The 115,343-nt window shown below is 58.2% G+C and carries 104 protein-coding genes and 1 riboswitch (2 of these 105 running past the window's edge); of the genes, 28 read left to right on the top strand and 76 right to left on the bottom strand.

What is annotated here, in order from left to right; genetic code table 11:
- Positions 1-25, bottom strand: the start of a protein-coding gene (locus Enr13x_RS31825; protein WP_231744464.1) for a formylglycine-generating enzyme family protein. It extends 1,160 nt beyond the left edge of the window; 25 of the gene's 1,185 nt are visible here — the first part of the coding sequence; the start codon lies at positions 23-25; its stop codon lies off the left edge, out of view.
- A gap of 370 nt (positions 26-395) precedes the next feature.
- Complete coding sequence (locus Enr13x_RS31820) at positions 396-2,144, bottom strand: S1C family serine protease (RefSeq protein WP_231743899.1); 1,749 nt, start codon at positions 2,142-2,144, stop codon at positions 396-398.
- Between the two features lie 291 nt (positions 2,145-2,435).
- Here Enr13x_RS31820 and Enr13x_RS31815 point away from each other — a divergent pair, with 291 nt between their 5' ends.
- A complete protein-coding gene (locus tag Enr13x_RS31815; protein ID WP_145390932.1) occupies positions 2,436-4,352 on the top strand; it encodes a glucuronate isomerase in 1,917 nt (638 codons plus the stop codon).
- A gap of 34 nt (positions 4,353-4,386) precedes the next feature.
- Here Enr13x_RS31815 and Enr13x_RS31810 read toward each other — a convergent pair whose 3' ends face one another.
- The 7 genes from Enr13x_RS31810 to Enr13x_RS31775 all read right to left on the bottom strand — a co-directional run bounded on the left by Enr13x_RS31810 (position 4,387) and on the right by Enr13x_RS31775 (position 13,171).
- Positions 4,387-5,541: a DUF1559 domain-containing protein gene (locus Enr13x_RS31810; RefSeq protein ID WP_145390931.1), complete on the bottom strand. Its 1,155-nt coding sequence runs from the start codon at positions 5,539-5,541 to the stop codon at positions 4,387-4,389.
- Between the two features lie 441 nt (positions 5,542-5,982).
- Positions 5,983-7,560, bottom strand: coding sequence for a 2-isopropylmalate synthase (locus Enr13x_RS31800; protein ID WP_145390930.1), 1,578 nt, complete (start codon positions 7,558-7,560; stop codon positions 5,983-5,985).
- Positions 7,561-7,953: 393 nt separating this feature from the next.
- A complete protein-coding gene (locus tag Enr13x_RS31795) occupies positions 7,954-8,697 on the bottom strand; it encodes an EscU/YscU/HrcU family type III secretion system export apparatus switch protein (protein WP_145390929.1) in 744 nt (247 codons plus the stop codon).
- Complete coding sequence (locus Enr13x_RS31790) at positions 8,697-9,488, bottom strand: flagellar biosynthetic protein FliR (protein ID WP_197455500.1); 792 nt, start codon at positions 9,486-9,488, stop codon at positions 8,697-8,699. Before Enr13x_RS31790 ends, Enr13x_RS31795 begins: the two co-directional genes overlap by 1 nt.
- A gap of 142 nt (positions 9,489-9,630) precedes the next feature.
- Entirely contained in the window at positions 9,631-9,894 is a 264-nt protein-coding gene (locus Enr13x_RS31785) for a flagellar biosynthetic protein FliQ (protein ID WP_095742551.1), read from the bottom strand.
- A complete protein-coding gene (gene fliP / locus Enr13x_RS31780) occupies positions 9,895-10,740 on the bottom strand; it encodes a flagellar type III secretion system pore protein FliP (RefSeq protein WP_231743898.1) in 846 nt (281 codons plus the stop codon). It lies immediately after the preceding gene.
- 199 nt (positions 10,741-10,939) lie between these two features.
- Entirely contained in the window at positions 10,940-13,171 is a 2,232-nt protein-coding gene (locus Enr13x_RS31775) for a hypothetical protein (RefSeq protein ID WP_145390926.1), read from the bottom strand.
- A 344-nt stretch (positions 13,172-13,515) separates the two neighbouring features.
- Between Enr13x_RS31775 and Enr13x_RS31770 the strand changes: the two genes are divergently transcribed.
- From Enr13x_RS31770 to Enr13x_RS31760, 3 genes are all read left to right on the top strand, one after another.
- A complete protein-coding gene (locus Enr13x_RS31770) occupies positions 13,516-15,084 on the top strand; it encodes a circularly permuted type 2 ATP-grasp protein (RefSeq protein WP_145390925.1) in 1,569 nt (522 codons plus the stop codon).
- Positions 15,085-15,242: 158 nt separating this feature from the next.
- Positions 15,243-16,193, top strand: coding sequence for an alpha-E domain-containing protein (locus Enr13x_RS31765; protein ID WP_145390924.1), 951 nt, complete (start codon positions 15,243-15,245; stop codon positions 16,191-16,193).
- Positions 16,190-19,504 (top strand): transglutaminase family protein, encoded by a 3,315-nt coding sequence (locus tag Enr13x_RS31760; protein ID WP_145390923.1) that lies wholly within the window; start codon positions 16,190-16,192, stop codon positions 19,502-19,504. The genes Enr13x_RS31765 and Enr13x_RS31760 overlap by 4 nt, the downstream gene beginning before the upstream one ends.
- Before the next feature lie 164 nt (positions 19,505-19,668).
- On the opposite strand, the gene Enr13x_RS31755 is transcribed toward Enr13x_RS31760, so the two are convergent.
- The 3 genes from Enr13x_RS31755 to Enr13x_RS31745 all read right to left on the bottom strand — a co-directional run bounded on the left by Enr13x_RS31755 (position 19,669) and on the right by Enr13x_RS31745 (position 23,720).
- Positions 19,669-20,037, bottom strand: a complete 369-nt coding sequence (locus tag Enr13x_RS31755; protein ID WP_145390922.1) for a SpoIIAA family protein — start codon at positions 20,035-20,037, stop codon at positions 19,669-19,671.
- A gap of 925 nt (positions 20,038-20,962) precedes the next feature.
- Entirely contained in the window at positions 20,963-21,394 is a 432-nt protein-coding gene (locus Enr13x_RS31750; protein ID WP_145390921.1) for a DMP19 family protein, read from the bottom strand.
- 760 nt (positions 21,395-22,154) lie between these two features.
- Entirely contained in the window at positions 22,155-23,720 is a 1,566-nt protein-coding gene (locus Enr13x_RS31745) for an arylsulfatase (RefSeq protein WP_197455499.1), read from the bottom strand.
- 1,963 nt (positions 23,721-25,683) lie between these two features.
- On the opposite strand from Enr13x_RS31745, the gene ltrA (Enr13x_RS31740) reads away from it, so the two are divergent.
- Positions 25,684-26,967, top strand: a complete 1,284-nt coding sequence (gene ltrA, locus Enr13x_RS31740) for a group II intron reverse transcriptase/maturase (RefSeq protein ID WP_145390919.1) — start codon at positions 25,684-25,686, stop codon at positions 26,965-26,967.
- A gap of 729 nt (positions 26,968-27,696) precedes the next feature.
- Positions 27,697-28,980, top strand: a complete 1,284-nt coding sequence (gene ltrA / locus Enr13x_RS31735; RefSeq protein ID WP_145390919.1) for a group II intron reverse transcriptase/maturase — start codon at positions 27,697-27,699, stop codon at positions 28,978-28,980.
- 95 nt (positions 28,981-29,075) lie between these two features.
- Here the strand turns inward: ltrA (Enr13x_RS31735) and Enr13x_RS31730 are convergent, their stop codons facing one another.
- From Enr13x_RS31730 to Enr13x_RS38455, 33 genes are all read right to left on the bottom strand, one after another.
- Positions 29,076-29,540, bottom strand: coding sequence for a hypothetical protein (locus tag Enr13x_RS31730; protein WP_145390918.1), 465 nt, complete (start codon positions 29,538-29,540; stop codon positions 29,076-29,078).
- Positions 29,541-29,713: 173 nt separating this feature from the next.
- Positions 29,714-29,860, bottom strand: a complete 147-nt coding sequence (locus Enr13x_RS38505; RefSeq protein WP_197455498.1) for a hypothetical protein — start codon at positions 29,858-29,860, stop codon at positions 29,714-29,716.
- A gap of 356 nt (positions 29,861-30,216) precedes the next feature.
- On the bottom strand, positions 30,217-30,492 hold the full coding sequence (locus tag Enr13x_RS31725) for a hypothetical protein (protein WP_197455497.1): 276 nt from the start codon (positions 30,490-30,492) through the stop codon (positions 30,217-30,219).
- 184 nt (positions 30,493-30,676) lie between these two features.
- On the bottom strand, positions 30,677-31,072 hold the full coding sequence (locus tag Enr13x_RS31720; protein ID WP_145390916.1) for a hypothetical protein: 396 nt from the start codon (positions 31,070-31,072) through the stop codon (positions 30,677-30,679).
- Positions 31,073-31,108: 36 nt separating this feature from the next.
- Entirely contained in the window at positions 31,109-31,720 is a 612-nt protein-coding gene (locus Enr13x_RS31715; protein WP_231743897.1) for a four helix bundle protein, read from the bottom strand.
- Between the two features lie 67 nt (positions 31,721-31,787).
- On the bottom strand, positions 31,788-31,934 hold the full coding sequence (locus Enr13x_RS38500; RefSeq protein WP_197455349.1) for a hypothetical protein: 147 nt from the start codon (positions 31,932-31,934) through the stop codon (positions 31,788-31,790).
- 792 nt (positions 31,935-32,726) lie between these two features.
- Positions 32,727-34,235 (bottom strand): IS91 family transposase, encoded by a 1,509-nt coding sequence (locus Enr13x_RS31705; protein ID WP_261344195.1) that lies wholly within the window; start codon positions 34,233-34,235, stop codon positions 32,727-32,729.
- Entirely contained in the window at positions 34,154-35,074 is a 921-nt protein-coding gene (locus tag Enr13x_RS31700; protein ID WP_231743776.1) for a tyrosine-type recombinase/integrase, read from the bottom strand. Before Enr13x_RS31700 ends, Enr13x_RS31705 begins: the two co-directional genes overlap by 82 nt.
- Before the next feature lie 922 nt (positions 35,075-35,996).
- Positions 35,997-36,143: a hypothetical protein gene (locus tag Enr13x_RS38495; protein ID WP_197455496.1), complete on the bottom strand. Its 147-nt coding sequence runs from the start codon at positions 36,141-36,143 to the stop codon at positions 35,997-35,999.
- Positions 36,144-36,585: 442 nt separating this feature from the next.
- On the bottom strand, positions 36,586-37,080 hold the full coding sequence (locus tag Enr13x_RS31695; RefSeq protein WP_145390914.1) for a type II toxin-antitoxin system VapC family toxin: 495 nt from the start codon (positions 37,078-37,080) through the stop codon (positions 36,586-36,588).
- Positions 37,081-38,439: 1,359 nt separating this feature from the next.
- Positions 38,440-38,586, bottom strand: coding sequence for a hypothetical protein (locus tag Enr13x_RS38490; RefSeq protein WP_197455495.1), 147 nt, complete (start codon positions 38,584-38,586; stop codon positions 38,440-38,442).
- Positions 38,587-39,870: 1,284 nt separating this feature from the next.
- Positions 39,871-40,017 carry a hypothetical protein gene (locus tag Enr13x_RS38485; RefSeq protein ID WP_197455349.1) on the bottom strand — a complete coding sequence of 49 codons (147 nt, stop codon included), beginning with the start codon at positions 40,015-40,017 and terminating at the stop codon, positions 39,871-39,873.
- A gap of 503 nt (positions 40,018-40,520) precedes the next feature.
- The gene (locus Enr13x_RS31690; protein ID WP_145384429.1) at positions 40,521-41,978 is read right to left on the bottom strand and encodes an IS1380 family transposase; all 1,458 of its coding nucleotides are present in this window, start codon (positions 41,976-41,978) and stop codon (positions 40,521-40,523) included.
- Between the two features lie 117 nt (positions 41,979-42,095).
- On the bottom strand, positions 42,096-42,572 hold the full coding sequence (locus tag Enr13x_RS31685) for a hypothetical protein (RefSeq protein ID WP_145390913.1): 477 nt from the start codon (positions 42,570-42,572) through the stop codon (positions 42,096-42,098).
- Positions 42,573-42,664: 92 nt separating this feature from the next.
- The gene (locus tag Enr13x_RS38480; protein WP_197455349.1) at positions 42,665-42,811 is read right to left on the bottom strand and encodes a hypothetical protein; all 147 of its coding nucleotides are present in this window, start codon (positions 42,809-42,811) and stop codon (positions 42,665-42,667) included.
- Between the two features lie 321 nt (positions 42,812-43,132).
- A complete protein-coding gene (locus Enr13x_RS38475) occupies positions 43,133-43,279 on the bottom strand; it encodes a hypothetical protein (RefSeq protein ID WP_197455488.1) in 147 nt (48 codons plus the stop codon).
- A 250-nt stretch (positions 43,280-43,529) separates the two neighbouring features.
- On the bottom strand, positions 43,530-44,054 hold the full coding sequence (locus Enr13x_RS31680) for a four helix bundle protein (RefSeq protein ID WP_145390264.1): 525 nt from the start codon (positions 44,052-44,054) through the stop codon (positions 43,530-43,532).
- A gap of 260 nt (positions 44,055-44,314) precedes the next feature.
- Positions 44,315-44,437: a hypothetical protein gene (locus tag Enr13x_RS39500; protein ID WP_261344160.1), complete on the bottom strand. Its 123-nt coding sequence runs from the start codon at positions 44,435-44,437 to the stop codon at positions 44,315-44,317.
- Positions 44,438-44,594: 157 nt separating this feature from the next.
- Positions 44,595-45,074, bottom strand: coding sequence for a hypothetical protein (locus tag Enr13x_RS31675; RefSeq protein WP_145390912.1), 480 nt, complete (start codon positions 45,072-45,074; stop codon positions 44,595-44,597).
- A 266-nt stretch (positions 45,075-45,340) separates the two neighbouring features.
- Entirely contained in the window at positions 45,341-45,673 is a 333-nt protein-coding gene (locus Enr13x_RS31670; RefSeq protein ID WP_145384879.1) for a hypothetical protein, read from the bottom strand.
- An 815-nt stretch (positions 45,674-46,488) separates the two neighbouring features.
- Entirely contained in the window at positions 46,489-47,049 is a 561-nt protein-coding gene (locus Enr13x_RS31665) for a DUF6891 domain-containing protein (RefSeq protein WP_145390911.1), read from the bottom strand.
- A gap of 110 nt (positions 47,050-47,159) precedes the next feature.
- Entirely contained in the window at positions 47,160-47,306 is a 147-nt protein-coding gene (locus tag Enr13x_RS38470) for a hypothetical protein (protein ID WP_197455494.1), read from the bottom strand.
- A 355-nt stretch (positions 47,307-47,661) separates the two neighbouring features.
- A complete protein-coding gene (locus Enr13x_RS31660; RefSeq protein WP_145390910.1) occupies positions 47,662-48,855 on the bottom strand; it encodes a putative sensor domain DACNV-containing protein in 1,194 nt (397 codons plus the stop codon).
- A 108-nt stretch (positions 48,856-48,963) separates the two neighbouring features.
- The gene (locus Enr13x_RS39950; RefSeq protein WP_390621047.1) at positions 48,964-49,353 is read right to left on the bottom strand and encodes a DUF6896 domain-containing protein; all 390 of its coding nucleotides are present in this window, start codon (positions 49,351-49,353) and stop codon (positions 48,964-48,966) included.
- 616 nt (positions 49,354-49,969) lie between these two features.
- On the bottom strand, positions 49,970-50,410 hold the full coding sequence (locus Enr13x_RS31645) for a hypothetical protein (protein ID WP_145384899.1): 441 nt from the start codon (positions 50,408-50,410) through the stop codon (positions 49,970-49,972).
- 93 nt (positions 50,411-50,503) lie between these two features.
- Positions 50,504-50,650, bottom strand: a complete 147-nt coding sequence (locus tag Enr13x_RS38465) for a hypothetical protein (RefSeq protein ID WP_197455492.1) — start codon at positions 50,648-50,650, stop codon at positions 50,504-50,506.
- A gap of 289 nt (positions 50,651-50,939) precedes the next feature.
- A complete protein-coding gene (locus Enr13x_RS31640) occupies positions 50,940-51,455 on the bottom strand; it encodes a hypothetical protein (protein WP_145390907.1) in 516 nt (171 codons plus the stop codon).
- A gap of 84 nt (positions 51,456-51,539) precedes the next feature.
- Positions 51,540-52,001, bottom strand: coding sequence for a DUF6869 domain-containing protein (locus Enr13x_RS31635; RefSeq protein ID WP_145390255.1), 462 nt, complete (start codon positions 51,999-52,001; stop codon positions 51,540-51,542).
- Entirely contained in the window at positions 51,998-52,330 is a 333-nt protein-coding gene (locus Enr13x_RS31630) for a hypothetical protein (protein ID WP_145390906.1), read from the bottom strand. Before Enr13x_RS31630 ends, Enr13x_RS31635 begins: the two co-directional genes overlap by 4 nt.
- A gap of 1,144 nt (positions 52,331-53,474) precedes the next feature.
- A complete protein-coding gene (locus Enr13x_RS31620; protein ID WP_231743895.1) occupies positions 53,475-53,804 on the bottom strand; it encodes a hypothetical protein in 330 nt (109 codons plus the stop codon).
- A gap of 252 nt (positions 53,805-54,056) precedes the next feature.
- Positions 54,057-54,221 carry a hypothetical protein gene (locus Enr13x_RS38460; protein WP_197455491.1) on the bottom strand — a complete coding sequence of 55 codons (165 nt, stop codon included), beginning with the start codon at positions 54,219-54,221 and terminating at the stop codon, positions 54,057-54,059.
- Between the two features lie 440 nt (positions 54,222-54,661).
- On the bottom strand, positions 54,662-55,858 hold the full coding sequence (locus tag Enr13x_RS31615; protein WP_145390903.1) for an IS91 family transposase: 1,197 nt from the start codon (positions 55,856-55,858) through the stop codon (positions 54,662-54,664).
- Positions 55,859-56,070: 212 nt separating this feature from the next.
- Positions 56,071-56,223 carry a hypothetical protein gene (locus tag Enr13x_RS38455; protein WP_197455490.1) on the bottom strand — a complete coding sequence of 51 codons (153 nt, stop codon included), beginning with the start codon at positions 56,221-56,223 and terminating at the stop codon, positions 56,071-56,073.
- Positions 56,224-57,345: 1,122 nt separating this feature from the next.
- Between Enr13x_RS38455 and Enr13x_RS31610 the strand changes: the two genes are divergently transcribed.
- Positions 57,346-57,678 (top strand): hypothetical protein, encoded by a 333-nt coding sequence (locus Enr13x_RS31610; protein ID WP_145390902.1) that lies wholly within the window; start codon positions 57,346-57,348, stop codon positions 57,676-57,678.
- Positions 57,679-58,061: 383 nt separating this feature from the next.
- On the opposite strand, the gene Enr13x_RS31605 is transcribed toward Enr13x_RS31610, so the two are convergent.
- The 8 genes from Enr13x_RS31605 to Enr13x_RS31575 form a co-directional block, all read right to left on the bottom strand.
- The gene (locus Enr13x_RS31605; protein ID WP_145390901.1) at positions 58,062-58,394 is read right to left on the bottom strand and encodes a hypothetical protein; all 333 of its coding nucleotides are present in this window, start codon (positions 58,392-58,394) and stop codon (positions 58,062-58,064) included.
- 263 nt (positions 58,395-58,657) lie between these two features.
- On the bottom strand, positions 58,658-59,359 hold the full coding sequence (locus Enr13x_RS31600; protein WP_145390900.1) for a hypothetical protein: 702 nt from the start codon (positions 59,357-59,359) through the stop codon (positions 58,658-58,660).
- 105 nt (positions 59,360-59,464) lie between these two features.
- Complete coding sequence (locus Enr13x_RS31595; RefSeq protein WP_261344216.1) at positions 59,465-60,877, bottom strand: IS91 family transposase; 1,413 nt, start codon at positions 60,875-60,877, stop codon at positions 59,465-59,467.
- A gap of 14 nt (positions 60,878-60,891) precedes the next feature.
- Positions 60,892-61,812 (bottom strand): tyrosine-type recombinase/integrase, encoded by a 921-nt coding sequence (locus tag Enr13x_RS39205; RefSeq protein ID WP_231743777.1) that lies wholly within the window; start codon positions 61,810-61,812, stop codon positions 60,892-60,894.
- A gap of 329 nt (positions 61,813-62,141) precedes the next feature.
- The gene (locus Enr13x_RS31585; protein WP_145390899.1) at positions 62,142-62,579 is read right to left on the bottom strand and encodes a hypothetical protein; all 438 of its coding nucleotides are present in this window, start codon (positions 62,577-62,579) and stop codon (positions 62,142-62,144) included.
- A 108-nt stretch (positions 62,580-62,687) separates the two neighbouring features.
- Positions 62,688-62,834, bottom strand: a complete 147-nt coding sequence (locus Enr13x_RS38450) for a hypothetical protein (protein ID WP_197455488.1) — start codon at positions 62,832-62,834, stop codon at positions 62,688-62,690.
- 316 nt (positions 62,835-63,150) lie between these two features.
- Entirely contained in the window at positions 63,151-63,657 is a 507-nt protein-coding gene (locus tag Enr13x_RS31580; protein ID WP_145390898.1) for a hypothetical protein, read from the bottom strand.
- A gap of 88 nt (positions 63,658-63,745) precedes the next feature.
- Positions 63,746-63,940: a hypothetical protein gene (locus Enr13x_RS31575; RefSeq protein ID WP_145390897.1), complete on the bottom strand. Its 195-nt coding sequence runs from the start codon at positions 63,938-63,940 to the stop codon at positions 63,746-63,748.
- A gap of 788 nt (positions 63,941-64,728) precedes the next feature.
- Here Enr13x_RS31575 and Enr13x_RS39200 point away from each other — a divergent pair.
- Entirely contained in the window at positions 64,729-64,992 is a 264-nt protein-coding gene (locus tag Enr13x_RS39200; RefSeq protein WP_145390896.1) for a hypothetical protein, read from the top strand.
- Positions 64,993-65,276: 284 nt separating this feature from the next.
- Here the strand turns inward: Enr13x_RS39200 and Enr13x_RS38445 are convergent, their stop codons facing one another.
- Complete coding sequence (locus tag Enr13x_RS38445) at positions 65,277-65,423, bottom strand: hypothetical protein (protein WP_197455488.1); 147 nt, start codon at positions 65,421-65,423, stop codon at positions 65,277-65,279.
- Positions 65,424-65,921: 498 nt separating this feature from the next.
- Here Enr13x_RS38445 and Enr13x_RS31565 point away from each other — a divergent pair, with 498 nt between their 5' ends.
- Positions 65,922-66,947 (top strand): IS630 family transposase, encoded by a 1,026-nt coding sequence (locus Enr13x_RS31565; protein WP_145385672.1) that lies wholly within the window; start codon positions 65,922-65,924, stop codon positions 66,945-66,947.
- Between the two features lie 807 nt (positions 66,948-67,754).
- On the opposite strand, the gene Enr13x_RS31560 is transcribed toward Enr13x_RS31565, so the two are convergent.
- The 6 genes from Enr13x_RS31560 to Enr13x_RS31550 all read right to left on the bottom strand — a co-directional run bounded on the left by Enr13x_RS31560 (position 67,755) and on the right by Enr13x_RS31550 (position 72,427).
- A complete protein-coding gene (locus Enr13x_RS31560; protein ID WP_197455487.1) occupies positions 67,755-69,035 on the bottom strand; it encodes a TlpA family protein disulfide reductase in 1,281 nt (426 codons plus the stop codon).
- A gap of 26 nt (positions 69,036-69,061) precedes the next feature.
- Positions 69,062-69,382, bottom strand: coding sequence for a hypothetical protein (locus tag Enr13x_RS38440; protein ID WP_197455486.1), 321 nt, complete (start codon positions 69,380-69,382; stop codon positions 69,062-69,064).
- 246 nt (positions 69,383-69,628) lie between these two features.
- Positions 69,629-69,775: a hypothetical protein gene (locus Enr13x_RS38435; protein WP_197455344.1), complete on the bottom strand. Its 147-nt coding sequence runs from the start codon at positions 69,773-69,775 to the stop codon at positions 69,629-69,631.
- 321 nt (positions 69,776-70,096) lie between these two features.
- Positions 70,097-70,330, bottom strand: coding sequence for a hypothetical protein (locus tag Enr13x_RS31555; protein ID WP_145390894.1), 234 nt, complete (start codon positions 70,328-70,330; stop codon positions 70,097-70,099).
- Positions 70,331-70,565: 235 nt separating this feature from the next.
- Positions 70,566-70,712 carry a hypothetical protein gene (locus tag Enr13x_RS38430; protein ID WP_197455485.1) on the bottom strand — a complete coding sequence of 49 codons (147 nt, stop codon included), beginning with the start codon at positions 70,710-70,712 and terminating at the stop codon, positions 70,566-70,568.
- Between the two features lie 518 nt (positions 70,713-71,230).
- A complete protein-coding gene (locus tag Enr13x_RS31550; protein ID WP_145385673.1) occupies positions 71,231-72,427 on the bottom strand; it encodes an IS91 family transposase in 1,197 nt (398 codons plus the stop codon).
- Positions 72,428-72,901: 474 nt separating this feature from the next.
- Here Enr13x_RS31550 and Enr13x_RS31545 point away from each other — a divergent pair, with 474 nt between their 5' ends.
- A complete protein-coding gene (locus Enr13x_RS31545; RefSeq protein ID WP_197455484.1) occupies positions 72,902-74,107 on the top strand; it encodes an integron integrase in 1,206 nt (401 codons plus the stop codon).
- A 648-nt stretch (positions 74,108-74,755) separates the two neighbouring features.
- On the opposite strand, the gene Enr13x_RS31540 is transcribed toward Enr13x_RS31545, so the two are convergent.
- The 7 genes from Enr13x_RS31540 to Enr13x_RS31510 all read right to left on the bottom strand — a co-directional run bounded on the left by Enr13x_RS31540 (position 74,756) and on the right by Enr13x_RS31510 (position 83,216).
- A complete protein-coding gene (locus Enr13x_RS31540) occupies positions 74,756-75,658 on the bottom strand; it encodes a transglutaminase family protein (RefSeq protein WP_145390893.1) in 903 nt (300 codons plus the stop codon).
- Positions 75,655-78,210, bottom strand: a complete 2,556-nt coding sequence (locus tag Enr13x_RS31535) for a circularly permuted type 2 ATP-grasp protein (RefSeq protein ID WP_231743894.1) — start codon at positions 78,208-78,210, stop codon at positions 75,655-75,657. Before Enr13x_RS31535 ends, Enr13x_RS31540 begins: the two co-directional genes overlap by 4 nt.
- A gap of 449 nt (positions 78,211-78,659) precedes the next feature.
- Positions 78,660-79,559, bottom strand: coding sequence for a peptide chain release factor N(5)-glutamine methyltransferase (prmC, locus tag Enr13x_RS31530; RefSeq protein ID WP_145390892.1), 900 nt, complete (start codon positions 79,557-79,559; stop codon positions 78,660-78,662).
- Positions 79,559-80,638 (bottom strand): peptide chain release factor 1, encoded by a 1,080-nt coding sequence (gene prfA / locus Enr13x_RS31525; protein ID WP_145390891.1) that lies wholly within the window; start codon positions 80,636-80,638, stop codon positions 79,559-79,561. Before prfA ends, prmC begins: the two co-directional genes overlap by 1 nt.
- A gap of 173 nt (positions 80,639-80,811) precedes the next feature.
- Positions 80,812-81,051, bottom strand: coding sequence for a 50S ribosomal protein L31 (rpmE, locus tag Enr13x_RS31520; RefSeq protein WP_095740899.1), 240 nt, complete (start codon positions 81,049-81,051; stop codon positions 80,812-80,814).
- Between the two features lie 435 nt (positions 81,052-81,486).
- Positions 81,487-81,987 carry a fasciclin domain-containing protein gene (locus Enr13x_RS31515; RefSeq protein ID WP_145390890.1) on the bottom strand — a complete coding sequence of 167 codons (501 nt, stop codon included), beginning with the start codon at positions 81,985-81,987 and terminating at the stop codon, positions 81,487-81,489.
- A 233-nt stretch (positions 81,988-82,220) separates the two neighbouring features.
- Positions 82,221-83,216, bottom strand: a complete 996-nt coding sequence (locus Enr13x_RS31510) for an NAD-dependent epimerase/dehydratase family protein (protein WP_145390889.1) — start codon at positions 83,214-83,216, stop codon at positions 82,221-82,223.
- 278 nt (positions 83,217-83,494) lie between these two features.
- On the opposite strand from Enr13x_RS31510, the gene Enr13x_RS31505 reads away from it, so the two are divergent.
- The 5 genes from Enr13x_RS31505 (at position 83,495) to Enr13x_RS31485 (ending at position 92,450) form a co-directional block, all read left to right on the top strand.
- Positions 83,495-86,794 carry a tetratricopeptide repeat protein gene (locus tag Enr13x_RS31505; protein ID WP_231743893.1) on the top strand — a complete coding sequence of 1,100 codons (3,300 nt, stop codon included), beginning with the start codon at positions 83,495-83,497 and terminating at the stop codon, positions 86,792-86,794.
- 2 nt (positions 86,795-86,796) lie between these two features.
- Complete coding sequence (locus Enr13x_RS31500; protein WP_231743892.1) at positions 86,797-87,813, top strand: MotA/TolQ/ExbB proton channel family protein; 1,017 nt, start codon at positions 86,797-86,799, stop codon at positions 87,811-87,813.
- A 3-nt stretch (positions 87,814-87,816) separates the two neighbouring features.
- Entirely contained in the window at positions 87,817-88,242 is a 426-nt protein-coding gene (locus tag Enr13x_RS31495) for an ExbD/TolR family protein (protein WP_145390888.1), read from the top strand.
- A 263-nt stretch (positions 88,243-88,505) separates the two neighbouring features.
- Positions 88,506-91,196 (top strand): prenyltransferase/squalene oxidase repeat-containing protein, encoded by a 2,691-nt coding sequence (locus Enr13x_RS31490; protein ID WP_145392797.1) that lies wholly within the window; start codon positions 88,506-88,508, stop codon positions 91,194-91,196.
- An 813-nt stretch (positions 91,197-92,009) separates the two neighbouring features.
- Complete coding sequence (locus Enr13x_RS31485) at positions 92,010-92,450, top strand: hypothetical protein (protein WP_145390887.1); 441 nt, start codon at positions 92,010-92,012, stop codon at positions 92,448-92,450.
- A 478-nt stretch (positions 92,451-92,928) separates the two neighbouring features.
- Here Enr13x_RS31485 and Enr13x_RS31480 read toward each other — a convergent pair whose 3' ends face one another.
- The 4 genes from Enr13x_RS31480 to tnpA all read right to left on the bottom strand — a co-directional run bounded on the left by Enr13x_RS31480 (position 92,929) and on the right by tnpA (position 95,640).
- On the bottom strand, positions 92,929-93,219 hold the full coding sequence (locus tag Enr13x_RS31480; protein WP_145384479.1) for a hypothetical protein: 291 nt from the start codon (positions 93,217-93,219) through the stop codon (positions 92,929-92,931).
- Positions 93,219-94,847 carry an IS66 family transposase gene (gene tnpC / locus Enr13x_RS31475; RefSeq protein ID WP_145384478.1) on the bottom strand — a complete coding sequence of 543 codons (1,629 nt, stop codon included), beginning with the start codon at positions 94,845-94,847 and terminating at the stop codon, positions 93,219-93,221. Before tnpC ends, Enr13x_RS31480 begins: the two co-directional genes overlap by 1 nt.
- A gap of 86 nt (positions 94,848-94,933) precedes the next feature.
- Positions 94,934-95,296 (bottom strand): IS66 family insertion sequence element accessory protein TnpB, encoded by a 363-nt coding sequence (gene tnpB / locus Enr13x_RS38425; protein WP_261344157.1) that lies wholly within the window; start codon positions 95,294-95,296, stop codon positions 94,934-94,936.
- On the bottom strand, positions 95,293-95,640 hold the full coding sequence (tnpA, locus tag Enr13x_RS38420) for an IS66 family insertion sequence element accessory protein TnpA (RefSeq protein WP_197455455.1): 348 nt from the start codon (positions 95,638-95,640) through the stop codon (positions 95,293-95,295). The genes tnpB and tnpA overlap by 4 nt, the downstream gene beginning before the upstream one ends.
- Positions 95,641-95,715: 75 nt before the next feature.
- Here tnpA and Enr13x_RS31465 point away from each other — a divergent pair, with 75 nt between their 5' ends.
- The 4 genes from Enr13x_RS31465 (at position 95,716) to Enr13x_RS31450 (ending at position 100,940) form a co-directional block, all read left to right on the top strand.
- On the top strand, positions 95,716-96,069 hold the full coding sequence (locus Enr13x_RS31465; RefSeq protein WP_145390886.1) for a DUF7450 family protein: 354 nt from the start codon (positions 95,716-95,718) through the stop codon (positions 96,067-96,069).
- Positions 96,070-96,325: 256 nt separating this feature from the next.
- The gene (locus tag Enr13x_RS31460; RefSeq protein ID WP_231743890.1) at positions 96,326-97,756 is read left to right on the top strand and encodes a MotA/TolQ/ExbB proton channel family protein; all 1,431 of its coding nucleotides are present in this window, start codon (positions 96,326-96,328) and stop codon (positions 97,754-97,756) included.
- Positions 97,753-99,900, top strand: coding sequence for a hypothetical protein (locus Enr13x_RS31455; protein WP_145390885.1), 2,148 nt, complete (start codon positions 97,753-97,755; stop codon positions 99,898-99,900). Before Enr13x_RS31460 ends, Enr13x_RS31455 begins: the two co-directional genes overlap by 4 nt.
- Positions 99,897-100,940: a hypothetical protein gene (locus tag Enr13x_RS31450; RefSeq protein WP_145390884.1), complete on the top strand. Its 1,044-nt coding sequence runs from the start codon at positions 99,897-99,899 to the stop codon at positions 100,938-100,940. Before Enr13x_RS31455 ends, Enr13x_RS31450 begins: the two co-directional genes overlap by 4 nt.
- A 99-nt stretch (positions 100,941-101,039) precedes the next feature.
- Here Enr13x_RS31450 and purD read toward each other — a convergent pair whose 3' ends face one another.
- Entirely contained in the window at positions 101,040-102,329 is a 1,290-nt protein-coding gene (gene purD, locus Enr13x_RS31445) for a phosphoribosylamine--glycine ligase (RefSeq protein ID WP_390621045.1), read from the bottom strand.
- 806 nt (positions 102,330-103,135) lie between these two features.
- On the opposite strand from purD, the gene Enr13x_RS31440 reads away from it, so the two are divergent.
- The 7 genes from Enr13x_RS31440 to Enr13x_RS31415 all read left to right on the top strand — a co-directional run bounded on the left by Enr13x_RS31440 (position 103,136) and on the right by Enr13x_RS31415 (position 108,929).
- Positions 103,136-103,930 carry a methylamine utilization protein gene (locus Enr13x_RS31440; protein WP_231743889.1) on the top strand — a complete coding sequence of 265 codons (795 nt, stop codon included), beginning with the start codon at positions 103,136-103,138 and terminating at the stop codon, positions 103,928-103,930.
- A 134-nt stretch (positions 103,931-104,064) separates the two neighbouring features.
- Positions 104,065-105,321, top strand: coding sequence for a cytochrome c (locus Enr13x_RS31435; protein ID WP_231743888.1), 1,257 nt, complete (start codon positions 104,065-104,067; stop codon positions 105,319-105,321).
- On the top strand, positions 105,318-105,494 hold the full coding sequence (locus Enr13x_RS38415; protein WP_197455483.1) for a hypothetical protein: 177 nt from the start codon (positions 105,318-105,320) through the stop codon (positions 105,492-105,494). Before Enr13x_RS31435 ends, Enr13x_RS38415 begins: the two co-directional genes overlap by 4 nt.
- 132 nt (positions 105,495-105,626) lie before the next feature.
- Complete coding sequence (locus Enr13x_RS31430) at positions 105,627-106,649, top strand: COX15/CtaA family protein (RefSeq protein ID WP_145390882.1); 1,023 nt, start codon at positions 105,627-105,629, stop codon at positions 106,647-106,649.
- A gap of 6 nt (positions 106,650-106,655) precedes the next feature.
- Positions 106,656-107,711 (top strand): heme o synthase, encoded by a 1,056-nt coding sequence (gene cyoE, locus Enr13x_RS31425; protein WP_145390881.1) that lies wholly within the window; start codon positions 106,656-106,658, stop codon positions 107,709-107,711.
- Positions 107,712-107,714: 3 nt separating this feature from the next.
- Positions 107,715-108,383, top strand: coding sequence for an SCO family protein (locus tag Enr13x_RS31420; protein ID WP_145390880.1), 669 nt, complete (start codon positions 107,715-107,717; stop codon positions 108,381-108,383).
- A 78-nt stretch (positions 108,384-108,461) separates the two neighbouring features.
- Positions 108,462-108,929, top strand: coding sequence for a DUF420 domain-containing protein (locus Enr13x_RS31415; RefSeq protein ID WP_145390879.1), 468 nt, complete (start codon positions 108,462-108,464; stop codon positions 108,927-108,929).
- Positions 108,930-109,292: 363 nt separating this feature from the next.
- On the opposite strand, the gene Enr13x_RS31410 is transcribed toward Enr13x_RS31415, so the two are convergent.
- The 3 genes from Enr13x_RS31410 to Enr13x_RS31400 are packed head-to-tail and all read right to left on the bottom strand — an operon-like array spanning position 109,293 to position 112,224.
- Positions 109,293-109,676, bottom strand: a complete 384-nt coding sequence (locus Enr13x_RS31410; protein WP_145390878.1) for a DUF1844 domain-containing protein — start codon at positions 109,674-109,676, stop codon at positions 109,293-109,295.
- Between the two features lie 20 nt (positions 109,677-109,696).
- On the bottom strand, positions 109,697-111,337 hold the full coding sequence (locus tag Enr13x_RS31405; RefSeq protein WP_145390877.1) for a CTP synthase: 1,641 nt from the start codon (positions 111,335-111,337) through the stop codon (positions 109,697-109,699).
- Positions 111,334-112,224 (bottom strand): 3-deoxy-manno-octulosonate cytidylyltransferase, encoded by an 891-nt coding sequence (locus Enr13x_RS31400; RefSeq protein WP_145390876.1) that lies wholly within the window; start codon positions 112,222-112,224, stop codon positions 111,334-111,336. Before Enr13x_RS31400 ends, Enr13x_RS31405 begins: the two co-directional genes overlap by 4 nt.
- Before the next feature lie 66 nt (positions 112,225-112,290).
- Positions 112,291-112,557, top strand: a riboswitch (cobalamin riboswitch).
- A 140-nt stretch (positions 112,558-112,697) separates the two neighbouring features.
- Here Enr13x_RS31400 and Enr13x_RS31395 point away from each other — a divergent pair.
- Both Enr13x_RS31395 and Enr13x_RS31390 read left to right on the top strand, forming a co-directional pair.
- Entirely contained in the window at positions 112,698-113,522 is an 825-nt protein-coding gene (locus Enr13x_RS31395) for a DUF1559 domain-containing protein (RefSeq protein ID WP_145390875.1), read from the top strand.
- A gap of 94 nt (positions 113,523-113,616) precedes the next feature.
- Entirely contained in the window at positions 113,617-114,435 is an 819-nt protein-coding gene (locus Enr13x_RS31390) for a DUF4465 domain-containing protein (protein WP_145390874.1), read from the top strand.
- A 634-nt stretch (positions 114,436-115,069) separates the two neighbouring features.
- Here Enr13x_RS31390 and Enr13x_RS31385 read toward each other — a convergent pair.
- Positions 115,070-115,343, bottom strand: the end of a protein-coding gene (locus Enr13x_RS31385) for an NAD-dependent epimerase/dehydratase family protein (RefSeq protein WP_145390873.1). 641 nt of this gene lie beyond the right edge of the window; 274 of the gene's 915 nt are visible here — the last part of the coding sequence; its start codon lies beyond the right edge, outside the window; its stop codon occupies positions 115,070-115,072.

The raw sequence follows: 115,343 nt of genomic DNA, 5'->3' as shown, positions 1-115,343 counted from the left end.
CGATCACAGCGAGGGCTCGGGGCATATTCACGGTGCTGGGGTCTCGCGGGTGAAAAAGAGTCGGGGGAACAAACATCGATAGTATAGCGCAGGGACCGAGGATTTTCGATCGCCTGTAGGTGGGATAACGGGCCGGAAATGGGGGTTCTGGGGCGGGATGGGCGCCCTGGATGCACGGGTAAACGTGAAAGAGGGTTCAGCAACCGTTGGTGTTTAGCCTTCAGGCGACCGCTTTCCCAGGTACGATGGCCCTTCCGGGCCGTCGTCCGTTGGACTCTCCACGACGACCTGGAAAGGACGTCGTACAGAGATCCACTGCTCCTCTCGCTCGTTCGGTACGATCGCTTGGAATCGCCGTGTCTCGCGGCACCCTCAGTCCAAAAGTTGACGCACTTCTAGCGAAGATCCAACGGCGGGGGGCGGCGGCCGAGCAGGACGTCAAATTCCAGCCCTTGGCCGTCGCGGATGACGCTCAAATGAATCGCCGTGCCGGCCATCGCGTTTCCGATCAATTGCATCAGGTGGTCAACATCACGCACTTTCTGGTCATCAAGTGAAATCACCAGGTCGCCCGATTTCAACCCCGCCCGTGCGGCACCGGAGTTTTGGTCGGCCAGTGCAGCGATCATCGCGCCGCGAATGCGATGGTTCTCGCCTTGCAGCCGGTCATTGGGGACTTCGACCAGCGAAACACCCAGCCAGCCCCGCTCGATCGATCCTTTTTCACGCAGTTGCAGATAGATTTTTTTTGCGATGCCGCTGGGGATCGCAAAACTGACGCCCTGGTAGGTGTCGCCCACGATGGCGGTGTTGATGCCGATCAATGTGCCCCGTGAATCGACCAGGGGGCCACCGCTGTTGCCGGGATTGACCGCCACGTCGCTTTGCATGAAATCTTGATAGCGGTCTTTGGCGCGGACCACGCGGTGTTTGCCGCTGAGGATGCCGAAGGTGACGGTGCGATCCAGGCCGAAGGGGCTGCCGATCGCCCAGACGGGAGAGCCGACCCGAATCCGCTCGCTGTCGCCCCATGGGATCGGCATCAAGCGATCGGCGTTGACTTTGAGCACGGCCAGATCGGTCAGTTCGTCGGTGCCGACAATCATCGCGTCGACGGTCCGGCCATCGCTGAGCGTGACGGAGATCTGGTCGCTGCCGGCGACCACATGCCGATTGGTCAGGATGTAGCCGTCGGCATCGACCACCACGCCGCTGCCCTGGTCGGAGATCAGAATCGCCGGCGCCCCCGGAACATCAGGGTGGGCGATCGCTTCGTGGGCGGTGCGATGAATGTCGATGTGGACGACGCTGGGGCCGGCCGCCGCGTTGACCATTTGGTAGGCCTGGCTGAGCGTGTCGAGCGAGACGTTTTTCAAGCCTTCGCCGGCGACTTCGAATTCTGCACGCAGTTGTCCGCGATGTTGCGCGTAGCGGATCTCTTCGACAATACTCGGCAGGACGTATCGGGCGGCAGCCAACATCACCAGTACGGTCACCAGCATCACCACGCCGTGACGCACCGGGTCGCTGCGACGCGCGTGCTGGCGGTGTTTCGTCGCGATCGAATGCCGTTCCGGTTCGGGGCTGACCACGATGTCCGACACGTCGATGTCGGTGATGTCGGAGCACGATTCCTGTGGGTCGCTGTCCTGTGGAACGCTGTCCTGTGGGAAGCCGCCGTCTGAAGCGGGCTGGGGCGAGACGGGCTGGGGCGTGGTGTCGAAAGCGAGCCGGTCGGAAATCGCGCCGCCGGAAGCCATCTCGATTGCGTCGTCTGTGATTGCGTCGTCTACCGGCTCGTCTGCGGGCTCGAAGTGTGGTCGGGCGGGGCCGGACGCTTGGGGGTGAAATCGATGAAAGATCACGGTCCGGGGCGTTTCAGACTCGTCCCGCTCGATCCGAAGCGTCCTCGGGGCGGCGGTCGATCCGTCGCCGTCGGGGCTGTCTGGGCCCGACCGACCTGCGGCGGGGTTGCACGTCGGGGCCGGAGGCGTGTCACCGGTCGACGGCAGGCGGTGGAGCGCGAAGGGCTGTTCGTCCGCCAGGTCGTCGCTGGGGGTTTCCGTCGTTGAAATCGGGACTTCGGAGATCGGGATTTCGTCGGATGGCTTTTCAGCCTGCGGGCCTTCTGGCGTTCGATCCATAATGGAGCTCGGTCCCACACGCAAACGGACGGAAATTGGAATGGCCCTATTCTAGCGCGACAGGATTACCAATCGGCAAGTTTTTTTCACGAAATCGCAACCAAATCCCTGTTTGCGGGCCGAAAAACCGGCCCGGGTGGCTCGCCTTCGGCCCGGGTTTGCGAGACAATTAGCGATCGTTTCCCAGCGGCGCCGACCGTTCCGGGGCCCTTCAAGTGCGGCCCGGGGGCGCGGGTGTGCGACGCAATCAAAACTGACCGCCTCTCTGTATCTTTCGGATTCGAATCCCCTATGGCTTCTTCAGCGGCACGTGATCGATCGTCGGCTCGCGAGACGATTTACCAGGCAATCTCCGCCATTCGTCTGATCGATCCCCATACCCACATCAACCCCTATTCGCCCGCCTCAAGCACGCTGGCGGACATCCTGGGTTACCACTACTACACCGAGTTGGTCCACTCGGCGGGGATGCCGCGACAGGAGATCGAGGAGCCGGGGATTTCGCCCCGCGAGCTGGTCGGCCGGATGGTTCACGGTCTGGGCAATATCACCAACACCGCCAACTACCACTGGTTGCTCCAAATCTGCCGCGAGTTTTTTGATTTCACCGACGACGCGATCACGCCGGACAATTGGGAGTCGTTGTTCGACACCGCCGAAGAAAAGATGAATGGCGCCGGTTGGGCGCAAACCGTCTTGGACAAAAGCAACGTCGAAGCGGTGTTCCTGACCAACGACTTTGACGATGAGCTGGAGGGGTTTGATTCGAGCACCTACATCCCCTGCCTGCGGACCGACGACTTGGTGTTTCATCTGGCCAAGCCCGAAGTCCGTCAACGTCTGGAGCGTTGCAGTGGCGTGCCGCTCGATGGGACCTTGTCCTCGTTGCGGGCGGCGCTGGAGCAACGTTTCGAACACTTCGTCTCCCACGGTGCACGCGCCTGTGCGATTTCCATCCCACCGAGTTTCCAACCCTCGATGGTCGGCGACGGTGAAGCGCAAAATGCACTGGATCACGTCCTCCGCCACGACAGTCAATCCGAAGCGTCTAAGCGCGATGCACTCTCTCGGCGTGTCTTTTGGACGCTCGCCGAATTGTGTGATCAATACGGGCTGCCGTTCGATTTGATGATCGGTGTCAACCGAGGCGTTTATCCGTCGGGGGTCTACCAGGGCCAAGATCTGTATGACAGCCGGGTGTCGTTGATCCAGTATCGCGAGTTGTTCAACGCGTTCCCCAAGGTCAAATTTCCGATCTCGGTGTTGGCCAGCGTGACCAACCAGGAATTGGTCAGTTACAGTTGGATCTTTCCCAACGTGTTGACCAACGGGCATTGGTGGTACAGCAACACACCGTCGTTCATCCATCGTGATGCGGCGGCTCGGCTGGAAGCGGTGCCGCGCAACAAGCAAATCGCTTACTACAGCGACGCGTACAAGTTGGAATTCGTGTTGCCCAAGTTCGACATGTATCGCCGCATCTTGGCCCGCGTGCTGGCCGATGAGTTTGTCGGCGAGAATGGTTGGAGCGAAGAGAAGGCGATCCAATTGGGACGTCAGGTGTTGCGTGGCAATGTGGATGAAGTCTTTCGGTCCCCGCTGATCGACGCAGAATCCCTGGACATTGCCAGCGGCGCGACCGATTCGCCGATCGTTGTCGGACCATCCAGCGATGACGGTGACAGCGGGCTGGCAGACGACGATTCGGAATTGTCCGCGTTCCTGGCCGGCGACTCCGACGAAAGCGACGATCAGGATGGATTCGCGACGGTCACCGATGATTCCGACCGCACCGTCGGTTCGGAATCCTTCGGCTCGGTCGGGCAGTTGGCCGAAACGATCGATTCCTCCGACGAACTGGGGTTCTTGGACCCGATTCCGACTGCCGAAGAGGTGGATGCGTCGGAGGTGCCCGACGTGGTGATCGAGGATGCGTCCCGCGGCTTTGATGCAACCACGCTGGACGCGGACGCCGATCCCGAGCCGCTGGATGTCGGTGACCTGTTGGGCGAGAGCGACGACAATCCGGCCGGACCCGACAGTCCCGGTTCCAGCATTCACATGCTGGCCGGTGACGGTGAATTCAAGCCCGACAGCGATTCGATGAAGCTCAAGCCCGATCCGATGACCGGGGAACTGCATTTTCCCGTCGGTGACGACGACGATGACGATGACATCGGTTTCGGAGCCGGCGTGTTTGACAAGTAGGTGCCCGCAAGACCGCAGGGCTCGCGCCCTTCCGCTACCATCCAAGACGTGATTCCGGCGGCTCAAACCCATCCAACGGCGCATCGCTTTGGGCATCGTCCGGTGCCAGCAACGACTGGTAAACGCGATAGTCCACCGTCTCGCTGAGGAACCGCACGGAGCCATCGGCCAGCGTGATGTTGACGCCGCCCGGGTGCAGCGAACTCGGTCGAGCGAGATCGTGGGCGTTGGCCTTCGTCATCTGCAGTTCGTCGAGCGCCCGCCCGCCGAGCGTGGAATTGATCCGGTGGATCGGTCGGACAGGCGGCAATCCGCTGGCGGGGTCATCCGATTCCCGGTGCCAGACGATCCCTTGGGCGTACCGGCTGGTCGGTTCGTACGACACGTGCTCGTGGCCTTCCTGCAGGATCAAGTCTTCGGCATCAATGAAGCCCGCCCGGTGCCACGGTAACGCTTGCAAGTTTTCGGTGAACAACAACGTGTGGGAGACTCCGTCGGCAAAGTCGTCCAAGCTGATCTCCGGTCCACGGGGAGCAGCGTCGCCGTTGGGCAGCAGTCCCGGGAACTGATTGTTGAAGACGCCGTTGGCCGCGGACATCGAACGTTCAAATTGTGGACTCAAAAGCGAAGCGTACATGCCAGCGTTGCAGGCGTAATGGTTCGCGCCAGCGACGGTTGTGGGATCGGTTGCTGCCGGACACTGCATGAGGCTGAGTGTGGCGGCTGTGATTGAGTTGAATCCAACGCCGGCCCGGCCTTCGGTTAATGGTCCCTCCGTCCCGAACGCAATCGGAAACTTGTTCAACGACCAGCGCTCATAGAGCGGTTGTTCGTCCAGATACGGCAACAGAGCAACGACCCAGGTGCCAACTTTTTCGTGCGCGTGGGTGCTGGCAAATTCAGCGGCGTGAGAATCCGTGGCAGCTGAATCCTGACCGGGCCGCCACGCACCATAGTGTTGGACGTAACCTGGAAGTCGGCCTCTCGCCGAGTGGAAAACTTGCGCTGCCAGCCCGAATTGCTTGAGATTGTTTTTGCAGGTGGCACTCCAGTGGGGACGCCGAGGTGTGCTGATGGCTGGGAGCAAAACGCCAACCACCATCACGGTCGCAACGACCAAGAAGATGATGTCAATTGGTTTTAGGTGTCGTTTTGAACTCGCCATCGCCTGGGCCTCGTCGACTGTCACGTTGATCGTTCTTCATCGTATCAGGTCGGCGGTGGGATGGCTTTATTGGATTCCCGTCCTGCGGATGCATCGCGTGATGCCATGGGAGAGTTTGGAAGTGAACACGCGGTGGAGTCGGATGGGAATTCACCCACGGATGGCAGCGCGAACCCACAGATCCCAGGCTGCTTTCCATCCGTGGGTTCGCGCTGCTATCCGTGGGTTTTAACTCGTTCCCAGGCTCCTGCCCTACGCCGTGAACGATTTATCTCCTGTGGTTGACGAGGTTTTAGCGGCAGGGCGCGAGCCCTCCGGCTTGCGCATCTTTGCCAACACACCGGAGGGCTCGCGCCCTGCCGCTAACAAATCGTTCACGGGGTAAGGCTCCGCCTCCGGCCGACGCGAGGCAGAGCCTCCCAAAACAGTGTGTTCCCAGGCAGGAGCCTGGGAACAAGTACTCGTTCACTCCGCGGCGATGCGGTTGATCGCGTTCAGCATGGCCAAGATGGTGCTTTCGACACTGTCGGTGCTGACGCCGGTGCCGCGATACAGCCGCCCCTTGTGTTCGACTTCCAAGTTGACTTCGCCGATCGCGTCGCGGCCGAGGGTGGCGCTGCGGACGCGATAGTCCTTGCAGACCAGTTGCACGCCGGTGATCTGTTCAACCGCCCAGAACGCGGCGTCGATCGGACCATCGCCCTCGGTGACTTCGGCGGACTTTTCATCGCTCCCGTCGCTCAGTGTCAACTTCACTTTGGGCGCCTGCTGTTTCGAGCAGGTGACTTCGTAGTCGACCAGGGACCAGGTTTGGCCACCGCTGGTGCTGATCTTTTGTTGCACGAGCGCGATGATGTCGCCGTCGTAGATTTCCTTTTTCTTGTCGGCCAGCAATTTAAATTGTTCGAAGACCGAATTGAGTTCCTCGCCGTCGATGTGAAAGCCGAGTGTTTTGGCGCGATCGGCCAATGCGGCCCGTCCGCTGTGTTTACCGAGCACCAGATCGGTCTTGGCAAACCCGACTTCTTCGGGCGACATGATCTCGTACGTGCTGCGTTCCTTCAGCATGCCGTCTTGGTGGATTCCCGATTCGTGGGCGAACGCGTTGCGTCCTACGATGGCTTTGTTGCGTTGCACGCTGATTCCGGTCACCTTGCTGACCAGGCGGCTGACGGGGACCAACCGCTCGGAATTGATTCGCGTGGTGCAGTCGTAGAAATCGCCACGCGTCTTCATCGCCATCACGACTTCTTCCAAGGCCGCGTTGCCGGCGCGTTCGCCGATCCCGTTGATGGTGCATTCGATTTGTCCGGCGCCCGCCGCGACGGCTGCCAAGCTGTTGGCGACGGCCATCCCCAAGTCATCGTGGCAGTGGGTGCTGAGCACCGCTTTGTCCATGTTGGGCACACGGTTGCGGAGCATGTCAAAGATCTTGTAGATCTCTGCGGGCGTGACGTAGCCGACGGTGTCGGGCACGTTGATGGTCGTCGCGCCGGCATCGATCGCCGCTTCGACCACGCGGCACAGAAAATCGTGTTCGGTGCGACAGGCGTCTTCGGGCGAGAACTCGACGTCGTCGCATCTGCTGGCGGCCAGTTTGACGCCGTCGACGGCGCGGCGGACGATTTCGTCCGGTGTCATCCGCAGCTTGAATTCGCGATGGATCGCGCTGGTCGCCAAGAACACATGGATGCGAGATTGTTCGGCATGCTGGACCGCGTCGGCGGCGCGCAAGATGTCCTTTTCATTGCAGCGAGCCAAGCCACAGATCGTCGAGCCCTTGATCGTTTCGGCGATTTGCTTGACCGCATCGAAGTCGCCCGGTGACGCGATCGGAAAACCGGCTTCGATCACATCGACACCGAGATCCGCCAACGCGTGCGCGACCTCCAGTTTTTCCGCCAGGTTCATGCTCGCCCCGGGGGACTGTTCGCCGTCGCGAAGCGTGGTGTCAAAGATTCGGATCTGACGCTGGGTTTGGGGGGTAGTGTCTGGCACGGCTTCGCGGGTGGCGATCGGAGAGTCGGGGGTGGCGGATTCCATGACGGTGTCCATAAAAGAAGTCGGGATAGTATGGGAAGCGGGTGGCATTTAAAAAACACGGGGATCCCAAAAACCCGGGACAATTGTTTCAGGAACAAAAAAACCCGAGTCCTCGGGGACTCGGGTTTTCGCTGTTTTGTCGTTTGATTCCGCGTGTCAGCGGCATGTCAAGCGAAGCGTGCAAACCTTCATCTCCCGCCCGAATGGCAGTAGTAGGAGGAGTAGAATGGTTAGCAGGCTGATGTTCATGCCATTAGGGTAAATCAGAGGGCCAAGGGGCGTCAAGTCATTTTGATCAGCAAAGTGGGGGAAGCTTCCAGCTTGCCGTCGCGTTTCACTTGGGAAACGCAAGCTGGAAGCTTACGCCACATTTGGGAAACGCAAGCTGGAAGCTTACGCTACGCCTTGCACCGCCTGGGTTCTGGCGGTCGCCGGAGGGGCGGCCCGCTGGGCATCACGCATTTCCTCGCGAAGCTCTTGCTCGGTCATCATCAGATCGCGTTCATGTTGCCAACGGGCCAGGGAATAGTCGACACAGGCCAACGCCAACAGGGTCGCGCCCATCCAAAAACAACACTCGATCAACGTGTCGAAGATCGTTGTCGCGATCGCGGCGATCGGCATCTGCGTCACGCCGATCAAGGTCGGCAGACTGGATCGCACCACCCCGATCGCGACCGCGCTGACGGCGATCAGTTTCAGCAGCGTGATGGCGAATCGCCCCAGCGAACGCGCCGACGTCATCGATTTCAATCGCGCCGCCGGCGAGATCCGATCCAACGCGGGGGCCAGCTTGGAAGGCGTCATCAGCAGACCGGTTTGCAACAGATTCAACCCGATCCCGCAGATCATCATCGCGACCAACAGCGGCAGCAGCAGGGTGCCGACGGCGGCAAACGCCTTGACAATCATCCGTTGCGATTCCCACCGGCTGAGTGAAAGTTCGCGCGGTCCGCCGAGCGTTTCGGCCAGCGAGACGGTCAATGATTGGGCGAGTTCCGGACCGAACCAGGCCAGCAAGCCGGTGGTCGCCAACAACAAGCCGGCGGACACCACATCGCCGCTCCGCGGTGCCCTGCCCTGCTCTTTCGCTTGCTTGCGTCGACGCGGTGTGGGGGGATGAATTTTGTCGGACATTATTCGAATCCCAGTCGCGCGATCGCGTGGGAGAGTTCGGTTTCAAACACCAGGCCCGCCGATCCGATCGTCAACGCCATCACCAACAGTGCGGCCATCACGTTGATGTTCAATCCGATCGCAAGCACGTTCAATTGCGGGACGGTTCGGCTGACCAACGCCACGACCAGGTTGGTCAGCAAGACACAGGCGACAACCGGTGCCGCAACACGCAACCCCGATTCGATCCCGATCGCCAGATGGTCGATCACCAGGGCGGACAGGGTTTGGTCGATCGAGACCGTCATCGGTGGGAATTGATAAAAACTGGTCAGCAAGGCATCGATCAACAACCGATGGCCACCGACGGCGAACAGGATCGCGGTGACCAGCAGCCCCAGTAGACGTGAGAGTTGCGGGACCGATTCGCCGCTGGATGGATCGGCCGTTTGAGCCAGTTGCATTCCCGTGGCGTTGGAGATCAGTTCGCCGGCCAGGGCGATGCCCGAGACCAGCAATTGAACGACGCCCCCGATGACCATCCCGAAAATGATCTCTCGGCCGGCAGCGATGACGATCTCGATCCCCACTGGCCGCTGGCCGTCGATCGGCACCGCGGCACCGACACCGGGGACCAGCACCAGCGTGATCGCCAGCACCAGCAGGATTCGAATCCGCATCGGCAACCCGCTGGCCAACATCGGCAGCGCCATCACCAGCCCGCCCAGTCGTGCCGCGACCATCGCAAAGACGATCAGCTGGTGCAGCAGCCATTGACCGGTCACATCGCCGAGCGTGTCGTTGAAATTCATCGAGCAATATTCAGTGGGATAGGCTTCTAGCCTGTCGATCTTGATTGTGGGATAGGCTTCTAGCCTGTCGATCTTAATTGTGGGATAGGCTTCCAGCCTGTCAGTCCGCATTGACAGGCTGGAAGCCTATCCCACTCTCTCGTTAGAACGGGCCGACGAACATGGTTTGTGTGAATTCAATCATCCGCGAGAACATCCAGGGCATGCAGGCCAACAGCACCAAGCTAGAGACGATCAATTTGGGCACAAAAGAGATCGATTGGTCTTGGATCTGAAACAGGGTTTGCAGCAACCCCGTCACGATGCCGACGACGGCCCCGATCACCAACACCGGCGCGGCCAACAACGCGGCCAACATCAACGCTTGGCGGCACAGATCAATCGCTTGGCTTGAATCGAGCGTCATTTAACCCACCGGTCCAAAACTGGCCAACAACATGCCCACGACCAAGTGCCAGCCGTTGACCAGCACGAACAACAACAGTTTCAGCGGCAGCGAAATCATCGCCGGCGGAAGCATGAACATCCCCATCGACATCGTCACACTGGCCACGACGATGTCGACCACCAGGAACGGCAGGTAGATGCTGAATCCCATCAAAAACGCGATCTTCAGTTCGCTGATCACAAACGCCGGCAGCAGCACGCGGATCGGGATGTCGGCGAACGAACTGGGGGTCGGCCCGTCGGGGACCGCGTGGCGATAAAACAGCACCACGTCGGCATGATTCTTTGCCGCCGCGATCTGCTTGGACATGAACTGGCGAACCGGCAACGCGCCGGCTTCATAAGCCTCGGCCAACGTCATCTCGGTTTCCGGATCGCTGTAGGGTTTGATCGCTTCGTCATAGACCCGCGTCCAAACGGGGGTCATCACCAGCAGCGTCATGAACAGGGAAATGCTGGTCAGCACCTGAGTCGGTGGCAGGGCTTGCAACCCGATCGCCTGCCGCAGCAAACTCAGCACGACGATGATGCGGATGTAGCACGTCGTCATCAGCAAGATCGCCGGGGCGAGCGAGATGACCGACAATAGCAGCATGGTTTGGATGCTGCCGCCGACCTTGTCGGGGCTGGCCCACGATTCGGGGCCGCCGGCGATGGTTTCAATCGTTTCGGCCGAAAGCGAGATCGTCGGGCGTGAAACGAGTTGTGGAACGGACTCTTCCGACGCCACCGCCCTGCCCTGCCCTGCAACGGTCCCGCCCTGCTCTGCGACAGCAAGACCCTGGCCGACAAGGGCCAGCAGCATCAGGGGCATCGAGAGTCGAAGAAAACGGTACAAAATTGCAGCCGAGTCGCGGGTGATCAGCGAACGCGGCGACCCCGTCGGCCGCCAGCGACCGGGACTTTAGGAAAAACAGGCCTGAAATCGAAAGATTAGTTTTCGCGTGTTCGCCCGAATGTGATGCCAGCACGTGGCGTCAGCCAGTGGCGCGTGGGGGGATCGATCACGCGCCGTTCAACAGACCGGCAAAATACGCGTCGTAGCCCGCCAGCGTGCTTCCCGGCACCAGCACAGCGGTCGCATCGGGGAAGATCACGCGGCAATCGCTGCGGACATATCCGGAAACTTTTTCGATCGTCGCTTCCGTCAGGGCACATTGGGACAGCACGGTCAGGCTGGCGGTCGCCCGATCGGCATCGCCCCGGAGCCGAAAGCAAATCAGCGAGGAACCGATTCGGGCCAGCGCGACCGGTTGGTCACCGGTTGCCAGTTTCGCATCGCTGAACACACAACGCACCGCTTGCTCCGAGCCGGTTTGGCCGACCAGATAGTGCAGCGCCGTCGCGATCTCCGGCGCCAGACTTGCCGGGTTGGTTTGATCGAGCAACTGCGCGGCGTCGCTTTGGTGATATCGCTTGATCAGCTCATCGGCGTCGGCACGCATGAAGTAGGCGGTCACTCGAATGGCTTCCTCGCCGGACCAAGACACCAGTTGGACGTCAGCGTCGTCCGTCCTTGGCCCCGTTTCGAGAAGCTCGGCTGGTTTTCGACCCCCGGCGGCCATGTGGATCAGATCGGTCAGGAAACGCTTGCAGATTTCACCGTCCGGACCCAGGCTGGGCGGGTGGTAAAGGAATGGCGGTTCCGCTTGGATTTCTCGAACCAGACGGGCGCGGCACGACGAATCGATTGCGTTGAACGTCTGGGTCGGTTTCAGCCGGTCGATCGCGGGTGCGGGTTCGTCGCCGAAGTGCTGCAGGGCGAACGAAGCGAGCGCCCAGATCGCCCGTTCGGTTTGTTCTTCGGGCGACACGTCGACTTGGCCGACACGGAATTGAATCTCCAGACGATCCGCCGCCGAAGTCTGCCAGGCATCGATCAGAGCTTTTTTGGGGCGTTGGTTCTTGTCGCCCAGAACGTGGGTCAGCAGGAACGCTTCCAAACGCTCGGCCACGAGCTTGCGATCCGATGCCGACAGGGATTGGGCGGGTTGGTAGTTGGCCGGTCGCGAGGTCGAACCGTCGGCCAGGTGTCGCAGCAACGAAACCCGGCCGTATTCATCGCGCAGGTTGAGCGCCGACAACTGGTTCATCGCCGTCACGCGGGCGGAGTCGGAGATCGCCAGTTCACTGGCCAGATGAACCAATTCGACGCCGTAAATCCAATGGACGTCTCGGTAGCGGACCATCGGGCTGTAGATCGACGCGACTTCGATGGCAATGATTTCGACGAGTTGGCGGATCAGTCCGACGGCTTGTTGGTCCAACACGTGGGCACCCAGCTTGGACGCTCCATAGGTTGTCGCTTTGCTGGCCGCCCACCAGGCGACCAGGGTCAGCGGGTTGGTGCTGCTGACGATCCGGCCGGCAAAAAGCACATTGGAGGCGACATCGATGTAGGGTTTGGCCGACTTGTAGATGCCGAATGTTTTGACCGCCCGCATGACCACGTTGTAGATCGATTGGAAATCGTAGTTGGCCAATCCGCCCGGCAGACTCTCCACCGCGACCAGCAATCGCAACGACGCCCGTCCGACGGCCCGCGAGACGGCATCGACATTGGTTTTCAGCAGCGGCGCTGTTTCCCCGGGCCGGTAGATCGCCACGACGTCGGAAACCAGGGCGACCAGATCGGTGCGGATTTTCTCGTTGTCAAAAAGTTTGCGGTCGCCGCTGTCTTTGCGGTAGGCATCTTGTTTGATGCTGTCAAATAGCTCCCGCGTTTTGGATTCGACCAATTCCAACAGCTCGCGATCGTGCCGCGCCATCGGGTCATCGGCGGAGATTTCCGGTGTGTCGCTCGGGCGCGCGCGGCGGCGAGCGTCATGGTCTAAAACGTCCGTGTTTCGGAAGTCGGTGTTTTTAAAATCGATCGCGTCGGGAAATTGCATCCACTGCTGCAGCGACAGCGCGCGGGCGTTGAGTTCCTGTTCTTGGGCGGCCAGCGATTCGGCTTTTTCGGCCAGCCACTCGCCCAGCTCTGACCGGTCCGCTCCGGCAAGGCCCGCCCCGCCCTGCCCTGCCCCGTCGTCCCGATCCGGCCCGCCGGATGCGAATTTGGTTCTCAAGCGAACGGCATCGACCAGCGCCGCGGCGAGCGGCAGCAAACCGAGCGCCCCGAGGCCGACGTTGGGAATCGGAGCCCCGGAGACCGCCACGACCATCAACACGATCGCGACGATCGCTCCCGAGGCGAGCGAATACAGCGGTAGACGTTTCAGGGTATCGCCACGCACGGGTGGGGCAGGTCGCTAGGAGTAGAAAAGAGGTGCAATGGAGGCCCATGATACAGCGTTGTCGCCCGGGCGTGCGGCGCAAGGAATTGCCCAATGTGGTCGAATCCTTGGGATGGGACGTATGCGAACAGCACGCCATTCCCTTAAAGTAAGTTTTCGGGAGGGCTGTGCCCCGCAAGGTGCTGCCGGGCGACTGCCTGGAGGCGTCTGGACGCGATTCTGATTAGAATCGGTCCTCAGGTCTGGAACTTGGCGGATCCGGCCCACCACCGAACGTCCTTATTTCCTCGTGTCGTTTCGTTTGCCGGTTGCGCACCGTTGAAGCACGCGCAGAAGAGTCCGCCATGCAAAAACAAACTTCCGGATCCGTGTCTCAGGTGCAGTCACTCGGTCCGATTCCGTCCCTGCCGAATTATCAGACGGATGGTTTCTTTGACGAGTTGGTCGACAAAAACAACGTCGCTCGTCCGGACGCGGAAGAGTTGGTTTCGTTGTTCAACCGATTTCCGCCGCAGGAATTGTCGCGCCGTCAGCACGCGATCGAACAGGCCTTGTTCCGGATGGGGATCACGTTCACGGTCTACAGCGACAATTCGGGCACAGAAAAGATCATGCCGTTTGACGTGGTGCCGCGGATCGTCTCGGCGATCTTGTGGAAACACATCGACGCCGGTTTAAGACAGCGGATCCGTGCACTCAATCGTTTCCTGTGTGACGTCTACAACGAGCGGGCCATCATCCAGGAAGGGATCATTCCGGCGGAGTTGGTCGACACGGCACCGGCGTATCTGAAAGAATGTCAGGGATTGAAGCCCTTCAATGACGTCTGGTGTCACATCACGGGGACGGATTTGGTCCGTGACAATACCGGGACCGTCTACGTTCTGGAAGACAATTTGCGTTGCCCGTCCGGCGTGTCGTATGTGCTGCAGAACCGTCACGTGATGAAGCGGAACTTTCCGCAGGTGTTCGGTGCCTCGCGGGTGCGCCCGGTCACCGATTACTCGTCGCGGCTGTTTCAACTGTTACGCGATGTCGCTCCGCCCCACGTTTCGGATCCGACCATCGTGGTGTTGACGCCCGGCGTTTTCAACAGCGCCTATTACGAGCACTCGTTCTTGGCCCAACGGATGGGGGTCCAATTGGTCGAGGGCCGCGACCTGGTCGTCGAAGGTGACTATGTCTACATGAAAACGACGCGTGGATTGCAGCGGGTCGACGTGATTTACCGGCGAGTCGACGACACCTTTCTGGACCCCAAGACGTTTCGCAAAGACAGCGTGCTGGGGGTCAAGGGATTGATGGACGTGTACCGCGCCGGCAACGTCTGCTTGGCCAACGCCCCCGGGACGGGAATTGCCGACGACAAGGTGATCTATGCGTTTGTCCCGGACATGATCAAATATTATTTGGACGAAGAGCCGATCTTGCCGAACGTCCCGACCTACGTTTGTCAAAAGGAAGAGGATCGGGAATACGTGCTCTCGCACATGGATGAATTGGTGATCAAGGCGGCCGGCGAATCAGGCGGCTACGGCATTCTGATCGGTCCGCACGCGAAACCGAAAGAACGCGAGGAGTTTGCCCAAAAGATCAAAGAGGATCCGCGGAACTGGATCGCCCAGCCGACGCTGGAATTGTCTCGCGCCCCGACCGTGATCGACGATCACTTAGAAGGCCGCCACGTCGATTTGCGTCCGTACATCTTGTGCAGTCGGCCCGACGACGTCTGGGTCTTGCCGGGCGGCCTGACACGCGTGGCCCTGCGGAAGGGATCGTTGGTCGTCAATTCGTCACAGGGCGGCGGCAGCAAGGATACGTGGGTGGTCGCCGAGCAGGGGCAAGCGATCGCCTCGGTGCACGGTGATGACACCGACCCGGTGGACCGCAAACCAGAGCCCGACGATCGCTGATCCGGGCCCAGCGATCCTTGATCAGAGCCCGGCGTTCACAGACCAGGGCCGACGATCGCAGATCAGGTGCAGCTCGTTTGACTCAGGCGAGTTGCAAGATTGTAAAGTGGACGACGACCGATTGAAAACCAACAGGCGAACATCAAACCGAGCCATCTATGCTTTCACGTGTTGCTGAATCGATTTATTGGATGAGCCGTCAGGCCGAACGAGCTGAGAATTTGGCTCGATTCATCGAAGTGACGTTGCACATGACGTTGGACCAACCGGAATACCTGGTCGATCCCTGGAAACCGCTGGTCCAGGTGACCGGAGACAACGAGTGGTTCAAGGCCAAGTACGGCACGGCGACCTGTCAGAACGTGGTGCAATTTCTGGCGTTTGATCGCGAGTACCACAGTTCGATGCTGACCTGTCTGCGGGCCTCGCGTGAGAACGCACGGAGCGTCCGCGAGGCTTTGTCGACTGAGGCGTTCGAGGAACTGAATGATTTTTATCATTTCGTTCGCGACAGCAGCCCGGCGCAGTTGACCGATCCGACGGCGGAATTCTTTGAACAGGTTCGCGACCACGCGTTGATGTGGACCGGCGTGCTGGACAACACCATGCCCCACAATACGGCCTGGCATTTTCTTAACGTCGGGCGTCTACTCGAACGGGCCGACAAGACGTCTCGAATTCTGGACGTCAAGTACTTCAATCTGCTGCCTCGCGTGGAAGACGTCGGCACCGCGGTCGATGATCTGCAGTGGTCGACGCTGTTGCTGGCGATCAGCGGGTTTGAAGCCTATCGTCGCGAACATCAATTGATGGATATCGAAAAGATCGTGGCCTTTTTTCTGTTCCACCGGACATTTCCACGCAGTATCTATTCCTGTGTCGCCGGTGTCGATCGATCGCTGCGGGAGATCGAAAGCGAATCCGACTCGGAGTTGCCCGGACAAGCCAGGCAGCGAATCGCCGCACTTCGTCATCGCTTGGAAAACACCAACGTCAAAGAAGTGATCGCCGGCGGCATGCATCAATTTGTCGATCGCTTGCAGATTGAACTCAACGCGGTCGGTGATTCACTCGGACAAGACTACTTTTACGCAACCCAATCTGCATGACCATTCGCGTCGCTCTCCACCACAAGACTCAGTATCAATACGACCGCGCCGTCGGGCTTGGCCCGCAAAAGGTACGGCTTCGCCCGGCCTATCACGGCCGCACGAAAATCGTTTCGTACGATCTGAGTGTTCGTCCCGAAGATCACTTCATCAATTGGCAACAGGATCCGTTCGCCAATCCGGTGGCGCGGTTGGTGTTCCCCAAGCGGGCGCGAGAACTGTCGATCGTGGTCGATCTGGTCGCCGACATGACGGTGATCAACCCGTTCGATTTTTTCGTCGAAGAGAGCGCCGAGTCCTGGCCGTTTCAGTATGCGACCGAAATCGAACGCCAACTGGCGCCGTATCTGGTCACCGAGCCGGTGACGCCGCTGTTTGCCGATTGGATCAGCGAACTGCCCAAGAAGTCCGAGCGGGTGATCGATTTTCTGGTCGACGTCAACCGCATGGCCCAGCAGCGGGTCGATTACAAAATTCGGCTCGAACCCGGTGTGCAAACGCCGGAGGAGACGCTGAAACTGGCCAGCGGATCGTGCCGCGATTCGGCCTGGATGCTCGTCCAGGCGTTCCGCCACATCGGCATGGCCGCGCGGTTCGTCTCGGGGTATCTGATCCAACTGGCGCCGGACGAAAAACCGATCGAAGGCCCGGCCGGCCCGGCCGCGGACTTCTGTGATCTGCACGCCTGGACCGAAGTCTTCTTGCCCGGTGCGGGATGGGTCGGGTTGGATCCGACCAGCGGTTTGATGGCCGGCGAAGGACACATTCCTTTGGCGTGCACGCCACACTACAGCGACGCGGCGCCGATCACCGGTGGGCATGAACCGTGCGAAGTGGAATTTGTCCACGAGATGACGGTCACCCGAATCTTGGAAGCGCCGCGGACGACCAAACCCTACACGAACCAACAGTGGTCCGACATTTTGGCGGCCGGTGATCGCGTCGACGAGGTGTTGGCGATCGGTGACGTGCGGTTGACGATGGGCGGTGAACCGACCTTCGTCGCCATCGACAATGTCGACGATCCCCAGTGGAACACCGATGCGGTCGGAGAAGAAAAACGCGTGCTTTCCAACGTCTTGTTGTTGAAGCTGCGCGACACCGTCGCACCCGGCGCGTTGCTTCACTATGGACAAGGCAAGTGGTACCCGGGCGAATCACTGCCGCGCTGGGCGCTGACCTGTTTGTGGCGCACCGACGGACAGCCCGTCTGGCAGAACCCCAAGTACATCGCCGACGAGGGCAAGGATTATGGGTTCACCCACGACGACGCCGAACGCTTCGTCAAACACCTGGCCGTCACACTGGGGATCGAAGCCAAGGTCACACTTCCCGTCTACGAAGACACCTTCCATTACTTGTGGAAGGAACAGAAGCTGCCGATCGATGTCGAACCCACCGATCCGAAGTTGGAAGACCCCAACGAACGGGCGATGATGGTGCGAACCTTCACCCAGGGGCTGAACAAGCCGGTCGGGTTTGTGATGCCGCTCAAGCGCGCCTGGTGGCAGGCCCACCCGGGTTGGGTCGGGGGCCGTTGGCCGGTCCGCGGCGAGAAGGTGTTTGTCATCCCCGGAGACTCCCCGATCGGTCTGCGATTGCCGCTGGATAGTCTGCCCAAATCCGCCGCACCCACGCCCGCGGACAATCTGCCCCGCGATCCCTTCGCGCCACGCAACCCGTTGCCAGAGGTTTCGACGATTCGGCAAGACCAGCAGCGGATCGAGAAGGTCGAAGAACAGTTGCGTCAACAAGACGACACGCCGATCGAAGCGGAAGTGATCCCGACGGCGCTGTGTGTCGAATGTCGCTTCGGACGGCTGCACGTGTTCATGCCCCCGACACAAAATCTAGAAGACTACTTGGATTTGGTGTCGGCGGTCGAAGAAACCTGCGTCGATTTGGACATGCCCGTGGTCTTGGAAGGCTACCTGCCGCCACACGACCATCGCATCGAAATGTTCAAGGTCACGCCCGATCCGGGGGTGATCGAAGTCAACGTCCAGCCGACGTCCTCGTGGCGTGAACTGGTCGGATTGACCGAGACGATTTATCAGGAGGCGCGCGAGAGCCGATTGACCGCTCAGAAGTTCGACATCGACGGAATGCACACCGGGACCGGCGGCGGCGCCCACGTCGTGCTGGGCGGCAAGACGCCAACCGACAGCCCCTTCATTCGACGTCCCGATCTGCTGGCCAGCATGATCCGATTCTGGCACAACCACCCTGCCCTGTCGTATTTATTCAGCGGCAAATTCATCGGGCCGACCAGCCAAGCGCCGCGGATGGACGAAGCCCGTCGCGACAGTGTGCACGAGATGGAAATCGCTTTGGTGGAAATGGAGCGGTTCTATGGCGAGGGGCAAAAGATCATGCCCTGGACCGTCGATCGGTTGTACCGCGATCTGCTGGTCGATTTGACCGGCAACACGCACCGCGCCGAAATCTGTATCGACAAACTCTATTCGCCCGATTCCAGCACCGGTCGATTGGGGCTGGTCGAGTTTCGCGGATTCGAGATGCCGCCGAACGCGCACATGAATTTGGCTCAACAGTTGTTGATTCGGGGGATCGTCGCCGCGTTCTGGAATCAACCCTACAAACAGCCTTTGGCTCGCTGGGGCACCTCGCTGTACGATCGATTCATGTTGCCGCATTTCGTCTGGAGCGATCTAGACGAACTGCTCAGCGTGCTGCGTCAGATGGGTGTCGATTTGAATCTGGAATGGTTCTTGCCCCACTACGAGTTTCGTTTTCCCAAGATCGGTGAAGTCGTGCTCGGCGATGCACGCTTGGAGCTTCGCGGTGCGATCGAGCCGTGGTACCTGATGGGCGAAGAGCCATCGGGTGGCGGCACGGCCCGTTTTGTCGATTCGTCGATGGAGCGTTTGCAGCTCAGTCTGGACGGGTTCGATCCCTCACGCTACGCCGTCTTGTGCAACGGCCACCGCGTACCGATGCATCCCAGCGAAGTGGCCGGGCAGTATTTGGCCGGAATCAAGTTCCGCGCCTGGCAACCGCCACGTTGTTTGCATCCGACGATCGGCGTTCATGTGCCGTTGCAATTCGACATCGTGGATCGATTCACCGAGCACTCGATCGGCGGATGCCGATACTTCGTCTCCGACCCCAGCGGGCGGGCCCACGAGATCTATCCGGTCAACGCCAACGAAGCGGAAACGCGGCGATCGGCACGGTTCCACACCCAGACGCTGACCGGAGGCCGGTTGGTGCTGCCGGATCTGCCGCCGGTCGATTCGCCCAACGATTTCCCTGTCACGTTTGATTTAAGAAAGACGGTCCGAAGCTAACACGCGCGAGGCGACCGCGTTTCGCATGTACGATGGCCCTTCCGGGCCGTCGTCCGTAGGGTTCGCCCCGACGACCCACGTGCATCGTCTGGTGATGCGCCGATGTTCAGCTTGTCGAGCACAACCAATCTGAACGAAGTATCCAGCACGAGAAGCTCCATCGATCACTGGCTGCCGGTCATCCACTGTCTCGCAGCCTCGACCTCGCCAACGGGAAAATGCTTGATCTCCGCAGCGACAAAATGGGAGGCCAACCGCTCGGCCATGTCGCCGAGGACGGAGTCCGTGACAATGGCAACCTTTTCGATACGCTTGTGGTGGTTTCGGACAAAGCAAAAATGAGCAACCATGGCGCCAAAACTCTCCCAGCCCGGGAACGTCGGCGCGTCAATGATCAGGCCACGGAGTCCGCCACTGGTCTTGATAAAGGGATCCACCTTCTCTGCGAGCTTCTCAAAGTCGGTCTTCTCAAGCGCGGCTTCGGGCCGCACATGCAAGATGGATTTCGTCGTGTCGAGGCTGGACTCAATCATTTGATTTCTTTCTCACCATGATTGTCAAAACTCTGAGGTTTGCCTACGAGAGTGGAGCACTCGTCCCCGCATGACGAATTGCGATCTATCCGCACCTGCGGAGCAGCGGGGATCGATCGTGCGCCCGAACTTTGCCGCCCCTCAGCTGGGTCGGCGACAGGACTGGATTAGAACGGATCCTGCCAGGGCGTGCCAGCATTTTGGTGCCCGATGAGCCCGAGCTGGATGGCGGACGGGCCGGTCCGCTTCGGCCGCGACCACCGTTGCACTTTCTTGTTCCGTTTTCGCACGACCAGCCCTACCAAGTGCGAAAAACCTTCCCCCAACACAGCGCCCGAGCTATCCCGGAAGGGATCACAGCGAGTAGCCGGAGGTCAGCGCAGCGCCACCTCCGGACCACGCCCCCAATCCACCCCTCGACCCCGGACGGGGTCGCAGCGTAACCCGGCACCGCGCCTCCAGCTCAATGGAAACCCGGATCCCGGCCGAAACATCGGGAGCGATCGCTGGGGTTAAGTCGGTTTCCAAACCAGCCGACTGCAGTAACAAGGTAGGAAGATTTCGGGTAGGAAAATGGGTGATTGGAAAACGAAGCACCCGCGCAACGATCGTGTTCTCTCTTCCTACCCAAAATTTTCCTGCCTCCATCTCCAACCCATGCATCACTCCCGGAGGCATCATCCATTTCCGTGAGCAATGGGAGCTAAGCGTCTAGGATGATAAGCGGCTCGTTGCCAGGGAAGAGCCTACCACGTAGGCGTGCCCATTTGTGGGTTCCATCGGGGAACACGACGCGAGCCCAACACTCCCTCTTGCGATTCGTGAGCCAGTATTTGAGCGGCGGCGTACCTGTTTTTTCGATCTCGAGGTTCGTTCCGTTCTGCTCGTTGGACCGCTTAATCGATTTGTCATTTGCCGGTTTGGGCTAAGGAAGAACGGCAAGTGTGCTGTCCAGCATCCATAATTCTTCACCTGCTCGAAGCTCCTCTTCTATCGCTTCAAGCAGACCAGTGCCATCTGCTCGATCAAAGTCGGAAATCATGTTGTCGGCGCCACCGTTGTCGTCGAAAAACCGAACAGCCCTCAATGCCTCATGAGCGCGCGAAAAAGCATTCGCTAGTGAAGTCGCATGTAGCCGATTCAAGCAGGTGATCAGATACTCAAGCTCGCTTTCGGAAAGCAATTGGTCAAAGACGGAGTTGAAGCCGCCCATGTCCATTTCGCAGCGAGTGGAGACAATGTAGTAGATCGTTCGATCATTTTCGGCCAAATCGTCAGGACGGGCACATCCATTCGACGCCATATCCGCAACGATGCGGTCGAAGCGTTCAGCAACAATGGTTGAGGGGTCGTTCATCTACAATCGAATAACGTCAGAAATCACGCGGGACGGGCGAAAGACGCGCAATCAGAGTAGAAACCACCAATCCCGTCCTACCGCGCAATTCATGCTTCACCGTCTGCCAAACATCATTTATACCAAAGACGCCACAAAACAGCGTCCACGGCATCCCGCCGGACGTCGATTGTCTAAGTGGCGGAGTTGATCGTAGCGGAAGCCGTCAAGACTTTCGCAAGCCGCCGGCCCTCTCTGGCGTTTGCTTGCTGCGCAAACGCCGTCTCTCCCAGAGGGAGAGAGACGAAATCGGTTGCCAAATCCTGCAGAAAAAGAATCGACGTCCCGAAGGGATTACAGCGAATAGCCGGAGGTCAGCGCAGCGCCACCTCCGGACCACACTTCGAATTCTCTCCGCCACAAGAATCACTTGCACGCCCTTCATCAGCGTCGCGGTGCAAGCCACGTCTTGATCTCATTGGTGCACTCGAAACATCCGTAGGTGGATGACTCCCAGGGATCGGCGCGTTGTGCGCAACCGTCAGGGTATTGTCGTATCGGGAGCGTCATCGTTCCATTCGAGGCATCGCTTTGCAACGTCGGGTAGATTAAGCGTTGTGATCCATTTCTCGTAGATGTCCTCGGGCACGTGACCGACGACCATTAACGTGACCTGTGCACGTGCGTCCCCAGTGCCAAAGAATCCTTCATCATTCAACGCGAGGATCGTTCGGACGCCCGAACTGTGTCGGCCCTCAGCTGGGTCGGTGACAGGACTGGATTAGAACGGATCCTGCACACGCTGATGCCAGAGCTCAAACTGCCGGGCCAGTTGCTGAACTCGACCGGGCTCACGCCGAGCGAGATCGGTTGTCTCGGTGCCATCTGCTTCCAAATCAAAGAGTTCCCAGTCGCCACCTCGCCGAGGACGAATGGCTTTCCACTTGCCCATGCGGACAACATGGTGTCGGGGGACGCTCCAGCAGAGCACGTCATGTCCCTGGCGGGGCTTGCCCTCAAATACCGGTCGCAAACTTTTCCCTTCAATTGGAACCGGATTTCGACCGCGAAACTCGGTGGGGTATTTCACACCAGCGATGTCGAGGCACGTTGCCATCAGATCCATGACATGGCCCACCTCATCGCTTTGTTGATCCCCGGATAGGACGGCAGGCCATTTCGCCAGCAATGGAGTGCGAATACCACCTTCGTAGCCTGAGAGTTTCGTACTGCGAAAGGGCGTGTTGCTGAGAGTCGCCCAGGCCAAGCCGTAGGCAGCAAAAGTATCAGGAGACCCCGGAAGGTTATCCGGGCCGCTTCCCGGGCGGATCGCAACCTGATCCAGTCGCCACCGGTTGTTGGGCTGGTTAGGGGCAAATCCAAAACCGCTTTTCGATGGACCGATGCCACCATCAGGTGCTGCGCCGTTATCCGAGAGAAACAGGACGAGAGTATTCTGTTCTTGTCCACTCTCTTTCAGAACGGTCAAGAGTTCCCCCAGACCTTTGTCAATCGCGGCGACTTGAGCGGCGTAAACGGCCATCCGTTCGGCCTGCCAGTCTTGATGGACGCCGTCCTTCCAATCCTTGATCTCTGGGGGACGCGGGGTGAGTTTCCAGTTCGGAGGGATGAGCTGCGATTTCTGTTGAGATTCAAATCGTGCGCCGCGCCATTCGTCCCATCCGCGTTCTCGATATTGCTCCCGGTAGGCGGCAATGTCAGCTTCACGGGCATGTAACGGCCAATGCGGAGCAATCTGTGCCACGTAGAGAAAGAAGGGTTTGTCCGTGGTCATCGCTTCTTTCAAGAACTGCACGGCATAATGATTGAGCGATTCTGTGAGATAGAAATCCTCGGGGAGCTGAAACCTTTCCCGATTGAGATAATACGGGTTCTGCTGCACTTCGTGGAAGTAGCTGATTTTTGCTTGGCACATCGGACCGAAAAACCGATCGAAGCCACGGTCGAGTGCCAGGTCGCGTCCCTGCCACTTGCCGACCATCATGGTGTGGTAGCCAGCACTTTGCAGCAGTTCGGAAATCAACACGCACTTGGAATAGTCCTTGGGCTGATTCCAGTGATCGCCACGGTGGCCAGTTTGCTGACAATAAAGCCCGGTCAACAGTGACGCCCGCGTGGGACCACAAACGGCGTTGTTGTAAAATTGCGTGAACCGCAGTCCCTCCCGAGCCAACGAGTCAATCTGCGGCGTGCGGATCTCACCGCCAAAGCAACCGATGTCTGACCAGCCCAAGTCATCCGCCATCACCAGAATGATGTTCGGTCGAGCTGCCTCGATGACCGTTTGGCACACCAGAAAGTACAGGACCAGCCCGCTGCAAATCAATCGTATCATCGATGGGGTCAGCATGAATTGGAATCGATCGGGATCGGTGCGATTCAGGAGTGAAAGCAAAATGGGGCTCCGCTTTGTTCGGCACACCGGGGTTTCTGTTCGGTGGAACGTTCTCTCACTGGAATACTCAAACGGGGCGTCAATCGCGACAAAAGTCGCGACTGTCAAACCGCCGGTGTCGAGTTTCTCGGCTACCCATTCCACGGTTTCGGCGACCAGATCCGAGTGAGTTCGTAAGCAAACCTGTCGAGGAACATTCTCGTGTTTGAGCCGATTCTCCGCCATTGTGTATTGTACGATTTTAAAAGCCTTCCGGTTGTGCCTCTTGCGTCGTCCACAAAAGATGGCCATTTCCCGATCGTTGTTTGAATCGGATAGGCAGTCTTAATGAGTTGAACGCTCAGAGGACTCAAGAAGCTGGCGTCGGCGAATGTTAACGCAACGAGCGTCCACGCTATCCCGGAGGGATCACAGCGAGTAGCCGGCGGTCAGCGCAGCGCCACCTCCGGACCACGCCCCCAATCCACCCCTCGACCCCGGACGGGGTTGCAGCGAATCTCATCACTGTGTCGAGCGCAACGTCCGGCTCAATGCCCTCCGAGACCGACCGGAAACTCGGGAACGATCGCTGGAGGCAAGTCTTTTTCCCAACCAGCCGGAAGCGTCAAGACGCGGAGCGTTTGGCCGCGAAAGAGCTCAAAGGGCACAAAAGGTAAGAACGCTACTTGCGTCGGCGGCCGCGCGGACGCCCTTTGGGCGCTGCCGCAACTTTTCGTTCGCGGTGCATCAAACGCACCATCGAATGGCGGTTCTATTCGTAATCCGCACGCACCTTTTGCGTCCTTTGCGCTCTATTGTGGCGATCTCTCCTAGCCAGACGTCTGGTGGATTGTGCTGACCGCGTTTTGATCTCAGTGGTGCACTTCAAACATCCCGAGACGCACGACTCCCAAGGATCGGCGCGTCGTGCGTTCGATCGGATTCGTCTCTTCGCAAAAGAGAAACACCCTCGGACCACACGACGCGAGTGACGGGGGCGTCCTGCGCCGGTGGATCACACGATGGGCCACAAGAGATCAAGACGCTTGTCGCACCAAAACGCGGACGACCTCGGGCCAGAGGGTTCAAGAATCTGGCGTCAGCCTATGGCCCGAAGTCCCACACCACCTCAGCCCACCGCGACCGCACGTTAACCGTCGAAGCGAAACGCAATTCGATTCAGTTCAACGGCGGCGATCAGCGGGCCGGGACGTTGGACTCTCCATTGGTGGAATCATGCAAGCCCGGCTCCGTTGCAGTACGCCCAACATGGGCGTGATCTTGTGGGGTGCAAGTCCCCTGTACTTAGTTCCGGTTCTTTCGAGAGGTCAGTCTACCAAATGAAATTCTAACGAAAGAGAGTACGAGGCGAGGGCAACTGCGGCGAGGTGACAGACCGTGGAGAGGAAGCCTGCGAATGTGTGCGTAAGTGTCGACCTGAACACCGCCGTCGACCACATTCTCGCCGAGACCTGCCAGGTTACGAACAGAAACCTCATACGAGGCCGACGACTCCAGGCGAGCGGGCTGCTGACCGCGAAGCCAAACCGGAAGAAAGGGCGTAGGTAAATGGGGAGCTTGGGCAGGGACAGATCACGATGCTCCCGGTTACGGGAGCCCCTTATTTGGGGAGATCTCAGACGCGTACCCGCGAGTAGGGCTTGCCCGAAAGGTGGGGCGGATGTGGTAACGCATTCCGTGCTCTGAGAAGTCAGCAAAAGCCATAGTAGCCATTGGCCGTATTCCAACGGCTTGGCGAAGGGCTGAACGTCATTTCACAAGGAACGAACCACCCGTGACCTCGAAGAATCCCAACGCATCGTGTCTTCCAGACACCGCGCACAAACCTCAGTCGAGCCTTGCGGCTTCGGCGGCCACGGAGAAGTCAGCCTTGAACCGTTCTCTATTTTCTCTGATGGAAGCAGTTGTCGACGACGCTAACATTGAGCGCGCTTGGAAGAACGTCAAAGCCAACAAAGGGGCCCCCGGGCCCGATGGCATCACCCTTGACGCATTCTTCGAGACCTTCCGGCACCATTGGCCAGAAGTTCGCCGACAACTCTTGGAAGGAACTTACCGCCCGGGGCCCTCCCGGCGTAAGTCGATTCCCAAACCGGATGGCGGCACGCGAGATCTCGGTATTCCAAACGTGATTGATCGCTTGATCCAACAGTCCATCCTGCAAGTCTTGACCCCGATTTTCGATCCCGGTTTCTCCGAATCGAGTTTCGGGTTTCGACCCAAGCGTTCCGCACATGGAGCTGCAAAGCAGATCCAACAAACGATTCGCAGCGGTTTCCGCTGGTGCGTGGACATGGACCTTTCGAAGTTCTTCGATCGCGTCCATCACGATGTCTTAATGGCACGCGTGTCTCGTAAGGTCCACGACCGTGTACTCCTGAAGCTGATCGGTCGCTATCTGCGTGCGGGCGTGATGGTCGATGGCATCCTCCAACCTTCCACCGAAGGCACGATGCAAGGCGGCCCGTTATCTCCCTTGTTGGCCAACATCTTGTTGGATGATTTTGACAAGGTTCTTGAGCAACGGGGTCTCCGCTTTGTTCGCTACGCCGACGACTTTCTGATCTTCGTACGATCGGAGCGCTCGGCCCGCCGTGTTTTCCACTCGGTGGAACGTTATCTCACTGGGACACTGAAACTGGTCGTCAATCGCGACAAAAGTCGCGGCTGCCGAACCGCCGGTGTCGATTTTCTCGGCTACCAATTCCATGGTTTCGGCGGCCAGATCCGAGTGAGGCCGAAGAGTCTCAAGAAGTTCAAACAACGGGCAAAAGCAATTTTGACCCGCAACCGCGGCATTTCGATGCGTCGGCGGTTTCGGGAACTTCGGCTGTACCTTCGAGGTTGGATCGATTACTTCGTATTAGAGCAACGCAAGAGTCTAACGCTCACTTTGGACAAGTGCCCCAACCCAACTCACTCGGGGCGACGGGTCCGAGCGTGCTACTGGAGCAATTGGCGCTTACCACGCACCCGATTGAAGAAGCTGCAAGCTCTTGGAGGCTCCTACGATGAAGCCTACCCTCCGGCCCATTCGGGCAAGGGGCCTTGGCGTCTCTCAACGACGTCTGGCGTTCACCGAGCCTTATCGAACGCCTGGCTGCAGTCTCAAGGCTTATTCACGCTTGAAGAACGATGGAGCGCGCTTGCTCCGAAACGGCGAACCGCACTGTGCTAGCCTGCCCCGGGCGGACCCGCATGCTAGGTGGTGTGGGAGGGAACCCGGAGCAATCCGGGTCCCTATCCCGATGTACGCCCAACATGGGCGTGATCTTGTGGGGTGCAAGTCCCCTGTACTTAGTTCCGGTTCTTTCGAGAGGTCAGTCTACCAAATGAAATTCTAACGAAAGAGAGTACGAGGCGAGGGCAACTGCGGCGAGGTGACAGACCGTGGAGAGGAAGCCTGCGAATGTGTGCGTAAGTGTCGACCTGAACACCGCCGTCGACCACATTCTCGCCGAGACCTGCCAGGTTACGAACAGAAACCTCATACGAGGCCGACGACTCCAGGCGAGCGGGCTGCTGACCGCGAAGCCAAACCGGAAGAAAGGGCGTAGGTAAATGGGGAGCTTGGGCAGGGACAGATCACGATGCTCCCGGTTACGGGAGCCCCTTATTTGGGGAGATCTCAGACGCGTACCCGCGAGTAGGGCTTGCCCGAAAGGTGGGGCGGATGTGGTAACGCATTCCGTGCTCTGAGAAGTCAGCAAAAGCCATAGTAGCCATTGGCCGTATTCCAACGGCTTGGCGAAGGGCTGAACGTCATTTCACAAGGAACGAACCACCCGTGACCTCGAAGAATCCCAACGCATCGTGTCTTCCAGACACCGCGCACAAACCTCAGTCGAGCCTTGCGGCTTCGGCGGCCACGGAGAAGTCAGCCTTGAACCGTTCTCTATTTTCTCTGATGGAAGCAGTTGTCGACGACGCTAACATTGAGCGCGCTTGGAAGAACGTCAAAGCCAACAAAGGGGCCCCCGGGCCCGATGGCATCACCCTTGACGCATTCTTCGAGACCTTCCGGCACCATTGGCCAGAAGTTCGCCGACAACTCTTGGAAGGAACTTACCGCCCGGGGCCCTCCCGGCGTAAGTCGATTCCCAAACCGGATGGCGGCACGCGAGATCTCGGTATTCCAAACGTGATTGATCGCTTGATCCAACAGTCCATCCTGCAAGTCTTGACCCCGATTTTCGATCCCGGTTTCTCCGAATCGAGTTTCGGGTTTCGACCCAAGCGTTCCGCACATGGAGCTGCAAAGCAGATCCAACAAACGATTCGCAGCGGTTTCCGCTGGTGCGTGGACATGGACCTTTCGAAGTTCTTCGATCGCGTCCATCACGATGTCTTAATGGCACGCGTGTCTCGTAAGGTCCACGACCGTGTACTCCTGAAGCTGATCGGTCGCTATCTGCGTGCGGGCGTGATGGTCGATGGCATCCTCCAACCTTCCACCGAAGGCACGATGCAAGGCGGCCCGTTATCTCCCTTGTTGGCCAACATCTTGTTGGATGATTTTGACAAGGTTCTTGAGCAACGGGGTCTCCGCTTTGTTCGCTACGCCGACGACTTTCTGATCTTCGTACGATCGGAGCGCTCGGCCCGCCGTGTTTTCCACTCGGTGGAACGTTATCTCACTGGGACACTGAAACTGGTCGTCAATCGCGACAAAAGTCGCGGCTGCCGAACCGCCGGTGTCGATTTTCTCGGCTACCAATTCCATGGTTTCGGCGGCCAGATCCGAGTGAGGCCGAAGAGTCTCAAGAAGTTCAAACAACGGGCAAAAGCAATTTTGACCCGCAACCGCGGCATTTCGATGCGTCGGCGGTTTCGGGAACTTCGGCTGTACCTTCGAGGTTGGATCGATTACTTCGTATTAGAGCAACGCAAGAGTCTAACGCTCACTTTGGACAAGTGCCCCAACCCAACTCACTCGGGGCGACGGGTCCGAGCGTGCTACTGGAGCAATTGGCGCTTACCACGCACCCGATTGAAGAAGCTGCAAGCTCTTGGAGGCTCCTACGATGAAGCCTACCCTCCGGCCCATTCGGGCAAGGGGCCTTGGCGTCTCTCAACGACGTCTGGCGTTCACCGAGCCTTGTCGAACGCCTGGCTGCAGTCTCAAGGCTTATTCACGCTTGAAGAACGATGGAGCGCGCTTGCTCCGAAACGGCGAACCGCACTGTGCTAGCCTGCCCCGGGCGGACCCGCATGCTAGGTGGTGTGGGAGGGAACCCGGAGCAATCCGGGTCCCTATCCCGATCGGCTTGGTTCTGCCTTCACTTGCTACGGAACCATGAAGTGAGAAGCATGTAGTAAAGTTAACGCCCCAGACGTCTCAACGCAAACTCGGCGTGAAAATCGGTCACCACTGTATGCGCCAAGCAAAAAGGAAATCACAAGCAACAATGTAAATCCCGCGATAGACAATCGCTCAATTTGGGCCAAAGTCAGCGAAACGACTGATGGTGAGTGCCAAATCGTTGGAAAAGCAATCGGGTAGAAGGTCAGTTCCATGAACAAATGCATCAAACAGAGGACGCCCAAGAATACTACGACGCAAAATCGAAGCGTCGGCAATTCGCGAACCGGGGTTCGGTATCGAACGAACGGCGAGGCATTGGTCAGTCGACCGGTTTGACGCGCAAGCAACGCAGCGTAGGCCAGTGCAAGGTACTGAAGTGCAATCACTGCAATGATCGCCAAATAGAAGGCGGCGCCCACCCAAATCAAAAACGCCGAAATCGTCATCCAACCCAAGCACGAGCGCAAACTGAATGTGACTGCTGAACTATCTCGCCGTTTGATTCTCATTTTGTGGTGGACAAAAACTCCATGGCAGAACGGCGGTGGTCACCGCGTCGGCGCGATGGACCTGAACTCAAAAACAAACTCAACTCGCCGACTGCGGTGCACCACATAGTTCACGCGTCCGGCCACGACGACAGCCCGAGCCATCGTCGCTGACGGCCAATGTACTCGATCGGAATCGCCGTGGGAAATCGAGTGTCCCAATCTGCGGTCGGCACTTCAGGCGTCGGTCTGTCTTGAATCGTACTCGTACTCAGCATCGCGGTACTCGTGCTCGTACTCGATCAACAGGCGTCGGTTTGTCTTCGTCGGTCGAGTCGACCGCGCACCTGTCGAACGATGACATCAAATGCGAATCTCAGGAAACAGAAGCTCGATGAAATCAGATGGGCGTCCTATGGGTCACGATCCAACGACGGCGAATCAATTGCCACAAAAGAACGCGAGAAGACGCAAAAGAAGAAGTGGACGCTGTCGTCAGGCGTGGGTTAGCAGCGTGAACGTCCGCGATGACCGAGTCGCGGCGAATGACATTGCGATGGCCAAAGGACCTGATTCGCGACTTCGTGTCCATCGCCTGGTTCTGGCAAACTCATTGTCGCAGATCCGAGAATGCCTAGCGAGCAGCTGTTGCTCCATATTTCTCGTTTAGGTCCAAAAGGTGGTGACCGTAAACACGCAGGTGCGTGTAGTCGGTGATGATGACGAGGTAGCAGTTCGGTTTTCCATAGTAGAGCAATACATGACCAAACGTCCGATCTCCGTTGATGTAAACATCTTGAAGTTGCAGATCTTCAATTGTGTCAGCGAGATCAAGATCAGCTTTGCAGTTTTCCAAGTAGTCAGCCAGAGGAACGATTTCAACGTATTCGTCTTCGTCGATACGCCGCATTGGTTCAACAAACGTTGCGATGTATTGTTCTTCTGTGAGCTGTGTAGTATTGGGCACTGCGTGATGTCGACTCCTGCTTTAGACCTATCACAATTCGTGCCAGAACGGCAGCGGTAACCGAGCCGCCACCAAGAAACTATGATTTCAGAAAACGCGTCATCGGCGGCTTCGGTTCACCGCTTTGTTATTTGTCGTCATCCCAGCTTGCTTCGATTTGCAGCGGAAACGTAGTCAAGATGTCGAGCAGTTTCTGAATTTCGTTTCGGCATTTTACCGTGTCCTGTCCGCCGACGGCCAGTATCCCCATTTTGTCGATTCGTGTGTCAAGCGTCGTTTCATCAGATATTGCAATCGAGAGGTGACGCTGCGTCCCATGTTTGAGGGCGGCCTGTTGGGTACTGCGAATCGGAGCACAGTCCACAGGCATTCCCTGTTGTCGTGCGATCGCTTTTTCGCGGCTTACTCGGTCCGCGTAGTAATCATCGGAAATAGTGGTTGTCTGAGGGAACGCTTCACGGAGACGCTGCACGAGTGCGTCGAAGTCAAACGCCGAATCAGCTCTACCAAGGACAAATGGCATTCGGGGAGGCCTAATCAAATCAAATAACGGTTGCCGTCACCTGGGACGGACGAGTGATTTTCCACTTGTGAAACCGCGCAAGCCGTCCTCAGGTGCACGGCTTGGTTCTGGCTTCCTGCCTTGCTCGTACTCGTACTCGTACTCAGCATCGCGGTACTCGTACTCGGTCCCTGTATTGTACTCCACCGGCGATTCGGCCACGGCATCGGATCTCGCGATCAACCGAGTCAGCATCGAAACGATCCGATGAAGCGAACGTTTCAGTTCGTGGTGGCGTTCAACATCCAGTCCATCGGTTGCGGCAAGCACGTCTTGAATTGCGACACATTCCAGCGCCGAGCCACGAGCGATGTCAAGAAATCGACTACGATCTTTGAGGCTTCGCTTCCCGTTGCCCTCGGCGATGTTCAGCGGTATGGATTGAGCGGCGCGAAGCCATTGATCACGAGCGTGGCGATGACAGCCGCTCAAATCTCTCGCGGCGGCGAATGACGAAGCAACGTATTCGATAGAGAAACGGTAAACGTCTAGTCGATCGTGGTCGAAGATGGGTTCGGTCGTTGGTGCCCCGAGTCGAGTAGGAGTACGAGTACCGGGCGGCGCCCTGAGTACGAGTACGATTTTCAATGCCAGAACGGCGGTGGTCACCGCGTCGGCGCGATGGACCTGAACTCAAAAACAAACTCAACTCGCCGACTGCGGTGCACCACATAGTTCACGCGTCCGGCCACGACGACAGCCCGAGCCATTGCCGCTCTTTGTCAATGTACTCGATCGGAATCGCCGTGGGAAATCCAGTGTCCCAATCTGCGGTCGGCACTTCAGACGTCGGTTTGTCTTGAATCGTACTCGTACTCAGCATCGCGGTACTCGTGCTCGTACTCGATCAACAGGCGCCGGTTTGCCTTCGCCGGCCGAGTCGACCGCGCACCTATCAAACCGTGACATCAAAGGCGAATCCCAGGAAACGGAGGTTCGATGACATCCGGTGGGCGACCTTCGAGTCACGATCAAACGACAGCAAATCAATTGCCACAAGAGAACGCGAGAAGACGCAAAAGAAGAAGTGGGCGCTGTCGTCAGGCGTGGGTTACCAGCGTGAACGTTGGAATTCACGGGGTGGCGGGAGTTGATCATCCACTTCGAATCGCACGGCCACCGCCACTCCCGTGCAATTCTCTGGTTATCCGCCCGTATTTGACCAGCATGCTTCCAGCAGAGTGGATTTTAGAATCGCCAGTGTAGCTGACCACAGCAAGTGCGATCAAGCGAAGGATCGACTCACCACGCATGACACCTCCGTTGACAAGGGGGGGCAATTGCCCACGGTTGTCGTTTAGATGAAATTGAGTTTGACCTCGAAATAGCGATTCGTGTATCAGACAGCAAAGGAGAAAGCCAATGCGTAAGTTGATTGTTGTATTCATTTTGGCGACCGTTTGCATGGCAGGATGCGCCGCCGTACGAGATATGCTTTTGCCGGGGAACTCCGCCTCGGATGTGAACCGCCGGTTTTGGGATCAAACGTCAGACAATCCATACCGATAGTCCATTTCAGTCGGATAACGAAATGCGATCTATCCGGGTACGGAGTACACGGATAGATCGTGCGTTGAAGTTTGTCGGCACGACTTGGCCGATCTGGGGGACGCTATTAGAACAGCATGAGTTGCTGCATGCCAGTTTCTGCGGTCGTCTCGGTCATGGCGTCCAAGCCCGGGGACTCTCTTGCACTTTCAATGCCACTTTTCAGATACCACTCGTACCACTCCGAAAAACCTTCCCCCATCGCATCGTCCCAGAACCGAATATCATCAAGTTTTTGGCTCTCTCGGTACCAACCTGGGCTACACTCCGAATCGCGTCCCAAGATCACGCTCCAGGATCGCTTCGGATACTCGTGCGTCAGACGAACCGACTCGCTGCCACAGTGCTCACAGCATAGCTCCGGCTCGGTCTCCAACTCGGCCTCCGCTTCTTCCACCGCAGCCATCACGGCCATGCGAGCCTCCGCACCGTCGACTGCACTCAGGGAGGCAAGGCAGCGTTGCTGATACGCCACCGCTTTCGTGCTCGACCAACCTCCGAATTGACGCGTTTTGGTTAGCTGATTGGGCTGGATGTGCAAGCACCAGCGGCAAATGAACTCCGCTGTCGAAAGAGTCAACGGAACTTGAATCGACTCACCACCCGTCGTGTATCCTTCACGTGCCCAGAACGTTACCTCCTGGTCATCGGCCGCGATGATTCGATGGTCGCTGATCGGCCCACCGGTCAGATAACGCGTCAAGTAACGAACCACATGCTCTCCACTACTGCTTTCGGTCGGCGGGGGCTCGATGTAGCTGACCCATTCCTTCGATTCAATCTGATCGATCATCGTGTCCCAGGCTTCATCACAGCGCAGGTACTCAACTGAGCCGTCAAGTTGAAGTTTGCCGTTCTTGCGCAGACGCTGCAGGTGAGCCACCGCGATTTTGCGAAACGACCGCCGGAGATTGATCGCATCGACAAGGTACTTGCGATCGTCGTCGTATCCTGCGGCCGCCGGAGCCTTTGATTCCGTCCAGCTCCCATCGACCAAGCTCGGTCCTGCACCGGGGACCAACGCGTGGACGTGCCAGTGAGCATCCAGCTTCTGGTTCCAGGTGTGAAGGACCATCAAGGCGGCCAGTTCGTATTGCTGTTCGGTTTCGACTGTCTTCTTGAGAGCTTTCCAAGCCGAGTGAAACAGCAACTCGGCGATCTCTTCGCGGTTCGCCAACGCCATCGTCGAGATCACGTCCGGCAACGTGAAGACGACTTGGTAGTAGTCCACACCGTCAAGGATCAGCTTCGAAGCACGATCCGAAAACGTCTGTCGTTTTCCTCCGCTGCATTGCGGGCAGTGACGATCACCACACGAGTTGTGTCGTTTCGTAAGCCGATCACAATCATCACACTGGTACCAACGACCACCAAGTGCAGACGTACGACACAGAGTCGTTTTGGCCAAGACACTTTGGACCGTCATCGTCGCTGCACCGTCGCGGTGCTCGTTGACGTAACGTTCGGCACCGCGACGAAGGAGTTGGTGGACGGTTAGCTTTTCTTGTCTGAATCGTCCTGTTCGCCGTTCTCCTGCGGCGGCGTGTACGTCGGAAGTTGCTTGACCGGCAACCAGTCCAGTGGGCTCGGGACACTGTGCAGGTGCTCCCGGCGGCAATGCAGATAAACCATCGTCGTGATGAAGCTGGCGTGGCCGAGCAGCTTGCTGATCGTCAACAAGTCCACCCCGGCTTCGAGAAGTCCTGTCGCGTAGGAGTGCCTCAGGACATGCGGATAAATCCTGCGTTTGATCCCCGCTTTCACTCCGGCGTCCTTCATCGCTTTGCGAATCGTGGTGTCGGCGTAGGGCTTCCCCGGTTTCTTGCCTGGAAACAGGAAGTCGGTCGGCTTGTACTTGAGCCAGTAGAGCCTGAGCTCTTTCAAGAGTCTCGGTGAGAGTGGCACCAACCGTTCCTTGTTGCCCTTGCCGTTGGCGACTCGGATCATCATCCGCTTGGAGTCGATGTCGTGGATCCTCAAGTTGGCCGCTTCGGAGAATCGAAGCCCTGCGGAGTAGAGCGTCATCAGAAAGGTTCGGTGTTTCAGATTGGCCGTGCATTGAATCAGCTGGTCGACTTCTTGTCGGCCGAGCACGGTAGGCAGCTTCTTGGGCCGTTTGCCGAAGGGCACCATCGTGACCGGCCAGGGCATGGGCTGGGTGTGGCGATAGTAAAACCGTAAAGCACAAACGGCTTGGTTGAACGAACCGTAGGCAAGCTTTCGTTCTTGGATCAAATGGAGCTGGAAGGTTCTAACGTCTTCGCAGGTTGCCTGGCCGAGCGGTTTTTCGATAAAGTCGGCGAATTTGCGAACGTGGTAGGTATAGGCGTCGATGGTTGCTTCGGCCATGTTGCGGATCAACATGTCTTCGGCAAGTCGTTTGGTGAGCTTGCAAGTTCGTTTTTTGTGTGACATCACGGTTGCTTGTCCTTGTTGTGAAACAGAGTTCAAAAGAAGTTCGTGCCGCAGCGTGCGGGGAACACAACAAGGGTGCGTCAACGAGCAAAAAGCGCAAGTTAAAACGTCAGGCAAAGCACCAAGAAAGAGACAGTAAGAACGCCTAGCGCGCACAACTGGCTAACCGAAAAAGCGCCTACAGGCGCGCCGAAAGACAGACACGTTGTGACCCTCACACACTCACCGCACCGACAAAAGAAAACAGTCGCGCCAATGAAGTCGCTGCCGATTAAGTTCAACGGCGGTGGTCACCGCGTCGGCGCGATCGACCTGATCTCAAAAATAAACTCAACTCGCCGACTGCGGTGCACCACATGGTTCACGCGTCCGGCCACAACGACGGCACGCGCCATCGTCGTTGACAGCCAATGTACTCGATCGGAATCGCCGTGGGAAATCGAGTCACCCAATCAACGGTCGGCACTTCAGGCGTTGGTTGTCAGCGTTGGCATCGACAGGCGTCGGTTTGCCTTCCTCGGCCGAGTCGACCGCGCATCTGTCAAACCGTGACATCAAATGCGAATCCCAGGAAATTGAGGCCTGATGAATTTGGGTGGGCCCAGTTCGCGCGTACCCATTGCGGCATCAGTGTGGATCAAGTGAAACAAGGACACGCAAAGACGCCAAGCCGCAAAGAAGTGGGTTCTAATCTTTGCGGCTTGGCGACTTTGCGTGAGCCCCTTCCAGCAAGTACGTCAGCGCACCAGTCAAACCGCCGCAGATCAATTGCCACAAAAAGCTCGAGAAGACATAAAAGAACAAGTGGGCCGTGCCAGTCAGGCGTTGGTTAGCAGCGTGAACGGCGGTGGTCACCGCGTCGGCGCGAATGACCTGATCTCAAAAACAAACTCAACTCGCCGACTGCGGTGCACCACATAGTTCACGCGTCCGGCCACGACGACAGCCCGAGCCATTGCCGCTCTTTGTCAATGTACTCGATCGGAATCGCCGTGGGAAATCCAGCGTCCCAATCTGCGGTCGGCACTTCAGACGTCGGTTTGTCTTGGATCGTACTCGTACTCAGCATTGCGGTACTCGTGCTCGTACTCGATCGACAGGCGTCGGTTTGCCTTCGCCGGCCGAGTCGACCGCGCACCTATCGAACCGTGACATCAAATGCGAAACCCAGGAAACGGAGGTTCGATGACATCCGGTGGGCGACCTTCGGGTCACGATCAAACGACAGCAAATCAATTGCCACAAGAGAACGCGAGAAGACGCAAAAGAAGAAGTGGGCGCTGTCGTCAGGCGTCGGTTAGCAGCGTGAACGCTACCGATCACTGAGCGGCGACGGTTGACTCTCATTTCGCAAATCGCTCGACTTCGCCGCTTCAGTGCATCGGATGGTTCGTCGTGATTTGCGGATCGTTCGACCGGAAGCCTTCTGATCTGCTTGAACCTTTGCAACCAGTCCCTCAAGAGTGCCGCCAGCATCTGCCAGCATTTTCTCTCGAACGGAGTGCAGTTCATCAAGTATTGGATTCTTCGTCATTATCTCCACCTAAAAACTCTGCGGGAGTACAGATCAGCAACTGCCCCAGCCCCTCGCTATCGAGCAATTCATAGACCCGGGGAAGCTCATGAGCGTTCGCGATGTGTTTACAGTTGAGTGTCAGCAGGTAGTTTACACCACCGAGTGCGGCAGCGGCCACATGCAATGCATCGGCAGCGGCTTTCTGTGGCATCAGATGGGCGGAAACGATCCTGGCGGCAAGGGCCTGTGCACCCTGCCCCACGTCGACAAGTTCTAGGCCATCCAGCAATTCGAGTCGATCCTGTGCGGCGGTTGGATCGCCAGCAGACGCTTCGTTGATCACGAGCTGCGATGTCACAAGATCAAAATTGGGTCCTTCCAAATTCCACCAATCTCGAGCCTGCTGTTGCATCGCCGCAGTTTGGATATCGCGACTCGGCCACGCGGTCGCGTAGCTCACGATCGACGTTTCGATGTAAACAGTATCCATCAGATCATCCTACCATCGACGAACGGCGGCGATTGATTTTCCATTGTCAAAAACCACGACTCCGCGATTTCGGTTGATCGCTTGGTTCGTCGTGTTCACTGTGTCGATGTACCGAATAAGGCTGGAACAACTTGGTCCGCCTTGCCAAACTAACAAACGCAAAACTACAGGCAAAAGTCAGAGCGAAGGCGATCGAAGCGAGTCCCCATGCAGTAACGACATCGCGAGGTATGTCCCAGTAAAGAAGCGGCGCTTTATTGCACCAAAACGCGTTTAGATTGCCAACGATGGCACCGCCCAAAAGTGATACCGGTCGGTTTCGGACCACAGGAAAATTAATTGCGAGCACACTGAGCAAGCCAAGCAAAGCGCCGCCCAAGGGTGGAACCTCCGTGCTGAAAGAATCGGTCCAGAACAGCACCCACTGCAGAGCGGTCCCTCCGAAAAAGCCTGTTACAAATGACGGTACTGCCCGCCAGCGCGATCCGCCCGCTGGCGCGACATCCACGGTGGACACGGGAGAGTATGGATTCGGATCTTCTTTCACGGCTTGCTTAGGCGTTTCGAATCGACGAACGGCGGTGGTCACCGCGTCGGCGCGATGGACCTGAACTCAAAAACAAACTCCACTCGCCGACTGCGGTGCACCACTTAGTTCACGCGTCCGGCCTCGACGACGGCTTGAGCCATCGTCGCTCGGTGTCAATGTACTCCATCGGGATCGCCGTGAAAATTTTCACTCCCCTTGCTGAACCGATTTCTTTGTGGAGTCGGGATGAAGCCCGGAGGGCTGGCACAATGCTTGCCGGTGGTGTCAGCCACCGGTATCGAAAGAACGCATTTGCTGAGGCCTGGAAGGCTGGCACAATGGAGCTCCCGGTCCACTCGAAGCCCGGGCATTGTGTCGGCCCGCTGGGCCTTGGTATTCTTTTGAATCCCCCCCCCGGTGGCTGACGCCACCGGCAGGCACTCTACCGGCCCTCCGGGCCTGAGACACTTCGCTCTGCCGGCATACCCGAATCCAATCGTCGGAATCAGCGATGTCACGATCAACCGTTGCAATCGACAGGCGTCGGTTTGTCTTCTTCGGCCGAGTCGACCGCGCACCTATCGAACCGTGAAATCAAATGCGAAACCCAGGAAACGGAGGTTCGACGAATTCCGGTGGGCGTCCTCCGGGGCACGATCCAACGACGGCGAATCAATTGCCACAAAAGAACGCGAGAAGACGCGAAAGCAGAAGTGGGCGCTGTCGTCAGGCGTCGGTTAGCAGCGTGAACGGCGGTGGTCACCGCGTCGGCGCGATCGACCTGAACTCAAAAACAAACTCAACTCGCCGACTGCGGTGCACCACATGGTTCACGCGTCCGGCCACGCCGACAGCCCGAGCCATCGCCGCTGTTTGCCAATGTACTCGATCGGAATCGCCGTGGGAAATCGAGTCTCCCAATCAGCGGTCGGCACTTCAGGCGTCGGTCTGTCTTGGATCGTACTCGTACTCAGCATCGCGGTACTCGTACTCCTACTCGATCGACAGGCGTCGGTTTGTCTTTCTCGGCCGAGTCGACCGCGCACCTATCGAACGATGACATCAAATGCGAATCCCAGGAAACGGAGGTTCGACGAATTCCGGTGGGCGAACTTCGGGTCGCGATCAAACGACAGTAAATCAATTGCCACAAAAGAACGCGAGAAGACGCAAAAGAAGAAGTGGGCGCTGTCGTCAGGCGTGGGTTGTCAGCGTGAACGTCAGCGATCACCTCGCACACGGACCTCTACGATTGAGTCGGCGTGAGCGTGATGACCGAATCGGAGTGAAAGTTTGTATCTCGCAACAATGAGCGTGCTGGGGTGCATCGCCGGGTTCGTGGCGTCGGTCGGCACGCCGGGTTAGAGCATCGTCGCGGTTTGCCAATGTACCCGATTCGAATCGCCACGGGAAATTCCAGCGTCCCAATCTCCCGCCGGCACGTCAGGCGTCGGTCGTCAGCATTGAAGTCGACAGGCGTCGGTTTGTCTTCGTCGGGTGAGTCGACCGCGCACCCGTCAAACCGTGACACCAAAAGCGAATCCCAGGAAACGGAGGTTCGATGACATCAAGTGGGCCAAATTCGAGCGCACCCGTCAGCAGCATGGACGACAGGCGCCGGACCATCGCAGCCACGTCTACCGCCACGAACGTTACCGATCAGCCGGCGGCGACGGTTGATCATCCATTCTAAAACGCCCGACTTCGCCGCTCGGTTGCATCGGATGGTTCCCCGCTTCCGCATCGAACGATGTTGAGGAGGCGGAAAGACATTAGAAGATAGTATAGAAGAACCAAGCTACGCCAACCAGCGAGACTGCCTGTGCAGTCATGAACATACGTCGGTAAGTGTCAGGCATTTCGAGAGCGAGCAACTTGCGTTGGTTAAGGATCGTACGAACGACGACGTAGACAATCAGGAGTCCAAAGTACGCTGTAGTGATCAGGGATTTGTCTAGTTCGGTTTTAGTCGTCAGATACCAAAACGCTGCGACGAGAATCAGGAGCGGAACCATTGAGTACATCCGCGTTGACGAAAACCCGTCCATCAACCGCAGTTTTTGGTCCGAATCAAGGTCACGGTATGCGCGTTCGCTGATAAACCGACTAACGACGATAGCGAAAATCAGTGCGATGAAGCCGGACACGTGCATTTGCCATGACTCTCATTCAGTCGGGGAACGGCGGTGGTCACCGCGTCGGCGCGATGGACCTAAACTCAAAAACAAACTCTACTCGCCGACTGCGGTGCACCACATAGTTCACGCGTCCGGCCACGACGACAGCCCGAGCCATTGCCGCTCTTTGTCAATGTACTCGATCGGAATCGCCGTGGGAAATCCAGTGTCCCAATCTGCGGTCGGCACTTCAGACGTCGGTTTGTCTTGGATCGTACTCGTACTCAGCATTGCGGTACTCGTACTCGTACTCGATCGACAGGCGTCGGTTTGCCTTCGCCGGCCGAGTCGACCGCGCACCTAACGAACCGTGACATCAAATGCGAAACCCAGTAAACGGAGGTTCGATGACATCCGGTGGGCGACCTTCGGGTCACGATCAAACGACAGCAAATCAATTGCCACAAGAGAACGCGAGAAGGCGCAAAAGAAGAAGTGGACGCTGTCGTCAGGCGTGGGTTACCAGCGTGAACGGGACGGATCACGCGGTCGGCGCGAAAGATCAACCACTTCAACAACCCTGACTCGCCGACTCGTCGTGCATCCGATGGTTACACGTCCCTAACCCGGATATTGCATCCGCTGAGTGGTTGACTGTGATTTTGGACTGAGTTACGGCGGCGTTGCCTATTATGGCCGATTTTCGCTGCAATTGATTGGCTTTGGGCAGAGGCCCCCCACCCCCAGAGGACAAAATTGTCGCTGGGTGATGAATCGCGATGCGATGGGGGTAGCTAGTCGCTACGACAAAGACGCGTCAGCACCTGATTGAACAGCGGTTCCCAGGGGCAGTGGCTGCAGAGATGAAAGATCACACGACGGCAAGTCACACGCACGCGTGCTGCAATTTTCAATAGACGCAATCGAATTGTGTCCACGCGTAGACGACTATGTTTCGTTCCACTCAGGCCCAGGCGACGCACCCCATCGAGTAGAACGTAAGCAAATGATGAAAGCATCACGCGGAACTGATTGGCAATAAAACGGGTGCAACTGGTGCGATCAGCGAACAGGCAAAGCTGTTGTTCTTTGATCCGATTCTCCATCTCGCCACGCATGCAGTAGTGCTCTCGATAAAACTTCTCCGGGTCAAAGGCGACAGAACACCATGTTCCTGGAGTCTTAACTTGCAACGGTTGCCTTTTGCCGTTGACCATCGGTCGATGGTAGGTCGTGTCGACAATGCCATCACTTGAGAAACGGTTTGTTACGACGAAGCGAGGATTGGGGCCTTTGCCAGTGTACTCTGCTTTGCCGACCACCCAGCGATGGCGGTCCCAAGTCCTGCCGGTGCGATAGCGAAACCATTTGAAGCAGGCTTGTTTCCCACCCCGGTGTGATCGAAGGATTCTTGCCCGTGTCATTTCGCAAGCAATTTCCTTGACTAAAACCTTATTTTTGGGCAAACCAAAGATGTAGTGGACATCGTTTTTGTCGCACCAACGCATCAGGCGTTCGATCGCAAAGCCTCCGTCACCACGAAGGGTAATTTTGACCTGAGGCCATCGTTTGCGGATCCTTGCGACGAGTAATTTTGTGATCCCGCGTGCGTGGTGTGCATCACCGAGATTGGCCGCACGAAGATAAGAGACGAGAAGTTGGTCGCCGCAAAATACGTACAGCGGTTGGAAGCAGTAACTGTCGTAGTAGGCATTGAAAGCCCTTCTTTCTTGCTCGCCGTGTACCTTGTCGTCCGTTGCGTCTAGATCGAGCGTGATTTCACCAGGCGGGGTGTCGAAGCTGTCAAGGAAAATGTCAACGAGGATCTTGCTGAGCTCGAAGAGTTCTTTTTTGCCGATTCGATTTTCAAATCGCGAATGCGTCGAGGGACTTGCCAGAGTGGGATCTTCATCGTCGTCCGCCCCGGCATTGATTCGAGGGGTCCGTCCGGCGGCGACTTGAAAGGCGGCATCGTTGCGAAGATGCTGTTGATCGTTTGCATCTTCGTATCCTGCAGCGATCGCAAAGATTCGACTGATGAGGATTTCCGCTTGCGAATGCTTGGTGTGAAACGGATCACGTGGGTCGTCGATGGCTTGGTCAATCCGCTCGATCAAATTGAGCTTTTTGTCGACTTCACGAAGCAGGACGAGGCCTCCGTCGGAGGTGAGCGATCCGCCGTTGAAATCCACTTCAACGGCCTGCCTGCGGAGGCGTTTCAATGCGGGACGTTTTCGATTACGCTTTGTCATTGCCGAAAGCCTTGGTTTCGTGTTCTGTGAAGTGTCGTAACTCCAATAGATACACGAACTAAGGCTTTCGCGCTATAGGGGGAATCGTATCAGCGGATGCAATATCCGGGCTAAGCGTCACGATACGGCGAGAGAGGCATGGAAGGATTGCATGGCTTGTCGATCGTAGGGCTCAGCGTTCAGTATATCCATAAATTCAGCCGTGGCGTCAAATCCAAGTATTGAGGACAGAGGCAGGCACTTGTCCATAAGGGCGGACTCTACGTATTCCAGCAAAATTGACGCTGCAAATTGTTGATAGCCGTTTCCCAATACGGAAATCGCGTCGCCGCCATCTAGGCCGTCCTCGTAGTAGAAGCGGACAAATTCGTTTGAGCGGGGGAGGTAACCAATCACCGCCTCTCCGTTCTGCTCGAAGATAGCGGCGATGCCCGTCAACTCAGGAATCTCTGTCGCGAGTAAGTCAGCAACATGCTGATTTGACGATGCATATGCGATGCAAAGAAGTCTTTGTGTAGTAGCGTCCCAATCGGCAGCAATGGATTCCGGGACTCCGGCGGCTCTAAGGATTGCGCGACGCTCAGACTCAAACATCGGTTCGTGTAACGGCGGTGGTCACCGCGTCGGCGCGATGGACCTAAACTCAAAAACAAACTCAACTCGCCGACTGCGGTGCACCACATAGTTCACGCGTCCGGCCACGACGACAGCCCGAGCCATTGCCGCTCTTTGTCAATGTACTCGATCGGAATCGCCGTGGGAAATCCAGTGTCCCAATCTGCGGTCGGCACTTCAGACGTCGGTTTGTCTTGGATCGTACTCGTACTCAGCATTGCGGTACTCGTGCTCGTACTCGATCGACAGGCGTCGGTTTGCCTTCGCCGGCCGAGTCGACCGCGCACCTATCGAACCGTGACATCAAATGCGAAACCCAGGAAACGGAGGTTCGATGACATCCGGTGGGCGACCTTCGAGTCACGATCAAACGACGGCGAATCAATTGCCACAAAAGAACGCGAGAAGACGCGAAAGCAGAAGTGGGCGCTGTCGTCAGGCGTCGGCTAGCAGCGTGAACGGCGGTGGTCACCGCGTCGGCGCGATGGACCTAAACTCAAAAACAAACTCAACTCGCCGACTGCGGTGCACCACATAGTTCACGCGTCCGGCCACGACGACAGCCCGAGCCATCGCCGCTCTTTGTCAATGTACTCGATCGGAATCGCCGTGGGAAATCCAGTGTCCCAATCTGCGGTCGGCACTTCAGGCGTCGGTTTGTCTTGGATCGTACTCGTACTCAGCATTGCGGTACTCGTGCTCGTACTCGATCGACAGGCGTCGGTTTGTCTTCGTCGGTCGAGTCGACCGCGCACCTATCGAACCGTGACATCAAATGCGAATCCCAGGAAACAGAGGTCCGATGAAATCCGGTGGACGTCCTCCGGGTCACGATCAAACGACAGCAAATCAATTGCCACAAAAGAACGCGAGAAGACGCAAAAGAAGAAGTGGACGCTGTCACCAGTCGCCGGTTAGCAGCGTGAACGGTTGCCGTCACCTGGGACGGACGAGTGATTTTCCACTTGTGAAACCGCGCAAGCCGTCCTCAGGTGCACGGCTTGGTTCTGGCTTCCTGCCTTGATCGTACTCGTACTCGTACTCAGCATCGCGGTACTCGTACTCGGTCCCTGCATTGTACTCCACCGGCGATTCGGCCACGGCATCGGATCTCGCGATCAACCGAGTCAGCATCGAAACGATCCGATGAAGCGAACGTTTCAGTTCGTGGTGGCGTTCAACATCCAGTCCATCGGTTGCGGCAAGCACGTCTTGAATTGCGACACATTCCAGCGCCGAGCCACGAGCGATGTCAAGAAATCGACTACGATCTTTGAGGCTTCGCTTCCCGTTGCCCTCGGCGATGTTCAGCGGTATGGATTGAGCGGCGCGAAGCCATTGATCACGAGCGTGGCGATGACAGCCGCTCAAATCTCTCGCGGCGGCGAATGACGAAGCAACGTATTCGATAGAGAAACGGTAAACGTCTAGTCGATCGTGGTCGAAGATGGGTTCGGTCATTGGTGCCCCGAGTCGAGTAGGAGTACGAGTACCGGGCGGCGCCCTGAGTACGAGTACGATTTTCAATGCCAGAACGGCTGTGGTCACCGCGTCGGCGCGAGCGACCTGATCTCAAAAACAAACTCAACTCGCCGACTGCGGTGCACCACCTGGTTCACGCGTCCGGCCACGACGACGGCATGAGCCATCGCCGCTGACGGCCAATGTACTCGATCGGAATCGCCAAGGGAAATTCAGCGTCACAATCAGCGGTCGGCATTTCAGGCGTCGGTTTTCCTCCAATCGTACTCGTACTCAGCGGACGCGGTACTCGTACTCGAATCAACAGGCGTCGGTTTGTCTTCGTCGGCCGAGTCGACCGCGTACCTATCAAACCGTGACATCAAATGCGAATCTCAGGAAACAGAGGTTCGATGACATCCGGTGGGCGCCCTTCGGGTCACGATCAAACGACAGTAAATCAATTGCCACAAAAGAACGCGAGAAGACGCAAAAGAAGAAATAGGCGCTGTCGTCAGGCGTCGGTTAGCAGCGTGAACGTTACCGATCAGCCGGCGGCGACGGTTGATCTTCCACTTCAAGACGCCCGATTTCGCCGCTCGGTTGCATCGGATGGTTCGCCGCTTCCCCTGCGTGGCGTTCCGGAAGCCGTACCGTTTGTAGATAAGAGTTTACCATTGCAGGCAGTTCGTCAATTGCAGCATGCGACCGATATGCGATCCAGTAGTTCGTGATTCCTACTCTCACGACAGCGGAAAATTCGAAAAGCCGATCCTCCGCAAACCATTCGCCCTCGCCAAGTTTCGTTTGTCGCGCTGGGAAGGTATCCTCCCCATATTTCCACTGTAGCGGATAGCCCGTGAGGTCTGGGGGTTCTAGCAATCGCTCGACGATGATTGAAGACGGATAACGACCGCCTCCGCCAGAAATCTGAAGTCTTATTCCTGCACGCTCTCCGTACCAAGTTGGTTCCCACCAGTCGGGTGGCGAGATCACCGACACACCCGATTCGTGGATCAACCTACGATCCTCTTTTGGCGGAAGAGTTGGAATTGGGTTTCCATGCGACGACGTTTCCCGCGCGGCTCGAATCGCCGGCAACAGCAATCCCAAAAATGCAGCGCCAATGAACAAGCATACGCACCATTCTACGATTGTAGGGCGTGGCAATTTCATTTCGCGTTGCTAACCAAGACAACAACTCTGTCGGCGAACGGTAGACATCACGGGGGACGGACGAAAAATTCTCCACTTCAAAAACCGCGCAAGCCGTCCTCCCGTGCATGTCATTGTTCTGCCTTCTTAGTGTACCGAAAAGTGGCGATGTACGATTCGATCATGTCCGGCAAATCGTCGTACGAATCAAAGATCGAGTACCGAATCTCGAACCAGATCCCCTCGCGTTGAAAGCACAGTGTATAGGACATTGCCGGTGGATCATCCATGAAGCTGCCGTCTCGCGTTGTGATGTGCTCGTGCGCAGGTTGCCCCTGAAACTCGGAGTGCCGAAACCCTTCAATGTCGACGCGATCTTCGGGTAGTTGCGTGACAGACAGCGAAACTCCGTATCGTCGTGTGACGCGGGTCGACCGTGGCGAAATTGCGATAGTAGGCGGCATGTACGGATCAGACGCCAAAATAAGCTTGGATTTCCAGTTGTTGGGATTGATGATTGAAAACCCGTTCGGGTGAACAATTCGATTCGACTCGCGTGGAGGCTCCGACGGAATGTCACGACCGTCATCTTGTGCGAGCAACCACGCAGCGGCGATAAATGCGAGAATAAAAAGGCTGGCGATGGCAATGCGGCGCACATCAATTCCGTGGCAGAACGTCCTAGTGGTCACCGGGTCGGCGCGATCGACCTGAACTCAAATACAAACTTGACTCGCCGACTGCGGTGCACCACTTGGTTCGCGCGGTCGGCCACGACGACACGTTGAGCCATCGTCGCTGATAGTCAATGTACTCGATCGGAATGGCCAAGGGAAATTCTGCATCCCAATCTACGGTCGGCATTTCGAGCGTTGGTTGTCGGCGTGGCAGTCGTCAGGCGTCGGTTGGTCTTCGTCAGCAGAGTCGACCGCGCACCTATCGAACCGTGACATCAGGAGCGAATCCCAGGAAACAGAGGTCTGATGAAATCCGGTGGGCGCAGTTCGAACGCACCAGTCAGACCGTCGATGAATGATCAACCACCGAGGTCACGGAGGGACACAGAGAAGAAGTGGGCGTTGCAGTCAGTGCTGACATCAGCAGTAAAGAGAACAACCACGAAAGACGCGAAAAACACGAAAGATGACGTGCGCGGCTGTCAGGCGTCGGTTAGCAGCGCGAACGATAAGGATCACGCGGCGGCGACGCGAAATCAACCACTTCAAGAACCCTGACTTCGCCGCTCGTCGTGCATCCGTTGGTTATGCCACGAGATGGGTCAACGCTTCTGCCAATTCAGCTTGGGAACCCTGAGGCGGTTTTCAAACGTCCCATCCCATTCGACCGCCAAGCCATTGCTTTCAAGTGAGTCGCGAACGATATTTCCCACCTCAATGCCGACAGTTTGTTCAACTGCGGGGTCGACGGGGCCAAACGCGAAGTATAACCCCTCTCCGTTTACCGCACGTTCCAGGTCCTGACCGTGGTAGAAACAATAGCCTAAAACGGACTCCTTGTTTGGATGCTGGTTGTAAGACTCACCGACGTCTTCGAACCCGTCGCTTTGCGTATAACCAGCATTCTGGATGGCGACGACCCCACGTTCGTTCATCATTTTAAACGCAGCGTCGAGTCGATCGCAGTCAGTGGTTGGCGGGTACGACTGTTTTTCCTCTTCGTATTGAGTAAATTGTGCATCCAACTCAGATGACACCTCTGCAGGGTCGAGTTCATTGGGCGCGTACATTTCCTCAGTAAATATTTCGAGCAATCGGTCTCGGGAATAGAACCCAGACCGGACCATGGCTGCAATCTCCGATTTCGTTTCAGGTTCGAGCATCTTCGCGTGTCATTCTGCTTGGTGGCATAACGGCGGTGGTCACCGCGTCGGCGCGATGGACCTGAACTCAAAAACAAACTCAACTCGCCGACTGCGGTGCACCACTTCGTTCACGCGGTCGGCCATGACGACAGCCCGAGCCATCGTCGCTGACGGCCAATGTACTCGATCGGAATCGCCGTGGGAAATCGAGTGTCCCAATCTGCGGTCGGCACTTCAGGCGTCGGTCTGTCTTGAATCGTACTCGTACTCAGCATCGCGGTACTCGTGCTCGTACTCGATCAACAGGCGCCGGTTTGTCTTCGTCGGTGGAGTCGACCGCGCACCTATCGAACCGTGACATCAAATGCGAATCCCAGGAAACAGAGGTCCGATGAAATCCGGTGGACGTCCTCCGGGTCACGATCAAACGACAGCAAATCAATTGCCACAAAAGAACGCGAGAAGACGCAAAAGAAGAAGTGGACGCTGTCACCAGGCGCCGGTTAGCAGCGTGAACGGCAGGGTTCAGCGGGGCCGCGCGAACGACTCCCCACTTTGAAAACGTCAGATCGCGGCCTCCGTTGCAACCCATGGTTCTGCCTCCATACATTGCAGAAGGTTTAGATTGAATCACCAAACCACCAAGTCTTTTGTTATCTGCGTGTTTCTCTCCAATGAGTGGATTAATGTGATGCCACGATCAGCGGACACGACTAATGCAATCGAGTTTGGAACTGATTCGCAAAGCCATTGAGCAGACGTGTGCCGCGCACCGCGTGCCTGCCGTGGTTGAGTCCTACAAAGTGCTGGCGCTGGCGACTGGATGATACCACCGAAGCCCAGCAGTCTTGCATCACGTGTCATGACAATTGCACCATCACAGTTTGCAAGTTTGGCGAAAGCAACACCAAACGCCTCGAGCGTTGACATCATGTCGTGCTCACTAACCATGCTCGGGGAAAGCGGTGATGTGGTGCTAAATCCTTCCTTGGCCGCAAGCAGACTCGCTTCACCAAATCGACGAACAAGAGTCGTCAGGTCGTTTGACAATGCTGGAAAACGTACGTCAATGCATTTCGCATCGTGAGCAGTCGGCAGCACCAATATTGTGCCTCCGTGGCCTCCGTTTTCAATCGTTCTAATCGCGCTGCAGAGGAATGTGAGCATCACGCCGTTCGGGAATTCCGGTCGCTCTTCGTGTGGTCCCCAAACTGCATCGCTCTTGAGCGATGATATGGCCTGTTCGTGGAGAGCACACTCTGTGTCGGCTATCCATGCGCGAATAGCTTCATTCTGCTGAAGTGGACGCAGCCTTATCTGGCGACCCTTGTTGTACGCTACTGCCAAGGTGCCTTCCTGGTATTCGATGTGCCCTGGTCCTTTGATGGAAATCTTTACACCTGGCACAAAACCGTCATTCCTGAGTGCTCCGCCGACAGGCCAACAGAACTCAATCCCAGATATGGCCAACCGATCATTATCGAGGACTAAGCTCAGATTGCTCGACATACCGTCTGCGACTTGCGCAAGTTGACGCATGTTCTTTGCACTGAAATCCACCGATGGACTGTCAAATCTGTGAACGTAAGCTCGGCCAAATGCGGGGTGCGTCCAATTGAGGACCGTACGTATGGTCCGGCCTTCATATTGTTCCAGACTCGCGTAATACGATGCGTGCAAAATCGTACTTAACGATTCCGAAGGCGGGAATCCATTCGGCCAATCGCCTGAAAACTGTGGTTGTGGTAGCCGAGCTAAACGCCGTCTGATCGTCAGCAGCCTTCGGATAAAAGTGTCAATCGATTCCAAGCGTGGATTCACCATGCAAACGGGAGACTAAATGGCAGAACGTTAACGATCACGTGGTCGCCGCGAACGACTCACCACTTCAACAAACTCAACTCGGCGACTCATGTGCATCGTCTGGTTCTGTCATTCTTGCTGCGTTGGAAACAGCTGACCGAGAACCCTTTCGATCACATCGCGACATGAGTCAGCGTCGTCAATTATCGGTGTAAATTTGGTAGTGTCAATTGTCCGGTCATGCACCGAACGTTTGGCAAACAGGACAAGACGCCAGAAATCGGGAGGTGCGAACAGTTGCCCAGGCAGTGTAGAGAAATCAAAATCAATCCCGCCATGTCCGTTGCTTCGTGTTACGTCGACGCCAATACCATGCGTTCGGTATGACCATCCCGTTCCGTCGAGATCATGTCGCCCGCGATTCTCAGGACGAAGCACATCACGTGGTGATTCCAGATTGAGTTCGGCCACAAGTAACGCTGCTGCCGCGTCACGATGTGTGATCCAATTCGCGATCAAATGCTGCGCAGTGTTTTCGTCGATACAACGGACTCCTCAGCGACAGAACGGTACCCGTCACCGAGGACGGACGATTGATTTTCCATTTGTGAAACCGCGCAAGCCGTCCTTCGGTGCACGGGATGGTTCCCCGCTCTTCACGGTAATCCAGCTCGGAACCGGTCGCGTTCACGAGCCAGTGTCTCTTGCGAGGCGCTGCCAATCCAGCCAGCTAGGGCGGGCTGTCCGAAGACGTGAAACCAAAGTGTGCCAAGGGAAACAAACACCAGTGCGTGAATACCAAAGATCCATCCGTTTGAATCGGGCGTTGCCTCAAATTGCAACAAAGAGATGAAGCAGCCAATCGCTGTAAGGGTCGACAGCGAGCTCGCAAGCGTGGAGTTGCGAAGTCGGACGCGTCGATGACAAGTCGGGCATCGTGAAAATGGAAGGACAAGGCGAAAACGTTTCAGCGCACCGTTGCATACAGGACATCGTGTTCGTGCCACGGGCGCAGTTGATGCTGGTGGCGATGAAGGAGTCGAATATGGGTTGAGGTTCGTCATCGCGTGCCGAGAGATGAACTTCGGTCGGGGAACGTTTACGATCAGCTGGCGGCGACGGTAGATCAACGATTTCAAAACGCCCGACTTCGCCGCTCGGTTGCATCGTTTGGTTCTGCCTCTTCGATCTCAATGACGTAGTAGTCCCTTTCGTCGTCTGTATCGGCCGTCCGAAAGCCACGAAATCGAATCCTTGCTATGCCAGGGTTAATCGTATACGAATCCTGAAGTTCCCAGGGCCAACCGAAAACACCGATCTGCCCAGATGGAACGTCAATCGCGGTCACAATGTCAAAATCAGCATTGTCATCGGGTTCACTCACCGCTTCGCGTGGGCCGTAGCTTATGACACGAGCGACAATGTCCCCGGCGGGACACAAAGCCGTAATGTGGTCATGCGTGTTGTGCCTCTGTTGGACATGGGTGTCAGTCCAGTCCTCGGGCGTCTCCGGTTCGAGAACCTGATCGGCGACATAGATTTGACGATAGGTGGAATCAACTTCGTAGGTCTTCATCTTCTTGGCAGAACGACGGTGGTCACCGCGTCGGCGCGAATGACCTGATCTCAAAAATAAACTCAACTCGCCGACTGCGGTGCACCACATGGTTCACGCGGTCGGCCACGACGACAGCCCGAGCCATCGCCGCTCTTTGTCAATGTACTCGATCGGAATCGCCGTGGGAAATCCAGTGTCCCAATCTGCGGTCGGCACTTCAGGCGTCGGTTTGCCTTGGATCGTACTCGTACTCAGCATTGCGGTACTCGTGCTCGTACTCGATCGACAGGCGACGGTTTGTCTTCGTCGGCCGAGTCGACCGCGCAACTATCGAACCGTGACATCAAATGCGAAACCCAGGAAACAGAGGTTCGATGACACCCGGTGGGCGCCCTTCGGGTCACGATCAAACGACAGCAAATCAATTGCCACAAAAGAACGCGAGAAGACGCAAAAGACGAAGTGGACCCTGTCGTCAGGCGTCGGATAGCAGCGTGAACGGTAACGATCACGTGGTCGCCGCGAACGACTCACCACTTCAATAAACTCAACTCGGCGGCTCACGTGCATCGTCTGGTTCGTCGTAAACGGAGTTTGTGCCAACTTTGTCGACAGCAAATCGCACGATCATGTTCTGCAATACGATGGATAGCAAGACCAAAGCAGTTGAAGCTCCAGCGATCACGAGCACAGTCATGAGCCGAGGAAATATGGGAGTCCGGTGCGAGATAAAAAATGGTGAGTAGGTGCTCTGGCCGGGTCGGCTCGTTTTAGTTTGGTTGAACTCGACAGTTTCTCCTGGCTTGGGCAGCACTTCGAAATCCGTGAGCCAGCTACTGCCAAGGTGTACTCGAATATTGCGATCTCCATCTTTCAGGTTACCAATATAGTCGTAGAGAGGCGGACCCATTCCGTCGAAGCTGGTGAAGTCTCTCTCTTCTTGTTCGATTGAAATGATCTCCCAGACACCATCGCGGTCCGCATGGCCAGTAGCCTTCGCGAATGCGAGTAAGACGGCGAAAACCGTCACTACCGCCAATAAATGGTGAAGTTGGAAACGCATAGATTCGTGTCAATCGAAATCGCCTGCTACGACGAACGGTAACGATCACGTGGTCGCCGCGAACGACTCACCACTTCAACAAACTCAACTCGGCGACTCACGTGCATCGTCTGGTTCGCCGCTTTCTCCGCGAGCAACGCACAGGCGGCGCCAAACGTCCGCAGTCATTCGATATTGGTAGCAACCCCTTAACATATTAGCAAACCCGGGATCTTCAGCGGCTGATTTTTCGACAACCGAGATGTAGTCATTTCCGTGATTCCCAAGCAAGTGCTCAACTGGTCCCGCTGCGAGGTGTCCGTGAGTATCCACGTTTCCGTGCGAGTACGCAGCAAGAATGAATTTCCATTGAGCGTTCGGCGATGCCGTAAAGTTCATTGGAACGACGAAGTCGCTTGCGCCGCTCGGCGGATCATCGAGCAACCAAGGAAGGCGCGGAAGCGGATGTGATTCTTCACTTCCGTTGAGTTCAGCATTCCAAGCAATAGCGAATTGATCCCATTCGGCATCGGTGAGTTCATCCCAGCGAGGATCAAGGAATGTCATATGATGCCTTCAGTCAGCGAACGTCCACCGTTCACCGCGGCACGGCGAACGACATTGGGTTTTCGGTTGACGTCGACTCCGTGCCTGCGTGTGCAACGGATGGTTCGCGCGTCCGGCCACGACGACAGCCCGTGCCATCGCCGCTGACGGCCAATGTACTCGATCGGAATCGCCGCGGGAAATTCGGTGTCCCAATCAGCGGTCGGCATTTCAGGCGCCGGTTTGTCTTGGATCGTACTCGTACTCAGCATCGCGGTACTCGTACTCCTACTCGAATCGACAGGCGTCGGTTTGTCTTGGTCGACCGCGCATCTATCGAACCGTGACATCAAATGCGAATCTTAGGAAATGGAGGTCCGATGACATCAGGTGGGCCGAGTTCAGTCACAACGTTCAGCAGCGTGGGCGACCGGCATCGGTTTGTTTGCCTTCCAGTCGAGTACGAGTAGGAGTACCGGCTGACGCCTGAGTACGAGTACGATTTGGGAGCGCGAACGGCGGTGGTCACCGCGTCGGCGCGATGGACCAGAACTCAAAAACAAACTCTACTCGCCGACTGCGGTGCACCACTTGGTTCACGCGGTCGGCCATGGCGACAGCCCGAGCCATCGCCGCTGTTTGCCAATGTACTCAATCCGAATCGCCGTGGGAAATCGAGCGTCCTAATCTGCGGTCGGCACGTCAGGCGTCGGTTTGTCTTGAATGGTACTCGTACTCAGCATCGCGGTACTCGTACTCCTACTCGATCGACAGGCGTCGGTTTGTCTTCGTCGGCCGAGTCGACCGCGCACCTATCGAACGATGACATCAGGAGCGAATCCCAGGATACAGAGGTCGGATGAATTCAGGTGGGCGCCCTTCGAGCGCACCAATCGCAGTCGGGATGCCGGGCGTTGGACCAGGATGCGAACAGCGGAGAAGAGGTTGGTCCACGAATCACTCGAATGACACGAATCGATGTGCCGCGGCGTGTCAGGCGTCGGTTAGCAGCGTGAACGGCGGTGGTCACCGCGTCGGCGCGATCGACCCAAACTCAAAAACAAACTCAACTCGCCGACTGCGGTGCACCACTTGGTTCACGCGGTCGGCCATGACGACAGCCCGAGCCATCGCCGCTGTTTGCCAATGTACTCGATCGGAATTGCCGTGGGAAATCGAGTATCCCAATCAGCGGTCGGCACTTCAGGCGTCGGTTGTCAGCGTTGGCATCGACAGGCGTCGGTTTGTCTTCGTCGGCCGAGTCGACCGCGCACCTATCGAACGATGACATCAAATGCGAATCCCAGGAAACGGAGGTTCGATGACATCCGGTGGGCGATCTTGGGGTCACGATCAAACGACAGCGAATCAATTGCCACAAAAGAACGCAAGAAGACGCAAAAGAAGAAGGGTGCGCTGTCGTCAGGCGTCGGTTAGCAGCGTGAACGGTAACGATCACATGGCCGCCGCGAACGACTCACCACTTCAATAAACTCAACTCGGCGGCTCACGTGCATCGTCTGGTTCCGCGATTTCAGACGGCGGTCGAAAACGTCGTGTCCCGCTGGCAAACACTCCCGCCACTATCGATAGACCTAGGATTTCGGCCAGGATGATCAGATGTGGGTATTGCGTGCCCAAAAAACCGAAAAAACCTAGCGTCACGGAAGGTGGGATCGTAACTGCCGCAACAGAAACCGCGAACTGCCGACGACGAGCAATCGGATCGTGCGGCCACTTCGCAGATATCCGGCGATAGACAAGTCCACCAATCACCCAGCCTGCGACAGCAATCAAAAGCCCCAACGGGTTCTGTCGTTGCATCAGAGGGAGAGCAACCAAGAAACCGCAAAGACCTCCGAGAGCGATGACAACCGATGGGCCATTCCCAATTCGTGAAGGCCCCGACGGACCAACCGGAACGAGATCCGCGAGGTCATTGGTCGTTGATGGGGAATACGGATTGACTGCCATCAGGATTTCATTTGCAGCGGAACGGCGGTGGTCACCGCGTCGGCGCGATCGACCCAAACTCAAAAACAAACTCAACTCGCCGACTGCGGTGCACCACTTGGTTCACGCGGTCGGCCATGACGACAGCCCGAGCCATCGCCGCTCGCTGCCAATGTACTCGATCGGAATTGCCGTGGGAAATCGAGTATCCCAATCAGCGGTCGGCACTTCAGGCGTCGGTTTGTCTTCGTCGGCCGAGTCGACCGCGCACCTATCGAACGATGACATCAAATGGGAATCCCAGGAAACGGAGGTTCGATGACATCCGGTGGGCGATCTTGGGGTCACGATCAAACGACAGCGAATCAATTGCCACAAAAGAACGCAAGAAGACGCAAAAGAAGAAGGGTGCGCTGTCGTCAGGCGTCGGTTAGCAGCGTGAACGTCTACGTTCACCGAGTTAGCGGCGGTAAACGCTGGCGGGTGAGTGGGCTGATTGGCACTTCGTTGCCCCTGATGCTAAGTTCGGTGCAACGTTTGGTTGAACGAGGCCTTCGTTCGGCCCCGATGTCGTGGGACCGGCTCGACCGATGTTTAGGAGTTTACCCGATCGAACGACCCGTCGTGAGGGATTCTAGCAGCTGTCCCCAACGAATGGATCTCATCGGGCGCGCACCTTCGGTACCGTCGGTGGCAATGGCTGTCCCTTGTGAAATTCTCCAGCGGCATCATGCGGCTTGCCCTTGTTTCTCACGCCAAGAATACGCATCAGAGGGAGGATCCCGCCCGGCGGAAAATTCGTGATGCGAGACCAACCGTTTACCACACACCGGACACGTGCAAGCATCAAGAAGCCCGGCCGACTCGCACCATTGTTGCCAAGTCAACTGTTCAAGCGAGTCGGACTCTGGCGGCTCCACGCCGAGCGCGGCACGGGCCTCATCGAGCTGGGAGTATTGGTTGCCGCTGTACAGACCGTAGCCGCGAACCGTCTGAAATCGCCGCGGCGGCACGTGCTCCAGCCAGCGGCCGAGAAACTGATCGATCGGCAACGCGGTCACCCCCTGACGTTTCCCGTCCCCACCGTCCTGCGTTCCAATCCGATAGCGAAACACGACCTTGTCATCTTGAACGTCCAGTAACCGTGACTTGCCGATCGGGCCGCCCTTGATGTACCGAGCCAAATAGGTCGCCACACCGGAGCCATCACGATAGGCGTCAAATATCTTGACGTTCCACGGTTTGCCGCTGAGCTTGGCCAACAGCTTCTGAAAGTCGGATGCGCTCATCGAGTCGGGCAATTGGATCTTGCCTGATTGAACCTTCTGCTGAAGCATCGCCTTGAATTTGCCGCGGAACTTGAGCATCAACACTTTGCGGGGCAGCAAACAATCTTTTTGGGGACGGCGCCACGTCCCATCACCAGCCAGCCCGCCGGCGGTGACGATGCAATGCAAGTGCACGTGCGGCAACAGGGTCTGGTTCCAGGTGTGCAGCGCCGCCAGGATCCCAGGCTTCGCACCGAGGTACTTGGGGTCCTTGAGCAGTTGCTGGAGTGTTTCCTTCGCGGCGTTGAAGAGGGTCTCTGCATAGGCAGCCTTGTTGAACCGCCAGATTCGATTCAGTTCGCTCGGGAGTGTGAAGACGATGTGATGATGCGGGCAGGGCAGCAAGCGTTGCTTACATTTGGCCAGCCACTGCTCTCGGGCCACCCAGGCGCACTGGGGGCAGCACCGATGCCGACAGGAGTTGTAGGCGATGCTGTGGTAGTGACCTTCGGGGCAACTGTTGACGTGCCCACCGAGCGTCCGAGTGCGACAGTGTTGGATGCACCATGCGGCGCGAAGCATCTCCCGCGAGACGTGAAAACGCGAGGCGAAGGAGTCGAAATAGCGTCCGAAAATCTGTTGAAGCGTGATGGCCATCGGCACCTCGCAATCAATGTTTGCAGCTCAACCCGAAGGCCAGTTCAACGGCGGTGGTCACCGCGTCGGCGCGATCGACCTAAACTCAAAAACAAACTCAACTCGCCGACTGCGGTGCACCACATAGTTCAACGGCGGTGGTCACCGCGTCGGCGCGATCGACCTAAACTCAAAAACAAACTCAACTCGCCGACTGCGGTGCACCACATAGTTCACGCGTCCGGCCACGACGACGGCACGAGCCAGCGTCGCTGTTTGCCAATGTACTTGATCGGAATCGCCGTGGGTAATTCAGTATCCCAATCAGCGGTCGGCACTTCAGGCGTCGGATCGTCTGAGATCGTACTCGTACTCGTGCTCAGCATCGCGGTGCTCGTGCTCGTAATCGATCGACAGGCGTCGGTTTGTCTGCTTCGGCCGAGTGGCCGAGTCGACCGCGTACCAATCGAACAATGGCATCAGGAGCAAATCCCGGGAAACGGAGGTTTGATGAGATCAGGTGGGCGTCGCTCGAACGCACCAGTCGCGGCCGGGATGTCAGACGTTGGTTTTGTTGCGGCCCAATCGCTTACTAGCACGAGCACCGTTTCACTGAGCACGAGCACGATTCAGCAGCGTGAACGTCGGTGGTCACCGCGTCGGCGCGATGGACCTAAACTCAAAGACAAACTCAACTCGCCGACTGCGGTGCACCACATGGTTCACGCGTCCGGCCATGACGACGGCACACGCCATCGCCGCTGTATGTCAATGTACTCGATCTGAATCGCCGTGGGAAATCGAGCGTTCCAATCTGCGGTCGGCACTTCAGGCGTCGGTTGTCGGCGTTGCAATCGACAGGCGACGGTTTGTCTTCGTCGGCCGAGTCGACCGCGCAACTATCGATCCGTGACATCAAATGCGAATTCTAGGGAACAGAGGTTCGATGACATCCGGTGGGCGCCCTTCGGGTCACGATCAAACGACAGTAAATCAATTGCCACAAAAGAACGCGAGAAGACGCAAAAGAAGAAGTGGGCGCTGTCGTCAGGCGTGGGTTACCAGCGTGAACGTCCACCGTTCACCGCGGCACGGCGAACGACATTGTGCTTTCAGTTGACGCCGACTCCGTGCCTGCGTGTGCAACGGATGGTTCGCGCGTCCGGCCACGACGACGGCCCGGGCCATCGCCGCTGTTTGCCAATGTACTCGATCGGAATCGCCGTGGGAAATCGAGCGTCCTAATCAGCGGTCGGCACGACAGGCGTCGGTTGCCAGCGTTAGAATCGTCAGGCGCCGGTTTGTCTTCTTCGGCCGAGTCGACCGTGCACCTATCAAACCGTGACATCAAATGCGAATCTCAGGAAACAGGGGTTCGACGAATTCCGGTGGGCGCAGTCCGAGCGCACCCATTGCGGCATCAGCGTGGCCCAAGGGGAATAAGGACCACGCAAAGGCGCCAAGCCGCAAAGGAATGGGTTCTAATCTTTGCGGCTTGGCGACTTTGCGTGAGCCCCTTCCAGCAAGTACGTCAGCGCACCAGTCAAACCGCCGCAGATCACTTGCCACAAAAAGCACAAGAAGACACAAAAGAAGAAGTGGGCCGTGGCAGTCAGGCGTCGGCTAGCAGCGCGAACGTCACGGATCACGCGGTCGCCGGGAGCGATCCTCCACTTCAAAAACCACGACTCGGCGACTCGTCGTGCATCCGATTGTTATTTGCCTTTTGTGATACGCGGTGGATCGTGGTCATGCGTTTCCCCATCAATTCCTTCGCTCTCGTCGACAACACCATCACCATTTACATCGGCATCCAGATTCCGACGGCGTCTAGTTGGTGACCTGAGCTTTACAAAAGTTCCATTCTCTAAACGAACGTTGAAATCAAACCAGACTTTCTTCGAGACGGCAGAGTTTAAGACGTCATATTGGCGTTTGGTTAGTGATCGAATCGAACTGATACATCGCAAGTTTCCGAGATGCGAAAGCGAGCGGAGGTCATGTAGGGTATACCCACGACTTGGGAGACCAACCGAATCCACGTCGTTCGCAACATAGACGGGAAGCAGTGCGCAATGCAGTCCAATATTCGCACAGGGATCACGTCCGATCAACCGAATCTCGTGTGCCCGTAGACGCTTAACAACCACGTCGGTTGGGTCGTAGACTGGCGGCCAAGTAAACAGAACTGCCAATGAAACGTTTAAGAATTGAGAGCCCAGATTCATGTCATACCTCCGTGCAAATAACGTCCACCGTTCACCGCGGCACGGCGAACGACATTGGGTTTTCGGTTGACGTCGACTCCGTGCCTGCGTGTGCAACGGATGGTTCGCGCGTCCGGCCACGACGACAGCCCGTGCCATCGCCGCTGACGGCCAATGTACTCGATCGGAATCGCCGCGGGAAATTCGGTGTCCCAATCAGCGGTCGGCATTTCAGGCGCCGGTTTGTCTTGGATCGTACTCGTACTCAGCATCGCGGTACTCGTACTCCTACTCGAATCGACAGGCGTCGGTTTGTCTTGGTCGACCGCGCATCTATCGAACCGTGACATCAAATGCGAATCTTAGGAAATGGAGGTCCGATGACATCAGGTGGGCCGAGTTCAGTCACAACGTTCAGCAGCGTGGGCGACCGGCATCGGTTTGTTTGCCTTCCAGTCGAGTACGAGTAGGAGTACCGGCTGACGCCTGAGTACGAGTACGATTTGGGAGCGCGAACGGTGGGGATCAGCGGGCGGCGGGAGTTGACATTGGTCTCACGAGAAACCGCACCACCGCCGCTCCGTTGCATCCCATGGTTATCGCAGTTCGTGAGTTACGAGTTGTCAGCCGAATCAGGCACGAGCACCAATCTCACGCCTGTGTATTCGTCGATTCCATCATCCCCGGTCGGAGGCGTCGGGCTGGCGTAGTGCCTGAATGTCGAGTGTTCGTAATCGGGCGGAGAACCTGTCAGCACAAAACTTTCTTCGTGGAACGAAGGGTCATGCCTATTTCGGGCGCCTTCTGGAGTCGGCATTTTTGTTTTGACGGCAAACTCCCAATTCTCGCCTGTCATGCCCTCGATATCTTCAGCAAGCTCGGTGCTCCTGCGTCTTCGAAGCAAATAGTAGGTGTATCGCCATTCGGCGACCGTTGGCAGACGGTAAGCAAACGAAGGGTCGTCGGAAGACATTGAATGTACTAACCTTACCGCGTCAATCCAAGACGGAATTGTTTGCGACGGATGAAGGTCTTTCCGTAAATTGACGCGAAGATTGTCCGGAAATACTGCAGCGAACTCAAGTCGAGACAGTTCCGACCGCTGCATGTAAAACGAAGAAATCGGTTGAAAATGAATATCGTGGGATTCGCAATGCGCCTCCCAACCTTCTCCGGAAGCCGGAATCAGAACGAATTCCATTCCCCACTGATTCGTAACCATAGTTGAAAGTTCGCGCGCGGAATCAACATCGGTTGGGCGAGAGCAGCCCAATAAAAGCAAGGCGATAAGTAGCAGCTTAGCCGGCATTTTCATTGTGAGCGATAACGAAATGCGATCTATCCGGGCACGGGACGTGCAGGGATAGATCGTGCGTTGAAGTTTGTCGGCTCGACTTGGCCGGGTTCAGGTAGACCGCTATTAGAATAGCTGCAGTTGCCGCGTGCCAGCTTTGGCGTTTGATTCGGGTGCGGTTTCGGGGGCCGTCCGCTCCCTTGCACTTTCAATGCCACTTTTCAGATACCACGCGTACCATTCCGAAAAGCCCTCACCCATTGCCCCGTCCCAAAAGCGAATGTCATCTTTTTCTTGACTCTCGCGGTACCAAAGTGGGCTATCTTTCGAGTCCCGCCGGAAGATTTCGCTCCACGGTCGCTTCTCATACTCGTGCGTCAGACGAAGCGATTCGCTGCCACAGTGCTCACAGCACAACGTCGATTCGGGCTCGGCCTCGACCGAGTCGACTTCATCAGAGAGCAAGTCGAGAGTCCCCGCCTGCGATCGGTCGGCATCGGTGAGTGACGCTCGGCACTTCGCGAGATATTCTTCAGCTTTTGTATTCGACCAGCCTCCAAACTGACGTGTTTTGGTCAACTCTTTTGGCAGAATGTGCAGGCACCAGCGACGGATGAACTCCGATGTCGAGAGAGTGAACGGAACTTGAAGCGATTCACCACCGGTGGTGCGGCCTTCGCGGGCCCAAAATGTGACCTCGTGGTCGTCCGCGGCGATGATGCGGTAGTCACTGATCGGCCCACCGGTCAGATAACGCGTTAAGTAACGAACCACGTGCTCGCCGCGACTGCTTTCGGTCGGAGGGGGTTCGATGTAGCTGACCCATTCCTTTGATTCGAGCTGATCGATCATCTCCTCCCAGGCTTCGTCACCTTGCAGATACGCCAGCGAGCCGTCGAGTTTCAATTTGTCGTTCTTACGAAGACGCTGTAGGTGAGCCACCGCGATCTTCCGAAACGATCTTCGAAGATTGATCGCATCGACGAGGTACTGGCGGTCATCTTCATAGCCGTCGACTTGCGGCGCCCTGGCTTTAATCCAACCTCCATCGCTTAAACTGGGCCCCGCCCCCGGAACCAATGCGTGAACATGCCAATGAGCATCCAGCTTCTGGTTCCAGGTGTGAAGCACCATCAGCGCAGCGAGCTCATATTGCTGTTCTGTTTCAACCGTCTTTTTGAGAGACTTCCAAGCAGAGTGGAACAGCAACTCCGCGATCTCTTGACGATTCGCCAGTGCCATCGTCGAGACCACCTCCGGCAACGTGAAGACGACTTGGTAGTAGTTCACACCGTCGAGGATCAGTTTCGAAGCTCTATCGGAGAAGTTCTGGCGTTTTCCGCCACTACATTGCGGACAGTGCCGATCGCCACAGGAGTTGTGTCGTTTCGTCAGGCGATCACAATCATCACACTGATACCAACGACCACCGAGTGCCGAAGTACGGCAGAGGCTGGTCTTGGCCAACACGCTTTGGACCGTCATGCTGGCTCCCCCGTCGCGGTGCTCGTTGACGTAACGTTCAGCACCGCGACGAATGAGTTGATGGACGGTTAGCTTTTCTTGCCTGAATCGTCCTGTTCGCCGTTCTCCGTCGGCGGCGTGTAAGTCGGAAGTTGCTTGACCGGCAACCAGTCCAGTGGACTCGGGGCACTGTGCAGGTGCTCCCGGCGGCAATGCAGATAGACCATCGTCGTGATGAAGCTCGCGTGACCAAGGAGCTTGCTGATCGTCAACAGGTCCACGCCAGCTTCCAGCAGTCCCGTCGCGTAGGAGTGTCTCAGGACATGAGGATAAATCCTGCGTTTGATCCCCGCCTTCTCCCCTGCATCCTTCATCGCTTTGCGAATCGTGGTGTCGGCGTAGGGTTTTCCCGGAATCTTTCCCGGGAACAACAAGTCGGTCGGCTTGTACTTGAGCCAGTAGATCCTGAGCTCTTTCAAGAGCCTCGGTGAGAGAGGGATCAAGCGTTCCTTTTTGCCCTTCCCATTGGCGACTCGAATCATCATCCGTTTGGAGTCGATGTCGTGGATCCTCAAGTTGGCCGCTTCGGCGAACCGCAGCCCTCCGGAGTAGAGCGTCATCAGAAAGGTTCGGTGTTTCAGATTGGCCGTGCATTGAATCAGCTGGTCGACTTCTTGTCGGCCGAGCACGGTAGGCAGCTTCTTGGGCCGTTTGCCGAAGGGAACCATCGTGACCGGCCAGGGCATGGGCTGGGTGTAGCGATAGTAAAACCGTAAAGCACAAACGGCCTGGTTGAACGATCCGTATGCAAGCTTTCGTTCTCGGATCAGATGGAGCTGGAAGGTTCTAACGTCTTCGACGGTTGCCTGGTCGAGCGGTTTTTGGATAAAGTCGGCAAACTTTCGCACGTGATAGGTGTAGGCGTCGATGGTGGCTTCGGCCATGTTGCGGATCATCATGTCTTCGGCGAGCCGCTTGGTGAGTTTGCAGGTTCGTTTTTTGTGTGACATCACGGTTGCTTGTCCTTGTTGTGAAACAGAGTTCAAAAGAAGTTCGCGCCGCAGCGTGCGGGGAACACAACAAGGGTGCGTCAACGAGCAAAAAGCGCAAGTTAAAACGCCAGGCAAGGCTTAAAGAAAGAGACAGAAAGAACGCCTAGCGCGCACAACTGGCTAACCGCAAAAGCGCCTACAGGCGCGCCGAAAGACAGACACGTTGTGACCCTCACACACTCACCGCACTGACAAGAGAAAACGGTCACGCCAATGAAGTCGCTGCCGATTAAGTTCAACGGCGGCGATAACCGAGACGCGGCAAACGACTTTCCACTTCGAAAACCTCAATTCCGCGTCTTCGGTTCATCGCATGGTTCTGCTTTTCTCCGAGTCTCTTGGTGCGCTCTGAGGGAGCCAGTCAACGAGGCAGCGAATAGTGCAGAGAGTACACCAAAATGCGTATCGATAAGCCCTTGAACAAGCCAGTATCCTCCATTGCCCGCGTCCAGGTCCGGAAACGAGATATTGTCGGCAACGTACGTAGAAAGCCATTCAGGGCAAGCAGAAAACATGGGAAGTAGCAGTGCGAACACACCAAAAGTGAAACAGTAGCTCTGGATACGTCCTGTGGTGTGGAATGCAACCGTGAACGACGTCGCGACGGAGAGAATCCGCAACGCATCAATCAAATCGGCGATGACCACGCTGGGTTCAACAAGAGTCGCGAATGCAACCGCGGACCATCCGGTGAAAAGCAACAGCGTTCCGATTGTTGTTCGCATTCGGATTCGTCATACCTCTCAAGCAGAACGGCGGTGGTCACCGCGTCGGCGCGATCGACCTGATCTCAAAAATAAACTCAACTCGCCGACTGCGGTGCACCACTTAGTTCACGCGTCCGGCCACGACGACAGCCCGAGCCATCGCCGCTCTTTGTCAATGTACTCGATCGGAATCGCCGTGGGAAATCCAGTGTCCCAATCTGCGGTCGGCACTTCAGGCGTCGGCTTGTCTTGGATCGTACTCGTACTCAGCATTGCGGTACTCGTGCTCGTACTCAATCGACAGGCGTCGGTTTGCCTTCGCCGGCCGAGTCGACCGCGCACCTATCGAACCGTGACATCAAATGCGAAACCCAGGAAACGGAGGTTCGATGACATCCGGTGGGCGACCTTCGAGTCACGATCAAACGACAGCAAATCAATTGCCACAAAAGAACGCGAGAAGACGCAAAAGAAGAAGTGGCCGCTGTCGTCAGGCGTGGGTTACCAGCGTGAACGGTAGAAATCACGGGGAACGGGCGAGAGACTTGCAAGCAGACGAGAAAACGGACCACCCGTTCTCCCGTGCATTTCATGGTTCTGTCGTTCTTCGCGTGACCCCAGGTCGTTCGTGTCCACCTGGTAACGCCGACAGCACTATCTTACCAGTAATCCATTCGATCAACAAAATGGGCAGTAGTGTGAGGATGCTGACGGGAAGCAACATTAGCCCAGCCCATCCTGTGGATGCAGCGAAGACGACAAGAAGCACAAGAATCAGCGTTGCGTTTGAGTGAATACTGTCGCGGCCAACGTTGCAATAGTGAATCCACAACCCCGTCGGAAACCAGGAAACGAGCAACGCCGTTGGATATGCGAGCGGCCCCAAGTAAGCAAAAGCGTCGCGCAGCAATTCGGCGAATGCGATTCCGGCGATAATCAACACAAACGCAATCACTGCGTCCACAACCCACCGCATTGGTTGTTCTGGGGCAATACGCGAGGGCGTCGGCGCGAAGACCATTCTCCGTAGACGCTCAAGAAGCGTTCGGTCTTCCGTCGCGACATTCGTCGGCTCGTACGGATTGAGTTTCTTCATCGACAGAACGGCGGTGGTCACCGCGTCGGCGCGATCGACCAAAACTCCAAAACGAACTCAACTCGCCGACTGCGGTGCACCACTTGGTTCACGCGGTCGGCCATGACGACAGCCCGAGCCATCGCCGCTGTTTGCCAATGTACTCGATCGGAATCACCGTGGGAAATCGCGAGTCCGAATCAACCGGCCGGCACGACTGGCGTCGGTTGTCAGCGTTGGCATCGACAGGCGTCGGTTTGTCTTCCTCGGCCGAGTCGACCGCGCACCTATCGAACCGTGACATCAAATGCGAAATCCAGGAAACGGAGGTTCGACGAATTCCGGTGGGCGCCCTTCGGGTCAGGGCCAAACGACAGCAAATCAATTGCCACAAAAGAACGCGAGAAGACGCAAAAGAAGCGGGCGCTGTCGTCAGGCGTCGGTTAGCAGCGTGAACGTCGACGATCACCCCGTTCGCGGGCCAACGGACTGGAGTTTGCGGCAGTGTGACCGTTGAAACGGTTAAAAGTTTGTCTATCGCAACAATGAGCGAACTGGGGTGCATCGTTTGGTTCGCGCTTTCGGCCGGAACGCCAGCTAGAATCATCGTCGCGGACTGCCAATGTACTCGATCGGGATCGCCGAGGGAAATTTCAGCGTCCCAAATTGCAGCCAGCACTTCAGGTGTCGGATTGCCTTCGATCGTGCTCGTGCTCAGCACCTCGGTGCTCGTGCTCGTAATCAATCGACAGGCGTCGGTTTGTCTTCGTCAGTCGAGTCGACTGCGAGCCAATCAAACGATGACATCATATGCGAATACTAGGAAACAGAGGTCTGACGAAATCCGGTGGGCGCCGTTCGGGTCACGATCAAACGACGGCGAATCAATTGCCACAAAAAACGCGAAAAGACCCAAAAGAAGAAGTGGGCGCTGTCGTCAGGCGTGGGTTACCAGCGTGAACGTAAAGGATCACGCGGCGGCGACAAGCGATCTTCCACTCCGACCAACTTAACTTCGCCGCTCGTCGTGCATCCGTTGGTTCGCCACCTACCGATTGCGTTTCATCAGAGACGAGTCAAAGTGTTCGCAATATGGACAACGACCATCGTCCTCTACATGCCCTCGCCAAAAGTATCGCCCGCAAGAAACGCACTTATGACGATTCTCAAGGCCATCCAATTGATCTGGGCCGTGAACTGGTGGTCGATGAACCCAAATCGAATCAAGAAAAACGTCGTCCCCCGTCCATCGTGCCCAGGTTGAATCCCACATACGTGGGCCAAACTCTGGAGTGTCGAGCAGGCGTGCTCGCAGTTCAGCATAAAGTCGATCCGGCGTGCTCGTGCCAAAAATGATTGTCCGAAGCCCTCCAGACTCGGTTTCATATTCCGTTCGCAAACTATTTACAAGTTTCGTGTCAGAGCAGATTGCCTCGATACGTCTCTGCAGTTCAGCACGCTCCGAGCTCGAGAATGGGCCGACGTCCGTTACAACGATCATCTCGTTCGTGTCCCCCTCGTCAATTCGAGTGTGCATGCCAGAGCATTTCAGTTGGCGAACGGCGGTGGTCACCGCGTCGGCGCGATGGACCTAAACTCAAAAACAAACTCAACTCGCCGACTGCGGTGCACCACATAGTTCACGCGTCCGGCCACGACGACAGCCCGAGCCATCGCCGCTCTTTGTCAATGTACTCGATCGGAATCGCCGTGGGAAATCCAGTGTCCCAATCTGCGGTCGGCACTTCAGGCGTCGGCTTGTCTTGGATCGTACTCGTACTCAGCATTGCGGTACTCGTGCTCGTACTCGATCGACAGGCGTCGGTTTGCCTTGGTCGACCGCGCATCTATCGAACCGTGACATCAAATGCGAATCTTAGGAAACGGAGGTCCGATGACATCCGGTGGGCCGAGTTCAGCCACAACGTTCTGCAGCGTGGGCGACCGGCATTGGTCTGTTTGCCTACCAGTCGAGTACGAGTAGGAGTACCGGCTGACGCCTGAGTACGAGTACGAATACGATTTGGGAGCGCGAACGTTACGGTTCAGCGGGCGGGCGCGAGCGATTCTCAACTGCAAAAGCGGTCACCACGCCCGCTCCGTTGCAACCGATGGTTCTGCTTCGCCCTGGGTTAAGCACGTGAGCATGTGTAGTTCATGGAAATTGGCAAGGCTTTTGCAGGTTTGTCACGATGGGCGCGGTTCGTTCTTTTGCTAGCTAATTGTCCGGTCGTCGGACGGGCCTGGCAAGGTCGGTGCCTCCCGACAATCACGGGAGACTTACCATGGCAAGACCTGCAACCGTTTTCGCGAAAATCACGAACCAGCAGCAACGTGACCGTCTGATTGAGCTTTGGAAACAGCATCCAAACCATTACACACGAATACGGGCACACGCGATTCTTCTGAGCGATGCTCAATACGAAATTGAGCAGATCGTCGATATTCTTAGTGTCAGTAGAGACAGCGTGCGAGCTTGGATCAAACACTTTGAACAAGACGGACCAGACGCCCTGCTGGACGAAAAGCGACCAGGCGGACCGAGGAAGCTCAATGAACAGGAAGAGCAAATCCTCAAAGATTTGTTGCGGCAATTTCCCTCCCGGCCTGCCACAGTCCTGTCGCGTTTGCGAACACGGACCGGCAAATCGATCAGCCGACATTCGCTGCGTCGTTACGCCCGACGATTCAATTTGAGCTGGAAGCGGTTTCGGCGCAGCCTGCGGAAAAAACGAGACGAAAAGGCTTTCCGGTTGGCTCAAGAGGAACTCGCCGAGTTGCTCAATGAACCTGAACTGGATGTCGTATACTTTGACGAAGCGGGATTTTCGCTTAAGGGCGTGGTGCCATACGGATGGCTTCCCATCGGCGAACGGACCGATGTGCCAGTCACCGGCGCCCATGGGGCGACGGTTCAGGCACTTGGCTTTGAGCATCAAGATGGAACCACCCATACCTATCTTCACAAAGGGTACGTCAACACGCAAACGGTCATTGAAATCATGGATGATTTTTGTGAGACGATTGACCAAACAACGGTGGTCATCCTCGACAATGCATCTTGCCACACCAGCGGAGCTTTTGAAGCATCGATCGAACGCTGGGCAGAGCGTGGGCTGCTGGTTTATCATCTTCCGCCGTATAGTCCCGAACTGAATTCGATCGAGCGACTATGGAGGCAACTAAAGTATCAACAAATGCCCGCCACGGCCTGGGAACGATTCAAAACCTTGTTACAAACGCTGACGACGAAGCTATGCGAAATCGGTGAGGTAACCTACATGCCATCACTTGAAAGTTATGCCGAATAACTCGTGCTGACGTGCTTAGGATGCACCACCGTGAGAAGCTATTGCCGCGTTCTGTCTTTCGACGGGTTGGACCGTCTGGGTAAAGTCCTGCGGGGACATCGCTCCGGCCAACGGTTGCGTTAAACTGAGTGTAGCCTACCGACGCGACCGATACCATTAAGTCATTTTCTGCGAAACCACCAACGGCGAGCCAGAGTAGTGCAGGTCGCTCCATTGGTGATACGTCGGCCGCAAAGTTGCCCAAGACGTGAACATGGGTGGAAGGCGTGCCGGTAATCAACGCGCCGGAGAAGTCACCGTCGATCCATATCTTCGATGATCCACTCACCGCGATTTTTCCGTAGACGGACCCGCCGATGAAAATGTGATGAAAGCCCGACGCATTGATTGTCGCTCCCTTCGCGACGTCGCCACATAGTATCACTTCGTGGTGCCCGCCAATCTCAAGCCCGGAGTTAAGATCACCGTTGATGTGGACAATGCCACCATCCGGGGCGGAAATCAAGGCGTCACTATCGGCGTTTAGTGCCAGCGCATCGCCGGAGCCAATGAGCACCGGTTCAGTCTGAGATGATCGTTCGCCCCATCGTTTTTCGGATTCACCGTTGAACCGCCAGTACGAAATAGATGACGGAAATACCATCCCAGCGAGCACGTCAAGATGTGCAACGCGTCTTTGAATGTTGGGAGGAATCATAAGTAACCAATTAGCAGAACGCTACGGATCACGCGGTCGCCGCGAGCGATCCTCCACTTCAAAGACCACGACTCGGCGACTCGTCGTGCATCCGATAGTTATTCCGTGTTTTACTTCAGCAAGCTACGGACCGCGTTTGCTAGTTCTTGTCCACGGAGGTAGCGAAACCGAATGACACCACGTTGGTCCAGCACAAAGGTCGTAGGCCATTCACGAACATTCCATTGAGCTGAAATCCGATTGCTGTCCTTTCTATCCCACCAAACTCGCCAAGTGATTGTTTTAGAGTCCAGAGACTCATGGACGGTTTCAATCGTTTCATCTGCTTGAATTCCGACAAAGACGAATGGTTGTCCCGACAACTCCTCGATCAATTGGCGATTATCAGGGTACATCGCTTCACAGGGTCCACACCCCTTGAACGAGAACATCACGACAACCACGTTTCCGTGGAAGTCAGCAAGGCTCATAGGCTTTCCTATTGCATCATCGACGTCAATCGGCGGGGCTAGTTGGCCAATTGAGTGATTAAGTTCAAAATGAACCGCCGGCAGACGATCGACAATACGCTCTCTCTTCGCTTCCAAAATGTCGTCGTACTCGCTTCTCATGACTTCAACAACCACGGGAGTTCTGACGTCTGCCCGCGGTGGTCGAAGTTCGTCTCGGTAATCATCCTGGATCTGTCCGGTGAGCGACAACGCCTCTGCGCGGTTACGCTCGACGTCTACGTCCTTAAGGCTCGCGGAAAAACGCTCCAATTGGTTGATGCGAGCTTCATTCTCTGGATCGTCTCGGTCCATGACAGCAAGCTTTGATTCAAATATGGCAGGTTGATTAGCCTCTTTCGCAAGGTAGTTTGCAAGTTCGTACATAGCAGTCGCCCGAACATACACGTGCCCTGAGGAATCAATCAGATCGCGTAGGAAAGTCTTCGATGCAGGAACTCTCGCACCGGAAACCGCAGATCGACACGTCGTGTCGACGTCAGGGTAATCATGATAGTGTTGAGCAAGAATTCTCATCGCGGCAATTTTTCCCTTGGTCACGGGGAAATCGGCATCGCTAACACTTCCGGCTTCCAATACCAAATGATACAGACAACTGAAACCGATCCGGGTCCCGCGTGATTGCTGTTCGAGCGTCAAGAAGTCGGCGACCATCGTATTCATCGGGTGGTTTTCAAGAAATCGCTTGAGGCCATCTTCGTCCTCCTGCGGCTCATGAGCGTAGAACTGTTCTTGAAGGGTGTTATAACGAGTCGCCAACTCCTCGAAACGCGACTTGGGGTCGATGCTAGAAGTTTCTTGAGATGCATCTGGCTTTGCGTCTTGGCCGAAGCACGCCGGGAGTCGTAAGACAAATAATAGTAATACGAGGAGAGTTCTCATCGGCGTCGCACGTGGAGGATGACGGTTTAATCGGAATAACGTCCACCGTTCACCGCGGCACGGCGAACGACATTGGGTTTTCGGTTGACGTCGACTCCGTGCCTGCGTGTGCAACGGATGGTTCGCGCGTTCGGCCACGACGACAGCACGAGCCATCGCCGCTCGCGGCCAATGTACTCGATCGGAATCGCCGCGGGAAATTCGGTGTCCCAATCAGCAGTCGGCACTTCAGGCGTCGGTTTGTCTTGGATCGTACTCGTACTCAGCACCGCGGTACTCGTACTCCTACTCGAATCGACAGGCGTCGGTTTGTCTTGGTCGACCGCGCATCTATCGAACCGTGACATCAAATGCGAATCTTAGGAAACGGAGGTCCGATGACATCAGGTGGGCCGAGTTCAGTCACAACGTTCAGCAGCGTGGGCGACCGGCATCGGTTTGTTTGCCTTCCAGTCGAGTACGAGTAGGAGTACCGGCTGACGCCTGAGTACGAGTACGATTTGGGAGCGCGAACGGCGGTGGTCACCGCGTCGGCGCGATGGACCTGAACTCAAAAACAAACTCAACTCGCCGACTGCGGTGCACCACTTGGTTCACGCGTCCGGCCACGACGACAGCCCGAGCCATCGCCGCTCTTTGTCAATGTACTCGATCGGAATCGCCGCGGGAAATCCAGCACCCCAATCAGCGGTCGGCATTTCAGGCGTCGGTTTGTCTTGGATCGTACTCGTACTCAGCATTGCGGTACTCGTGCTCGTACTCGATCGACAGGCGTCGGTTTGCCTTCGCCGGCCGAGTCGACCGCACACCTATCGAACCGTGACATCAAATGCGAATCTCAGGAAACGGAGGTTCGATGACATCCGGTGGGCGTCCTCCGGGTCACGGTCCAACGACGGCGAATCAATTGCCACAAAAGAACGCGAGAAGACGCAAAAGAAGAAGTGGACGCTGTCGTCAGGCGTCGGTTAGCAGCGTGAACGGCGGTGGTCACCGCGTCGGCGCGATGGACTTAAACTCAAAAACAAACTCTACTCGCCGACTGCGGTGCACCACTTGGTTCACGCGTTCGGCCACGACGACGGCTTGAGCCATCGTCGCTCGCGGCCAATGTACTCGATCGGAATCGCGAAGGGAAATTCGGCATCCCAATCAGCGGTCGGTACGTCAGACGTCGGTATGTCTTGGATCGTACTCGTACTCAGCACCGCGGTACTCGTACTCCTACTCGAATCGACAGGCGCCGGTTTGTGTTCATCGGCCGAGTCGACCGCGCACCTATCAAACGATGACATCAAATGCGAATACCAGGCAACGGAGGCCTGATGACATCCGATGGGCGCCGTTCGGGTCAAGATCAAACGGCGGAGAATCAACTGCCACAAAAACCACGAGAAGGCACAAAAAAGAGAATTGGGAGCTGTGGTCAGGCGTTGGTTAGCAGCGTGAACGGCGGTGGTCACCGCGTCGGCGCGATGGACCTAAACTCAAAGACAAACTCAACTCGCCGACTGCGGTGCACCACGTGGTTCACGCGTTCGGCCACGACGACAGCCCGTGCCATCGCCGCTCTTTGTCAATGTACTCGATCGGAATCGCCGTGGGAAATCGAGTGTCCCAATCTGCGGTCGGCACTTCAGGCGTCGGCTTGTCTTGGATCGTACTCGTACTCAGCATTGCGGTACTCGTGCTCGTACTCGATCGACAGGCGTCGGTTTGCCTTCGCCGGCCGAGTCGACCGCGCAACTATCGAACCGTGACATCAAATGCGAAACCCAGGAAATTGAGGTCCGATGAATTCAGGTGGGCCGAGTTCAGCCACAACGTTCTGCAGCGTGGGCGACCGGCATCGGTTTGTTTGCCATCCGGTCGAGTAGGAGTACGAGTACCGGCTGACGCCTGAGTACGAGTACGATCTGGGAGCGTGAACGTTTAAAATCACCCGGTCGCGACGAGAGATTCTCCAATGTCAAAACGCCCGACTTCGCGACTCGGGTGCATTTTTTGGTTGAACGAGGCCTTCGTTCGGCCCCGATGTCGTGGGACCGGCTCGACCGATGTTTAGGAGTTTACCCGATCGAACGACCCGTCGTGGGGGATTCTCGCAGCTGTCCCCAACGAATGGACCTCATCGGGCGCGCACCTTCGGTACCGTCGGTGGCAATGGCTGTCCCTTGTGAAATTCTCCAGCGGCATCATGCGGCTTGCCCTTGTTTCTCACGCCAAGAATACGCATCAGAGGGAGGATCCCGCCCGGCGGAAAATTCGTGATGCGAGACCAACCGTTTACCACACACCGGACACGTGCAAGCATCAAGCAGCCCGGCCGACTCGCACCATTGTTGCCAAGTCAACTGTTCAAGCGAGTCGGACTCTGGCGGCTCCACGCCGAGCGCGGCACGGGCCTCATCGAGCTGGGAGTATTGGTTGCCGCTGTACAGACCGTAGCCGCGGACCGTCTGAAATCGCCGCGGCGGCACGTGCTCCAGCCAGCGGCCGAGAAACTGATCGATCGGCAACGCGGTCACCCCCTGACGTTTCCCGTCCCCACCGTCCTGCGTTCCAATCCGATAGCGAAACACGACCTTGTCATCTTGAACGTCCAGTAACCGTGACTTGCCGATCGGGCCGCCCTTGATGTACCGAGCCAAATAGGTCGCCACACCGGAGCCATCACGATAGGCGTCAAATATTTTGACGTTCCACGGTTTGTCGCTGAGCTTGGCCAACAGCTTCTGAAAGTCGGACGCGCTCATCGAGTCGGGCAATTGGATCTTGCCTGATTGAACCTTCTGCTGAAGCATCGCCTTGAATTTGCCGCGGAACTTGAGCATCAACACTTTGCGGGGCAGCAAACAATCTTTTTGGGGACGGCGCCACGTCCCATCACCAGCCAGCCCGCCGGCGGTGACGATGCAATGCAAGTGCACGTGCGGCAACAGGGTCTGGTTCCAGGTGTGCAGCGCCGCCAGGATCCCAGGCTTCGCACCGAGGTACTTGGGGTCCTTGAGCAGTTGCTGGAGTGTTTCCTTCGCGGCGTTGAAGAGGGTCTCTGCATAGGCAGCCTTGTTGAACCGCCAGATTCGATTCAGTTCGCTCGGGAGTGTGAAGACGATGTGATGATGCGGGCAGGGCAGCAAGCGTTGCTTACATTTGGCCAGCCACTGCTCTCGGGCCACCCAGGCGCACTGGGGGCAGCACCGATGCCGACAGGAGTTGTAGGCGATGCTGTGGTAGTGACCTTCGGGGCAACTGTTGACGTGCCCACCGAGCGTCCGAGTGCGACAGTGTTGGATGCACCATGCGGCGCGAAGCATCTCCCGCGAGACGTGAAAACGCGAGGCGAAGGAGTCGAAATAGCGTCCGAAAATCTGTTGAAGCGTGATGGCCATCGGCACCTCGCAATCAATGTTTGCAGCTCAACCCGAAGGCCAGTTCAACCATTAATTATTGCTGGTCCGACCGGGGTGAATAGCACAAAGTCCCCGGTCGGACCGTGGAATATCTCCTGCCACCCGATAGTACGGCACTCGATCGGGGTAGTCAATCCTTCTTCTGGCCGCTAACCTTGTGGCGGCGCACTTCGCACCATCGGGTGGTCTCATACGATAGGACAGCAGACTGCCTATTTTACCACAAATGAGTTAGGGCGAGTCCGTGATCCACTGCCGAACTCGGATACCGGTCTTGCGCCGACAAGGGGGATCAAAATGTCAGTCGATCGGTTCCGACAGTGTCTTGGGGTAATGAATCTTCCGGAAAGGGATCGTGAGTGGTTTCCCAAGTGGCTGGGAAGCTACGCGAGTTTCCCAAGCGTCCGTGCACGTTCGACTTCGGCGGATGCAATTGCAGTGGAGCGAGATCTCGTGCTCGAATTCCTTCGCAGTTTGCTAGCGTCAAAGATTCCGGCCTGGCGACGTCTGCAAGCGACCCGGGCGATCGAAGCCTATCAGGGTACGGTGTTGAGGACGGCGGTCGTTGATTTCCGCCCGATTCGTGACAAATTGACTGAGATTTCTCGTCGTTACCAAGGTGCGGTCGGCGATGACAAAGAATACGATGCGACACTGGTCGCCGGGGAAGGGAATGAAGGTGTGATCGATGAGGTCGATCCGGAATGCATTCGACGAATGCGTGCGACGCTCCGCAGGCTTCACCATCCCAAGAGCACGGAAGACGCCTATGTCGGTCAACTAAAAAAGTTCATTCGACATCTGGATGACGATCGGCTGGAAAACTTTGGCGAACCGGAAATCGGTGACTTCCTGACAGATTTGGCGATCGAAAGTGAGCTCGCCGCATCCTCGCAAAACCAGGCTCTCTCCGCGATCCTCTTTTTCTGTCAAAAGGTCATCGGTCGCGATCTTCAGTTCATCAATTCGGTCCGCGCTAAGGCTAGTCAATATCGCCCGGTCGTACTGACCAAATCCGAAGTGACGGAGCTTTTTCAGTACATTTCTGGGGTTTACCGTCTGATGTTCCTGTTGATGTACGGCGGCGGACTGCGACATCGGGAGTGCAGAACGCTGAGGTTGAAGGACTTCTGTATTGAGTCGCGCGAGATTGTTGTCCGAAACGGCAAGGGGATGAAGGACCGCGTCACTGTTTTACCGGACAACGCGATTGAATTGCTTCGACAGCAGTTTGCCACAGTCAAGGCGACCCACAACCAGGATCTTGCTGACGGATACGGTGAAGTGTATCTGCCTTACGCATTAGCGAAAAAGTATCCCTATGCGCAACGCGATCTCGGTTGGCAATACTTGTTCCCGTCGTCGAAGGTCTGTCGCGATCCTCGCAGTGGCAGATACCGACGACATCACCTTCACGAAGGGACTTTTGCAGAACAGTTCAAGCGGGCACGCAAGCGAACGGATATCCTCAAGAAAGCCGTTCCGCATACGCTTCGCCATAGTTTCGCAACCCACATGCTGGACGACGGGGCGGACATTCGCACGGTGCAGGAATTGCTCGGGCACAAGGATGTCAAAACGACGATGATCTATACCCACGTGATGAACCGGCCGGGCTTGGCTGTGACCAGTCCGTCGGATCGGCTGGGGTTGGTGTGAGTCGCTGGGGAGCATTCAACCCGGGGTGGTTGGTGTTGCGGCGGCAACGTTCTGGCGTCCCAAGGGGACGTCGATTGTAAAAGAACCGAACGGAAAATAGGCGTTGGATCTAGCGAGTCGGGTAGGCTTCCAGGTTCGTCAGTTCAGCGTTGACAGGCTGGAAGCCTATCCCACTTTTTTCGTGCGTTGCTAGGTGGCGGAGTTGGTCGTTGCGGAAGGCGCCAAGGCTTTCGCGGCGTGGACTCTCTCTGGCGTTTGCTTGCTTCGCAAACGCCGTCTCTCCCAGGGGGGGGGGCTTCGTGGATTTTAATGGCTAATCACTCAGGACCCAGGTTTTTTGAGGCATTGCTGCGATGTCCGAATGGGTGTTGGACGACAACCGCTCGGTTCAAACGCCCCTCCGTTGACGCGGGCCGGTGGAGGGCACGAAGCACCTTCGCCGCATCGCAGACCAGGTGATTCCTTGGCGGGTTGCTCCTCCGCAGAGCCCGTCTCCGCTACAGCTGGCTTCGCCATCAGACCGAACAGAACCATCGGACATCGCAGTCATCCCTCAAAAAACCTTCCCCGAGTATCCGAGAGCAGCCACTAAAATCCGCGAAGAACCCCCAGGGGGAGTGAGACTAGATCGGTTGGCAGGAGTTGCCGTTAGGCGTCAGCGATCGGTTCGACGTCGACGCTGACTTTCAGCGTGTTGGTGCCGCCGCCCAGGACGACGCCCCGCATCGGGCTGACGTCGTCGTAGTCACGGCCGATGCAGACGGGGATGTGGTCGGCTGCGACCAGGCAGGCGTTGGTCGGGTCCAGTCCCAGCCAGCCGATCGTGTCGCCGGCGTAGACTTCGACCCAGGCGTGCGATTCATCGGCGCCGATCAATCGTTCTTTCCCCGGCGGGGGCAGGGTTCGCAGGTAACCGCTGACGTACCGCGCGGCCAATCCCATCGAACGCAGGCAAGCGATTTCCACGTGGGCGAAGTCTTGGCAGACCCCGGCGCGCAGGGAGAATGCTTCTTGGGTCGTCGTTGCGACGGTGGTCGCCGTGGTGTCGTATTTAAAATCGGCGTTGATGCGGCGTGTCAAATCGAGTGCCGCGTCAATGATGCTCCGCTGCGGCGAGAACGAACTTGCCGCGTACTTGGCATAGGGGTCGGCCGGTGTGATCCGCGGCGAGCCGAAGCGATGTTCGTCGATCTTGGGGCGGTGCCGCTCGTTCGGGCTGGTCGCCAGCAGCGTTTCCCACTGCGGTGACGGCTGGCTGTCGGTCGTGATGTTTGCCGACACGGCGACGATGCTTTCGACGTCGACGGTCAACGATTTGTGAATCGCCTCGATCGAAAACGTGATCACCCGGTTGCCGAAATAGTCGATGTGTTCGTCTCGGCTGGTCGGTTCCGGTGCGATCGACAATTCCGTCTGCTCGCACGTCACGTTGCCTCCGGTCACCGGTTGCATGCGAACCTGGTTTTGGCAGACCGCGACATTGTTGCTGTATCGGTATTCGGTCAAATGCCGAACGCGGTAGCGAATCGGTGCGTCGTCTGGCTCGCTCATCGTCCCGTCCCGGTGAGGAATTGTCGCGATTCGGTATGGATCAGATAGCGGGCGTTGATGCCTTCGGCGAGTCGGGGCAGGTCGGCGGCGACTTGTTCGAGGACCGATTGGAGTTGTTCGAGGGTGCCGTCCTGGCTGGTTTGTGACAATTCGATCGGATCGGCCGTGGTGATGCGGTATTGCAAATCCAGCACGACGCGTTGGATTGCGTCGATTCCGACGGGGCCTTCGGTCGAGGGTAATTTTTGAAACAGTGTGGCGATGTGATCGAGTTGAAAACGCAGCGAACGCGGATTCGTTTCGTCGGTCACCAGCAGATCGATCACCGGTGCCAGGCGGACCAGGTTCTTGTATCGCGAACGGTAGGTCACGATGCTGTCGGTGACTTCCAAGACCGCTTCGCAGACCGGTTTGCCGTTGTCGGTCGGCGGGCACAGGGTCGCGATCAGCAGTTCGCAGAGGTGTTCGGCGCGCTCCAGCCGGCGGCCCAGTTCGAGGAATTGCCAGGCGTGGGTGCGGACCAAGCTTTCGCTGGTCAATCCCGCCAGCGCCAGCAGGTCGACGATCAACCGGTCGACGCGTTCGATCGCGTCGCCGATGCCGATCGCGTTGGCTCCCGACGGGGTGGTCGAGCCGGTGGATTGGGTCAATTCCGCCGTGGCGCGATGCACGATGCGATAGGCTTCCGACGACAACCGTCCGCGGACGGCGATCGTGTTGTGCATCACCGATTCGAGGGTGCGGACGAGTCCGCGCGGCTGCTCGCGGTCCAACACCGAGAGCGGCAAGTTCTGCTCGACGTGCGGCAGATTGGCGACGAACGGTTCGACGGCAAAGCTGGGTTCGATTTGTCCCATCGAAGCCAGCGTGCGAACCAGACGTCGGACTTCGGCCAGCGTGTCCCAGTGTTCTTCGCCGGCGATCCGTGCCAACGTCGTCCGCATCACACGCGAGATCGCTTCGGCGCGTTCGGCGTAACGGCCGAGCCAGTACAGGTGCTCGGCGACGCGACTGGGCAATTCATCGCCGCCGCGGCGCAGTTTGACCACCGTTTCGGAATCGGGAAGCAGCGTCTTGTGTTCGTCGACCGGGACGTCGCTGGTGACCCAACAATCCTGGGTCATCTGTCCGCTGACGGGCGAACGCGACAATTCCCATTGGTCATGTCCGACTCGGGCCAGTGCGCCCGGCAGCACGGTGACCCCATCGCCGGTCAGCAGTTGGAACGAGCGCAAGGTCGCTTTCTGCGGCTCGATCTGATTGCCCGTCCAGACCGGAGTCTTGCTGAATTGCAAACGTTCCTGGGCCACATAGTTTGACGGATTGGCGCTGAGACGTTGCAGGAAGGATTCGCGATCGGGCTGGGACAACTCGGACAACACGATGGCCGAGCCACCGGAGACGGCGAAGGCATTTCGAAACTTGAGCGAATCGAGATGCTCCATCACATAGCTGCGGTGATTCGGGTCGCCGCACCAGTACGTCGGCGCCGCGGTCAATGTCAACTCGCCGCCGAAGAAGAATTGGTGTGCCTTGTCCAGGTACGGCAGCAGTGCCGGTGTTTGGACGAGCACGCTGCCGATCGTGTTGACCACCGCGACGCTGCGGCGGCGGACACAGCGGAGCAGACCGGTGACACCTTCCCCCGACGCCGGGTCGAGTTCCAACGGATCGCAGCGTCGATCCGAAACGTGTCGCCACAAGACCTGGATCGGCTGCAACCCGCCGAGTGTTTTTAAATTCAGTTCGCCGGTGCGGACGGCCAAGTCGCTGCCCTGGACCAACGTCAAACCGAGATAGCGCGCCAAGTAGTTGTCTTCGAATTCACGGTAGCTGCCGCTCGGTGGCGTCAGCAACACGACCCGCGGATCGTCGCGGTGGGTGGTCGCCAGCGAATACAGGTGGTCTTTCAGTGATTCAAAAAACGAAGCCAAACGCAGCGTGTTGCTGCGTCGAATCAACGTCGGCAGAACACGGCTGGTGATGATTCGATTTTCCAGCAGATAGCCGAGGCCGCTGGGGGCGCGGGTGCGATCGCCGGTGACATGCCAAACACCGTCGGCGTCACGGGCCAGGTCGGTCGCGGTGATGTGCAGGTGCTGCTGCGACGTTTCCAGATTGTGGTAGGTGCGATTGAAGGAGGGATTGGCCCACAGCAATTCGCCCGGCACGATGCCTTCGCGGATCAAACGCTGGGGACCCAACAAATCCGCCAAGACGGTTTCCAGCAGTCGTGTCCGTCCGGCCAGTGCGGTCGACAACGTCTCCCATTCCGCGGCGCCGATCACGAAGGGAACGACGGACAGTTTCCAGGGGCGATTGGTTTCATCGGGGGTTTCGCTGGCGTGAAAGGTGACGCCGTTCTCGCGGCAGAACCGTTCGATCGCCGCCGAGCGATCGCGGAGCGCCGGAAGGCCCAGCCGATCGATCTCATCGGTGACCGTCGCCCAGTGGGGGCGCACCGCTCCCGCCGCATCGCAACGCTCGTAAAAATCGTGGGCGTCAAGAGCGGAGTCGTTCCACAGAGAATTGGATTGGAGCGTCGTGTTCAATCGGTTTTTTTCGGCCGCTTGGAGATTCAGAAGTGGCCCCGGATTCGTTCACAGGGCACATCGTGCGGTACATCATAGCCGCCAACGATGGATCGTCGATGGGAACGGGCACGCCGGGAGGAAGCGGGCCCCGGTTCCGCCGGATTTGGTGCGGGGTGGCGCTGTTGCGTGGTCCTGCGCAATCGTGGTTGCACTGGAGCAAAGTTTCGACGTGAGTATCCGAAGGGGTGTTACGCCGTGATTTCTGCTGTGTCGCCAGATCCAACCGGGGTTCGAGAGCGTCTCGTTGCCGCAGTCCAGCAACGGCGCACAGAATCGTTCCCCCTCACCCCCAGCCCCTCTCCCCCAATTCCTGGCTCGCTTAGGCTCGCCAGGAATTGGGGGAGAGGGGAGCCAGGGCGATTCATGTTCCCTTCTCGATTTAGCGGCAGTGGGCTCGCGGGCTGTCGCTAATCAGAAAGTCGGCCGAGGGAGAGGATTCTGCGGTGGCCGGCGAGGTCTTTGATGAAACGCAAATCGCCGAGTTCGCTGATCTGTTCGGCCAGATCTTCGCAGGCGTCGGCGATCATCGGGCTCAGTTCGATGATCAGCCGCCCGCCGGGCTCGAGTCGCGGGTACGCTTCGGCCATCAGCCGCTTGATGGTCTCCGTCCCGTCCTCCCCCGCGACCAGGGCCGATTTCGGTTCGTGTTCACGCACCGAACGATCCAGTTGGGCGTATTCGCTTTCGCTGACATAAGGCGGGTTGCTGCAAATCAGATCGAACGTTTCCGGCTGCTCGACATCGGCCAGCAGATCGCAGCAGTTAAAGTCGACGCGATCGGCAACCTCGTGTTGATCGGCATTCCACCTGGCGACTTCGAGGGCCGGGGCGCTGATGTCGGTTGCGGTGACTTGGGCGCCGGGCAGGTGCAGTGCCAGGGCGACGGCGATCGCGCCCGAACCGGTTCCCACATCGGCGATGCGTAGCGGTCGATCGCTGATCGACATCGCTTTGGCACAGTCGAGTGCTTCGATCACCAGGTGCTCGGTTTCGGGGCGTGGGATCAGCGTGTGTTCGTTGACGCGGAATCGCAACGAATAGAATTCTTTGTAACCGACCAATTGGGCGACGGGGGTGCCTTCGCCACGCCGCCGCACCAGTTCGCGGAACGCGGTGCGTTGGGCTTCATCGGGTTCTTCTTCGAACGCGGTGTACAGTTCGATGCGGCTGCACTGTCTCGCGTGGGCGAGCAGGATTTCCGCATCGAGTCGCGCCGATCCGCTGCCACGTTTTTGAAAGAACTCGGTCGTCCATTGCAGCAATCGCAACACGGTCCAGGGTTGTTCGGACGTTTGGGATTCAGACATTAATCGACCATGTCTCCACGGAGTTGATCTCGGTCGTATTCAATCAGCGCCTCGGTGACCGGCGACAAATCACCGGCCAGGATTTGATCCAATTTGTAGAGCGTCAGATTGATCCGGTGATCGGTCAGCCGGTTTTGGGGGAAATTGTAGGTCCGGATGCGTTGGCTGCGGTCGCCCGATCCGATCAATCCCTTTCGCTGTTCGGCTTGCTTGGCCGCTTCCTCTTCACGTTTCTTTTCATAGATCCGCGCCTTGAGCACCCGGAGGGCTTTGGCCAGGTTCTTGTGTTGGCTCTTTTCGTCTTGGCACTGCACGACGATGCCGGTTTCGTGGTGGGTCAACCGGATCGCGGATTCGGTTTTGTTGACGTGCTGGCCGCCGGGGCCGGACGCGCCGAATTTGTCGACGCGATAGTCGTCGGCTTTCAAGTCGATTTCGACGTCTTCCGGTTCCGGCATGACGGCGACGGTGGCGGCACTGGTGTGGACGCGGCCTTGGGTTTCGGTTTCGGGGACGCGTTGGACGCGGTGCCCGCCCGATTCGTAGGCCAGGTCGCGGTACACGCTGTCACCTTCGAGCGTCAACGTGATGTCTTTGAACCCGCCCATGTCCGAGGGGCTGCTGTCCATCAATTCGACTTTCCATTTTTTTACTTCGGCATAACGGCGATACATTTCGAACAGATCGCGGGCGAACAGTGCGGCTTCTTCGCCCCCGGTGCCGGCGCGGATTTCCATCACGCAGCGGGTCCGGTGGCTGTCTTCGCCGCCGATGGTCATCGACAACAGGTCTTCCCAGAGCGATTCGCGTTGATGCCGCAGGTCGGCCATTTCGGTTTCGGCCATTTCGCGTTCTTCGCTGTCTTCGGCCGCCTCGGCCATTTCCTTGCAGTCGGCGATCTCGTTGCTCATCCGCTTGAATTCGCGGTATTTGCCGGCCAGGCGTGCCAGGCCGCCGTGTTCTCGGGCCGTGGCACCCATCCGGGCCCCGTCACCGAGGACCTCGGGGTCGGACATGTCGCGTTCAAGTTGCTCGAACCGGTTGAGTTTTTCTTCCAGCAGGTCGCGGATGGTGCTCATGGTCGCAAACAGTCCGTTTGGGACTTCGGGGGGGCAGGATTTGAAGAAAATAGGGAAGAAAAAAACCGCATGGTCCTGCCAGGGGCGAGGAGCATGCGGTTGGCGTAGCCTGTCGTCAGCACACTCCCGTCACCCGAGGGGGGCGGAGCGGTCTGGCGGCGGAAATGAACCGGCTATTTCTTTTTGCCTTTTTTCTGCAAACTGCCGTACGAGCCGGCGGCGAATTTCTTCTGGAATTTATCGATCCGGCCGGCGGTGTCCACGAATTTCAGCTTGCCGGTGTAAAACGGGTGGCAGGCGTTGCAAATATCGACCTTCAACTCGCCGCCGCGGACGGTGCGGGTTTCAAAGGAATTGCCGCAACCGCAGCTGATCGTGGTGGCTTGGTACTTGGGGTGGATGCCTTCTTTCATGGCATTTCTCTCGTTGTTTTTGGGGTGCAAGCGGGCCTGGCTGGCGTACAGAACCGCGAAGCCCCACAGAATAGGCAATCAGCCCCCGATTCGGCAAGGGCTCTCGCGGCAGCTTGCCAGCACGTGGCGTGGTCCAGTGGCTCGTGGGGGATCTTAGGGGGCACGCGGCCAGTGCCACTTACTTTGACGCCAGGCGGGTTGTTTTTTGTTAGCGGCAGGGCGCGAGCCCTCCGGTCTTTCACGGTGTTATTGAAGCGCGACCGGACGGCTCGCGCCGTTTCGCTAACACCAGTCAGAGCCGATGTACGTGGCATTGGGGACGTGCCGGTCGCTGACGCGTCCCGCTGGGGGGGACTCGAACGAACGAAAACTCCGACGGCAGATCAATGCCGACGGAGTTTGCTTTCGAACGGTTGGCTATTCAGCCGAACGGATTCAGCTCTTGGGCAGAATCACGGTGTCGATGACATGGATCACTCCGTTAGACGAATTGATGTCGGTCTTGACGACCTTGGCCTTGCCGTTGAGGATCACGCTTCCGTCTTTGACTTCGATCTTGACGGTCGAACCTTGCACGGTCTTGGCCTCATTGAGTCCGACGACCTTCTTGGCCATGACCTTTGCGGGCACCACGTGGTAGGTCAGGATGCTGACCAGCTTGTCCTTGTTTTCCGGCTTCAGCAAGCTTTCCACCGTGCCTTCGGGAAGCTTGGCGAACGCTTCATCGGTCGGGGCGAACACCGTGAAGGGGCCTTCACCGGAAAGCGTTTCCACCAAGCCGGCAGCCTTGACGGCGGCCACCAAGGTATTGAACGACTTGGCCGCCACAGCGTTCTCCACGACCGTCTTGTCGCAGGTTCCGCATCCGGCGAACGCTTGAGCACTGAACGAACCGGCCAACACGACTGCCAACGCAACTGCAGCAAACTTACGCATCTTGAATCTCCACAAACAGGTGAGGTGACCGGCTCGACGGCGTGCTGACAAACATCAGTCAGCGGGGAACGACTCGCAGCGAGACTGATTCACCCAGGTCTCTTTTTCGTGACCCATTGTGGAGAGGTGACAAGTGCTTTCGGAAAGATTTTTCGGGGCACCGTCGGTCCGCTATGATCGATCCCTGGCCCCAGGCTTTGTTGGGTCAAATCAGCAATGAAGCTTCATCGTGCTCAGCGCATCGAGTCGGCGACCGAGTCGATGATCGCGTCCAGGTCTTGGGTCGGGGCATAGCCGATGGTTGCCGCGATCCGGGTCAGATCGGGGACTCGGCGTCGAATGTCTTCGAAGCTTTCGTCATAGGCGTCGGAGTAGGACCGGAAATCGATCTCCGCCTTCGGGTTGACTCGTTCGATCACGCGTTTGGCCAGTTCCAAGATTGACACCGGGGTGTCGCTGCCGATGTTGTACACCCGCCCGTGGGCCTGCGGCGTGTCGACCAATTTGACGACCGCACCGACGACATCGTCGACGTGAGCGAAGCATCGGATTTGGGCACCGTCGTCATGGACCACCAGCTTTTCGCCTTTCAACGCCGCTTCGACAAATCGGGGCAGCACCATGCCGTAGGCGCCGGTCTGGCGTGGACCGACGACGTTGAAGAACCGTCCCACGACGACGGGCAACTGTTGCTCTTTGTAGAACGCCAGCGCCAAGAACTCATCGATGGCTTTGGACACACCGTAGCTCCACCGCGGCTTCGTCGTCGCGCCGAACACCAAGTCGTCTTCTTCGGACCAGACCGGTTTGGGGTTCTTGCCATAGACTTCGCTGGTGCTGGCGATGAAGCATGGGATCCGCGCACCCCGCCGGGCTCGTTCACCGAGTCGATCCAGGATCAACTGGGTGGGGTAGACGTTGCGTTCGATCGTTTGGATCGGCTGCTTGGCGATCAGGGCGACGCCCACGGCGGCGGCCAGGTGGTAGACGCTGTCGGCGCGGCCGACGACTTCCGCCACCAACCGATCGTCTTCGACCGTCCCCTCGATGTATTCCAAGTTTTCGTGATCGATGATCGGCGCCAGGTTTTTGTGTTGCCCGGTCGACAGGTCGTCCACGATCAAGACCTTGTCCCCCCGCGCGAGGAGTCGCTGTGCGAGGTGCGAGCCGATGAATCCGGCACCGCCGGTGATCAGGTGGGTGCTGCCAGGGGAGCTGAGTTGCGTCACGTCAAAATCACTGTGAAATTGTATAGGTGTCCTTCACGACCACTGCGAAGCTTACTGATACGTCACCAGGGACGCGAACGGTTCGCTGCGGAAGTGTCCAGACGGAAAAACGGCGGGAAATGAGACGATTTGGCACGCGTGTGCCGAATCACGGCACCTTAGGACCGACTTTTCGGACTGGGCAATCCCGATGGCGAACTATCGACTGAATCGACACACCGTTAAACTGTGGACGATGTCGTCGCTGTCTTTCGGACTCCTCTGGCCCCCACGTCGCCGTGCGTTCTGATTCTTTCCTGCAGTCTTTTGTCGGTGCGATTGCTGTTCGCTTGATGGTCACCCTGGCGTGGATCGTCCCCGCGACGGGGCTCTCGCCGGGCGCGCGTGCGGCCGCGGCAGAGTCGACCGAGCAGTCGATCGCGCTCTACGCCGATGCGGCCAATTTTCAAACCGGCGGTGCGATCGAATTGGCGATCCAGAACTGGAAGAAGTTTCTGGAGACCTATCCCGATGATGATCTGGCATCCAAGGCGGCACATTATCTGGGCGTCTGTTACATGCAGAAAGAAAACCCGGATTACATTGCCGCGGCGGAGGCCTTTGGCGTGGCGTTGCAAGACAAAACGTATGAGCTGCGAGAGGAGAGTTTGGCGAATCGCGGTTGGTGCTTTTACGCGTCGGCCGGTGATGGACCCCAACGCGACGCGGCGCGATTGAAACAGACGATCGCCACCTTCGAGACGCTTCGCAAAGAGAACTCCCAAAGCGCCTACATCGACCGCGCGTACTTTTACAGTGGCGAAGCGGCATACGGATTGGGCGATCGGCCCCGTGCGATCGATTTCTACAACAAGTTTTTGTCGTTGCCGGCGGCCAAGGATTCGCCGCTGCGCTGTGACGCGTTGTACGCCCTGGGGATCGCCCATGAAGAGCTGGAGCAAGCCGACAAGGCGGTGGCGTCGTTTCAGCAATTGTTGTCCGGTTGTGCCGACAGTCCCCTGGCCGTCGATGTGCATCTGCGGCTGGGCGATCTAAGAATCATGCAGCGCGACTTCGACGCCGCGGTCACAGCGTTCGACAACGCGATTGATGCGTCGAAGGAGGATGCCGACACGAGCTACGCGATTTTTCGTCAAGCGTACGCGTTGGTGCAAAGCGGCAAGCCGAAGGAAGCCGCCGTCGGCTACGACCGATTGCAGCGCGAGTTTCCCGATTCACCCTACGCCGCCAACGCAACGCTGGCGTCCGGGCAAAGTCTGTACCGCGGCGGTGACATCGATCAAGCGGCGACGCGGTTCGAAAAGGTGCTGTCACAAAACAACCCGGTCGCGGCGACCGAGGCGGCGCATTGGCTGGCGCGGATCAAACTGACCAAGGGTGATCCGGCCGCCGCCGTCGCAATCGCCAAGCGACAGATCGACGCCGGCCTGGAGGGTGACTTTGCAATGGACTTGCGGGTCGATTTGGCCGAAGCGTTGTCGATGAACCCGGCAACGGTCCAAGAGTCGATCGACGTGGCCGAAGCGGCTTACCGTGACGCGCCCGCCGATGCCTTGGCACCGCGCGCCCTGTACAACGCCGCGTTCTCAGCATTGCAAATCAACCAGTATGAACGGGCCGGCAAACTGGCCGGTGAGTTTTTACAACAGTTCGCTTCCGATCAGCTCGCCAGTGATGTTCGTTTTATTGTCGCCGAAAGCCAGCTTTTTCTGGGACAGACCGAAGCGGCACTCGACAGCTATCGGCAACTGCTGCGCGCCGCCTCGGCCGACCACGCCCAACGCCCCGTCTGGGTGTTGCGGACCGCCGTCGCGATGAACGCGATGAAGGCGTTTGACGAGAGCATCGCGCTGCTGAAGAAAGAGTATGAGCGTCTTCCGCAAGCATCGCAAAAGGCTGAAGCGCAGTTCCTGGTCGGCCAAGCGCATTTGATGTCCGGTCGGTCGGCCGATGCGGCGAAATCGTTCGGCCGCGTGACCGAGGTGGCGGCGGATTGGGCGCGTGCCGGCGAGGCCATGCTGTTGCAAGGGACCGCGCTGCTGTCATCGGATCAAGGCGACCAAGCCAAAGCCACTTGGGAAACATTGATCGGCCGGGACGAGTCATCCGCGATGGCCGATCAGGCGCGTTACAAGCTGGCCCAACTGGCCAGCAAGACCGGCGACGATGACCGGGCGGTGAAGTTGTACAGCCAGATCATCGACGCCGATCGTGACGCGGGATTAATCCCCTACGCACTGTACGGTCGTGGTTGGTCGCAGATGCAGCAAGGGAAGCACGCCGAAGCCATCGAGTCACTCGACAGGATTCTGAATCAGTCGCCCGATCATGCGCTCAGCGACGATGCGTTGATCGCGCGGGGCATCTCGCATCGAACCCTGGGCGATTTTTCATCCGCCCAATCGGATCTGCAAAACTACTTGGAACTCGGTCCGACCGGAGTCAATTTGGGCCACGCACTCTACGAGTTGGCACTGGTCGACCAAAAGCAGGGCCGCCCAGCCGACGCGGCAAAAAAGTTGCAGCGTCTGGTCGACGAAGTCCCCGCCTATCCTGCGATGGATAAAGTGCTCTATGAACTCGGCTGGTCGTTGCGTGAGTCCGGCCAGGACGAGCAAGCCGTCGAGCAATTCCGTCGCCTGTTGAGCGAGTACCCCGACACGCCATTGGCGGCCGAGGCGGCTTACTTTGTCGGACAGCAACGTTATTCGGCCAGCGATTGGGCAACCGCGGCAACGTATTTTCAATTGGCCGCGGAGAAGACGAGCGATGAAGCGATGAGCGAAAAATCGCTGTATCGTCTCGGTTGGTCGCTGTTCAAACAATCCAAGCTGGACGAAGCCCGGCAGGCGTTCACCGAACAGGTCGAGAAGCATGCCTCCGGAAGGTTGGCGATCGACGCCCGAATGATGGTCGGTGAAAGTTACTTTAAAGCCGAAGCGTTCGCCGAGGCGTTGGAGTCTTACGCCAAGGGGCGGCAACAAATTCGCGACGCGAACGAGAACGCCGATTCGTTACGCGATGCGGCCGAGCGACAGGTCCGCGAGTTGATTCTGTTGCACGGGGGCCAATCCGCGGCGCAACTGAAGCGTTGGGAGGAAGCGATCGGCTGGTACGACGAACTGAAGCAGCGTTTTCCTGGCACCGCCTATTTGCCGCAAGTGTTTTATGAAACCGGATTCGCCTACCAGCAAAAAAACGAGTTCGACAAGGCGCTCAAATACTTTGGGCAGGTCGCCGAACAGTATCGCCGCCGCGAGGTCGGTGCGCGGGCCCGTTTCATGATGGGCGAGATCCATTTTGGTGAAAAGCGTTTCGACAAAGCGATCCCCGAGTTCCAAAGTGTGATGTTCGGTTTCGGCGGCGAGAACGCGCCCGCGGAGATCAAGAACTGGCAAGCCAAAAGTGGATTCGAAGCGGGACGTTGCAGCGAGTTGCTGATGCAGACCGCCAGAACCCCGGATGCGAAAAAACGATCGCGTCAGTTCGCCACACAGTTTTATCAGTACGTCGTCCAGAAGCATGCCGGACACGAACTTGCGAAGAAATCCGCCGAGCGTCTGGAGGCGTTGCAGTAGTCGTGACTTCCTATCCGATAAACCCGAATCGACTGGAACGCGCGAAGCAGAAACGCATCGCGTTGATCTGTCTGGGAGTGGTCCTGTGCGCGGGCTGGCTGTGCGGGTTGACCGACTCGCCCCAGGCGTGGGCTCAGGCAGATGCCGAACCGCCGATCAATGCCGCCGACATCCAAGCGGTCATGAACGCGGAAATCGCCGCCGAAGAGCCTCCGCCGGTCGCCGAACCGACGGGCATCGACATGCTGTCGCTGATCCTCCGCGGCGGACGATTCATGATCCCGATCGGATTGATGAGTCTGTTGGTGGTGACACTGGCGGTCGAACGACTGCTCAGTCTTCGACGCGGCAAAGTCATGCCGCGCCGTCTCGTCCGCGAACTGCGTCGATTGGCCGATCCGGTCGAATCGTTCGATCCGCCGTCGGCCTATCAAGCCTGTTTGCAGCATCCGTCGCCGACCGCCAGCATCGTCGGCGCGATGTTGATGCGAACCGGTCAACCGCTGGGAGAGATCGAACGCACCGCCACCGAGACGATCGGACGTGAAGCCGATCGCTACGCGTCGCCGGTCCGCTGGTTGACGCTTGCCGCCGCCGCGACCCCGCTGATGGGATTGCTGGGAACGGTCTGGGGCATGATCGTCGCGTTCCACGAATCCACCTCGCTGTCGGCCGATCGCTCACGCAGCGAACAGCTGTCCGAAGGGATTTACACCGCGTTGGTGACGACCCTGGCGGGATTGGCGGTTGCGATCCCCGCGGCGATCTTTGCCCAGTATCTGGAAAACCGGATCGCCAAACTGTTCCACAACATCGAACAATTGGTGTTTGATTTGGCACCCGGATTGGCCCGCTTTGATGGCCGGCGGCGGCTGGATTCCGATGGCACGCTGCTCCCGATCCAATACGTCGATTCACCGGACACCGCGGTCACGCCTCCCCCGCCCTCCCCTCCCCCGCCCCCACATGCATCGGCATCGGGAGTGGCGGAGTCCGGCAACCAAGCCAAGGCGAGTTGACCGATGGCCGTTCAAATCAAACGCTCCAGCGTCGCCGGCACGCTCAGTCTGACCCCGCTGATCGACGTGGTGTTTCTGCTGCTGATTTTCTTTCTGGTCACCAGCGAATTCGAAGAGGAAGAACGGCGTTTGGATATCGTCTTGCCGACGGCGACCAGTGCGGTCCCGATGATCGGCAAGCCCCGTGAGATCGTGATCGATATCGACCAGGCCGGCGAAATCTATTTGCGCGGACAAGCGACGTCCTTGGCCGACCTGGAGAAACTGCTCAAAGCGAGCGTCGCGTCCAACCCGACCAACCAATCCGCCGTGATCCGGGCCGACCGAGGAACCTCGTTCCAACCCGTCGTCAGCGTGATGGATGTCTGCAACCGAAGCGGCATCAGCGATTATTCGGTGACGACACAAGAAGGACCCGAGGGGGGGTAGGAGTCGTCAGTCGTCAGTCGTCAGTCGTCAGTCGTCAGTCGTCAGTCGTCAGTCGTCAGTCGTCAGTAGTCAGTAGTCAGTAGTCAAATCTCAAATCTCAAATCTGAAATCTGAAATCTGAAATCTGAAACCTGAAACCTGAAACCTGAAACCTGAAACCTGAAACCTGCCAACGAAAACCTTGCCACAGGGCATTTGATTTGCATTTTGATTCCGACTATGACCGTCCACTTGTCGACAGCACACCGGCCGATTCGGCGCGGATGTGGCCGCTGGATTTGTCGGTGGTCACGTTGGCCGGATTGGTCCTGTTTCTGATCGCCACGCCGTTCCGGTTTGACGATCCCCGATTGCTCTACAACGCGACGACGTATCTGGTCGCCATCGTTTGCGTCGCGGTGATTTTGTCGTTGGTCTTGCGCGCGATCACGTCGCGTTTCTTGCGCAAAGCGATCCTGCTGGGTCTGCTGTTCAGCATCTCGGTCCACCTGTTGCTGTTGATCTTTGCGATCCACTACGTCGTGTTCGCGGCCTACCAACCCCTGGCGTCCAAGGGGGAGAAACGCGAGCGGACGCCGATTCGAAAAACCGTTCCCGAGCACATCTTCCAGGCCCCCAAGGAATCGAAAGAAACGCCCGATTGGTCCAAGCCGGTCGATGCGGAAACCAAGTCGCGTGAGATCCCCAAAGAACAGCGACAACTGCCGCCGGTGGAGCGTTCTCAGCCGCGGTTGGAAGTCCCCAAGCCTCGGCAACCGGAAAACCAGCCGATGCAGAAGTATCTGATGGAACGCAAACAGGCCAGCGCGGCCGAGCCGATGCCGGCCGACACGCCGGGCAAATTGGCGCGGCGACCGAACAACCAGTCGGCGCCCAGTCCTCGATCCGAGCCGATCGACGTGCCGTCGGAATCCCAGCAGATGACGAGCCCCGTGCAGGCCGCTCCGGCCGAGCGACAACTGGCCGACAACGCGTCACCCAGGGCATCGCGTCAGGCGCCGGCACGCTTGGACATGCCGGCCGTCGCGCCGCAGCCGAGTGAATCGATCCGGGCGACCCAGTCGACGCCTTCGGCCGCATCCTCCAGTGCGCTCGAATCGATGCCGACGATCGGCGACGCGGGACTGGAACGCGCCCGGCGCTCGCGAACCATCGCCAAACCCTCGGCGGTCGCCGGTGCCGCGCCGGCACCGGTCGTCGTGTCGATCGCGCGGACCAGCGATGACGCATCGATGATGCTGGCCCCGACCGACATTCCCACCGATCGCCGTGGCGAGACGACGGGGGCCCAGATCACCGTCGGTCCCGCGCCGAGCTTCATGGCCGAAACCACCGAAATCAGTCCCACCGGCGGTGCGACGGTCGCGCGGAGCACCCTGTCGGCCGCCGTCGGGGCGCCCAACGTCAATGCCGGGCCGGCCACGCGAGCCCCCGGACGTGCACGCCGCATGAACGTGACTCGCGGGACGTCACCGATGGGATCGATCAACCCTGCCGAATCGGTGCCGGCCAGCGCCGCGGGGATCGCCGGTTCGGCGATGTCGGATCAATTGGACGATCGGCTGGGAGACGCGGATTCGGCGGTCCGGCGCGAAACCGAAATCGGCGGCGCGGCGGCGACCGAGTTGGCACCGGCCGGGGCGCCCGGCATGGCGCTGGATCTGTTGGCCGAACTCGGCCCCGTCGGGATCAGCAACGACCCGGCACCGCTGGCCGGTTTGCTTCCCAGCGACGTGCAGCCGGAGATCACGGCCATGGAACTGCCCCGGGAATCCAGACCCCGACGCCAGGTCGGCGGGCCGGCCACGCCGGCGGGCACCAAGATCGCCGCGGTGGAATCCTTTTCCCGACGCGTGATGCGGACCAGTGGCGGTGCGGCGTCGAGCGCCCCCGGCATGGGCGGTCCCGCGACCGAAGAAGCGATCGAACGCGGGTTGGCCTATCTGGCCAGTATCCAAAACGAAGACGGCAGCTGGTCGTTGCAGGGGCATGGCGATCGCGTCTTGTTGCGCAGTGATACCGCCGCGACCGGTTTGTGTTTGTTGGCATTCCAAGGTGCCGGCTACACCCACACGCAACACCAGTACGCCAGCACCGTCAGCAAGGGGCTGAAATTTTTGCTGGACAACCAACGCACCAGCGGAAACCTGTATCGCAGCGAAAACGAAATGAGCGACCGCAACGTGATGTTTTACAGTCACGGGATCGCCGCCCTTTCGCTCTGTGAAGCGTATGGGATGACACAGGATCGTGAACTCCGCCAGGGCGCCCAGGAGGCCTTGGACTACATCATGGCCACCCAGCATCGCAGCCGCGGCGGCTGGCGCTACACGCCCCAAGTCAGCAGCGACACCAGCGTGACCGGGTGGATGATGATGGCGCTCAAAAGTGGTGACCTGTCGGGGCTGGAAGTGTCCCAGGATGCCTATGACGGGATCGATCTGTGGCTGTCGTTGGCACGCGAAGAGGGGTCGGACCGTTTGGATCGATACCGATACAACCCCTTCGCCCCCGACACGCCCCAGCAACGCCACGGACGCTTGCCGACGCCGACGATGACCGCCGTCGGCATGCTGATGCGGATGTACAATGGTTGGAGCCGAGAGCAGCCGGCGATGCAGTCGGCCGCCGAGTATTTGCTGAAGTATCCGCCCCAGCTCGGCGAGCGACGCCGTCCCTTGCGCGACGGATACTATTGGTACTACGCCACGCAGTTCATGTTTCACATGGGCGGCGATTACTGGGATCGCTGGAACCGGTATCTCAACCCGCTGTTGCTGGAAACGCAGATCAAGGTCGGCCCCGAATCCGGTTCCTGGGACCCTGAATTGCCGATCCCCGACCGCTGGAGTGCCCACGCCGGCCGGGTCTACGTGACGACCATGAACCTGTTGAACCTGGAAGTCTACTACCGGCACCTGCCGATCTACGAAGACACCGCGGCCAAGGAGTGAAGCGTTCCGGCCACGTGAGTAACGCCCTCCGGCGACGTCCGCTCAAATCAATGCCATCGACTCTGACGCCAAGCGGGGTGTTTTTGTTAGCGGCAGGGCGCGAGCTCAGTACCGCTAAATCGAAAAGGGAGTTTGAATCACCCTGGCTCCCCTCTCCCCCGATTCCTGGCGAGCCTAAGCGAGTCAGGAATTGGGGGAGAGGGGTTGGGGGTGAGGGGCTCAGCATGGAGACGCTTCACATCGATTGACGTGCTAAAAACGCCTCTCATTTTGAGGGGTGGTTGTTGTCGGGTCTCACCGATTGGGCGATCAAGTATCGCCTTTGGGGCTTCTCTGCTCGTACGTGTTACGATGGCTTGGATTCCCCCTCACCCCCAGCCCCTCTCCCCCAAACAAGCCTCTCGTCATCACAACGTATTGGCATTCAAAAATCCGTTGGCGCCCTTGATCATTCAGAATCATCAAAGAGGCTTGTTTGGGGGAGAGGGGAGCCAATTGGGGATAAGTCGCTTCTCGATCTAGCGGCAGGGCGCGAGCCCTCCGGTTTTTCACGGTGTTTTTGAAACGCAACCGGAGGGCTCGCGGGCTGTTGGTTTTGTGAGCCGCGCGCCGCGTAAGCGGCCGGGCACTGCGACGTGGCCCGAGGCCTTACGGCCAGCGGCTCACCAGATCCCGACTAAATCGACGTCCCGCTCGCGCCGCTGGCGCTAACTCCTGCAGTGCCGAATCTGATTTAGGCAACGGACTGGACAACGTGGGAGAATAGAGCATTCGTCAAAGCGATCCGCCTCCTCCGCAATCCAATGCCCTGCCATGAAACCCCGACTCCGCTGCACCATTGTCCCCGCCGTCGTCTTGGTCTGTGTCGCGATGATGACGCGCGGGGACGCCACTTCGCCGCATGACGTCGTCGCGGTCACGGCGTCCAACCCTGTTCTGCACGGTTTGGAAGTCAAAACCTCGCTGGATGCCGAGCGACGGTGGGTGAATTTTCGCGGACCCAAATTCTATTCCGCGCCCCAGGAAGCGGTCCAAGACGAAACACCGAGCTATTTGAATTGGTACGAGATCCGCAAACCGGAACCCGAAGCGGTCAAGCGGCTTGAAGTCCGCGACGCCTACAGCGGATCGGAGTCGTTTGCGGTCATGCTGGGCGTAAGCGTTCTATCTGCCCAGGTGTCGCTTCGTGGCTCGGGCGGCCGGCGACTGCTTTTCACCAATCCGAAGATCCATCGGGCCATTGTGGCGAATTGACCGCGGTGGCGGTGTCGGCGTATCAACATTTCGGGATTCGTGACCAACGCAAAAACGCCGGAGACCTTGATCGCCACTGCAGTCCAAAATCACGCTTTGTGTTTGTGGCCTAACCGATGCTACCGCGGCAGCTTCAAACGTCTCCAGCACGCAGGTCATCGGCGCTGCCGCGGATACTGCGTTTTGATCTCGTTGGGATGTCTCTGAGTTCTGTTTCCGCTCGACTCCCAAGCAATCGCGCGAAGTGCGGTCAACGGATTCGATCTTTTGCTGAAAGAAAAAGAGCCGCTTGATCACACCTCGCAAGTCATGTCGGCCAGGCGTTCTTCGATCTGCCATGTGCCACGGGAGATCAAGACGCTGCCGCTTTGCCATCGCTGATCAACTACGGCCAGTCGATTCACGAAGCTGGCGATAGCTTTGCACGCCGACGCATCTTCCACTTGGGCGGTTCAAATGGCAGGGAGCCGATCTGATGTCACCATAGAATGTCGAGATCGCCATCCCCGGTGCGTTGGGCGTACTCCAGGTGGTCGCACAGGTCAGCGACCGCTTCAACATCGGAACCCGCTTTGCCCTTGACGCACGAGTGGCTCAGGTCGCCGATCAGCAGGTGCAGTTCCACCCGAGTCATCCCAACTCGGCGAAGCAGTTGATCCTTCGGCCAACGACGAAGCGACGCCTCCAAACGGCCTGACACGTAGCCGTACTTCAGGATCAAGTCGCGATGTTCACGCGTCAATTGGATTCGCTCGGTCAAGTCCGACATCACGCCACCTTGGCTTCGCGCCGACGCACGCGGCGTTGCTGAGTTGTCAATCGTCGCGACGCCTGCTCGGCATCACGATACACTCGAATGCTCTCGGGATGGCGGCCTCGCCAAACATCCGGAAGCAACGCTTCGTAGTCCGTCGAGCCACCGGCAAGCTTGCGAAGGCAATCGTCCACGTAAGCCCAAGCATCGAGATGATGCCGCGCCGCCGATGATACCAAGCTGTACATCGCAGCGGCTACTTCGCCACCGCGATTGGAGCCGACGAACAACCAGTTCTGACGACCGATCGTCAGGCTCCGAAGCTCGTTCTCTGTTTGGTTGTTGTCAAACGGAATCGCTCCATCGCCTAGAAACACCGTTAACTCGTCCCACTGATTCAGCGAGTACCTGACGGCCTTGCCAAGCGAACTCTTGGGCAACACTCGCGGATCGCTGCTCTTCTCGATCAACCAGTCATGGAGTTGGTTCATCAACGGGGCCGATTCAAGCTGGCGAAGCTCAAGACGCTCGTCGGCACTACACTGCTTTGCGCGATCCTCGACGTCATAAAGTCCTCGGTACATCGCAAGCGCACGCGCAGCGGCCACCGGATCGTTCGGCTTTGCTTCGACGAACTTCCTCCGAGCGTGACAGTTACAACACGCGGCAAAGATCTGATCGTGTTTCCCCAGGTAGACTCCCTCGTGAACTCCATAGGCGTCGACCACCGCGTGGCCGTGAAAATCCTTCAAGAATCCCGCCGGACCGTCGCGCCCACGACTCTCGGTAAAGTCGAACACGTTGTACGGATGGTCTTCGCGGCCACGATACAGCCAGAAGCGAGCCGTTCGCATCTTGCCGGGCAAGGCAGGATCTTGCAGCCGCACCGACGTGTCATCGACGCCCAGTACGCGGCCCGAAACGATTCGCGATTTCATCAAGGCGATCAGCGGTGCGACGAGTGCCGCGATGTTCACAAGCATCCCAAACTGCGTGTTTCTCGGGATCATCACGCCTGCGCGGGCGAAGATATCTTCACCTCGATACAGTGGCAAATGGTCGGCAAACTTGTTGGTGATGATTTGCGTGTAAACGCCAAAGCCATAATCACTGCCGGCAACCGGCGTGGTCGGTCCACCGGGCTCGCTGCCGGCGGGAACCTGCGCGATCGACTCTCTGCACTTGCCACAGGCACGCTTATGACGACGGATTTCCCAAACGAAGAGTTCCGCCGGAATCAGATCGAGCCGCTCGCTGATGTCCGTGCCAATGATGGGCATCTCTTCGCCACAGCAAGAACACATTCGCTCTTTGGACGAGACGTCCGCCTCGATGATCTTGCGTCTCAAGTGAGCCGGTAGTTTTTCGGACTTCTTCTTACGGCGTCGCTTCTTGCGAGACTTCGGCGGATCCTGCTCGTCATCATCGCCTTCATTGACCGACTCGCCGAGATCGAACAGATGCAACTGCGAATCGTCTTCGGCATGCCGCTCGGAGGATTGACCAAACAGTTTGCGACGGTACAGGTTCAGTTCTTCGCGAAGTTGTGCGATCGTCTTCTGTTGTGACTGAACCGTTTCGACCAACTCATCATTGAACCGCCGGAGGCTCTGCAAGTCGTCTTGATTCTCCGGCTCAGTCATACGGTTGTTTTAGCGCGATCAACAAAAAACGCAAGGCAGATGACCACCTTGCGTTTGCAATTTCTTGGAGTTCTTTTCGCTTGCCGCTACGCCACTTTGGCTGTGTCAATCGAGTAGCGTTTCCTTCGCTGCGTTCCTTCGATCTGCACACCGCGAAGCATCATGATTAGTTCCGCCGAATCGATCTCCAAGTCACCGTCGGAACTTCGCGTCAGCTTCTCAAAGGTTCCACGCTCGAGTCGCTTCGACCAGATAGAAAGACCGTCTTTGTCCCAGGCCAAGACCTTGACGTAGTCACGCCTGCGATTGAAGAAAACAAACAAGTGACCAGAGAACAGGTCGATCTGGAAGTGTGCTTTGACGAGGCCCGACAAACCGCAGAATCCTTTTCGCATGTCGGTCGCGTCGGTGCAGACGAAAATGCGTGTCGTTGGTGAGATTGCGATCACAGCGTTACCTCGACCGCAGTCGCTTGGACGATATCGGCGATCAGCTCGCGTCTCTCGACGGTGGTCGCATCCGGCGGCACTTTGACGGTCGCCCCACCGGGCAAGTCGATTTCGAAGCCTCGCCGGGCTGCGCATGAAAGCTCGCTGGCATCGAACTGTACGGGGATGAATGCCGGGTCACCGGGAGACTTTTCGTCGCGGAGCTTTCGCCGCCACTGATAGAAGGAGGCCGCCGAGTATCCTTCGACTTCGCAGAATTTTGCGACAGTCAATTCAGAGTGCTCAAATCGATCGAGTCGCTCTCGCCATTGCCGGGCGAGCTGTGGGTCGGGCAATCGTGCCATGGGTTTCTCCAAAAGTGGAAAGAAACCCACCACGCTACCGCTCCCGTCAACATGGGAAGATAGAACGCTTACGTCATGCTGGGCCAACCGGCGTTCTATTTGATTCCGGCTCAGACGATCCAGGACGGACCGCCGGCCGACGTCCCCGAATCGCTGGACCATTTCATCGCGTTCCGAATCGCCAACGTGGATTCGGTGGCGCTGCCCGAGCCCACGCCGGGAAAGCCCGTGATGGTTTGTGTTCCGGCCCAGCAGTGGCACCACGAGGAACACGTCGCGATCAAGTCCGCGGCGACGGTGCTGATGGTTTACGAAGTCGAAGCAAAGGCGTCAGAAGGCAAGGTGACGACCATCGACCCCTTGGGACTCAACGGCCTGACGACCGGCCAGAAGACGTCTGTCTATGTCGAGGGAGAGTTGGTTCAGTAGTGGGGTAAGCTTCTAGCTTGCCAGGCAGGCTGCTCGCAGGCTGGAAGCTTATGGCACTTTTGCGCGCTCGTGGCTGACGCCACGGATCGCAAGCTGGAAGCTTACGCCACGGATTGCTTGCGCCACGCACAGGGGGCGGTGTTGAATTCTGTGGATTGGGTGAAGTTGACCTGAGGGGAAAGACGATGGGGTGGTAAGGATTGTGCTTGGATACCGGTGCAACATTTTGACCCCTCGAACCGGCAAGGACGCTGGCGTGAGCAAGACTGAATCGCAAAACGCAGGCAAGTTTGATAGCAACCAAGACAGTCGTGTTGCGGATCACCGCGACCGGCTCAGCGGCATCGTCGCGGTCACGGGCGGGGGCGTGATGGCGGGCGTCTTTTACGCGGTGATTTACGTCACGCAGTGGGCCCCGCTAGAACGCTACTTCCTCGGCCACCCCGTCGCCATCGCGGCGACCATCTTGTTCTGCGTCGCCGTTTCTATCCTGTCGCTCAAGTCATGGGCGACGCGTCAGCAGTGGTCGTTGTTGCGCCGCGCCGATGATGCGACGTTGACGCCGCGACGAGAAATCGATTCACCGACCCAGGAGTTTCGCGATCGGCACGACGCGGGGTTCGTGGCCCAAGCATGGTCGAGCAATCTGGCCAAGCTGCCGCGCGACATCGGTCGTTCTCAACTGGTCGTTCGTCTGCGTGAAGTCTTGATGCGGCAATCCGGCCGCGGGACGACCAAGCATTTGGCCGACGACTTGCGCGAGCTTTCGTCGCGGGACGCCGATTCGGCCCACGACTCCTTCGCACTGATCCGTATCATTGTCTGGGCGATCCCGATGCTGGGGTTTTTGGGCACCGTGATCGGGATCACGCAAACACTCGGCGGGTTGGATTTTTCCAACGGCAACGCCGCGGTCGACAACTTAAAGAGTGGCTTGTACGTCGCGTTTGACACCACGGCGCTGGGGTTGGTGCTGTCGATCGTCGCGATCTTTTTACAGTTTCCGGTCGAACGCAGCGAGCAACAGTTGTTGGCCGCCATCGACGAACGCGTCGGCTATTTAACCGGGCTGCACTTGCCCGGTGACGAAGCCGCCGACAATCAATTCGAATTGCTGGCCCAGCTGTGCGAGGGCGTCCGCGCGGCGGTCGCGGAATCGTTGAGCAACCAGACGTCGTTGTGGCGTCAAACGATCGACGAAGCGCAGGGCTACTGGCAGCAAGCCCACAACGTCCAATCACAGAGCTTCATCGATGCGGTCGAGCAAACGCTCGTGCCCGCACTGCGCGACCATGCCGGGCAGATGGAACATTCGACACAGCGGAACCGTGAACAGCTCGGGATCCAATTCGACAAGTGGCAATCGCAACTCGCCGCCTGGCAGCAAACGATCATTGCCGGTGCCGACGCGATGACGAAACAGCAGGCGATGATGTTGGACCAGGTCGATCAGGCCGCGTTGGTTCGCGAGCAGGCCGGTTCGGTGTTGAACCTGCAGCAAACGTTGGCGGCCAATTTGAACCTGTTGGACGAAACGAACCGCCGCATCGATGAAAACATCGGCGCAGCGGCCGGCCAGGGCATGGCCGATGCCATGATCGTGTTGGCCCGGGCGGTCGATGTGTTGGCCCGTGAAATGACCGTGGGCAAATCCAACGTGTCACATGAATCGAGGCGGGCTGCATGAGCGGGCGGCGACGAAAGACACTTTCGCCGACGCTGTTTCCGTTCCTGGCCGTTTTGGTTTGCACGCTGGGAACCCTGATTCTGTTGTTGGCATTGGTGGCACAAAACACCTCCGACGCGGCGCAGCAGATCGCCGAAACGGCGGCTCAAGAACGCACCCGCGCCCCGGGGCAGTTGACCGTGGGTGACGTCGAGCTGCTGGTCGAAGAGGAAGCGTTTCGCCTGGGCGAATTGATTTCGTTTCGCGAAGCACAGACCGGTGACCTGGAAGACCGACGCAACCAATTGGCTCACGTCGAAGACCACATGCGGCGGATCCGTCAGCGATTGAAACAGATCAGCGAGGCGATGGAGCAGGCGATGTCGGATGATCCGCCGCCGGCCGCGACCGCCGAAGAATTAGAATCGCTGAACGAACAGCTGGTCAAAGAACAGCTGGTCGTGAAGAAGTTGCGCGAGGAAATCAAAACCGCCAAGCCGCGTTTCGTCATCGTTCCCCACCAAGGCCCCAACGGCACCGAGCGTCGTCCGATCTATTTGGAATGCACCGCCAAGGGCGTGACGATCTGGCCCGAAGGCGTCGCCATCACGCGGACACAATTGGAACAATCGTCGCGGGATGCGAACCCGCTCGATGACGCGCTCCGCGCCGCACGTTATCACGCGATGCAGCAATACGGCGATGCCATCCCGCCCTACCCGATGCTGTTGGTTCGCCCCGAGGGCGTCGACAGCTACTATGCCGCCCGGTCGGCCATGTTGGATTGGGACGACCAGTTCGGGTACGAACTGGTTCCGGCGGAGGTCAACCTGGCGTACCCCAACCCCGATCCGACCATGCGGCAGCGGATGCAGTACGCGATCAATCAGGCGCTGGATCGGATGACCCGACAATCGATCGCGCGATCGATTCGTGGGTCAGGCAGTCGCTCTCCGGCCGGACCCGGCGGAACGGGCGGCATCTATGACCGTCAAACGGCCGCCGGCGGCGCCGGGCAATCGCCGGCACCGTCCGGCCCAGTGACGGGGAAATCCGCGGTGGCGGAAAGCCCGTTCGGCGGAGACGGCTCCGTCGGCTCGTATGCGGATCCACCACGTGAGCCTGTGAAACCGGTGCCGCGTCTGTCGGTTTCGCAGATGGATCGTCAGGGGCGTCAAAGTGGTTTCCGCGACCATCGCATGTTTCCGACCCCAACCTACGGTCGCACGGGCAGTCGCGCGGGCGGTGGCAACCCGTCGCCGATCACATCCGAAGCGGCCAAGCGGCGGCTGGAACGACAGTTGCAAGATTCCGCTTCCTCGTTCGCCGAGGTGGAATCCGACCGGGATCTGGACCAGGCCGCCATGACGGCGGTCGACCAGATCGCCGCGGGAACAGACTCGGGATCACCCGATCAATCCCGCCCCCCATCGAACACGCCCGATGCAAACACGCCCGGATTGCATTATCCGTCCAGCGGTGATGCCGATTCCGCGTCAGCGATGTTGGCCCAAGGCAACGCCGACTCCGGCGGTCGGCAGCGTGTCATCGGCAAGGCCAGCGAGCAAGCCGGCGACAACCCCGCTGGGATCGGTCCCATGGCCGGTGCGCCGATGGGAATGAATCGCTTGGATCAACCCCAGGTCTCGCAGCGCAGGAAAGCCGGGCAACCGACCGACGGCCAAGCCCAGAATGCGGCCAATCAAAATCCCACGTCCGCCGAACAGACGACGTCGCGAAAGTCCCGTTCGTTGGTGCAACGCAACGGCGCCGATTGGGCGCTGCCCAGCAGTGTCGTGTTGGCGCGTGGCAACGAGATCGTTCGATCGGTTCGGCTGCAAATCCACGCCGATCGTTTCATCTTGTTGCCCGACGCCGGGATGCGGCGGAGCGAAACGTTTTTGATCGAACCCGACGGAGTCAATCTGGTGACGCTGCAACTGGCCACGTCGGTGCGTGACCGGATCGAACGTTGGGGGGCCGCTGCGCCGGGTGCCCGTTGGTCGCCACAGTTGAAGGTCGAAGTCGTGCCCGGCGCCGAACTGCAATACGAACAATGGAAACGATTGATGACCGGCAGCGGGCTACCGATCCAACGGGCCGATTCCAACCAAGACGCCGGTTACACTCAGGCAGAAAGCAACCCGCGGGGTGAATTGAAATGAGCGGGCGACATCGCAGAGAAGGCGTTTCGGTGGGGCACGATGCCTTTTTGGACATCGTCGCCAACCTGGTCGGAATCCTGATCATTTTGGTTGTGGTGTTGGGCGCCCAATCGGAGGCGGTCATGCGTGATGCGAAACCGCAGGTGAAAGAACCGCTGGATCCGAAATCACGAATTGCGGCCGAAGCGGAGATGGAAACGCTGGCAACGGTGGCAGCCCGCGCGGCGTCGGCACAGGCCGATTCGATGCGACTGGAGCGAACGATCAAAGTCTTGGATTCCAAGATCGCACAGCAAGCCGAACGTCGGACGATTCTGTTGACCTTGTTGACTGAAGCCGAAGCGGCCTGGGAAGACGAACAAACCAAGCTGGACGACGCCAATCGCCAAGCCGCGATCCGTAATGCCGAAGCATCGAAGCTGAAGAACGAATTGGCGGAGTTGGCCGGTGCACGAACGCAATTGGAAAGCAAGCAGCCGCCGATCGTCGCGATCTCCCACCTGCCGACTCCGATGGCCAAGACCGTGTTCGGCGAAGAGGTCTATTTTCGTTTGAAGGACGATCGATTGTCCGTGATTCCGTTTGAGTTGTTGGCCGATGAGATCGGTCGCAATTTTCGCCGCACGTCGTCGAGTCTTCGCGAAGGCGTCAGTGATGCGGCGGTCGGTCCGGTGCGCGGCTACGTCGCGCGGTACGTGCTGAACCGCAGCAACGAATTGGTCAGCAACGGCAATGCGATCGCCCGGATGAGTCGCGCGCGTGTCGTCGTTGCGTCGTTCGAGCCGCTCCGCGAACCCCACGGAACGCCGATCGAGGAGGTGTTGGCCAACGATGATTGGTTGGATGTCGAACTGTCGCAATACCCACCGGGCACGACGACGGTGACCGTCGCGGTCTATCCGGATAGCTACGGCTCGTTCCGCAAGTTGCGTGAGAAGATCTATGCCAAGGGCTACGCGTCGGCGGCGCGACCGATCAAAGAAGGCAGCCCGATCTACGTCAACTTCGCCGGCGGCGGCACCCGCTCGGTGGCGCAGTAGTCGAAATGTAGCCGTAGGTCACGCTGTGCGTGACATCCGGCATGCACAGCATGCCCTACCTCCTTGTTCCCAGGCGGAGCCTGGGGACAAGGGGTTGGCTTACTGCAGCGCTTTGTCGCTGATGTCTTTGCGGCACCAGGCGCCGGGCCAGCGGATTTTTTGCACTGCGGTGTAGGCCTTGAGTTTGGCGGCGCTGATGGTGTTGCCGATCGCGGTGACGCCCAAGACACGCCCGCCGTCATTGACGACGTTGCCATCGGCGGTCGTCGTTCCGGCGTGAAAGACTTTCACATCGTCGACCTTCGCCGCCTCGTCCAATCCAGTGATCACGCGGCCCTTTTCGTAGCTGCCCGGGTAACCTTCGCTGGCCATCACGACACACAGACTGGGACGCTCGTCCCATTGGAGCGGTTCGAGTTCGGAGAGGTTTCCGTCGGCGGCGGCGACCAGGATGTCAAACAGATCCGATTTCAGCCGCATCAACAGCGGTTGGCATTCCGGGTCACCGAAGCGGACATTGAATTCCAGCACCTTGGGGCCGGCCGCGGTCAGCATCAATCCGGCGTACAGCACGCCCTTGAACGGTTTTCGCGCCCGCTTCATCGCGTGGACGACGGGGACCAGCACGTCGGATTCGATCTTTTCGAACATCGCTTCGTCGACGATGGGGGTGGGGCAATAGGCGCCCATGCCGCCGGTATTGGGACCGGTGTCGCCGTCGTGCGCGGGTTTGTGATCTTGGGCGGCCGGCAGCGAAATGATGGTTTCGCCGTCGGTGATCGCCAGCACGCTGGCTTCCTGGCCGATCAGTTTTTCTTCGATGATCAATTCGTTGCCCGCCTCGCCGAACTCCTTTTGTCCGGCGATGCGATCGATCGCCTGCAGGGCGTCACTCCGCGTTTGGCACACGATCACGCCTTTGCCGGCGGCCAGCCCGTCGGCTTTGACGACGACCGGAACCTGGTCGGTCGGCTCACTGTATTTGTCTTTGATGTACCGCGAGGCGTCGTCGGCGTTTCGAAAGGTGCGGTAGTCGGCCGTCGGGATGTCGGCGGTGTGCAGCAGGTTCTTGCAAAACACCTTGCTGCCTTCCAGTTCCGCCGCGGCGGCCGAGGGGCCGAAGACGCGCAGCCCGGCTGTTTCGAGCGCGTCGACCAGTCCCAGCACCAGTGGCGCTTCGGGGCCCACGACGGTCAAATCGATCGCGTTGGTCTTGGCAAATTCGACCAGCTGGTCGACATCCGTCGCCGCGATGTCAACGTTGGTCGCTTCGAGTGCGGTGCCTGCGTTGCCCGGCGCGACAAACACTTCCGTCACCTTGGGACTCTGTCCCAGTTTCCAGGCCAGGGCATGTTCTCGCCCGCCGCTGCCGACCACCAAAACTTTCATCACATTCACCGCAGGAAGGATTTATCCGAAGAAGACCACTGAATCGGGCAATGTAATTGTTTGAGGCAGTTGATGGCAGATGGCGCCTGGGTGGGATCGCGTGCGGCGTGCTTTTGGTCGTGTGTTCCTATTGTTCGGAGGTAACCCTCCCGTGCGGAGGTCGTGCGGTTTTAAAGTCACCCTCCTGGCAGGAGGGTCGAGCGCAGCGAGGGGAGGTCGAACGGTGGATCGCCACGTTCACTTCACTCTTGATGGGCGACCCCAAGCAACAACGCAAACCCTCTCCTCGCTGCGCTCGACTCTCCCAGGGGGAGAGTGACGAAAACCGTTTTCTATCAACGACTTAAAAACTGCACGACCTCTTTTCGGATGTGTGGCGTCAACTCCCGCGCGAGCGGAAAGACCGGAGGGCTTGCGCCCTGCCGCTAACAAAAAAGGCGACTCCGGCCATGGGGGCTCGATGCCGCCCGCGCCGACGGAACTTCGGGGGGCTTTATCGTTCGTTAGCGGTAGACATTTATTCCTTCGGGCGTATAATCCCACGTGACCCCCCGGGATTCGTGTTTCTGTCGCCTATGCACCCCACCCCACCCCAATGGCGGCGCGACTCCCGACGACTAGTTTTTGAGAAGGTGGCGGCCGACTGAGTCCCCCGCTCCGGTTCGGCCGCCGCCTTTTTCATCACTCGTCTTGAACGAGGCTTTGTGAGAGCTTTCGACGTCACTGCTGGACGCGGTCTTAATTTGCGCCCGCGGACCAATTACACTCGTTGCGTTCCAGGCATCCACCACTCTAGGAGTTTCAGTGTGAACCACTTTGTATCTTTGACCCGTTTGTTCGTTCCGACAGCCGCGGCGATCGCCGTTAGCACGTTGCTGGCCGCGGTTTCTCCCGCCCAGGCTCAGGAAACCGGAACGTTGCGGATGACGTTCAAGTTGAAGGGAGCTGCGAAGACCTTTCCGCCGATCGCGCCCAACGTGGACCAAGCGTTCTGCGGTTTGAAAAAGATTCCGGACGAGACCTTGGTGGTGAACGCCAAGAACAACGGCATCAAAAATGTCATTGTGTACGTCTACACCGGGCGTCGCGGTACCCAGTTGCCGCCGATGAAATTGGAGCCCAAAACGCATGAGCTGGCCAACAAAGACTGCCGGTTCGAGCCCCACGTGTTGATCGCCAAGAAAGGCGACACGATCAAAGTCACCAACCCGGACAAGGTCGGTCACAACGCCAATTTCCAATTCTTCAACAACACCCAGCAGAACCTGACCGTTCCCTCGGGTGGTTCGGTCGACATCGAGCTGAAAGAAGACGAGCCGGCGCCGATTCCGGTCGCCTGCAACATCCACAACTGGATGAAGGCTCAAGTCGTCGTGCTCGATCACCCCTTTGCCGCGGTCAGCAATGAAGACGGCGTGCTGGAGATCAAGGGATTGCCGGTCGGCGAAGTCGTTTTCCGTGCCAACCACGAAAATGGGTCGTTGAAAGAGGTGATCGTCGACGGTGAAGAAACCGAATGGCGCAGCAGCAAGTTTGAAGTCGACATCAAATCCGGCATGAACGACATGGGCACGATCGAGGTTCCCGTCGACGCGTTCTAAGTGACGCTGCGTTCTTTCATGGAAAGCGGCGGCGTTTGAATCTCGCCGCTGCTGGGGAACTGCGACAATTGATTCGGTTGGTTCATTCGATCGCGTTCGGTTACGCTGCTCCTATGAGACCAACCCTCTGCAGAATGTCGATTTTTTCGGTGCCGTCTGACCCGGCACCCGGGTTCGCGCCGGTTCGGCTTGCCACAATTCGGCTTGCCCCGGTGTTGTGCGTCGCGATGCTGCTGTGCGGCTGTGATGCACCGGTGGAGCACTATCCGCCGAACCAGGTTCATTCGCTGGTCGTCTCGGCCAAGCTGGATGCCCCGACCGAGCTTGCCGCGGAAGACACCACCGCGGCCCTGGAGGCATGGTTTGGCACGCCGATCGAACCGCGCTGGCCGGCCGAACAGATGTCGCGCGACGACGCGAAATCCCTGGTCCGTCTGGAGAATTTGCAGCGCGCCGCCGGGCCAGTCTACAGCGATCAAGACAACCGTCACTTCGGGCTGTTCAATGAGCACTGTGTGACCTGTCACGGGGTATCCGGCGGCGGGAATGGCCCGGCGTCGTTGCTGCAAAACCCTTATCCGCGTGACTTTCGCCCCGGCGTCTACAAGTGGAAATCGACCGAGCGGGGGGCCAAGCCGACCCGCGAGGATTTGATGACGATTCTGCGTCACGGTGCACCCGGGACAGGCATGCCGTCGTTCCAGCGGCTTTCCGAGGATGATCTGCAGGCCTTGGTCGACTACGTCATCTATCTGTCGGTTCGAGGCGAATTTGAACGGCGGTTGCTGACCGAAGCGGTGGTCGAGTTGGGCTATGAAGAGTCGCGGCCCGATGACGACGCCAGCCTGTTGACGCTGGCGACCTTTGACCAAGACGCGTTTGCCATGGAGGTGGCCCGGGACGTGCTAGACCGGATCACCGGCCAGTGGGTCGACGCCCCGCAATCGTTGATCGCCGTGCCCGAGGAAACGCCGGACGATGCGGCATCGATTGCGCGCGGCGATGAATGGTTTCATGGCCCGATCGCCAATTGTGTCGGTTGCCATGGAAAACAAGGCGGCGGAGACATCGTCACCTTTGACTTTGACGATTGGACGAAAGAATTTACCGAAGGCATCGCGGTCACGCCGACCGATCGAGAGGCGGTGCGGCCGTTCCGCACGGCGGGGGCGCTGCGACCGCGGCAGATCTACCCCCGAACGTTGACCGACGGTGTCTATCGCGGCGGCGGGGATCCCCAAACGCTGTACCGCCGGATTGTTGCCGGGATCGCCGGCACACCGATGGCCGGACGAAGCGTGGCGGATCAGCCGTCGGACAAAGAATTGACCAGCGATCAGGTGTGGGACATCGTCCACTATGTTCGGTCGCTTGATGAGGCGAAGCCATGAGTCGTGACAGTTACCGCAGCGTCGGAGCCATCGTGGGTTTGGGTTTGGGCATTGGGTTGATGCTGATGGCCGGGCAAGGCGGCGTGTTGCCGGGTGCGATTTTTGGTGCCGGAGGGGCGATGGCCGGCGGTATTCTCGGTGAGAAGATCCACGCGATGCGGCAGGGAAAGTGACCGGAGGGGCTGCCGTGGGATAGGCTTCCAGCCTGTCGAGCGAGGGAGATGGCAGGCTGGAAGCCTATCCCACGGGCGGGAGACGACAGGCTGGAAGCCTATCCCACTGTTGTGAGGCAATTTGGGAAATTAATGAGCGAAAACGAATCCATCGAAACGAATCCAAGCCCGGCCGGTGAGCGGTCGCCGTGGTTGCATCGTCTGGCGGTGCTGTCGGTGTGTCTGGTCTGGCCGTTGATTTGGGTCGGCGGCCTGGTGACCACGTATGACGCGGGGATGGCGGTACCGGATTGGCCCGGGACGTACGGGTACAACCTGTTTCTGTACCCGCTGTCGACTTGGTTGTACGGACCGTTTGATCTGTTCATCGAGCACGGCCACCGGCTGTTGGGGGCCGTCGTCGGTTTGGTGGCGATCGCGATGGTGGTCGCCGCGATTCGGCGTGAAGATCGTCGCGCGGTCGTCTGGTTGACCGTCGGGATCTTGGTCGCCGTGATTTCGCAAGGCGCGTTGGGCGGTGTGCGTGTCTTGTTGAGCGATCGGACCACGGCGATGATCCACGGCTGTTTCGGCCCCGTGGTGTTTGCGCTGTGCTGCATCGCCGCGTCGGTGACCAGTCGCCGTTGGTGGGACCGCAAGCTGACGGCAAAACGGGCGGCACAGGGGGCCGAAGCGGCCAAGCCACTCAGCAGGTGGGTGGTCGGTCTGGCGGCGGTGCCCGTGCTGTTGAGCTATTTGCAATTGGTCCTGGGGGCACAGCTCCGGCACGTCCAGCCGTTGACCACGCCGGGAACGTTCACGCTGATTGTGGCGGTCCACATCGTCACTGCCTTCGGTTTGTGGTTGTTGACGCCGGTTTTGTTCGTTTTGGTGCGTCGCTGCGGCGATTTGACGCTGTCCAGGCCGGCGGGTTGGCTGATATGGTTTGTGGGCTGTCAAATCTTGCTCGGGACCGGGACATGGATCGTCACTTACGGTTGGCCGAGCGTTTTGGAGTTTCTTCCGTTTGGCGAAGGCTTTTTGGTTCGCTCAAAGGGATTTGTGGATTCGATCATCGTGACCGCCCATGTTGCGGTCGGGTCGCTGATTCTGGCGACGGCGGCGGTGATCCTGGTTCAAGTTTTACGTCAGCGAACGCTTGCCACCCCCGTTTAATCATTTATGTCCAGCAACGTCCTTGCCACTGATTCCCGCTATGAATCCGACCTCCAAGGTCCGGGAGTGGCCGTACTCGAACCGCCGGCTCAACGCAGGGAAGCGACACCACGCATGGAAGTGACGGCCCAGGCAACACCGGCTTCGAGTCAGGGGATGGACAAGACGGTGGATAAGACGGTGGTTTCGTTTCGCGTGTTCGTTTCTGACCTGATTCAGCTGACCAAGCCGCGGATCGTCGTGATGATCTTGGTGACGACGGTCGCCACGGCGATGATCGCTGCCGGCGGGACGGTTTCGCTCGGCACGCTCGCTTTGTTGTTGTTGGGCACCGGCATGGTTGCCGGCAGCGCCGGCGGGGCGAACCAGATTTGGGAGCGCGTGATCGACCGCAACATGCCTCGCACCGCGGTTCGTCCCCTACCCTCGGCGCGGATGTCGACCGGCATGGCGACGGCCTTTACCGCCTCGATGGGCACGCTGGGGTTGGCGATCTTGTGGATGGGGTTCTCGTTGACGCCGGCGGGTGTCGGGTTGGCGACGTGGTTGCTGTACGTGTTTTTGTACACGCCGATGAAAACCCGGACGTCTTGGAACACGACGGTCGGGGCGATTGCCGGTGCGTTGCCGATGTTGATCGGCTACACGGCACTCGGCGGTTCGTTGGCCGATGGGACCGGATGGTTGTTGTTCGGCGTCTTGGGCGCTTGGCAGTATCCGCACTTCATGGCCATCGCTTGGCTGTATCGACGCCAGTATGAACAGGCCGGATTTTGCATGTCGACGACGGTCGAGCCGACGGGGATTTCCGCGGCGATTCAAAGCATCGCCGGGTCGCTGGCGGTGATCGTGTGCGGCGTCGTGTTGTGCTGTCTCTCGCCGGGCATCGTTCCCGCTGCCGTGTGCAGCGTCGCGGTGCTGGCGGCCACGGTCCCGATGTTGAAGGCGTCGATCCGGTTCGCGCGAAGCCGAACGGATGTGACGGCACGCCGATTGCTGCGGTCCTCGCTGCTGGTGCTGCCCGCCGTCTTGGCGGTTGTTACGATCCGTGTCTTTTGGTGATCTATGAGAACTGCGTCAAACCTAGCCGCGATCTTGTTTGTGGGAGTCATTTTCGGATTGGTGGGGCGGACGCTTCGCCAACGTTCGGCGCCCACCGGGCCCGGTCCCCAGGATGTGGTCTACACGGCCGAGGTGGCGCCCGGCGAAGAGCCGCTGGTTGCCGACAGTACCGAAATCGCCAACGACGAAGTGATTCATCCTCCTGAGGACGAAGCCTGGTTGAGCCGGTTCGAACTGACCGAACGCAGCGGCGAGTTGGTCAAGAGCGAAGACCTGTTGGGCGAGCCCTATGTGGTCAGTTTCTTTTTCACGACCTGCCCGAGCGTCTGCCCGCAACAGAACCAGAAACTGAAAGAGTTGCAGGAGCGTTTTCGAGACGAAGGCGTCAAGTTCCTGGCCATCTCCGTCGACCCCGAAAATGACACGCCGGAAGTGATGCGGGAATATGCGGCCCGCTTCGGTGCCGACAAGGACCAGTGGTTGTTCTTGACCGGCGATTTGACCTACATCCGCCGCATCGGGGGCGAGATTTTCCAGCAGCCGATCGACAAGGGGTTTCACACCGAAAAGTTTGTGCTGGTCGATGCGAAAGGAAAGATCGAGGGCTTTTACAGCTGGCCGGAGCCGAGGCAGTTTGAAAAGCTGCAGGCGGCGATCAGCGAAATGCTGTAGCGGCAGCAGCGAGATGGCAGAAAAATCGGGGGCAGAAAGATGCCGGCGATCAACTTGGAACTTGGGACTTAATTAACGATGTGGCAGTTTTTAGCCGATTATCTGCCGCACTGCACGGCGTTGTTGAACGCCGCGGCGACGGTCGTGTTGGCGCTCGGGTTGATCCGGATTCGTCAAGGCAATCCGCGCGGGCACAAGAAGATGATGTTGACGGCGCTGGGGATCAGCGCGTTGTTCTTGTTGCTGTATCTGTTGCACAAGGTCGCGTTGTATCTGACGACCGGGGAGCCGAACACGCGTTTTCCGACCGATACGGAGGTCGCACCGCTGGCGGCCCGCTACACGTACTACGGGATCCTGGGCACGCACTTGTTGTTGGCGATCGCCGTGCCGTTCTTGGCGCTGCGTGCGGTGTACTTGGCGATGAAGGGCCGGATCGTTGCGCACAAGAAATTGGTGCGATTCGCCTTCCCCGTTTGGATGTACGTGTCGGTGACCGGCGTGCTGGTTTACCTGATGCTGTATCAGTTGTATCCGGCGGCGTAGCGCGTCAGTTCGGTGGCGCGTCCCGCTGGGGGCATGCCAGCACGTGGCGTGAGCCAGTGGCGCGTGATGAATTCCTCTCGTTCCAAGGCTCCGCCTGGGAACGCAATGCGGGGGAGGCTCCGCCTCCGTTCTTCGGTAGGTCACGCTGTGCGTGACAGCCGCGGTAGTGATCCGTCTATCGATATTCGTCAGGCACCGTTCATCCGCCTGATTCGATCGCGGCCGGAATCGAAAGCCTCCAATGCCCGATTTGAATGACCCCACGGATGGCAGGGCGTACCCACGGATGAAAAGCAGCCTGGGATCCTTGGGTACGCCTTGCCGTCGGTGAGTGTTCTCCGTTGCAGTGATACCCGGCATGCCCTACGCCTTCTTGGCACCGACGTAGGCCATGCGGAGCAGATGCAGGACTTCGTCGAACATCTTGTCCTCTTCTTCGTCGGTGTTGCCCTTGGTTTTTTCTTCGAGCATTTCAAGGGTGTCGATGAAGTGTTTGGCGATCCGCAGGTCGGTCCCTTTTTCGCCCGTTGCGGGGTTTTCCATGACGCCCAGTGCGACCATGGCTTGGCTGTAAAAGGTGCTGATCAGCATCGCCAGTGACGCCGGGGGCAGATCGCCGGTGAGGTCATCGGCGGGTTCATCGGCGGCGGCTTGCTGGGGTTCGTCGGCGAGCGTCTTTTCTTTTTCGACCTGCGATTTCCAATCGTTGTCGACGACCAATTCCGGTTCTTCTTTGTTTTCTGACATGGGGATTTCAGGCGTGTGGATTAGCGTTGGCTGATGGCGGGTTGTTCACGTTCGTGTTTACGTGTTCCTCGTTCAATCGCGGCTTCGACGAATCCGGCAAACAGCGGATGCGCTTTCAGCGGCTTGCTTTTGAACTCGGGGTGATATTGTACGGCCAGGAACCAGGGATGGTCGGGCAATTCGACGATTTCGACAAGGCTTCCGTCGGGGCTGGTTCCCGAAAACTTCATGCCGTGTTCGCGGAATTGATCACGATAGGCGTTGTTGAATTCGTAGCGGTGTCGGTGGCGTTCGTGGATCTCCTCGGCCCCGTAGCTCCGCTGCGCCCGGCTGTCGTCGGCCAGGAGTGTCGGTTGGCTGCCCAGTCGCATGGTGCCGCCCATTTGGGTCACGTTTTGCTGTTCGTCCAGCAGGCAGATCACCGAGTCCGGGGTGTCTTTGTCGAATTCGCTGGAGTGGGCTTTTTCCAGGCCGCAGACGTTGCGTGCATATTCGATCACGGCGCACTGCATGCCCAGGCAGATTCCGAAAAACGGGATGCCGCGTTCCCTGGCGAAACGGATGGCTTGGACCTTGCCTTCGACGCCGCGTTCACCGAAGCCGCCGGGGATCAGGATGCCGTCAAAGCCGCCGAGCAGGCGTTCGCATCCTTCGCGTTCGATATCGCTGCTCTGGATCCGGCCGATGCGGATTTGCGCCTGGTGGTGCATCCCGGCATGGTCGATCGATTCGTAGATCGATTTGTAAGCGTCTTTGTGTTCGGCGTATTTGCCGACGACGGCGATGCTGACTTCGTGCCGCGGGTTGCGCAGTCGGTGCAGCAGATCGGTCCAGGGGGTGATGTCGAGGGCCTTGCTGGACAGCCCCAGTTTCTTGACGACCAATTCGTCGAGTTTGTTGTCGACCAGCGAGATCGGGACTTCGTAGATCGAAAAATCCTTGTCTTTTTCTTCGATCACCGCCTCGGTCGGGACGTTGCAAAACAGTGCGATCTTGTCGCGTTCTTCGCGGCTGATCGAGTGTTCACAGCGGCAGACCAGCACGTCGGGTTGGATGCCGATTTCACGCAATTGGCCGACGGAGTGTTGGGTCGGTTTGGTTTTCAGCTCGTCGGCGGCTTTCAGGTACGGCACCAGGGTCAGGTGCATGTACAGCACGTTTTCGCGGCCGACGTCCTGGGAGTATTGGCGAATCGCTTCGAGGAACGGCAGGCTTTCGATGTCGCCGACCGTGCCGCCGATTTCGGTGATCACGACATCGACGTCGTCACCACCCATTCGCGAGATGACGGATTTGATCTCGTTGGTGATGTGGGGGATGACCTGGACGGTTTTCCCCAGAAAACGCCCCTTGCGTTCCTTTTCGATCACCGACAGATAGATCTGGCCGGTCGTGTAGTTGCAATCACGGGTCAGCGCGCCGCTGGTGAACCGCTCGTAGTGCCCGAGGTCCAAGTCGGTCTCGCTGCCGTCATCGAGCACGTAGACTTCGCCGTGCTGATAGGGGCTCATCGTGCCGGGATCGACGTTGATGTAGGGATCCAGCTTCTGCATTCGCACTCGCAATCCGCGAGATTCAAGCAGCATGCCCAGGGAGGCGCTCGTCAGGCCTTTTCCGAGCGAGGAAACAACCCCGCCGGTTACAAAGATGTGTTTGGTCATGGACGCGGATGATACCGCGCTGACGAAAAACCGGAAGTGGCGGGATCCTCGATGCGCTGTCGAAACGCGGCAAGATCTTCCGGCGTGTCGATTCCGGGCATGGCTGGGCCGACTGCGGCGACGACGATTTTTTTTCCCGCTTCGATGGCCCGCAGCTGTTCGAGTTTCTCGGTTTCTTCCAGCACGCTGGGGGGCGAGCCGGCGAACCAGGACAAGAAGTCGCGGCGATAGGCGTAAAGCCCCAGGTGGTGCCAGTAAATCGGCGGGTTGGCCTGGAGCAATTCGGCCGGGTCGCTGCCGCGGCGGTGGGGGACGCAGGCGCGACTGAAGTAGACCGCCCTGCCCTGCCCTGAACTGATACTGCCCTGCCCTGCACTGATACTGCCCTGCCCCGCACCGATGCTGCCCTGCCCTGAACTGGCGGCTGTCGGGGAAAAACCGGCCATCACGATCTTCACGATCGCCGGGTCGCGGAGTGCCTCGGCCGACCGGATCGGCGTCCCAGCGGTCGCCATGTCGGCCTGTGGATCGCCGGCGAGCGTCTCGGCGACGGCGTCGATCGCCGCCGGGTCGATCTCCGGTTCGTCGCTTTGCACGTTGATAAAAATCTCAGTGGTGGGAAACCGGTCGGCGACCAGGGCGATGCGGTCGGTGCCGCTGGGGCAATCGGTCGGGGTCATGATCCAGCGGCCCCCGAACGATTCCACTTCGTCGGCGATCCGCGGGTCGTCGACCGCGACGATCACGCCCGCCGACGCCGAGGCGGCGCGGGAGGCCGATTCGTAGGTGTGTTGCAACACGCTCTTGCCGGCCACCTGTTGAAGCAATTTCTCCGGCAATCGGGTCGAGGCGAGGCGTGCGGGCAGCACGATTTGGGTGTCGGGCATCTTGGATCGCGTCGGGAAAAACGGTTGACAGTCGGTACGGGCGGGTCTACCTTTCGCACACAACGTTTGGTGGTGCCGTCGGGCGGTATTGAATCGTCCGCGGAAACAGGGAACTTTGGTGAAACTCCAAGACGGCCCGGCCGCTGTAACCGATGCTGTTGGTTTTCACGTCGTTTGAACAAAGGCGACGTGGGAATCAGCCGTCCACGCTTCACTCTTTTAGCCATTGTCCGCGGATCGTCCTGCTTGACGCAAGATGACCGAATGACGAGAAGGCGAAGCGCGACGACGTCATCGGGAAGTCAGAAGACCTACCACCCGACGGACGCTTCAGGGACCTTCCAGGGTGAGGTCGGCGTCAACAGATTGGCTTGCGCAAGCACGATTGCATCACCAGAGTGTGGGATGCCGGAATGCGCGCATCGGTCTGTACACTAAAGCGTTCGCTGCCGCCGGGACATCCGAGTCTGGTCATGCGTTACCGTAACCGTCCAATCCGTGGCACCGCCAGCGGGCCGACCCGCATCGGGTTTACCCTGGTCGAATTGCTGGTCGTGATCGCCATCATCGGGATCATGGTTTCGCTGTTGTTGCCGGCGGTCCAGTTCGCCCGCGAGGCGGCTCGCCAGGCCAATTGCCGCAACCACCAGCACCAGATCGGTGTGGCGCTGCATGCCTATCACAACCTGCACCGGTCGTTGCCGATCGGATGTTTGGAGTGGCGGTTTTGGGGCCAGCCGAGCACACGAAAGAACCTGGCTTGGTCGGCGTTTCTGTTGCCGCAGATGGGGGAACAGGCGTTGTATGAGGCCGTTGATTTCAACTACGCGTTTGATCATCCGCGCAACGCCGATGCGGCGGCGGTCGTGGTCGAATCGTATCTGTGCCCCACCGAAATTCCTCAAGGCAACGGGCGTGGCGAGATCAGTTACGGGGGCCTGTTCGGGGAACGCATCGTCGACCGAAAACCGGACGACGGGGTGTTCCTTTACGAACAGCGGATTCGCTATCGCGATTGCTTGGACGGTTTGTCCAACACGATGGCCACCGGCGAAGACATGGTGGGGCCGGACAGCGAATGGATCAACGGCGGAAACGTGTTCGTGCAATCCCACCCGATCAACGACGATCGTGCTTGGGTCGGCGACAACGAAATCCGTTCGTTGCATCCCGCCGGCGCCATGGTGCTGTTTCTCGACGGCAGTGTGCATCTGCTGAACGAATCGCTCGACAAGATCGTGCTCGGCCAAATGATCACCCGGGCCGGCCACGAAGTGATCCCGGCCGACGCCTGGTAGCGATGCGTGGTGTCGATGCGTGGCGTCGACGTGCAACTCAATCTGAATTCCAAAATTCGAACTTCAAGATTCACAACAACGAAATCGTTTCACCATGAATGTCTCTCGCCCATTTCTGTTTGCCCTGTTCGCCGCCGGCTCGCTCTGTTCGATCGCCGGCGCCGAAATCGTGACGTTTGAGAACCTGTTGACCACGTCCGAATCGTATTACAAAGGCGACACGTCACAGATCAACCATGATCCGTGGACCGTTGACGGGGTTGAGTTCAGCAATCAAACCACCTGGGTTGGGTCTTGGGGCGGTTGGGCGTACAGCAACACCACCGACACGGCGACGCCGGGGTTCACCAACGAGCATTCCGCGATCACCGGTGGCGGCAGCGACGGCGCCGGCGGATCCGTGGGCGGTCAGACGTACGCGCTGGCGTTCGGTTCCGGTGCGACGATCAATCTGCCGACGGGCGCCTTGATCGAAAGCGTCGATTGGACCAACGGGACGTACCCCTATCTCTCGATGCGTGACGGAGACGCGTACGCGAAGGAGTTCGGCGGTGGCAGTGGATCCGAGTCCGACTTCTTTCGTGTGACCCTGACCGGCTACAGCGACTTGAACGCGACCGGCGCCGCAACGGGAACGGTGACCTTGGATTTGGCCGATTACACGTTCGCCGACGACAGCCAGGATTACATCGTCAACACGTGGCAGGTCAACGAAGACCTGACGGCGCTCGGAAACGCGCGTTCGATCGATCTGACGTTCCAGTCGAGTGACGTGGGACAGTACGGAATCAACACCCCGACGTATCTGTTCATCGATAATTTGCAGTACTCCGTCACGGCGATTCCCGAGCCGACCGCGTTTGGATTCTTGGCGCTCGTCGGAGGCGTTTGCACCTTGCGACGCCGGCGTTAAATCGCCGGGCAGGCGAAACGGGGGCGTCTGCATCTTGGCTGGGCTGGGGAGCCGATTGGATTTATCGGATTGGGGCTCCCGGGGGCCGGCAGCGTGTCTGCCGGTGGCGGACAGGCGATTTCACCTACTGGAGAGCAGTCCGGGTGCTTTCTGTTAGCGGCAGGGCGCGAGCCCAATGCCGCTAAATCGAGGGGCCACTTACCCCAAAATGGCTCCCCTCTCCCACGAACAAGCCTCTTCGTTGATTCGGATTGATCGTGTGCGACAAGCGATTCTAAAAAGCGAAAACTTTGCGACTAGGAGAGGCTTGTTCGGGGGAGAGGGGCTGGGGGAGAGGGGCTCAGCATTGACACGCTTCACATCGATTGACGTGCTAAACCGCCGATCATTTTGAGGCGTGATTGTTGTCGGGTTTCACCGCTTAGTCGATCAAGTATCGCCTTCGGGTCTTCTCTGCTCGTATGCGACACTTCGGACTGGAATCCCCCTCACCCCCAGCCCCTCTCCCCCGATTCCTGACTCGCTTAGGCTCGCCAGGAATCGGGGGAGAGGGGAGCCATGGCGGTTCATGCTCGTTTCTCAATTTGGCGGCATTGGCCTTACGGCCAGCGGCTCACCGATGGCTAGGCAGATTTCAAACCGGACCGCTTGCGGCCTGTCGAATCGCCGCAACCAACTCGGCGATCGTTTGCTCGAGCAACTCGGTGCCTCCGAATCGCATGCCCAGGGCTTGCAGTTTCTCGGTGACGATTTCGTGTTTGGCGGTCTTGGCTTGGCCGCTGATGTTGGAGGCACTGCCGGTGAGGCGTTTGGCGATCGTCGCGACTTCAAAATCGCTGATCATCCGGTCACAGCAGTTGTAGGTTTGGCCGGCGATCGCGTCGTCTTGGTCGAGCAACAGTGACACG

The organism is Stieleria neptunia (assembly GCF_007754155.1).
In the GTDB taxonomy this organism is placed as follows: domain Bacteria; phylum Planctomycetota; class Planctomycetia; order Pirellulales; family Pirellulaceae; genus Stieleria; species Stieleria neptunia.
The sequence above is the reverse complement of the archived record's forward strand: the minus strand, read 5'-3'. Positions and strand labels throughout refer to the sequence as shown.

Excerpts from the sequence above, each read along its gene's own strand:
- Enr13x_RS31760 (WP_145390923.1), top strand. The coding sequence starts at position 16,190 with ATGACCATTCGCGTCGCTCTCCACCACAAGACTCAGTATCAATACGAC.
- rpmE (WP_095740899.1), bottom strand. The coding sequence starts at position 81,051 with ATGAAAGAAGGCATCCACCCCAAGTACCAAGCCACCACGATCAGCTGC.
- purD (WP_390621045.1), bottom strand. The coding sequence starts at position 102,329 with ATGAAAGTTTTGGTGGTCGGCAGCGGCGGGCGAGAACATGCCCTGGCC.
- Enr13x_RS31555 (WP_145390894.1), bottom strand. The coding sequence starts at position 70,330 with ATGTCATCGTTTGATAGGTGCGCGGTCGACTCGGCCGATGAACACAAA.
- Enr13x_RS31730 (WP_145390918.1), bottom strand. The coding sequence starts at position 29,540 with ATGACGATTTCGGCGTTTTTGATTTGGGTGGGCGCCGCCTTCTATTTG.
- Enr13x_RS38505 (WP_197455498.1), bottom strand. The coding sequence starts at position 29,860 with ATGCTGAGTACGAGTACGATTCAAGACAGACCGACGCCTGAAGTGCCG.
- Enr13x_RS31660 (WP_145390910.1), bottom strand. The coding sequence starts at position 48,855 with ATGGTGAATCCACGCTTGGAATCGATTGACACTTTTATCCGAAGGCTG.
- Enr13x_RS31725 (WP_197455497.1), bottom strand. The coding sequence starts at position 30,492 with ATGCGGCGTATCGACGAAGACGAATACGTTGAAATCGTTCCTCTGGCT.
- Enr13x_RS31690 (WP_145384429.1), bottom strand. The coding sequence starts at position 41,978 with ATGACAAAGCGTAATCGAAAACGTCCCGCATTGAAACGCCTCCGCAGG.
- Enr13x_RS31465 (WP_145390886.1), top strand. The coding sequence starts at position 95,716 with ATGCTGGGCCAACCGGCGTTCTATTTGATTCCGGCTCAGACGATCCAG.
- Enr13x_RS31615 (WP_145390903.1), bottom strand. The coding sequence starts at position 55,858 with ATGGCCATCACGCTTCAACAGATTTTCGGACGCTATTTCGACTCCTTC.
- Enr13x_RS31600 (WP_145390900.1), bottom strand. The coding sequence starts at position 59,359 with ATGAAAATGCCGGCTAAGCTGCTACTTATCGCCTTGCTTTTATTGGGC.
- ltrA (WP_145390919.1), top strand. The coding sequence starts at position 27,697 with ATGGAAGCAGTTGTCGACGACGCTAACATTGAGCGCGCTTGGAAGAAC.
- Enr13x_RS31560 (WP_197455487.1), bottom strand. The coding sequence starts at position 69,035 with ATGAGAACTCTCCTCGTATTACTATTATTTGTCTTACGACTCCCGGCG.
- Enr13x_RS31585 (WP_145390899.1), bottom strand. The coding sequence starts at position 62,579 with ATGCGAACAACAATCGGAACGCTGTTGCTTTTCACCGGATGGTCCGCG.
- Enr13x_RS31490 (WP_145392797.1), top strand. The coding sequence starts at position 88,506 with ATGTGGCCGCTGGATTTGTCGGTGGTCACGTTGGCCGGATTGGTCCTG.
- Enr13x_RS31785 (WP_095742551.1), bottom strand. The coding sequence starts at position 9,894 with ATGACGCTCGATTCAAGCCAAGCGATTGATCTGTGCCGCCAAGCGTTG.
- Enr13x_RS31790 (WP_197455500.1), bottom strand. The coding sequence starts at position 9,488 with ATGAATTTCAACGACACGCTCGGCGATGTGACCGGTCAATGGCTGCTG.
- fliP (WP_231743898.1), bottom strand. The coding sequence starts at position 10,740 with ATGCTGCTGGCCCTTGTCGGCCAGGGTCTTGCTGTCGCAGAGCAGGGC.
- Enr13x_RS39200 (WP_145390896.1), top strand. The coding sequence starts at position 64,729 with ATGGACAACGACCATCGTCCTCTACATGCCCTCGCCAAAAGTATCGCC.
- Enr13x_RS31800 (WP_145390930.1), bottom strand. The coding sequence starts at position 7,560 with ATGGAATCCGCCACCCCCGACTCTCCGATCGCCACCCGCGAAGCCGTG.
- Enr13x_RS31695 (WP_145390914.1), bottom strand. The coding sequence starts at position 37,080 with ATGGATACTGTTTACATCGAAACGTCGATCGTGAGCTACGCGACCGCG.
- Enr13x_RS31480 (WP_145384479.1), bottom strand. The coding sequence starts at position 93,219 with ATGTCGGACTTGACCGAGCGAATCCAATTGACGCGTGAACATCGCGAC.
- Enr13x_RS31700 (WP_231743776.1), bottom strand. The coding sequence starts at position 35,074 with ATGTCACACAAAAAACGAACTTGCAAGCTCACCAAACGACTTGCCGAA.
- Enr13x_RS31630 (WP_145390906.1), bottom strand. The coding sequence starts at position 52,330 with ATGTCACGGTTCGATAGATGCGCGGTCGACCAAGACAAACCGACGCCT.
- Enr13x_RS38450 (WP_197455488.1), bottom strand. The coding sequence starts at position 62,834 with ATGCTGAGTACGAGTACGATCCAAGACAAGCCGACGCCTGAAGTGCCG.
- Enr13x_RS38480 (WP_197455349.1), bottom strand. The coding sequence starts at position 42,811 with ATGCTGAGTACGAGTACGATCCAAGACAAACCGACGTCTGAAGTGCCG.
- Enr13x_RS31795 (WP_145390929.1), bottom strand. The coding sequence starts at position 8,697 with ATGTCCGACAAAATTCATCCCCCCACACCGCGTCGACGCAAGCAAGCG.
- Enr13x_RS38500 (WP_197455349.1), bottom strand. The coding sequence starts at position 31,934 with ATGCTGAGTACGAGTACGATTCAAGACAAACCGACGTCTGAAGTGCCG.
- Enr13x_RS39500 (WP_261344160.1), bottom strand. The coding sequence starts at position 44,437 with ATGTCACGGTTTGATAGGTACGCGGTCGACTCGGCCGACGAAGACAAA.
- Enr13x_RS31575 (WP_145390897.1), bottom strand. The coding sequence starts at position 63,940 with ATGTCACGGTTCGATAGGTGCGCGGTCGACTCGGCCGAGGAAGACAAA.
- Enr13x_RS38430 (WP_197455485.1), bottom strand. The coding sequence starts at position 70,712 with ATGCTGAGTACGAGTACGATCCAAGACAAGCCGACGCCTGAAGTGCCG.
- tnpC (WP_145384478.1), bottom strand. The coding sequence starts at position 94,847 with ATGACTGAGCCGGAGAATCAAGACGACTTGCAGAGCCTCCGGCGGTTC.
- Enr13x_RS38485 (WP_197455349.1), bottom strand. The coding sequence starts at position 40,017 with ATGCTGAGTACGAGTACGATCCAAGACAAACCGACGTCTGAAGTGCCG.
- Enr13x_RS31750 (WP_145390921.1), bottom strand. The coding sequence starts at position 21,394 with ATGAACGACCCCTCAACCATTGTTGCTGAACGCTTCGACCGCATCGTT.
- Enr13x_RS31410 (WP_145390878.1), bottom strand. The coding sequence starts at position 109,676 with ATGTCAGAAAACAAAGAAGAACCGGAATTGGTCGTCGACAACGATTGG.
- Enr13x_RS31455 (WP_145390885.1), top strand. The coding sequence starts at position 97,753 with ATGAGCGGGCGGCGACGAAAGACACTTTCGCCGACGCTGTTTCCGTTC.
- Enr13x_RS31450 (WP_145390884.1), top strand. The coding sequence starts at position 99,897 with ATGAGCGGGCGACATCGCAGAGAAGGCGTTTCGGTGGGGCACGATGCC.
- ltrA (WP_145390919.1), top strand. The coding sequence starts at position 25,684 with ATGGAAGCAGTTGTCGACGACGCTAACATTGAGCGCGCTTGGAAGAAC.
- Enr13x_RS38445 (WP_197455488.1), bottom strand. The coding sequence starts at position 65,423 with ATGCTGAGTACGAGTACGATCCAAGACAAGCCGACGCCTGAAGTGCCG.
- Enr13x_RS31635 (WP_145390255.1), bottom strand. The coding sequence starts at position 52,001 with ATGACATTCCTTGATCCTCGCTGGGATGAACTCACCGATGCCGAATGG.
- Enr13x_RS31400 (WP_145390876.1), bottom strand. The coding sequence starts at position 112,224 with ATGCCCGACACCCAAATCGTGCTGCCCGCACGCCTCGCCTCGACCCGA.
- Enr13x_RS31755 (WP_145390922.1), bottom strand. The coding sequence starts at position 20,037 with ATGATTGAGTCCAGCCTCGACACGACGAAATCCATCTTGCATGTGCGG.
- Enr13x_RS31415 (WP_145390879.1), top strand. The coding sequence starts at position 108,462 with ATGTGGCAGTTTTTAGCCGATTATCTGCCGCACTGCACGGCGTTGTTG.
- Enr13x_RS31540 (WP_145390893.1), bottom strand. The coding sequence starts at position 75,658 with ATGAGCGAGCCAGACGACGCACCGATTCGCTACCGCGTTCGGCATTTG.
- Enr13x_RS31390 (WP_145390874.1), top strand. The coding sequence starts at position 113,617 with ATGAATGTCTCTCGCCCATTTCTGTTTGCCCTGTTCGCCGCCGGCTCG.
- Enr13x_RS38435 (WP_197455344.1), bottom strand. The coding sequence starts at position 69,775 with ATGCTGAGTACGAGTACGATCCAAGACAAACCGACGCCTGAAATGCCG.
- Enr13x_RS31565 (WP_145385672.1), top strand. The coding sequence starts at position 65,922 with ATGGCAAGACCTGCAACCGTTTTCGCGAAAATCACGAACCAGCAGCAA.
- prmC (WP_145390892.1), bottom strand. The coding sequence starts at position 79,559 with ATGTCTGAATCCCAAACGTCCGAACAACCCTGGACCGTGTTGCGATTG.
- Enr13x_RS31580 (WP_145390898.1), bottom strand. The coding sequence starts at position 63,657 with ATGAAGAAACTCAATCCGTACGAGCCGACGAATGTCGCGACGGAAGAC.
- Enr13x_RS31765 (WP_145390924.1), top strand. The coding sequence starts at position 15,243 with ATGCTTTCACGTGTTGCTGAATCGATTTATTGGATGAGCCGTCAGGCC.
- Enr13x_RS31395 (WP_145390875.1), top strand. The coding sequence starts at position 112,698 with ATGCGTTACCGTAACCGTCCAATCCGTGGCACCGCCAGCGGGCCGACC.
- Enr13x_RS38495 (WP_197455496.1), bottom strand. The coding sequence starts at position 36,143 with ATGCTGAGTACGAGTACGATCCAAGACAAACCGACGTCTGAAGTGCCG.
- Enr13x_RS31640 (WP_145390907.1), bottom strand. The coding sequence starts at position 51,455 with ATGCGTTTCCAACTTCACCATTTATTGGCGGTAGTGACGGTTTTCGCC.
- Enr13x_RS31670 (WP_145384879.1), bottom strand. The coding sequence starts at position 45,673 with ATGCCGCCTACTATCGCAATTTCGCCACGGTCGACCCGCGTCACACGA.
- Enr13x_RS31815 (WP_145390932.1), top strand. The coding sequence starts at position 2,436 with ATGGCTTCTTCAGCGGCACGTGATCGATCGTCGGCTCGCGAGACGATT.
- Enr13x_RS31820 (WP_231743899.1), bottom strand. The coding sequence starts at position 2,144 with ATGGATCGAACGCCAGAAGGCCCGCAGGCTGAAAAGCCATCCGACGAA.
- Enr13x_RS31685 (WP_145390913.1), bottom strand. The coding sequence starts at position 42,572 with ATGTTTGAGTCTGAGCGTCGCGCAATCCTTAGAGCCGCCGGAGTCCCG.
- Enr13x_RS38465 (WP_197455492.1), bottom strand. The coding sequence starts at position 50,650 with ATGCTGAGTACGAGTACGATCCAAGGCAAACCGACGCCTGAAGTGCCG.
- Enr13x_RS38475 (WP_197455488.1), bottom strand. The coding sequence starts at position 43,279 with ATGCTGAGTACGAGTACGATCCAAGACAAACCGACGCCTGAAGTGCCG.
- Enr13x_RS31405 (WP_145390877.1), bottom strand. The coding sequence starts at position 111,337 with ATGACCAAACACATCTTTGTAACCGGCGGGGTTGTTTCCTCGCTCGGA.
- Enr13x_RS38415 (WP_197455483.1), top strand. The coding sequence starts at position 105,318 with ATGAGTCGTGACAGTTACCGCAGCGTCGGAGCCATCGTGGGTTTGGGT.
- tnpA (WP_197455455.1), bottom strand. The coding sequence starts at position 95,640 with ATGGCACGATTGCCCGACCCACAGCTCGCCCGGCAATGGCGAGAGCGA.
- Enr13x_RS31485 (WP_145390887.1), top strand. The coding sequence starts at position 92,010 with ATGAAACCCCGACTCCGCTGCACCATTGTCCCCGCCGTCGTCTTGGTC.
- Enr13x_RS38460 (WP_197455491.1), bottom strand. The coding sequence starts at position 54,221 with ATGTCATCGTTCGATAGGTGCGCGGTCGACTCGGCCGACGAAGACAAA.
- Enr13x_RS31495 (WP_145390888.1), top strand. The coding sequence starts at position 87,817 with ATGGCCGTTCAAATCAAACGCTCCAGCGTCGCCGGCACGCTCAGTCTG.
- Enr13x_RS31620 (WP_231743895.1), bottom strand. The coding sequence starts at position 53,804 with ATGCAACGACAGAACCCGTTGGGGCTTTTGATTGCTGTCGCAGGCTGG.
- prfA (WP_145390891.1), bottom strand. The coding sequence starts at position 80,638 with ATGAGCACCATCCGCGACCTGCTGGAAGAAAAACTCAACCGGTTCGAG.
- Enr13x_RS31420 (WP_145390880.1), top strand. The coding sequence starts at position 107,715 with ATGAGAACTGCGTCAAACCTAGCCGCGATCTTGTTTGTGGGAGTCATT.
- Enr13x_RS31515 (WP_145390890.1), bottom strand. The coding sequence starts at position 81,987 with ATGCGTAAGTTTGCTGCAGTTGCGTTGGCAGTCGTGTTGGCCGGTTCG.
- Enr13x_RS31720 (WP_145390916.1), bottom strand. The coding sequence starts at position 31,072 with ATGCCATTTGTCCTTGGTAGAGCTGATTCGGCGTTTGACTTCGACGCA.
- Enr13x_RS38440 (WP_197455486.1), bottom strand. The coding sequence starts at position 69,382 with ATGTCACGGTTCGATAGATGCGCGGTCGACCAAGACAAACCGACGCCT.
- Enr13x_RS31435 (WP_231743888.1), top strand. The coding sequence starts at position 104,065 with ATGTCGATTTTTTCGGTGCCGTCTGACCCGGCACCCGGGTTCGCGCCG.
- Enr13x_RS31430 (WP_145390882.1), top strand. The coding sequence starts at position 105,627 with ATGAGCGAAAACGAATCCATCGAAACGAATCCAAGCCCGGCCGGTGAG.
- Enr13x_RS31665 (WP_145390911.1), bottom strand. The coding sequence starts at position 47,049 with ATGCTCGAACCTGAAACGAAATCGGAGATTGCAGCCATGGTCCGGTCT.
- Enr13x_RS39205 (WP_231743777.1), bottom strand. The coding sequence starts at position 61,812 with ATGTCACACAAAAAACGAACCTGCAAACTCACCAAGCGGCTCGCCGAA.
- Enr13x_RS38455 (WP_197455490.1), bottom strand. The coding sequence starts at position 56,223 with ATGCTGAGCACGAGTACGAGTACGATCTCAGACGATCCGACGCCTGAA.
- cyoE (WP_145390881.1), top strand. The coding sequence starts at position 106,656 with ATGTCCAGCAACGTCCTTGCCACTGATTCCCGCTATGAATCCGACCTC.
- Enr13x_RS31550 (WP_145385673.1), bottom strand. The coding sequence starts at position 72,427 with ATGGCCATCACGCTTCAACAGATTTTCGGACGCTATTTCGACTCCTTC.
- Enr13x_RS38470 (WP_197455494.1), bottom strand. The coding sequence starts at position 47,306 with ATGCTGAGTACGAGTACGATTCAAGACAGACCGACGCCTGAAGTGCCG.
- Enr13x_RS31645 (WP_145384899.1), bottom strand. The coding sequence starts at position 50,410 with ATGAAGACCTACGAAGTTGATTCCACCTATCGTCAAATCTATGTCGCC.
- Enr13x_RS38490 (WP_197455495.1), bottom strand. The coding sequence starts at position 38,586 with ATGCTGAGTACGAGTACGATCCAAGACAGACCGACGCCTGAAGTGCCG.
- Enr13x_RS31770 (WP_145390925.1), top strand. The coding sequence starts at position 13,516 with ATGCAAAAACAAACTTCCGGATCCGTGTCTCAGGTGCAGTCACTCGGT.
- Enr13x_RS31680 (WP_145390264.1), bottom strand. The coding sequence starts at position 44,054 with ATGACCGAACCCATCTTCGACCACGATCGACTAGACGTTTACCGTTTC.
- Enr13x_RS31605 (WP_145390901.1), bottom strand. The coding sequence starts at position 58,394 with ATGTCACGGTTCGATAGATGCGCGGTCGACCAAGACAAACCGACGCCT.